At 63.8% G+C, this 115,343-nt stretch carries 95 protein-coding genes, 2 tRNA genes and 1 pseudogene (2 of these 98 only partly in view); 35 read left to right on the plus strand and 63 right to left on the minus strand.

Annotated elements, in window-relative coordinates:
* Both metK and rpoZ read right to left on the minus strand, forming a co-directional pair.
* On the minus strand, window positions 1-872 hold the 5' portion of the coding sequence (gene metK / locus CGZ88_RS03380) for a methionine adenosyltransferase (protein WP_026644450.1). The gene continues 361 nt to the left of window position 1, outside the view; only the first 872 of its 1,233 coding nucleotides appear in the window; the start codon lies at window positions 870-872; its stop codon lies off the left edge, out of view.
* Between the two features lie 207 nt (window positions 873-1,079).
* The gene (gene rpoZ / locus CGZ88_RS03385; protein WP_026644451.1) at window positions 1,080-1,364 is read right to left on the minus strand and encodes a DNA-directed RNA polymerase subunit omega; all 285 of its coding nucleotides are present in this window, start codon (window positions 1,362-1,364) and stop codon (window positions 1,080-1,082) included.
* Window positions 1,365-1,596: 232 nt separating this feature from the next.
* Here rpoZ and ilvD point away from each other — a divergent pair, with 232 nt between their 5' ends.
* Complete coding sequence (gene ilvD, locus CGZ88_RS03390) at window positions 1,597-3,456, plus strand: dihydroxy-acid dehydratase (RefSeq protein WP_026644452.1); 1,860 nt, start codon at window positions 1,597-1,599, stop codon at window positions 3,454-3,456.
* A 108-nt stretch (window positions 3,457-3,564) separates the two neighbouring features.
* On the opposite strand, the gene gmk is transcribed toward ilvD, so the two are convergent.
* The 6 genes from gmk to efp form a co-directional block, all read right to left on the minus strand.
* A complete protein-coding gene (gene gmk, locus CGZ88_RS09095; protein ID WP_026644453.1) occupies window positions 3,565-4,173 on the minus strand; it encodes a guanylate kinase in 609 nt (202 codons plus the stop codon).
* A 156-nt stretch (window positions 4,174-4,329) separates the two neighbouring features.
* Window positions 4,330-5,235 (minus strand): orotidine-5'-phosphate decarboxylase, encoded by a 906-nt coding sequence (gene pyrF / locus CGZ88_RS09100; protein WP_026644454.1) that lies wholly within the window; start codon window positions 5,233-5,235, stop codon window positions 4,330-4,332.
* A gap of 32 nt (window positions 5,236-5,267) precedes the next feature.
* Window positions 5,268-8,660: a carbamoyl-phosphate synthase large subunit gene (gene carB, locus CGZ88_RS03405; protein ID WP_026644455.1), complete on the minus strand. Its 3,393-nt coding sequence runs from the start codon at window positions 8,658-8,660 to the stop codon at window positions 5,268-5,270.
* A complete protein-coding gene (gene carA / locus CGZ88_RS03410) occupies window positions 8,647-9,894 on the minus strand; it encodes a glutamine-hydrolyzing carbamoyl-phosphate synthase small subunit (RefSeq protein ID WP_051198297.1) in 1,248 nt (415 codons plus the stop codon). Before carA ends, carB begins: the two co-directional genes overlap by 14 nt.
* Window positions 9,895-9,965: 71 nt before the next feature.
* The gene (nusB, locus tag CGZ88_RS03415; RefSeq protein ID WP_026644457.1) at window positions 9,966-10,403 is read right to left on the minus strand and encodes a transcription antitermination factor NusB; all 438 of its coding nucleotides are present in this window, start codon (window positions 10,401-10,403) and stop codon (window positions 9,966-9,968) included.
* A 31-nt stretch (window positions 10,404-10,434) separates the two neighbouring features.
* Window positions 10,435-10,998: an elongation factor P gene (gene efp / locus CGZ88_RS03420; protein WP_024540768.1), complete on the minus strand. Its 564-nt coding sequence runs from the start codon at window positions 10,996-10,998 to the stop codon at window positions 10,435-10,437.
* A gap of 228 nt (window positions 10,999-11,226) precedes the next feature.
* On the opposite strand from efp, the gene CGZ88_RS03425 reads away from it, so the two are divergent.
* Window positions 11,227-11,778 carry a hypothetical protein gene (locus CGZ88_RS03425; protein ID WP_101671053.1) on the plus strand — a complete coding sequence of 184 codons (552 nt, stop codon included), beginning with the start codon at window positions 11,227-11,229 and terminating at the stop codon, window positions 11,776-11,778.
* 252 nt (window positions 11,779-12,030) lie between these two features.
* Window positions 12,031-12,720: a Pr6Pr family membrane protein gene (locus CGZ88_RS03430; RefSeq protein ID WP_051198399.1), complete on the plus strand. Its 690-nt coding sequence runs from the start codon at window positions 12,031-12,033 to the stop codon at window positions 12,718-12,720.
* A 380-nt stretch (window positions 12,721-13,100) separates the two neighbouring features.
* On the opposite strand, the gene tuf is transcribed toward CGZ88_RS03430, so the two are convergent.
* From tuf to CGZ88_RS03455, 5 genes are all read right to left on the minus strand, one after another.
* Complete coding sequence (gene tuf / locus CGZ88_RS03435) at window positions 13,101-14,300, minus strand: elongation factor Tu (protein WP_026644459.1); 1,200 nt, start codon at window positions 14,298-14,300, stop codon at window positions 13,101-13,103.
* Window positions 14,301-14,466: 166 nt separating this feature from the next.
* Window positions 14,467-16,596 (minus strand): elongation factor G, encoded by a 2,130-nt coding sequence (gene fusA, locus CGZ88_RS03440; RefSeq protein ID WP_026644460.1) that lies wholly within the window; start codon window positions 16,594-16,596, stop codon window positions 14,467-14,469.
* 33 nt (window positions 16,597-16,629) lie between these two features.
* Complete coding sequence (rpsG, locus tag CGZ88_RS03445; RefSeq protein ID WP_003813834.1) at window positions 16,630-17,100, minus strand: 30S ribosomal protein S7; 471 nt, start codon at window positions 17,098-17,100, stop codon at window positions 16,630-16,632.
* Window positions 17,101-17,105: 5 nt separating this feature from the next.
* The gene (gene rpsL, locus CGZ88_RS03450; RefSeq protein WP_006294990.1) at window positions 17,106-17,477 is read right to left on the minus strand and encodes a 30S ribosomal protein S12; all 372 of its coding nucleotides are present in this window, start codon (window positions 17,475-17,477) and stop codon (window positions 17,106-17,108) included.
* A 625-nt stretch (window positions 17,478-18,102) separates the two neighbouring features.
* Window positions 18,103-18,178: transfer RNA gene (locus tag CGZ88_RS03455), tRNA-His, on the minus strand.
* Between CGZ88_RS03455 and CGZ88_RS09025 the strand changes: the two genes are divergently transcribed.
* From CGZ88_RS09025 to CGZ88_RS03465, 3 genes are all read left to right on the plus strand, one after another.
* A complete protein-coding gene (locus CGZ88_RS09025; protein WP_133120884.1) occupies window positions 18,152-18,415 on the plus strand; it encodes a hypothetical protein in 264 nt (87 codons plus the stop codon). The two genes, CGZ88_RS03455 and CGZ88_RS09025, sit on opposite strands and share 27 nt — an antisense overlap.
* Window positions 18,416-18,910: 495 nt before the next feature.
* A complete protein-coding gene (locus CGZ88_RS03460) occupies window positions 18,911-19,825 on the plus strand; it encodes a hypothetical protein (protein WP_133120885.1) in 915 nt (304 codons plus the stop codon).
* 63 nt (window positions 19,826-19,888) lie between these two features.
* Window positions 19,889-20,914: a threonine aldolase family protein gene (locus tag CGZ88_RS03465; RefSeq protein ID WP_026644461.1), complete on the plus strand. Its 1,026-nt coding sequence runs from the start codon at window positions 19,889-19,891 to the stop codon at window positions 20,912-20,914.
* Window positions 20,915-21,074: 160 nt separating this feature from the next.
* Here the strand turns inward: CGZ88_RS03465 and CGZ88_RS03470 are convergent, their stop codons facing one another.
* Complete coding sequence (locus CGZ88_RS03470; protein WP_026644462.1) at window positions 21,075-22,298, minus strand: glycosyltransferase; 1,224 nt, start codon at window positions 22,296-22,298, stop codon at window positions 21,075-21,077.
* A gap of 88 nt (window positions 22,299-22,386) precedes the next feature.
* Between CGZ88_RS03470 and purT the strand changes: the two genes are divergently transcribed.
* The 4 genes from purT (at window position 22,387) to CGZ88_RS03490 (ending at window position 29,070) form a co-directional block, all read left to right on the plus strand.
* Window positions 22,387-23,643: a formate-dependent phosphoribosylglycinamide formyltransferase gene (gene purT / locus CGZ88_RS03475; RefSeq protein ID WP_423734399.1), complete on the plus strand. Its 1,257-nt coding sequence runs from the start codon at window positions 22,387-22,389 to the stop codon at window positions 23,641-23,643.
* Window positions 23,644-23,778: 135 nt separating this feature from the next.
* Window positions 23,779-24,531 (plus strand): phosphoribosylaminoimidazolesuccinocarboxamide synthase, encoded by a 753-nt coding sequence (purC, locus tag CGZ88_RS03480; RefSeq protein WP_026644464.1) that lies wholly within the window; start codon window positions 23,779-23,781, stop codon window positions 24,529-24,531.
* Between the two features lie 156 nt (window positions 24,532-24,687).
* Window positions 24,688-28,419, plus strand: coding sequence for a phosphoribosylformylglycinamidine synthase (locus CGZ88_RS03485; protein ID WP_026644465.1), 3,732 nt, complete (start codon window positions 24,688-24,690; stop codon window positions 28,417-28,419).
* A 108-nt stretch (window positions 28,420-28,527) separates the two neighbouring features.
* Window positions 28,528-29,070: a pyridoxamine 5'-phosphate oxidase family protein gene (locus CGZ88_RS03490; RefSeq protein WP_231371366.1), complete on the plus strand. Its 543-nt coding sequence runs from the start codon at window positions 28,528-28,530 to the stop codon at window positions 29,068-29,070.
* Between the two features lie 617 nt (window positions 29,071-29,687).
* Here the strand turns inward: CGZ88_RS03490 and CGZ88_RS03495 are convergent.
* The 4 genes from CGZ88_RS03495 to CGZ88_RS03515 form a co-directional block, all read right to left on the minus strand.
* Complete coding sequence (locus tag CGZ88_RS03495; RefSeq protein ID WP_026644467.1) at window positions 29,688-30,914, minus strand: SPFH domain-containing protein; 1,227 nt, start codon at window positions 30,912-30,914, stop codon at window positions 29,688-29,690.
* Between the two features lie 687 nt (window positions 30,915-31,601).
* Window positions 31,602-32,051, minus strand: a complete 450-nt coding sequence (locus CGZ88_RS03505; protein ID WP_026644469.1) for a hypothetical protein — start codon at window positions 32,049-32,051, stop codon at window positions 31,602-31,604.
* Window positions 32,052-32,101: 50 nt separating this feature from the next.
* A complete protein-coding gene (locus CGZ88_RS03510; protein WP_051198301.1) occupies window positions 32,102-32,758 on the minus strand; it encodes a hypothetical protein in 657 nt (218 codons plus the stop codon).
* A gap of 40 nt (window positions 32,759-32,798) precedes the next feature.
* A complete protein-coding gene (locus tag CGZ88_RS03515) occupies window positions 32,799-34,418 on the minus strand; it encodes a DUF6591 domain-containing protein (protein WP_051198303.1) in 1,620 nt (539 codons plus the stop codon).
* Window positions 34,419-34,899: 481 nt separating this feature from the next.
* On the opposite strand from CGZ88_RS03515, the gene CGZ88_RS03520 reads away from it, so the two are divergent.
* A complete protein-coding gene (locus CGZ88_RS03520; RefSeq protein ID WP_243390044.1) occupies window positions 34,900-35,709 on the plus strand; it encodes a helix-turn-helix domain-containing protein in 810 nt (269 codons plus the stop codon).
* A gap of 215 nt (window positions 35,710-35,924) precedes the next feature.
* On the opposite strand, the gene CGZ88_RS03530 is transcribed toward CGZ88_RS03520, so the two are convergent.
* From CGZ88_RS03530 to CGZ88_RS03565, 8 genes are all read right to left on the minus strand, one after another.
* Window positions 35,925-36,611: a hypothetical protein gene (locus CGZ88_RS03530; RefSeq protein WP_231371368.1), complete on the minus strand. Its 687-nt coding sequence runs from the start codon at window positions 36,609-36,611 to the stop codon at window positions 35,925-35,927.
* A gap of 360 nt (window positions 36,612-36,971) precedes the next feature.
* The gene (locus CGZ88_RS03535) at window positions 36,972-38,192 is read right to left on the minus strand and encodes a GTPase (protein ID WP_101671055.1); all 1,221 of its coding nucleotides are present in this window, start codon (window positions 38,190-38,192) and stop codon (window positions 36,972-36,974) included.
* A 73-nt stretch (window positions 38,193-38,265) separates the two neighbouring features.
* Window positions 38,266-38,913 carry a DUF6591 domain-containing protein gene (locus CGZ88_RS03540; RefSeq protein ID WP_101671056.1) on the minus strand — a complete coding sequence of 216 codons (648 nt, stop codon included), beginning with the start codon at window positions 38,911-38,913 and terminating at the stop codon, window positions 38,266-38,268.
* A 298-nt stretch (window positions 38,914-39,211) separates the two neighbouring features.
* Entirely contained in the window at window positions 39,212-39,721 is a 510-nt protein-coding gene (locus CGZ88_RS03545; RefSeq protein WP_051198306.1) for a hypothetical protein, read from the minus strand.
* Window positions 39,718-41,343 (minus strand): Y-family DNA polymerase, encoded by a 1,626-nt coding sequence (locus tag CGZ88_RS03550; protein WP_101671057.1) that lies wholly within the window; start codon window positions 41,341-41,343, stop codon window positions 39,718-39,720. The genes CGZ88_RS03545 and CGZ88_RS03550 overlap by 4 nt, the downstream gene beginning before the upstream one ends.
* A gap of 97 nt (window positions 41,344-41,440) precedes the next feature.
* Entirely contained in the window at window positions 41,441-42,181 is a 741-nt protein-coding gene (locus CGZ88_RS03555) for a creatininase (protein WP_026644473.1), read from the minus strand.
* A gap of 112 nt (window positions 42,182-42,293) precedes the next feature.
* Window positions 42,294-43,586, minus strand: a complete 1,293-nt coding sequence (locus CGZ88_RS03560; protein ID WP_034523479.1) for an MFS transporter — start codon at window positions 43,584-43,586, stop codon at window positions 42,294-42,296.
* A gap of 228 nt (window positions 43,587-43,814) precedes the next feature.
* Window positions 43,815-45,416: a PucR family transcriptional regulator gene (locus CGZ88_RS03565; RefSeq protein ID WP_026644475.1), complete on the minus strand. Its 1,602-nt coding sequence runs from the start codon at window positions 45,414-45,416 to the stop codon at window positions 43,815-43,817.
* A 170-nt stretch (window positions 45,417-45,586) separates the two neighbouring features.
* Between CGZ88_RS03565 and CGZ88_RS03570 the strand changes: the two genes are divergently transcribed.
* The 8 genes from CGZ88_RS03570 to CGZ88_RS03605 all read left to right on the plus strand — a co-directional run bounded on the left by CGZ88_RS03570 (window position 45,587) and on the right by CGZ88_RS03605 (window position 55,088).
* Window positions 45,587-46,936, plus strand: a complete 1,350-nt coding sequence (locus tag CGZ88_RS03570; RefSeq protein WP_101671131.1) for an amidohydrolase family protein — start codon at window positions 45,587-45,589, stop codon at window positions 46,934-46,936.
* A gap of 233 nt (window positions 46,937-47,169) precedes the next feature.
* A complete protein-coding gene (purF, locus tag CGZ88_RS03575) occupies window positions 47,170-48,726 on the plus strand; it encodes an amidophosphoribosyltransferase (RefSeq protein WP_026644476.1) in 1,557 nt (518 codons plus the stop codon).
* Between the two features lie 90 nt (window positions 48,727-48,816).
* On the plus strand, window positions 48,817-49,851 hold the full coding sequence (gene purM, locus CGZ88_RS03580; RefSeq protein ID WP_026644477.1) for a phosphoribosylformylglycinamidine cyclo-ligase: 1,035 nt from the start codon (window positions 48,817-48,819) through the stop codon (window positions 49,849-49,851).
* A 114-nt stretch (window positions 49,852-49,965) separates the two neighbouring features.
* Window positions 49,966-51,231 carry a phosphoribosylamine--glycine ligase gene (purD, locus tag CGZ88_RS03585; RefSeq protein WP_026644478.1) on the plus strand — a complete coding sequence of 422 codons (1,266 nt, stop codon included), beginning with the start codon at window positions 49,966-49,968 and terminating at the stop codon, window positions 51,229-51,231.
* A gap of 208 nt (window positions 51,232-51,439) precedes the next feature.
* The gene (locus CGZ88_RS08835) at window positions 51,440-52,105 is read left to right on the plus strand and encodes an LptM family lipoprotein (RefSeq protein WP_133120886.1); all 666 of its coding nucleotides are present in this window, start codon (window positions 51,440-51,442) and stop codon (window positions 52,103-52,105) included.
* Window positions 52,106-52,309: 204 nt separating this feature from the next.
* Window positions 52,310-53,296 (plus strand): hypothetical protein, encoded by a 987-nt coding sequence (locus CGZ88_RS03595; protein WP_133120887.1) that lies wholly within the window; start codon window positions 52,310-52,312, stop codon window positions 53,294-53,296.
* Window positions 53,297-53,385: 89 nt separating this feature from the next.
* Entirely contained in the window at window positions 53,386-53,940 is a 555-nt protein-coding gene (locus CGZ88_RS03600) for an ATP-binding cassette domain-containing protein (protein ID WP_231371370.1), read from the plus strand.
* Entirely contained in the window at window positions 53,937-55,088 is a 1,152-nt protein-coding gene (locus CGZ88_RS03605) for a hypothetical protein (protein WP_026644482.1), read from the plus strand. Before CGZ88_RS03600 ends, CGZ88_RS03605 begins: the two co-directional genes overlap by 4 nt.
* A gap of 88 nt (window positions 55,089-55,176) precedes the next feature.
* On the opposite strand, the gene uriT is transcribed toward CGZ88_RS03605, so the two are convergent.
* The 3 genes from uriT to CGZ88_RS03620 all read right to left on the minus strand — a co-directional run bounded on the left by uriT (window position 55,177) and on the right by CGZ88_RS03620 (window position 59,811).
* On the minus strand, window positions 55,177-56,598 hold the full coding sequence (gene uriT / locus CGZ88_RS03610; protein ID WP_051198311.1) for a uridine transporter UriT: 1,422 nt from the start codon (window positions 56,596-56,598) through the stop codon (window positions 55,177-55,179).
* A gap of 54 nt (window positions 56,599-56,652) precedes the next feature.
* Complete coding sequence (uriH, locus tag CGZ88_RS03615) at window positions 56,653-57,594, minus strand: uridine-preferring nucleoside hydrolase UriH (RefSeq protein ID WP_026644484.1); 942 nt, start codon at window positions 57,592-57,594, stop codon at window positions 56,653-56,655.
* A 201-nt stretch (window positions 57,595-57,795) separates the two neighbouring features.
* On the minus strand, window positions 57,796-59,811 hold the full coding sequence (locus CGZ88_RS03620; protein ID WP_196799989.1) for an LTA synthase family protein: 2,016 nt from the start codon (window positions 59,809-59,811) through the stop codon (window positions 57,796-57,798).
* A gap of 353 nt (window positions 59,812-60,164) precedes the next feature.
* Between CGZ88_RS03620 and CGZ88_RS03625 the strand changes: the two genes are divergently transcribed.
* On the plus strand, window positions 60,165-61,583 hold the full coding sequence (locus tag CGZ88_RS03625) for an alpha/beta hydrolase-fold protein (RefSeq protein ID WP_081663868.1): 1,419 nt from the start codon (window positions 60,165-60,167) through the stop codon (window positions 61,581-61,583).
* The gene (locus CGZ88_RS03630; protein ID WP_081663869.1) at window positions 61,580-64,321 is read left to right on the plus strand and encodes a bifunctional lysylphosphatidylglycerol flippase/synthetase MprF; all 2,742 of its coding nucleotides are present in this window, start codon (window positions 61,580-61,582) and stop codon (window positions 64,319-64,321) included. Before CGZ88_RS03625 ends, CGZ88_RS03630 begins: the two co-directional genes overlap by 4 nt.
* Window positions 64,322-64,391: 70 nt before the next feature.
* Here CGZ88_RS03630 and CGZ88_RS03635 read toward each other — a convergent pair whose 3' ends face one another.
* From CGZ88_RS03635 to CGZ88_RS03650, 4 genes are all read right to left on the minus strand, one after another.
* The gene (locus CGZ88_RS03635; protein ID WP_026644486.1) at window positions 64,392-64,811 is read right to left on the minus strand and encodes a Fur family transcriptional regulator; all 420 of its coding nucleotides are present in this window, start codon (window positions 64,809-64,811) and stop codon (window positions 64,392-64,394) included.
* Between the two features lie 151 nt (window positions 64,812-64,962).
* Window positions 64,963-66,129 carry a 5-(carboxyamino)imidazole ribonucleotide synthase gene (gene purK, locus CGZ88_RS03640; RefSeq protein ID WP_026644487.1) on the minus strand — a complete coding sequence of 389 codons (1,167 nt, stop codon included), beginning with the start codon at window positions 66,127-66,129 and terminating at the stop codon, window positions 64,963-64,965.
* A complete protein-coding gene (gene purE / locus CGZ88_RS03645; RefSeq protein ID WP_026644488.1) occupies window positions 66,113-66,610 on the minus strand; it encodes a 5-(carboxyamino)imidazole ribonucleotide mutase in 498 nt (165 codons plus the stop codon). The genes purK and purE overlap by 17 nt, the downstream gene beginning before the upstream one ends.
* A 137-nt stretch (window positions 66,611-66,747) precedes the next feature.
* Window positions 66,748-68,610, minus strand: coding sequence for a 1-deoxy-D-xylulose-5-phosphate synthase (locus CGZ88_RS03650; protein ID WP_026644489.1), 1,863 nt, complete (start codon window positions 68,608-68,610; stop codon window positions 66,748-66,750).
* Between the two features lie 158 nt (window positions 68,611-68,768).
* Here CGZ88_RS03650 and CGZ88_RS03655 point away from each other — a divergent pair, with 158 nt between their 5' ends.
* Complete coding sequence (locus CGZ88_RS03655; RefSeq protein WP_101671058.1) at window positions 68,769-69,767, plus strand: zinc-binding dehydrogenase; 999 nt, start codon at window positions 68,769-68,771, stop codon at window positions 69,765-69,767.
* Between the two features lie 69 nt (window positions 69,768-69,836).
* On the opposite strand, the gene CGZ88_RS03660 is transcribed toward CGZ88_RS03655, so the two are convergent.
* From CGZ88_RS03660 to CGZ88_RS03690, 7 genes are all read right to left on the minus strand, one after another.
* Window positions 69,837-69,910: transfer RNA gene (locus CGZ88_RS03660), tRNA-Arg, on the minus strand.
* Window positions 69,911-70,240: 330 nt separating this feature from the next.
* A complete protein-coding gene (locus tag CGZ88_RS03665) occupies window positions 70,241-71,434 on the minus strand; it encodes an SLC13 family permease (protein ID WP_101671059.1) in 1,194 nt (397 codons plus the stop codon).
* A gap of 230 nt (window positions 71,435-71,664) precedes the next feature.
* Complete coding sequence (gene dnaG / locus CGZ88_RS03670; protein ID WP_026644491.1) at window positions 71,665-73,731, minus strand: DNA primase; 2,067 nt, start codon at window positions 73,729-73,731, stop codon at window positions 71,665-71,667.
* A gap of 72 nt (window positions 73,732-73,803) precedes the next feature.
* Window positions 73,804-75,090 (minus strand): deoxyguanosinetriphosphate triphosphohydrolase, encoded by a 1,287-nt coding sequence (locus CGZ88_RS03675; protein WP_034523333.1) that lies wholly within the window; start codon window positions 75,088-75,090, stop codon window positions 73,804-73,806.
* Between the two features lie 34 nt (window positions 75,091-75,124).
* On the minus strand, window positions 75,125-76,492 hold the full coding sequence (alr, locus tag CGZ88_RS03680; RefSeq protein WP_026644493.1) for an alanine racemase: 1,368 nt from the start codon (window positions 76,490-76,492) through the stop codon (window positions 75,125-75,127).
* A 47-nt stretch (window positions 76,493-76,539) separates the two neighbouring features.
* A complete protein-coding gene (locus tag CGZ88_RS03685; protein ID WP_026644494.1) occupies window positions 76,540-77,064 on the minus strand; it encodes a GNAT family N-acetyltransferase in 525 nt (174 codons plus the stop codon).
* A 90-nt stretch (window positions 77,065-77,154) separates the two neighbouring features.
* Window positions 77,155-77,649: an S-ribosylhomocysteine lyase gene (locus CGZ88_RS03690; protein ID WP_026644495.1), complete on the minus strand. Its 495-nt coding sequence runs from the start codon at window positions 77,647-77,649 to the stop codon at window positions 77,155-77,157.
* 566 nt (window positions 77,650-78,215) lie between these two features.
* Here CGZ88_RS03690 and CGZ88_RS03695 point away from each other — a divergent pair.
* The 5 genes from CGZ88_RS03695 to CGZ88_RS03715 all read left to right on the plus strand — a co-directional run bounded on the left by CGZ88_RS03695 (window position 78,216) and on the right by CGZ88_RS03715 (window position 83,947).
* Entirely contained in the window at window positions 78,216-79,304 is a 1,089-nt protein-coding gene (locus tag CGZ88_RS03695; protein WP_101671060.1) for an iron-containing alcohol dehydrogenase family protein, read from the plus strand.
* 310 nt (window positions 79,305-79,614) lie between these two features.
* Window positions 79,615-80,412, plus strand: a complete 798-nt coding sequence (locus CGZ88_RS03700) for a DUF1295 domain-containing protein (protein ID WP_026644497.1) — start codon at window positions 79,615-79,617, stop codon at window positions 80,410-80,412.
* A 110-nt stretch (window positions 80,413-80,522) separates the two neighbouring features.
* Window positions 80,523-81,683 (plus strand): HipA domain-containing protein, encoded by a 1,161-nt coding sequence (locus CGZ88_RS03705; protein ID WP_101671061.1) that lies wholly within the window; start codon window positions 80,523-80,525, stop codon window positions 81,681-81,683.
* Between the two features lie 309 nt (window positions 81,684-81,992).
* Window positions 81,993-83,027, plus strand: a complete 1,035-nt coding sequence (locus tag CGZ88_RS03710; protein ID WP_101671062.1) for a hypothetical protein — start codon at window positions 81,993-81,995, stop codon at window positions 83,025-83,027.
* A 392-nt stretch (window positions 83,028-83,419) separates the two neighbouring features.
* Complete coding sequence (locus tag CGZ88_RS03715) at window positions 83,420-83,947, plus strand: GNAT family N-acetyltransferase (protein ID WP_101671063.1); 528 nt, start codon at window positions 83,420-83,422, stop codon at window positions 83,945-83,947.
* 27 nt (window positions 83,948-83,974) lie between these two features.
* On the opposite strand, the gene CGZ88_RS03720 is transcribed toward CGZ88_RS03715, so the two are convergent.
* The 4 genes from CGZ88_RS03720 to CGZ88_RS08845 form a co-directional block, all read right to left on the minus strand.
* Window positions 83,975-84,466 (minus strand): Fic family protein, encoded by a 492-nt coding sequence (locus tag CGZ88_RS03720; protein WP_101671132.1) that lies wholly within the window; start codon window positions 84,464-84,466, stop codon window positions 83,975-83,977.
* A gap of 17 nt (window positions 84,467-84,483) precedes the next feature.
* Entirely contained in the window at window positions 84,484-84,996 is a 513-nt protein-coding gene (locus tag CGZ88_RS03725; protein ID WP_101671064.1) for a Panacea domain-containing protein, read from the minus strand.
* 75 nt (window positions 84,997-85,071) lie between these two features.
* Window positions 85,072-85,236 (minus strand): DUF3427 domain-containing protein, encoded by a 165-nt coding sequence (locus tag CGZ88_RS09235; protein WP_133120893.1) that lies wholly within the window; start codon window positions 85,234-85,236, stop codon window positions 85,072-85,074.
* A gap of 38 nt (window positions 85,237-85,274) precedes the next feature.
* A complete protein-coding gene (locus CGZ88_RS08845) occupies window positions 85,275-86,303 on the minus strand; it encodes a hypothetical protein (protein ID WP_133120888.1) in 1,029 nt (342 codons plus the stop codon).
* A 144-nt stretch (window positions 86,304-86,447) separates the two neighbouring features.
* Between CGZ88_RS08845 and CGZ88_RS03730 the strand changes: the two genes are divergently transcribed.
* A complete protein-coding gene (locus tag CGZ88_RS03730; protein ID WP_101671065.1) occupies window positions 86,448-87,992 on the plus strand; it encodes a DNA cytosine methyltransferase in 1,545 nt (514 codons plus the stop codon).
* On the opposite strand, the gene CGZ88_RS03735 is transcribed toward CGZ88_RS03730, so the two are convergent.
* The 7 genes from CGZ88_RS03735 to CGZ88_RS09175 all read right to left on the minus strand — a co-directional run bounded on the left by CGZ88_RS03735 (window position 87,982) and on the right by CGZ88_RS09175 (window position 94,047).
* Entirely contained in the window at window positions 87,982-89,187 is a 1,206-nt protein-coding gene (locus CGZ88_RS03735; RefSeq protein WP_101671066.1) for an MvaI/BcnI family restriction endonuclease, read from the minus strand. The genes CGZ88_RS03730 and CGZ88_RS03735 overlap by 11 nt on opposite strands.
* A gap of 209 nt (window positions 89,188-89,396) precedes the next feature.
* Window positions 89,397-89,999, minus strand: coding sequence for a hypothetical protein (locus CGZ88_RS08850; RefSeq protein ID WP_133120889.1), 603 nt, complete (start codon window positions 89,997-89,999; stop codon window positions 89,397-89,399).
* Between the two features lie 416 nt (window positions 90,000-90,415).
* Entirely contained in the window at window positions 90,416-90,799 is a 384-nt protein-coding gene (locus CGZ88_RS03745) for a hypothetical protein (RefSeq protein WP_243390046.1), read from the minus strand.
* 167 nt (window positions 90,800-90,966) lie between these two features.
* Entirely contained in the window at window positions 90,967-92,154 is a 1,188-nt protein-coding gene (locus CGZ88_RS03750) for a Fic family protein (RefSeq protein ID WP_243390047.1), read from the minus strand.
* Between the two features lie 201 nt (window positions 92,155-92,355).
* Window positions 92,356-93,102 (minus strand): DNA alkylation repair protein, encoded by a 747-nt coding sequence (locus tag CGZ88_RS03755; RefSeq protein WP_101671068.1) that lies wholly within the window; start codon window positions 93,100-93,102, stop codon window positions 92,356-92,358.
* A 48-nt stretch (window positions 93,103-93,150) separates the two neighbouring features.
* Window positions 93,151-93,597 (minus strand): GNAT family N-acetyltransferase, encoded by a 447-nt coding sequence (locus tag CGZ88_RS03760; protein WP_165778697.1) that lies wholly within the window; start codon window positions 93,595-93,597, stop codon window positions 93,151-93,153.
* 327 nt (window positions 93,598-93,924) lie between these two features.
* Window positions 93,925-94,047 carry a hypothetical protein gene (locus CGZ88_RS09175; protein WP_257790231.1) on the minus strand — a complete coding sequence of 41 codons (123 nt, stop codon included), beginning with the start codon at window positions 94,045-94,047 and terminating at the stop codon, window positions 93,925-93,927.
* A gap of 458 nt (window positions 94,048-94,505) precedes the next feature.
* On the opposite strand from CGZ88_RS09175, the gene CGZ88_RS03765 reads away from it, so the two are divergent.
* The gene (locus CGZ88_RS03765) at window positions 94,506-95,072 is read left to right on the plus strand and encodes a GNAT family N-acetyltransferase (protein ID WP_099721225.1); all 567 of its coding nucleotides are present in this window, start codon (window positions 94,506-94,508) and stop codon (window positions 95,070-95,072) included.
* A 282-nt stretch (window positions 95,073-95,354) separates the two neighbouring features.
* Entirely contained in the window at window positions 95,355-97,292 is a 1,938-nt protein-coding gene (gene recQ / locus CGZ88_RS03770; RefSeq protein ID WP_101671070.1) for a DNA helicase RecQ, read from the plus strand.
* Between the two features lie 54 nt (window positions 97,293-97,346).
* On the opposite strand, the gene CGZ88_RS03775 is transcribed toward recQ, so the two are convergent.
* From CGZ88_RS03775 to CGZ88_RS03805, 8 genes are all read right to left on the minus strand, one after another.
* Window positions 97,347-98,531 carry a cystathionine gamma-synthase gene (locus tag CGZ88_RS03775; RefSeq protein WP_026644512.1) on the minus strand — a complete coding sequence of 395 codons (1,185 nt, stop codon included), beginning with the start codon at window positions 98,529-98,531 and terminating at the stop codon, window positions 97,347-97,349.
* A 102-nt stretch (window positions 98,532-98,633) separates the two neighbouring features.
* On the minus strand, window positions 98,634-98,798 hold the full coding sequence (locus CGZ88_RS08945) for a hypothetical protein (protein WP_165778698.1): 165 nt from the start codon (window positions 98,796-98,798) through the stop codon (window positions 98,634-98,636).
* A gap of 59 nt (window positions 98,799-98,857) precedes the next feature.
* Complete coding sequence (locus CGZ88_RS03780; RefSeq protein ID WP_423734400.1) at window positions 98,858-99,874, minus strand: pyridoxal-phosphate dependent enzyme; 1,017 nt, start codon at window positions 99,872-99,874, stop codon at window positions 98,858-98,860.
* Window positions 99,875-100,307: 433 nt separating this feature from the next.
* Entirely contained in the window at window positions 100,308-101,090 is a 783-nt protein-coding gene (locus CGZ88_RS03785; protein WP_101671134.1) for an ABC transporter ATP-binding protein, read from the minus strand.
* A 29-nt stretch (window positions 101,091-101,119) separates the two neighbouring features.
* A complete protein-coding gene (locus CGZ88_RS03790; RefSeq protein WP_101671071.1) occupies window positions 101,120-102,016 on the minus strand; it encodes an ABC transporter ATP-binding protein in 897 nt (298 codons plus the stop codon).
* Window positions 101,997-102,839 carry an ABC transporter permease gene (locus tag CGZ88_RS03795; RefSeq protein ID WP_101671135.1) on the minus strand — a complete coding sequence of 281 codons (843 nt, stop codon included), beginning with the start codon at window positions 102,837-102,839 and terminating at the stop codon, window positions 101,997-101,999. The genes CGZ88_RS03790 and CGZ88_RS03795 overlap by 20 nt, the downstream gene beginning before the upstream one ends.
* A gap of 91 nt (window positions 102,840-102,930) precedes the next feature.
* Window positions 102,931-103,893 (minus strand): ABC transporter permease, encoded by a 963-nt coding sequence (locus CGZ88_RS03800; protein ID WP_034523350.1) that lies wholly within the window; start codon window positions 103,891-103,893, stop codon window positions 102,931-102,933.
* 65 nt (window positions 103,894-103,958) lie between these two features.
* Entirely contained in the window at window positions 103,959-105,629 is a 1,671-nt protein-coding gene (locus CGZ88_RS03805; RefSeq protein WP_101671072.1) for an ABC transporter substrate-binding protein, read from the minus strand.
* Between the two features lie 165 nt (window positions 105,630-105,794).
* Here CGZ88_RS03805 and CGZ88_RS03810 point away from each other — a divergent pair, with 165 nt between their 5' ends.
* Window positions 105,795-106,556 carry a type III pantothenate kinase gene (locus CGZ88_RS03810; RefSeq protein ID WP_101671073.1) on the plus strand — a complete coding sequence of 254 codons (762 nt, stop codon included), beginning with the start codon at window positions 105,795-105,797 and terminating at the stop codon, window positions 106,554-106,556.
* A 10-nt stretch (window positions 106,557-106,566) separates the two neighbouring features.
* On the opposite strand, the gene CGZ88_RS03815 is transcribed toward CGZ88_RS03810, so the two are convergent.
* The 4 genes from CGZ88_RS03815 to glmS form a co-directional block, all read right to left on the minus strand.
* Window positions 106,567-107,946 carry an ABC transporter substrate-binding protein gene (locus tag CGZ88_RS03815; protein WP_243390057.1) on the minus strand — a complete coding sequence of 460 codons (1,380 nt, stop codon included), beginning with the start codon at window positions 107,944-107,946 and terminating at the stop codon, window positions 106,567-106,569.
* A 143-nt stretch (window positions 107,947-108,089) separates the two neighbouring features.
* Window positions 108,090-108,494, minus strand: a complete 405-nt coding sequence (locus CGZ88_RS03820; RefSeq protein ID WP_101671074.1) for a hypothetical protein — start codon at window positions 108,492-108,494, stop codon at window positions 108,090-108,092.
* 129 nt (window positions 108,495-108,623) lie between these two features.
* Complete coding sequence (locus tag CGZ88_RS03825) at window positions 108,624-109,319, minus strand: pseudouridine synthase (protein WP_101671137.1); 696 nt, start codon at window positions 109,317-109,319, stop codon at window positions 108,624-108,626.
* Window positions 109,320-109,372: 53 nt separating this feature from the next.
* The gene (gene glmS / locus CGZ88_RS03830; RefSeq protein ID WP_101671075.1) at window positions 109,373-111,265 is read right to left on the minus strand and encodes a glutamine--fructose-6-phosphate transaminase (isomerizing); all 1,893 of its coding nucleotides are present in this window, start codon (window positions 111,263-111,265) and stop codon (window positions 109,373-109,375) included.
* Between the two features lie 44 nt (window positions 111,266-111,309).
* Here glmS and CGZ88_RS08855 point away from each other — a divergent pair, with 44 nt between their 5' ends.
* From CGZ88_RS08855 to CGZ88_RS03850, 4 genes and pseudogenes are all read left to right on the plus strand, one after another.
* Window positions 111,310-111,684 carry a hypothetical protein gene (locus CGZ88_RS08855; RefSeq protein WP_133120890.1) on the plus strand — a complete coding sequence of 125 codons (375 nt, stop codon included), beginning with the start codon at window positions 111,310-111,312 and terminating at the stop codon, window positions 111,682-111,684.
* A 247-nt stretch (window positions 111,685-111,931) separates the two neighbouring features.
* A pseudogene (locus CGZ88_RS03840) lies at window positions 111,932-113,146 on the plus strand (IS256 family transposase).
* Between the two features lie 213 nt (window positions 113,147-113,359).
* Entirely contained in the window at window positions 113,360-114,529 is a 1,170-nt protein-coding gene (locus CGZ88_RS03845; protein WP_101671077.1) for an IS1249 family transposase, read from the plus strand.
* Between the two features lie 148 nt (window positions 114,530-114,677).
* On the plus strand, window positions 114,678-115,343 hold the 5' end (the start) of the coding sequence (locus tag CGZ88_RS03850) for an isopeptide-forming domain-containing fimbrial protein (protein WP_101671078.1). Its footprint extends 1,215 nt past the window's final position; 666 of the gene's 1,881 nt are visible here — the first part of the coding sequence; it begins with the start codon at window positions 114,678-114,680; the stop codon falls past the right edge of the window.

Below are 115,343 nucleotides of genomic sequence, written 5' to 3' on the forward strand. Positions count from 1 at the left end.
CGGTCGACCTTGCTCGGGTCCTTGCCGGAGAACGCGCCGCCGCCGTGGTGCGCGGCGCCGCCGTAGGTGTCGACGATGATCTTGCGGCCGGTCAGGCCGGCGTCGGCGGCCGGGCCGCCCATGATGAACGAGCCGGTCGGGTTGACGAGCACACGGTAGTCGTCGTGGCGCACACGGTCGGCGAGGACCTCGTCGAGCACCGGCTTGATGACGTGTTCGTCGAGTTGCTCCTTGAGCCAGTCCTGACGCACCGACGGGTCGTGCTGCGTCGAGACGAGGACGGTGTCGAGACGCACCGGCACATCATGCTCGTCGTATTCGATCGTCACTTGCGTCTTGCCGTCGGGGCGCAGGAACGGCACCTCGCCGGACTTGCGCACGTCGGTCAGGCGCTTGGCGAGACGGTGCGCCAGATGGATCGGCAGCGGCATGAGCACGTCGGTCTCGTCGCTCGCGTAGCCGAACATGACGCCCTGGTCGCCGGCACCCTGCGCCTCGTAGCGTTCCTCGCGCGACGCGGCGCTTTCGGCCTCGCGGCTCAGCCGCGACACACCCTGGTTGATCTCGGGGCTCTGCTCGGTGATCGACACGAGCACGCCGCACGAATCAGCGTCAAGGCCCACCTCGGAGCTCGTGTAACCGATGCCGCGCACGACGGAGCGCACGATGTTCTGGATGTCGCTGTAGCCTTCGCTCGAGACTTCACCGAAGACGAAGAACTGGCCGGTCGTCGCCGAGGTCTCGACGGCGACGTGCGAATGGGGGTCCTGACGCAGCATGTCGTCGAGGATAGCGTCGGAGATCTGGTCGCAGATCTTGTCCGGGTGCCCTTCGGTCACCGATTCCGCGGAAATCAACTTGAGTTCGGCCATAAAACTCCCCTGATGCTGGTGGTGTGGGATGCGGCGGGCGCATGGGTTGGACACGTCCGCGACACATCATAGTCGCTTCGTCGCATATTAGACGACCTCCGATTTCCGATGCCGGATATTACGCGACATGGGAAACCGGAGGTCGTGTTCCGATCGGCGGTGCGGCCGAGGTCGTTCGCGGACCGTCAGCCGTGCGCCCTCATGGGATCAGTTGCCCTCGTTGAGGTCGTCCTCGCCGAGGGTCTCCTCGAGCAGGCCCTCGTTGATCTCGCGGAACGCGATCGACAGCGGCTTCTCCTGGCTCTGGTACTCGACGAGCGGGCCGACGTTCTGGAGCAGTCCCTCGTTGAGCTGCGTGAAGTAGGAATTGATCTGACGGGCGCGCTTCGCGGCGAAGATCGCCAGCGCGTACTTGGAGTCCGCGTGCTCCATCAGGTCGTCGATCGGCGGATTCGCAAGTCCGGTCGGGGTAGGCTCGGTACCGAATGCCATAGTTGAGGTCTCCAAATCACTCGCACGATGCTTGTTCAGCTTGTTCAAAACAGTCATTCTATCTCAGGGCGCAGACCCGTACACGCCCCGTGCGCAAGTCCGCCCGCCGCGCGCACCGGATCGGTTCGGCGACGTGATTCGGCGACGTACATTGTCAAGGTTCCGCGAAGATTTCCCACGATATGACCATTCGGCGGCACGCCGCTCACCCGGTGCTGTTGAATGACGTGTTATGGAAATGCGATCTGCGAAAATCATGAACGGACGAATGTTCGCCGGCGCCCGCGCGCTCTACCGCGCCGCCGGCGTCGATGGCAAGGACTTCGGCAAGCCGATCGTCGCCATCGCGAACTCCTTCGACGAGTTCGTCCCCGGTCACGTCCACCTCAACAAGGTGGGACGCCTCGTCTCCGAAGCCGTCAAGAAGGCCGGCGGCATCCCGCGCGAATTCAACACGATGGCCGTCGACGACGGCATCGCGATGGGCCACACCGGCATGCTCTACTCGCTGCCGAGCCGCGAGATCATCGCGGACACGGTGGAGTATCAGGTCAACGCGCACTGCGCCGACGCGCTCATCTGCATCTCGAACTGCGACAAGATCACACCGGGCATGCTGATGGCCGCGCTGCGCCTGAACATCCCGACCGTCTTCGTCTCCGGCGGCCCGATGGAATCGGGTACGACGGTGTTGCCCGACGGCACCGTCAAGGAGAACACCGACCTCATCGACGTCATGTACGCGTCGGCCGACGACGACATGACCGACGAGGACCTGCTCGCCTACGAGCGCACCGTCTGCCCGACCTGCGGCTCGTGCGCCGGCATGTTCACGGCGAACTCGATGAACTGCCTGACCGAGGCGATCGGCCTCGCGCTGCCCGGCAACGGTACCGTCCTCGCCTCCCATGGCTACCGCAGGCAGCTGTTCGAGCGCGCCGCACAGACCGTCGTCGACATCGCGAACCGTTACTACCACGAGGACGACGAATCCGTCCTCCCCCGTTCGATCGCGACGAAGCACGCCTTCGAGAACGCGATGACGATGGATGTGGCGATGGGCGGCTCGACGAACACGGTGCTGCATATCCTCGCGATGGCGCAGTCGGCGGACGTCGACTTCACGCTCAACGACATCGAACGCATCTCGCACACCGTCCAATGCATCTGCAAGGCCTCCCCTTCGGGCGAATGGGAGATCTCTGACGTGCACCGCGCCGGCGGCATCACCGGCATCCTCGGCGAGCTCGACCGCGCCGGCAAGCTGCACCGCGACGTGCATTCGATCGACTATCCGTCGCTCGAGGCGAAGCTCGACGACTGGGACATCATGCGCGAGACCTGCACCGACGAGGCGAAGGACTTCTTCAAGGCCGCGCCGGGACACATCGTCTCCCCCGAACCGTGGACGCACGAAACGAAGTTCGATTCGCTCGACACCGACCGCGTCGCCGGCGCGATCCACGACGTCGAGCATCCGGCGGTCACCGAGGGCGGCCTCGCCGTGCTGCGAGGCAACCTCGCCCCCGACGGCTGCGTCGTCAAGACCGCCGGCGTGCCGAAGGAGATCTGGACCTTCCGCGGCCCGGCGCTCGTCGTCGAATCGCAGGAGCAGGCCGTCGAGGTCATCCTCAACGACACGCTCAAGCCCGGCCAGGCGCTCATCATCCGCTACGAGGGTCCCAAGGGCGGCCCAGGCATGCAGGAGATGCTCTACCCGACCTCCTTCGTCAAGGGCAAGGGCATCGGCAAGGAAGTCGCGCTGATCACCGACGGCCGCTATTCGGGCGGCTCCTCGGGTCTGTCGATCGGCCATGTCGCGCCGGAGGCCGCCAGCGGCGGCACGATCGCGCTCGTCGAGGATGGCGACATCATCTCGATCGACATCCCGAACCGCACAATCAACGTCGAACTGTCCGACGAGGAGCTTGCCGGACGCCGCGCGAAGCTCGAGGCCGGCGACGGCTACGTCGCGCACCGCGACCGTCAGGTGAGCCAGGCGCTCAAGGCCTTCGCCGCCTTCGCGCGCTCCGCCGACAAGGGCGCGACGCGCGATCCGGAGCTCATCGACCGCCTGTCCGGTCTGGCCTGACCGAGGCCGCCGCGCGCATAGCAGCGGGCCCCGCCGATTCCGATGAATCCGGCGGGGCCCGCTGCTGTATCTACGTCTGTGTTGCTGTATCGGTATCGCTACTGGACTCTATTCGGCGATGCCGTATTCGTCGGCGATGATTCTCCACAATTCGTCGGCGGTGCGTTCGACGTCGCGGTTGACGATCGTCATATCGAATTCGGATTCGGCCGCCAGCTCGACCTTCGCCGTCTCGAGGCGCCGCGCCTGCTGCTCGGGCGTCTCGGTGCCGCGTCCGGCGAGGCGCCGCTTGAGCTCCTCGAAGCTCGGCGGCGCGATGAACACGGTGACGATCTCGAGTCCGAGCTCCTTCGCCCGTTCCTTGACGCGGCGCGCGCCCTGCAGATCGATCTCGAGCAGCGTCGGCGTGTTCGCGTCCAGATGCTCGCGCACCGGCGCCAGCGGCGTGCCGTAGTGCGCCATGCCATGCACGACGGCCGTTTCGAGGAACTCGCCGGCGGCTTCCTTGGCAGCGAATTCGCCTTCGTCCATGAACCAGTAGTCGACGCCGTCGCGTTCGCCGGGGCGCGGGTCGCGCGTCGTCGCCGAGACCGACACCCACACCTCAGGATGCTTGGCGAGCATCGCCGCCTCGACGGTACCCTTGCCGACCGCCGTCGGCCCGGTGAGCACGACGAGCCTGCCGCCCTTGCCGGCGTCGTTCGCCTCGTCGACGATGACCTGTGCCTGCTGCTGTTGCGAATGTCCCACGTTGCGCTTCCCGTATCTCGTTGTCATGCGACGACGCCGCCGCATGGGTTGGTCTGGTGATTGAACTGATGATTGATTGAATCGTTCTGCCGACTGTGCGCTCTGCCAACTGTGCGGCGTCGATCAGTCGAGCGTCTCCTCCATCAGCGCGAGACGCACGTCGAGCGCGATGCTTTCGGTGGCCTGGATGAGCGACTGGATGTTCGGACCGTGTTCGGCGATCGCGCGCGAGACGGTGACGAGGACGTTGCCGTGGGTGCCGCGGAACACGGTCTTCAGATCGCGCGCCTCGGCACCCTGCCAGCCGTAGCCCGGTGAGAGGATCGGCCCGGTGAAGCTCGACGGCGCCACGCCGCTTTCCTGCAGCCACTGGCCGATCGTCGCGCCGATGATCAGGCCGACTGAGCCGAGGCCCGGCGTGTCCATGTTGTATTTCTGCGCGGTGTTGGCGATGCCGTAGGCGACCGTCTGGCCTTTGTACTCACCGGTCTGGCGGATCGCCGTCTGCAGGCTCGCGCCTTCCGGATTGGACGTAAGCGACGCGATGAACACGCCGCGTCCGTTGTTGAGCGCGTCCTCGATGACTCCGCCGAGCGAACGCGCGCCATAGTACGGCAGCAACGTGATCGCGTCGGCGAGCATCGGCGCATTCGGCTTGAAGTAGGCGTCGGCGATCGCCGAGATCGTCGTCGACAGGCCGCCGTGCAGGCAGTCGACGATCGTGATGATGTCCATCTGCCGCGCGGCGAAGAGGACGCGTTCGAGCGCCGCGTAGCCGCGTGAGCCGTAGCGCTCGAACATCGAGGTCTGGAATTTGACGGCGGCCGCGCGTCCGTTGGCCGCCTGCAGCATGCGCATCGCGTAGAGTTCGGCGCCTTGCGCGTCGATGTCGTAGCCCCAGTCAGCGAGCAGCTTGCGATGCGGGTCGATGCCCACGCACAGTGGGCCGTACTGTTTCATCGAATTGCTCAGCCGCAATCCGAAATCGGATCGCAAAACAAGCTGCTCCTGCGTGCTGGGGTCGGTCATGATGCTGCTCCTCCCCTTGGTGTGAAGGTCGGTTATCCGTTGTCTTTCGCACGGCGCTCAAGGGCGAATAGCTCACGGGCATGCTCCTGAATGCTCATGACCTGGTAATCGTTCGCCTTGACCGCCTCTATCGCCAATAGTACCGCAGAGAACTCGGTCATCGTTGTGAACTGCGGCACATCGGCGGCGATCGCCGCGGCGCGGATCGAATACCCGTCCGAACGCGAACCACGCGAGTTCGGCGTGTTGAGGATGAGGTCGATCTTGCCTTCCTCGATGAGCTCGACGACGTTCTTGCCGATGCTGCCGGGCGCCTTCGTCACCTCGACCGGAGCGTTCGGGTCGGTGTCGACGCGCGCCGTGATCTTGTCGACGATCTTCGAGTCGATGCCGTAGCGACGCAGCACCGAGGCGGTGCCTTCGGTCGCGCAGATCGTGAAGCCGAGCTCGGCGAGACGCACGGCGAACAGCGGCAGCTGACGCTTGTCGGTGTCGTTGACCGAGATGAAGACGGTGCCGGAAGTGGGCAGGCCGCCTTCGTACGCCGAAAGCTGGCTCTTGGCGAAGGCGTGCGGGAAGTCGCGGTCGAAGCCCATGACCTCGCCGGTCGAACGCATCTCGGGTCCGAGCAGGATGTCGACGGTCTTGCCGACCGGCGTGCGGAAGCGCTTGAACGGCAGCACCGACTCCTTGACGGCCACCTGCTGGCCGATGCGCACATCGCCGCCGTCGCCGTGCGGCAGCAGCAGGCCGTTGTCGCGCTGCTGCTGGATCGTCTCGCCGACCATGATGCGCGCCGCGGCCTTCGCGAGCGCGACGCCGGTCGCCTTCGACGCGAAGGGCACGGTGCGCGATGCACGCGGGTTCGCTTCGATGACGTAGAGCGTGTTCGCCATGAACGCGTACTGCACGTTGATCAGGCCCTGCACACCGCAGCCCTTGGCGATCGCGAGCGTCGCCTCGCGCAGACGGCGGATCTGGTCGTCGCTCAGCGTGCTCGGCGGCAGTGTGCACGCCGCGTCGCCGGAGTGGACGCCGGCTTCCTCGATGTGTTCCATGATCCCGCCGATGTACAGCTCATGGCCGTCGAAGAGCGCGTCGACGTCGATTTCGATCGCGTCCTGCAGGAACTTGTCGATGAGCAGCGGCGAGGGCAGACGACCGGAGACGACAGTGTCGGCCTTCGCCTGGTCGAGCGCGCGGTTGACGTACTTCTCGAGCTGCGCGTCGTCGTAGACGATCTCCATGCCGCGTCCGCCGAGCACGTAGCTCGGGCGCACAAGCACCGGGTAGCCGATCGAGTGCGCGGCCTCGAGGGCCTCGTCGAGGCTGAGCGCGGTGCCGAAGCGCGGCGCGTTGAGCTTCTCGGCACGCAGCACCTCGCCGAAGAGCTCGCGGTTCTCGGCCAGATCGATCGATTCGGGGGTCGTGCCGAGGATCGGCACGCCCGCCGCCTTGAGGCGCGCGGCGAGCGAGAGCGGCGTCTGGCCGCCGAGCTGCACGATGACGCCCTTGATCGGCCCCATCTTCTTCTCGGCCTCGTAGATCTCGAGGACGTCCTCGAAGGTCAGCGGCTCGAAGTAGAGACGGTCGGACATGTCGTAGTCGGTCGAGACGGTCTCCGGGTTGCAGTTGACCATGATCGTGTCATAGTCCTTGCCGAGCTCCTGCACCGCGTGCACGCAGGTGTAGTCGAACTCGATGCCCTGGCCGATGCGGTTGGGGCCGGATCCGAGGATGATGACGGCTTCGCGGTCGCGCTTGCGCAGCTCGGTCTCGTCGGCGTAGCACGAGTAGTAGTACGGCGTGGCCGCGTCGAACTCGGCGGCGCAGGTGTCGACGGTCTTGTAGACCGGGTGCAGCCCGTAGTTCCAGCGCAGTTCGCGGATCGTGTTCTCGCCGGCGTCGCCCAAGCCGCGCAGATGCGCGATCTGCAGGTCGGACAGGCCTGCGAGCTTCGCCTTCTTGAGCAGGCGCGGCGAGAGCGTCTCGGCGTCGCGCACCTGCATCGCCATGTCGTTGATGCGGGTGAACTGGCGGATGAACCACGGGTCGATCTTCGTGGCCTCGAAGATCTGCTCCTCGGTGGCGTCGCCCCAGATCGCGCGCATGAGCTGCAGGTAGCGGTGCTCAGTCGGCGTCTTCATCGCCTCGAGCAGCTCGTCGACCTCGTCCTTGCTTGGCTTCTCGCCATCCCAATTGAAGCCCATATCGCGCTTGTCGATCGAACGCATCGCCTTGCCGAGCGACTCCTCGAAGTTGCCGGCGAGCGCCATCGCCTCGCCGACCGACTTCATCGACGTCGTCAGCGTCGGGTCGGCGCCCGGGAACTTCTCGAACGCGAAGCGCGGCACCTTCGTGACGACGTAGTCGATCGTCGGCTCGAAGCTCGCCGGCGTCGACTTCGTGATGTCGTTCTGGATTTCGTCGAGCGTGTAGCCGAGGGCGAGCTTCGTCGCGATCTTCGCGATCGGGAAGCCGGTGGCCTTCGACGCGAGCGCCGACGAGCGCGAGACGCGCGGGTTCATCTCGATGACGATGATGCGGCCGGTCTCGGGGTGGATCGCGAACTGGATGTTGCAGCCGCCGGTGTCGACGCCGACGCCGCGGATGATCGCGATGCCGATGTCGCGCAGCTTCTGGTATTCGCGGTCGGTGAGTGTGAACACCGGGGCGACGGTGATCGAGTCGCCGGTGTGCACGCCGACCGGGTCGACGTTCTCGATCGGGCAGACGACCACGACGTTGTCGTTGCGGTCGCGCATGAGCTCGAGCTCGTATTCCTTCCAGCCTTCGATGCCCTCTTCGATGAGCACCTCGTCGGTCGGCGAATAGTGGATGCCGGCACCGGCGATGCGGTGCAGCTCCTCGGTGTCGTGCGCGATGCCCGAGCCGAGGCCGCCCATCGTGAACGACGGGCGCACGACGAGCGGGAAGCCGAAGCGTTCGGCGATCGCGTCCACTTCCTCGAGTGTGTGCGCGATGTCGGAGCGTGCCGATTCCGCGCCGGCCTCCTCGACGACCTGCTTGAACGATTCGCGGTCCTCGCCGCGGTCGATCGCCTCAAGCGAGGCGCCGATGAGCTCGACGTTGTACTTTTTGAGCACGCCGGCCTCGCCGAGGGCGACGGCCGCGTTGAGCGCGGTCTGGCCGCCGAGCGTCGGCAACAGCGCGTCGGGGCGTTCCTTGGCGATGATGCGTTCGAGGATCGGCGTGGCGATCGGTTCGATGTAGGTGGCGTCGGCCATCTCCGGGTCGGTCATGATCGTGGCCGGGTTGGAGTTAACGAGGATGACGCGGATGCCTTCCTCACGCAGGACGCGGCAGGCCTGGGTTCCCGAATAGTCGAACTCGGCGGCCTGACCGATGACGATCGGGCCGGAGCCGATGACCATCACCGACTTGATGTCGTTACGCTTGGGCATTCGTGGATTCCTCCTTGGCATTCTTGGCGTTGGCGTCGTTCATCATCGCGACGAAACGGTCGAACAGATAGGCGGCGTCGTGCGGACCGGCTGCGGCCTCGGGATGGTACTGGACGGAGAAGGCGGGGATGTCGACGCACTGCAGGCCCTCGACGACGTCATCGTTGAGGTCGACGTGGCTGACGAAGACCTTGCCGTAGCGGCCGTCGTCGAACGGAGCGTCGACGGTTTGACCGATCGGGGCGTCGACGGCGAAGCCGTGGTTGTGCGCGGTCACCTCGACCTTGCCGGTCGTGACGTCCTTGACCGGCTGGTTGACACCGCGGTGGCCGAACTTGAGCTTGTAGGTGCCGAAGCCGAGCGCGCGGCCGAGCAGCTGGTTGCCGAAGCAGATGCCGAAGAACGGGTATCCGGCGTCAAGCACGCGGCGCAGCAGCGCGACCATCTGATCGGCCTGCTCCGGATCGCCCGGTCCGTTGGAGAAGAAGACGCCGTCGGGGTTGAGCGCCTCGATCTGCTCGAAGGTCGTCGTCGACGGCAGCACGTGCACGCGGCAGCCACGTTCGGCCATGCGGTGCGGCGTCATCGCCTTGATGCCCAGATCGATCGCGGCGACGGTCGCGACGGGTTCGCGTCCCTCGAATTCGCCGGTCGGTTCGATGACGTAGGCTTCATCGGTGCTCACCTCGTCGTACAGGCTCATGCCCTTCATCTGGGGCGTGGCACGCACGTCGGCGAGCAGTGATTCGATCGTGCGCGGCTCGCCATCGGCGTCGACGAGCGCGTCGCCGGAGAAGATGCCGGCGCGCATGACGCCCGCATCGCGCAGATGGCGCACGAGCCTGCGCGTGTCGATATGGCTGATGCCGACGATGCCGTCGGCGACGAGCGCATTGTCGAGCGTGCCGTCGGCGCGCCAGTTGCTCACCGTCGGGCTAGGGTCGCGCACGACGTAGCCGGCGACCCAGATGCGCGAGGATTCCGGATCCTCGTCGTTGACGCCGGTGTCTCCGATGTGCGGGAACGTCTGCACGACGATCTGACGGTCGTAGCTTGGATCGGTGAGCGTCTCCTGATAGCCGGTCATCGCGGTGGAGAAGACGATCTCCCCGCGCGTCTCGCCGCGCGCGCCGTAAGGTTCGCCCACGTAGACCTGACCGTCCTCGAGCACGAGGACGGCGTCGTCGGCGGTGAAAGCGGATGCCGAGTCGATCTGGTTCACCCAAACCCCCATTCATCAAAGGTTGTCGAAAAAACGATGGATAGCGGCCGGTTGAGACTCGCGACCCGGCCAAACGCGTCGGCTTATTCGGCCTGGTCGGATCGCCCATCCTTGCCGTCGGGATGCTCGGCGGCGCTTATCGCGCTGAGCAGGCCGTGGATGAAGGACGGCGCATCGTCGTCGCACAAGGTCTTGGCGAGGTTGATCGCTTCGTCGATGGCCACTTTGTCGGGAACCTCGTCGTTGTAGACGATCTCCCAGGTCGCAATACGAAGGATATTACGGTCGATGACGTGCATGCGGCGCACCTTCCAGCTGGTGGAATGGTCGTTGAGCATACGGTCGATGTCACGCCGATGGTCGGCCACGCCGCGCACGATTTCGACGGCGTAGTCGGGAAGCGGTGTCTGCGCGCCCGGTTCGGCGATGCGCTCATCAAGAAGGGACAGGATGTCCTGTCCCTTCTCGTCCGCTTCATACAACGTGTTCAGAGCCCTCTTGCGAGCGGTGGAACGTGCCATGGAGCTGATGGTCCTTACTGGTTGTGCCTGATCAGTTCTCGCGGCCCAGGTAGGAGCCGTCCTCGGTGCTGACCTTGACCTTCTCGCCTTCGCCGATGAACAGCGGCACCTGGATCTCGGCGCCGGTCTCGACGGTCGCCGGCTTCGTGCCGGCGTTCGAACGGTTGCCCTGCAGGCCCGGCTCGGTGTGTGTGACGGTCAGGACGACGGACGCCGGCAGTTCGACGGACAGCGGCTGGCCGTCATGGAAGGAGACGATGCAGTCGGTGCCTTCGAGCAGGTACTTCGCCTTGTCGCCGACGAGCGTCTTCGGAATCATGACCTGGTCGTAAGTGGTCATATCCATGAAGACGAAGTTGTCGCCGTCGTCGTAGGAGTACTGCAGCGTGCGGTTGTCGACGGTCTCGAACTCCATCTTCATACCCGCGTTGAAGGTCTTGTCGACGATCTTGCCCGACAGGACGTTCTTGATCGTCGTGCGCACGAAGGCGGGGCCCTTGCCCGGCTTGACGTGCTGGAACTTGATGACCTGCCACAGCTGGCCGTCCAGGTTGAGGATGGATCCGTTCTTGATGTCGTTGGTAGTCTGTGCCAAATTACTCACCTATTCATTCGACGTGTCGTACAGCTATACAAAGAGCCTTGCATATTATGCCAGCACCTCCATACAGGGACCACGTAAGCGTCCTGCGGAGCCCGTGTAGCGGACGCATGGCTGGCCGCCCACGGTTACGCCGTCGACCGCAACGGGCGGCCGCCGCCGGCGAAACGCGCTATACCTGTGTGCAGTACCTACGTCAGTACCTACGTCAAGGAGGCATCCATGATCGATCCACTCGTCAACGACGCGCTGCTCGACGGCCGCTCCGTCATCATCGTCGGCGCCGCGCCGCTCGCCGACAAGGTGACGACGTTCCAATCCCTCGTCGACGCCGTCGCCGATATGCGCAAGCTCGCCATCATCGACGAGAAGCACGTCCTGCCGACGGTGCCGCCGTCCGCAAACGTCATCGACGTCGAGTTCAAGGGCGTCGACACGATCCACCGCGAGATCCGCGAGCATGACGACACGGCCGTCGCCGTGCCGAACATGCGTCGCGGCGACATCGTCCGTCTGCTGATGGACTTCGCCGGTCAGGAGAACGGTCAGGTGCTCCTGATCAACGACGCGCGCTCGGACGCCGAGGACACGCTGCGCAACGACCTGCCGATGATCCTGCTCAAGTCGTCGCCGTCCGGCCATACCGAGTTCTCCGATGCAGCGATCAAGGCGATGAATCCGGTCGTCGTCTCCCTCGACGAGAACGGCAACGTCGAATCGCTCAAGGTCGTCGATCTGCACAAGGAAGGCCTGCACACGGTCACGTTCCACTGATCACGTTTCACCGATCCGTCCGCCGCTGCACATGACGGCCGCCTGCGCGTCCACTTGGCCGCGCAGGCGGCCGTTTCTTGTGGCTGCCCGTTTTTGCAACTGTCCAGCTTTTGTGACTACGCACAAAAATCGCCGCGCCTCTCCCCGCGATTCGCACAACGCGCGCACATGCCGCGCGTCCGTAGACTGGGCACGTTCGCCGCGCCTTCGGGCGCGCGCATGTCCATGTCCGCCATCGAAAGTGCAGCATCCATGATTCGCAGCAGAACCGCGCAGCTCATCCTCCAGACTTTCTACGTCGCGCTCGGCGCCGTCGGCGTCCTCGGCAGCCTCGGGCTGTACGACGCCGAGTTCGACGCCGACTTCTTCGTCTACTTCACGAACCTGTCGAACTACCTGTGCATCGCCGTCGTGCTGTGCGAACTCGTTCAGACGGCGCACCGCCGCGACGACGGCCCGGTCACCTTCGCCCCGCAGCTCAAGTTCGTCAGCGTCATCGCGATCCTGCTCACGTTCTTCGTCTTCAATCTGCTGCTCGCCGGGCAGCCCGACCGCGACCCCGCGCAGAACTTCCAGGTGACTAGCCTGCTCTTCCACGTCGCGCTGCCGCTGCTGTTCACCTTCGACTGGCTGCTGTGCTACGAACATCGCCGCGTCCGCTGGACCTATCCCTTCGCTGCGACGATCTTCCCGCTGTGCTACGTCGGCTTCGTCTACATCCGCGCATGGCTGTGCCATTTCGATCCCAGCACGCCGCTGCTCTACCCCTATTTCTTCCTCGATGCTGCACAGCTCGGCGTCGGCGGCGTCCTGCGCTGGATCGGCGTCCTGCTCGTCGCGTTCATTACCTTCGGCTATCTGATGGTCGGCCTCGACCGTGTGCTGCCGACCAACGCCGACGCGCCCGCTGTGGCGCGCGCCTCCGCGACCCAAGTCGACTGATCCGCAACCGCCACTTCTCCCCCGCAGCCGCCCACCCGGGCGGCTGTTCTGGTATACGGCGGCTGTGTGCCGCCCAGATGGCAGTACGTGATTGATGTCAACCACAAACTTCCACCCACAACCTTCACAACGGCAGTCTGCGATTGACCGCAACCGCCGACTGCCGCGGACCACCCCAGAAACAGCAGTACATGGTTGACCTTAATCACCGACTTCCATCAGCGGCCCCCACAATATCAGTCGGTGATTGAGCAATCATCAACTTCCACCAAATCCTCACATTGGACCCCCAACACGCCGCAGATACAAGGAAGCCCCCACCGGTTGGGGTGGGGGCTTCCTCAGTCGCGTACTACCGCGTCAGATCCGCTGAAACAAAATCAGCCGAGGATCTTGGTGACACGGCCCGAGCCGACGGTGTGGCCGCCTTCGCGCACTGCGAAGGTGAGGCCCTCTTCCATCGCGATCGGCTGGATCAGCTCAACCGTGAAGGTCGCGTGATCGCCAGGCTGAACCATCTCGACGCCTTCCGGCAGCGTGATGACGCCGGTGACGTCCGTCGTGCGGAAGTAGAACTGCGGACGGTAGTTCGAGAAGAACGGCGAGTGGCGGCCGCCCTCATCCTTGGTGAGGACGTAGACTTCGCCTTCGAACTTGGTGTGCGGGGTGACCGAACCCGGGGCGGCCACAACCTGGCCACGCTCGACGTCGGTACGGTTGATGCCGCGCAGCAGCAGACCGGTGTTGTCGCCAGCCTCGCACTCGTCCATCTGCTTGTGGAAGGTCTCGATGGAGGTGACGGTGGTGGTCTGGGTCGGGCGGATGCCGACGATCTCGACGTTGGTGTTGATCGGCAGGCGGCCACGCTCGACACGACCGGTGACGACGGTGCCACGACCGGAGATCGTGAAGACGTCCTCGATCGGCATCAGGAACGGCTTGTCGAGGTCATGGACCGGCGTCGGGATGTAGTCGTCGACGTCGTTCATCAGTTCCTTGACGGTCTCGACCCACTTCTCGTGATCCGGAGCATCGTCGTGCAGCGCGCCGTAAGCGGAGGTGTGGACGACCGGGCAGTCGCGATCGAAGCCGTTCTCGTCGAGGAGGTCACGGACCTCTTCCTCGACGAGCTCAATGAGCTCTTCGTCATCGACCATATCGCACTTGTTCAGCGCGACGAGGATCTTCGGGACGCCAACCTGACGGGCGAGCAGGACGTGCTCGCGGGTCTGGGCCATCGGGCCGTCGGTGGCGGCCACAACGAGGATCGCGCCATCCATCTGGGCGGCGCCGGTGATCATGTTCTTGACGAAGTCGGCGTGGCCCGGGCAGTCGACGTGAGCGTAGTGACGCTTCTCAGTCTGGTACTCGATGTGGGCGATGTTGATGGTGATACCACGCTGCTGCTCTTCCGGAGCGGCGTCGATCTGGTTGAAGTCGTACTCCGGGTTCAGATCCGGGAACTCATCGTGCAGGACCTTGGAGATCGCTGCGGTGAGGGTCGTCTTGCCGTGATCGACGTGGCCGATCGTACCGATGTTAACGTGCGGCTTAGTACGCTCGTACTTTTCCTTTGCCATGTGTTTGTCCTCCTGGACGTTCTCGTAGTAAGCCTTGATCGCTCAAGGCACTTGCTACAGTTTACTGGGTTTCTGGGTTGTCGCCACTTGTAGAGCCCGAACCCAGTCAGCGCTACAGAATATTAGCGCTGACTGGAGACAGGTTCAAGCCAAATGGCAGCGCGTGTCACTCGCCGCGCTGGGCCTTGATGATCTCGTCCGCGACGGCCTTCGGGACCTCCGCGTAGGAGTCCATCTGCATCGTGAACATCGCACGACCCTGGGTCTTGGAACGCAGGTCGCCGATGTAGCCGAACATCTCGGACAGCGGGACCTTCGCGTCGATGACCTTGACGCCGGTGGCATCGTTCATCGACTGGATGGCGCCACGACGGGAGTTGAGGTCGCCCATGACGTCGCCCATGTACTCCTCCGGGGTACGGACCTCGACGGCCATGATCGGTTCGAGGATGACCGGCTTGGCCTTCGGGGCGGCTTCCTTGAAGCACATCGAGCCCGCGATCTTGAACGCCATTTCCGAGGAATCGACGTCGTGGACCTGGCCGTCGACGATCGTCGCCTTGACGCCAACGACCGGGAAGCCCGCGAGGATGCCGGATTCCATGGCCTCCTGCACGCCGGCATCGATCGAAGGGATGAACTCCTTCGTGATGTGGCCGCCGGTGACCTCGTTCGCGAACTCGTAGACCTCGCCGTTCTCGGTGTCGAGCGGCTCGAAGTTCATGAGCACCTTCGCGAACTGGCCGGAACCACCGGTCTGCTTCTTGTGCGTGTACTCCTGGCCGATGACGGCCTTGCGGATCGTCTCACGGTAGGCGACCTGCGGTTTGCCGACGTTGCACTCGACCTTGAACTCGCGGCGCATACGGTCGACGATGATGTCGAGCTGGAGCTCGCCCATGCCGGAGATGAGGGTCTGGCCGGACTCTTCGTCGGTCTTGACCTGGAAGGTCGGATCCTCGTCGGAGAGCTTCGCGAGGGCGAGGCTCATCTTCTCCTGGTCGGCCTTCGTCTTCGGCTCGACGGCCACCTCGATGACCGGGTCCGGGAAGGTCATGGACTCGAGTGAGATCGGGTGCTTCTCATCGCACAGCGTGTCGCCGGTCGTGACGTTCTTCAGACCGACGAAGGTGTAGATGTTGCCCGCCTCGGCCGCGTCGACCGGGTTCTCCTTGTCGGCGTGCATCTGGAAGATCTTGCCGACGCGTTCCTTCTTGCCCTTCGTCGAATCGAGCACGTTGTCGCCCGGCTTGACGGAGCCGGAGTAGACGCGCACGAAGACGAGCTTGCCGTAGAACGGGTGGGTCGAGATCTTGAAGACGAGCGCCGAGAACGGATCGTCGAGCGTCGGCTTGCGGTCGATCTCGATGGACTCGTCAGACGGGTCGAAGCCGACGATGGACGGGACGTCCTCCGGGCTCGGCAGGTAGTCGACGACGGCGTCCAGCATCGGCTGCACACCCTTGTCCTTGAACGCGGAACCGCACAGGACCGGGTAGGCCTGACGCGAGATCGTGAGCGTGCGGATGCCCTTGCGGATCTCCTCTTCGCTCAGTTCGCCGGTCTCGAGGTACTTCTCGATGAGCTCCTCGTCAGACTCCGCGACCTGGTCGAGGAGTTCGGCACGGTACTGCTCGGCGCGTTCCTTGAGATCGTCCGGGATGTCCACGGTGTCGTAGTGCGCACCCATGTCGTCCTTGACGTCGTTCCAGACGTAGGCCTTCATGCGGATCAAATCGACGACGCCGACGAAGTCGTTCTCGGCACCGATCGGCAGCTGGACGACGAGCGGGGTCGCGCCGAGCTTCTCCTTGATGGTGTCCACCGAGTAGTAGAAGTCGGCACCGAGCTTGTCCATCTTGTTGATGAAGCAGATGCGCGGGACGCCGTACTTGTCGGCCTGACGCCACACGGTCTCGGACTGCGGCTCGACGCCTTCCTTGCCGTCGAAGACGGCGACGGCGCCATCGAGGACGCGCAGCGAACGCTCCACCTCGGCGGTGAAGTCGACGTGGCCCGGCGTATCGATGATGTTGATCTGGAACTTGTCGCCCGTGTCATGGGTCTGACGGTTCCAGAAGCAGGTCGTCGCGGCGGACTGGATGGTGATGCCGCGCTCCTGCTCCTGGGCCATGAAGTCCATCGTCGAAGCGCCGTCGTGGGTTTCGCCGATCTTGTAGTTCTTACCGGTGTAGTACAGAATACGCTCGGTAGTGGTGGTCTTACCGGCATCGATGTGCGCCATGATGCCGATGTTACGAACCTGGTTGAGGTTGGTAAGCACGTCCAGTGCCATGAATGTTCCTTAACTCTTCGTTTCTGTGGCTAATTACCAGCGGTAATGAGCGAAGGCCTTGTTGGCTTCCGCCATCTTGTGCGTGTCCTCGCGACGCTTCACGGAAGCACCGAGGCCGTTGGAGGCGTCGAGGATCTCGTTGGCGAGACGCTCAGCCATCGTCTTCTCACGACGGGCGCGGGAGAAATCGGTCAGCCAACGCAGCGACAGCGTGTTCGCGCGGGCCGGCTTGACCTCAACCGGGACCTGATAGGTCGCACCGCCGACGCGGCGGGAACGGACCTCGAGCGACGGGCGGATGTTGTCCAGCGCGCGCTTGAGCACCGCGACCGGCTCCTGGTCAGTCTTCTCCTTGACCATGTCGAGCGCCGAGTAGACGATGTCTTCGGCGATCGACTTCTTGCCGTCGAGCAGAATCTTGTTGATGAGCTGTGCCACGACGGTCGAGCCGTAGATCGGGTCCGGCAGCAGCTGGTGTTTCTTGGCGGGTCCTTTACGTGACATATCTCTTACTTCGCCTTCTTTGCTCCGTACAGGGAACGGCCCTGCTTACGATCCTTGACACCCTGCGTATCGAGCGCGCCGCGCACGATGTGGTAGCGCACGCCCGGCAGATCCTTGACACGGCCGCCGCGCACGAGCACGATCGAGTGCTCCTGCAGGTTGTGGCCCTCGCCCGGAATGTAGGCGGTGACTTCGACGCCCGAGCTCAGGCGCACACGAGCGACCTTACGCAGAGCCGAGTTCGGCTTCTTCGGCGTCGTCGTGTACACACGGGTGCACACGCCGCGGCGCAGCGGGCTTCCCTTGAGCGCCAGCGTCTTGGACTTCTTCGGCTTTGCCTTACGTCCCTTACGGACAAGCTGTTCAATAGTAGGCAACTTGAATTCTCCGATTCAGTGGTTTCTGTTCTTCCTAGTGAAGCCGACTGATCGCAGCCTCACTCTCCCCCGATGCACTGAACGAAGAAAAGACAGCCACTGTTCACCGGCCCGATGACCCTTCGTTCTCTCACTGGTCGCATTGCTGCGCATGATGCAAACGAACTCGGGGATATCCCAGCACATGCTCCTGTCACATAAGGTGCGCGGCTGGCACACACAATCGATGAATATACCACGAAGCCCGGATAACAATCAATTGTGAAGGCTCCCTCGGTGTGTCTTCACAATTGGCTCTCCACCGCCGCGTCCTTGTCGTATCCCACTGCGTCCCGTTCCATCTTCCCCGTCGACGACCCACCCCGCAAGCGGGCCCATCCGCGGGCAGAATCCTCGCCCCTACCGACAAACCAACCCGCTCCGGGGCGACCCATCGCCGGAGTCGACGAACCAACTCGCAACTAGACCCTTCCGCAGGCCGAACCGTCGCCAACGTCGACGAACCGACCCGCATTGCGATCCCTCCGCGGGACGGATTGTCGACGCGGACGACGGAACGGGGCGGAAGCGCCGGCCGAGAACGGGCGCGGAAACACGAAGACCCTCCGCGAGGGAGGGTCTGAGGTGGGGTGGCTAACGCGGCTCGAACGCGCGACCTTCTGAACCACAATCAGATGCTCTACCAACTGAGCTATAGCCACCATCGCAACGGTTCCGTGAAGAACCGGGCAACAGATGAACACTATACACCATCCGCCCCCGACCCGTTCCCACGGCGTGTCGCATCCGGTGCACGGCCTGTCGCGAACCAATCGGGAGTAGACTGGAGACATAATTCAACAGGGCTACAACATGAAGCGCATGTGGCGCTGCAACTCCTTTCCAGCATGATGGTTTCCTTGATCAACGGTGCATGGTTTCCTGATGCGAATGAATGACGCATGAGCCGCATGAATGATGGATTGAGATCGAACGGCGCTCCTGATCGAGACGACCCGCACGGCGTGCATCGAAGGCGATACCCGCCCCACGGCCACGCCACCCGCTGGCAGCGGCTGGCACCCCGAAAGAGGCTGACCCCACCGAAGAGGTACACCACAACACTAGGGTCCGATTCCGCAGGAGGATCCAGCGGGAGTCATCCACGAGGAGCCGACGCACAGCGCAGGCGCAGACACAGGCACAGCGCAGGCACATGGTGGTGCGAACGCGACGCGCATCCCCGCGGATTCGACACAGCGCAGGAAGGCGCACAGGTCGTCCGACGACAGTGAGGATGAGGTACAGAGGAAACAGAAAAAACAGACGAGGCGGCCCCCGAAGCTACCTAGACACTCCGGGGGCCGCCCCTTTTTTTGTGTTCGGACTTCCCTCCGTTCCCATACCAGCGTTCCCATACCAGCCCCCGCACCGCCATCGTCTACGCTGGAACCATGATGATCCTCGCCCTCCCCGCAGCCGCCACATCCGTGGCAACCGCCACAACCGCCGCAACCACCGCCGATTTCATTGCGCGCCGCCAGTTCGCCCCGTGCTACATCTGGCTCGACATCGCGTTCCTCGTCCTGTACGCCGGACTGCTGCTGTGGCGCCGTCGCCGCATGACGGTGCTCATCGGCCTCGCCGCCGGGCTCCTCTACTTCGCCGTCGACTTCGGCATCTTCCATCTGGCCCTCCATACGCGTTCGATCTCGCCGAACGCGTCGTTGTTCTGGGTGCTGCTGTGGATGTCGATGAGCTACGGATTCACGAACTTCACCTGGATCTGGCTATATCTGCGCCGCGACGACCGTCTCATCGAATGGTCGACGCTGATCTTCGGCTGGTGGTTCTGCGCGCCGCTCATCGCGCAGACGCTCACGTCGCGTTTCCTGCCCGGCCAAGCCGCGCACCCGATCGTCATCCAGCGCACGACGGGCGCCTACCACGGTTGGATGGCGCTCATCCTGTTCGTCGGCTACGCGGCCGTCATTGTCCACAACCTGGGCTTCGCCCTGCGTCCCGCGCTGCGCATCGACATCCGGTGGCTGCTCGTGTGCGGCATCGGCATCCAGTTCGCGTGGGAGCTCGCGCTGCTGCTCGGCGGTATCCGCAGCGCCGGACTGAGCCCGCTGCAGTCGCTCAAGCCGCTCGTCATCGATTCGCTGTTGGAGACGAACCTCGGCATGCCGTACATCTACCTGATCTTCCTCGCCGTCTCCGCTCGCTGGCATGAGGATCTGAGCGCCCGCATGCCCGCGCTCTCACTGGCGCAATCGCTCGAACGATCCGTCACGCGCGCCCCGCGCGTCCCCCGCCGTCCGTTCACCGTCACCGCAATCCGCGGCACGCAGCCGCCGACCGACTAGACTTGCCTACGATACGGACCACGCATATCCCGACCCAACACGTCCAGACCCAAGGAGCCCATCATGCTGTCCTTCCAGAACGATTATTCCTCGACGGCCGCGCCGCAGATCCTGACCCGCATGCAGCAGATCGAGCACGAGCAGCACCCCGGCTACGGCACCGACGACTATTGCAAGATCGCGGCGGACAAGATCGTCAAACTGTGCGACGACCCCGAGGCGCAGGTGTGGTTCCTCGTCGGCGGCACGCAGACGAATCAGACGGTCATCTCGGCGATCACGCCGCAGTACGCGGGCGTCGTGTGCGCGGACAGCGGCCATATTAACACGCATGAGGCGGGCGCGATCGAGGCCACCGGCCACAAGGTGCTCCCGCTGCCAAACGAGGACGGCAAGATCACGGCGGCGCAGCTCGACGACTACTGCGAGCGCTTCTATGCCGACGCCAACCACGAGCACATGGTCTTCCCCGGCGCCGTCTACATCTCCCAGCCGACCGAATACGGCACCGTCTACACGCTCGAGGAGCTCGAGGCGCTCTCCCAGGTCGCGCACGACCGCAAGCTGCCGCTGTTCATCGACGGCGCGCGCCTCGGCTACGCGCTGACGAGCGACGGCAACGACGCGAACCTCGACGACATCGCGCGCGTCGCCGACGTCTTCACGATCGGCGGCACGAAGGTCGGCGCGATGTTCGGCGAGGCCGTCGTGTTCACGCGCGGCAACACGCCGAGGAACTTCACGACGCTCGTCAAGCAGCACGGCGCACTGCTCGCGAAGGGTTGGCTGCTGGGTCTGCAGTTCGACACGCTGTTCACCGACGACCTGTACTTCAAGCTGTCCGAACATGCGAACAAGGAGGCCGACAAGATCCGTCAGGCGCTGACGGACAAAGGCTACGACGTGGCCTTCGTCTCGCAGACGAACCAGATCTTCATCACCGTCTCCGACAAGAAAGCTGCCGAACTGGCCAAGCATGTGACGCTCGGTTTCATGGAGGCCGTCGGCACCGACCGCGTCATGCTGCGCATCTGCACGAGCTGGGCGACGACCGACGAGCAGACGGCCGAACTGATCTCCTACCTGTGAGTTTCCGTGAATTGATTTTTGCGAACCGATTCCCTCGCTGCATCGATTCCGAATACGGCTGCGGCCGCCGACGTCCCGTGACGCCGGCGGCCGCAGCCGTTCTTATCATCTTGTGCGATGTCCTGCGCACAATGTCATTACCGTCATTACCCGCGCGACGTCACCGTCCGTCCGAATTGCCGGCGGCGCGCTTGCCCGCCTGATGCGCGGCGATGACCTCGCGTTCCATCCGCACGAAGCGTTTCACCGACTGTTCGACCGAATACGTCTCCTTCGTGTGTTCGGCGTAGGTCTGCCCCCACTCGTTGAGTTCGCGCGGATGGTCGATCCACCAGTCGATGCGGTCGGCAAGCCCTTCGGGATGCCCGACCGGATACGACGACTCCGGCGTCAGCGAGAACTGCCCGGCCGCGCTCAGCGGCGAATCGGCGATGACCGGCACGAGGCCGCACGCCATGCCTTCGATGACGCTCACCGATTCGAGATCGGCGATCGACGGATGGCACAGCAGGTCGCACGAGCGCAGCAGATCCGGCATGTCGGCGTTGCGGTGGAAGCCGATCGTCGCCGGGCGTTTGAGCAGCTTGCGCGCCTTGCGCATGACACGGCGCCTGATCGGGCCGGTTCCGGCGATCGTCAGATGGATGTCGTCGGCGTGCGCGCTCATCGAGATCGCCTCGATGAGCTCCACATGGTTCTTCTCATTGGCGAGCCTGCCCGAGGCGATGATGCGGAACGGCACGCCGGCGGGCTCGGCGCCTGGACGCTGCTGCTTCGCAGTGAACCTCGGCTGGTAGCCGTTCGAGATGACGTAGATCGGCTCGCCGTAATGGTGTTCCTCGAGCAGATGCGCGCCGAGCCTCGTCGGCACATGGATCGCGTCGACGTTGCGGTAGAGCCAATGGTGGAAGAGCCAGTACAGGAACGAGTTCATGCCGGGGATGTAGCGCAACGGACCCGCCGAATACATGACGTTCTCCGGCTGCACGTGGAATCCGGCGGTCACCGGCAGCCCGTGCTCGCGCGCGTTCTCGAGCGCATGCCGTCCGAACTTGAACGGCTCGTAGATGTGCACGACGTCGACGCCGTCGAAGGCGCGGTCGAAGAGCGTACGGCTCGGCTGCGCGAACTGCATCTGCTGCTTCGCCGAGATCCAGCTGACAAGCGGGATGCGGTTCTCCCTCGCCGGGTATTCGGGCGCGCCGATGCCGACGAGGCGCACCTCATGCCCCTGCCGCCGCAGCTCCGCCGCCCATTGGGTCGCCGAATTGGAGGTACCGTTGCCGCCGTTGCCGGACGTGTCGACGACGAGCGCGACCTTGAGCGGCCGTTCGTCGTGCTGCTGCTCCGCGTCAGCGGATGCCGTGTTCTGTTGTGCGCACATAGTCGTCCAGTCTAGCGGCCGCGGCGCCGAACCGGCGGTTCGTGCCCACGCGGCGCCCACGGCGCGGCCGTGCACTGCCGGTGGCACAATGGTTGCCATGACGAAAATCGATTGTGCACTCGGCACCCCCAACGGCAAACATCCCACCCGCGCGCTCCTGCTCGGCTCCGGCGAGCTCGGCAAGGAGGTCGCGATCTCGCTGACGCGTCTCGGCGTGCGCGTCATCGCGGCCGATTCGTATGCGGACGCGCCGGCGCAGCAGGTCGCGCACGAGGCGCACGTCGTCGACATGGCGAACGCCGATGCGTTGCGCGCACTCATCGCCGACGTGCATCCGGACATCATCATCCCCGAGGTCGAGGCGATCGCGACGTCGGTGCTCGAAACGGCAGAGCACGACGGCGTGCGCATCGTGCCGAGCGCCAGAATCGCGGCGACGTGCATGGACCGCGAGGCGCTGCGCACGCTCGCCGCGCGCGAACTCGGACTGCCGACGACGACGTTCCGTTTCGCCGGCACCCTCGACGAACTCAGGCAGGCGGCCGACGCGATCGGCTATCCGTGCGTCGTCAAGCCGGTCATGAGCTCCTCCGGGCACGGCCAGTCGGTCGTGCGCGCCGCAGACGGCGTCGACGACGCGTGGACGGCGGCGCAGCAGGGACGCCGCGCGCACGACGAAGGCGACGTCTCCCGCGTCATCGTCGAGCGTCTCGTCGACCTCGACTACGAACTGACGATGCTCACGGTCAGCTCGATCTCGGGCGTCGTCGTGTGCGAGCCGATCGGACAGCGGCAGCAGGACGGCGACTACCGCGACTCGTGGCAGCCGGCGAACGTGGCCGCCGACGTGCTCGAGGAGGCGCGCCGCATCGCGCACGCCGTCGTCGAGGGACTCGTCGCGCGCGCCGGCACCGACACGGCGTGGGGCGTCTTCGGCGTCGAACTGTTCGTGCTCAAGGACGGCACCGTCCTGTTCAACGAGGTCTCGCCGCGGCCGCACGACACCGGCATGGTCACGATGATCAGCCAGCGGCTGAGCGAATTCGACCTGCATGCGCGCGCGATGCTCGGCGTGCCGGTCAAGGAAGGCCACGTCGCGCTCAACATCCCGAAGTACACGGCAGCCGCGAGCCATGCGATCGTCGTCGAGGGACACGGCGAGGCCGAATTCCACGACCTCGACGAGGCGCTCGCGCAGCCGGGCGTCGACGTGCGCGTGTTCGCCAAGCCGAAGGTCGACGGTCACCGTCGCATGGGCGTCGCGCTCGCGCTCGGACAGGACGTCGAGGAGGCGCGTATCCGCGCCGTCGAGACCGCGCAGGCGCTGCAGATCAGCATCGTGTGAGCCGCGCGCGGGCGCGCCCCGCACGTTGTTTGAAACGTGAGAAGGGACGCGCCCATGTTGCCGCCGCTTGCTAGGCTGAGGGCGTCAGTTCACAGCGTTCCATTCCTCTTATCCACGGAAGGCAGAAGCAACACCATGCAGAAGATGGACAAGCTCTACGAGGGCAAGGCCAAGAAACTGTACGCAACGGACGACCCGGACGTCCTGTGGGTCGAATACATGAACCAGGCGACCGCCGGCAACGGCGCGAAGAAGGCTCAGATTGAAGGCAAAGGCAGCCTCAACAACCGCATCACCTCGGTCCTCTTCGACCTGCTCAAGGCGCGCGGCGTGGACTCCCACTTCATCAAGCGCATCTCGGACACCGAGCAGCTCGTGCGCTCGATGGACATGTATCCGCTTGAGATCATTATGCGCAACACGGCGGCCGGTTCCTTCGCGAAGCGCTACGGCGTCGAGGAAGGCACGAAGCTCGAGCGCCCGATCCTCGAGTTCTGCTACAAGTCCGACGAACTCGGCGACCCCTTCATCAACGACGACGGCATCGTCGCGCTCGGCCTGGCCTCCGACGAGGAGCTCGCCGAGATCTCGAAGCAGGCGCGCGCCGTCAACGACGCGCTGCTCGACATCTTCTCGAAGATCGACGTGCAGCTCGTCGATTTCAAGATCGAGGAAGGCAAGACCTCCGACGGCACGATCCTGCTCGCCGACGAGATCACGCCGGACACGTGCCGCCTGTGGGACCTGAAGGACGGCTCGGGACAGATCGAGCATCTCGACAAGGACCTGTTCCGCCGAGACCTGGGCAACATCATCCCCGCCTACGAGGAGATCTACGACCGCCTGACGGCACTCGCCGAGCAGGAAGGCATCGAACGCGCCGAATGACGCCGACGGCCCGCATCCGGCACCCACCGGATGCGGGCCGTTTTGCCGTCCCCGGCGGCGCGCCGCCTGTGGCCGCGTGCCCTTCATCCCCCAATTTCATTGCATTCCTACCCATTCCACCTGCAACCATCAGAGTCAAGAGAGCAAGGAAGAACCGTGGTTTTCCGCGTATATGTTGAAAAGAAGCCGGGCTTTGACGTCGAGGCCCAGCAGCTCACCCAGGAACTCAGGACGATTCTGGGCATCAAGCCGCTCGAACGGATCCGACTGATCAACCGCTACGATGTCGAAGGCATCGGCGAGGAGCTGTTCGGACAGGTCGTGCCGACCGTCTTCAGCGAGCCGCAGTCCGACGAGGTGTCCTTCGACCTTCCCGACTTCGGTGACGATGCCGTCTTCGCCGTCGAGTTCCTGCCCGGTCAGTTCGACCAGCGAGCCGACTCGGCGAGCGAATGCATCCAGCTCATCAGCCAGGGTGAACGGCCGACTGTGCGCTCGGCCACGCTCTACGCGCTCAAGGGCAACCTGAGCGCGCCGGACATCGACGCAATCAAGAAGTACGTCATCAACCCGGTCGAAGCGCGCGAGGCGAGCCTCGCGACGCGCGACACGCTCGCGACGCAGATCCCGACGCCCGGCAAGGTCGAGGTCATCGACGGTTTCCGCGACATGGACGACGAGCAGCTCGAACGCTTCATCGACGACCGCGGGCTCGCGATGGACGTCGCCGACCTGCAGTTCTGCCGCGACTACTTCGTCGGCGAGGAACGCGACCCGACGATCACCGAGATCAAGGTCATCGACACGTACTGGTCCGATCACTGCCGCCACACGACCTTCGGCACGCAGCTCGACCATGTGACGATCGACGACGAGACCGTCCGGGGCGCCTTCGAACGCTACCTGAGGATGCGCGAGGAGCTCGGCCGCGGCGACCGTCCGGTGACGCTGATGGACATGGGCACGCTCGGTGCGAAGTGGCTCAAGGCGAACGGCATCCTGACGAACCTCGACGAATCCGAGGAGATCAACGCGTGCACCGTCAAGGTGAAGGTGGACGTCGACGGCGAGGACGAGGACTGGCTGTTCCTGTTCAAGAACGAGACGCACAACCATCCGACCGAGATCGAACCCTTCGGCGGCGCGGCGACCTGCATCGGCGGCTGCATCCGCGACCCGCTGTCGGGACGCTCCTACGTCTATCAGGCGATGCGTGTGACCGGCGCGGCCGATCCGCGCACACCTATCGACGAGACGCTCGAAGGCAAGCTGCCGCAGCGCAAGCTCGTCACGACGGCCGCGCACGGCTACTCCTCCTACGGCAACCAGATCGGTCTGGCGACCGGCCAGGTCGATGAGATCTACCATCCGGGATACGTCGCCAAGCGCATGGAGGTCGGCGCCGTCGTCGCGGCGACGCCCGCCGACCATGTGCGCCGCGAGACGCCGGCGCCCGGCGACCGCATCATCCTGCTCGGCGGCCGCACGGGACGTGATGGCATCGGCGGCGCGACCGGCTCGTCGAAGGCGCACAACGTCGAATCGCTCGAACTCGACGGCGCCGAGGTGCAGAAAGGCAACGCGCCCGTCGAGCGCAAGCTGCAGCGCCTGTTCCGCCGCGGCGACGCGTGCCGCCTGATCAAGCGCTGCAACGACTTCGGCGCCGGCGGCGTCTCGGTCGCGGTCGGCGAGATCGCCGACGGCCTCGACGTCGACCTCAACCAGGTGCCGAAGAAGTACGAGGGCCTCGACGGCACCGAGCTCGCGATCTCCGAATCGCAGGAGCGCATGGCCGTCGACGTGGCCGCCGAGGACGTCGACGAGTTCCTCAGGTACGCCGCCGAGGAGAACCTCGAGGCGTCGGTCATCGCGACCGTCACCGAGGAGCCGCGCATGGTCATGCGCTGGAACGGCGACGCGATCGTCGACCTGTCGCGCGAGTTCCTCGCGTCGAACGGCGCCGACAAGCATCAGGACGCGCATGTGACCATGCAGGACGGCTACGTCACGCCGTTCAACGAGGGCACGCTCGCCGAACGCATGGACACGATGCTCTCCGACGTCAACGTCGCCTCGAACAAGGGCCTGTCCGAGCGCTTCGACTCGACGATCGGCGCCGGCACCGTGCTGATGCCGTTCGGCGGCCGCACGCAGCTGACCGCGCCGATGGCGATGGTCGCCAAGCTCCCGGTGTTCGGGGAGACGACGACTGCGTCGGCGATGGCGTGGGGCTTCAACCCGTACATCATGGAGAAGAACCAGTTCACCGGAGCCTACCTGTCCGTCGTCGAATCGCTCGCCAAGCTCGTGGCCGCCGGCTTCGAGCATGAGAAGGCGTATCTGAGCTTCCAGGAGTACTTCGAGAAGCTGCGCGACGAACCGGAACGCTGGGGCAAGCCGCTCGCGGCCGTGCTCGGCGCGCTGATGGCGCAGGTCGACCTCGGCGTCGGCGCGATCGGCGGCAAGGATTCGATGTCCGGATCCTTCGAGGACCTCGACGTGCCGCCGACGCTGATCTCCTTCGCCGTCGCCGTCGGCAACATGAACCGCGCAACGAGCCCGGAGTTCAAGCAGGCCGGGCACCGCGTCGTGCGCATCGCGCCACGCTACCTCGCCGATGGCCTCACGCCGGACAAGGACGCGCTGCTCGAGGCGTTCCACGTCGTCGAGGAGCTCGTCGACTTCCATGACGCGCTCGCCGTGGCCACGCCGGGATACGGCGGTACCGCGGAGTCGCTGTTCCGCATGACACTCGGCAATCGGATCGGCGTCAGGCTCGACGACTCGATCACCGTCGACGACCTGTTCGCGCCGGCATACGGCTCCTTCATCGTCGAACTGACCGATGACGCGAAGCTTCCGGCGACCTCGAACCTCGTCGAGATCGGCTTGATCGGTGAGACCACTGACGACTACGTCTTCCATGCGGCTAACGAGGATCTGCCGATGGCGCGGCTGCAGGAGACGTGGGAGCGCGGCCTCGAATCGGTGTTCCCGTATCGCACGCCGGCCGGCACCGAGAGCGAGCAGGTCGAGACGATCTCCTTCGAGACGGATCGTCGCGTGCAGTATTCGGGACCGAAGATCGCCAAGCCGCGCGTCGTCATCCCGGTGTTCCCCGGCAACAACTGCGAGTACGACACAGCGGCCGCGTTCGAACGCGCGGGCGCCGAGGTGACGACGCTCATCGTCAACAACCTCACGCCGCAGGCCGTCGCCGACTCCGCTCAGGCGCTCGTCGACGAGATCGGCCGCAGCCAGATCGTCATGATCCCCGGTGGTTTCTCGGGCGGCGACGAACCGGACGGTTCGGCGAAGTTCATCACGGCATTCTTCCGCGCGCCGGCCGTCACCGAGGCGGTGCGCGACCTGCTCAAGAACCGCGACGGCCTGATGCTCGGCATCTGCAACGGCTTCCAGGCGCTCATCAAGCTCGGCCTCGTGCCCTTCGGCGACATCGTGCCGATGACCGACGCGTGCCCGACGCTCACGTTCAACGAGATCGGACGTCACCAGAGCCGTCTGGTGCGCACACGCGTCGCGTCAAACCTTTCTCCGTGGCTTGCGAAGACCGAGGTCGGCGATGTGCACACCGTCGCGATCTCGCATGGTGAAGGCCGTTTCGTCGCATCTCCCGATATGCTCGCGCAGCTCGCCACGAACGGCCAGATCGCCACGCAGTACGTGGACGAGGACGGCGTGCCGAGCATGGACCTGTCGGTCAACCCGAACGGTTCGTTGCTCGCCGTGGAGGGCATCACGAGCCCTGACGGCCGTGTCTTCGGCAAGATGGGCCATTCGGAGCGTTCCGGCAACGGCCTGTATCTCAACGTGCCGGGCAACACCTACCAGCCGATCTTCGAAGCCGGCGTCGAGTACTTCGGCTGAGACGGCGTTCGGCGAACGTCTGGGCGGCCCCGCGGAATTCGTTCCGCGGGGCCGTTCCCATAAGGAGCAGCTGCGTGTGGATACGCAGCTATAAGTAAGGAGGAGCTCATGAGCTTTGCCTCTTCGCAGCCGCGTCCCATGCGGCGCGCCGAGCGCGAGGTGACCGATCCGGCGCAGATCGAGCAAATCCTGCGCGACTGCGATGACATGCGCGTCGCCTATCAGGATGCGCAGGGATTGACGATCGTGCCGGTCAACTTCGCATACACGGCCGATTTCGGGACCACACCGCACCGGCTCACGTTGTTCGCGCATTCGGCGGTCGAGGGGCGCAAGATCGACGCGATCCGCGCCGCCGGCAACGCGCTGCCGGTCGCGTTCGAAATGGACTGTGACACACGGATTCACACCGGTCACACGCCCTGCGCGACGACGACGGAGTTCCGTTCGCTCGTCGGCACCGGCACGGCGAGTCTGGTCGACGACGTTGAGGAGAAGATCGCCGCGTTGCGCCTGCTGCTCGAGCAGTGCGCCGGCATGCCCGACGCGCCGCTGCTCCCCCGTCAGGTGAGCAAGGTGGCCGTGTGGCGCATCGATGCCATCGACTTCAAGGCCAAGCACCATCCTGCACCGGCCCGGCACCGCGACTAGCGCCCCTATCTGCGATTTTAGGGTGGGCACCTCCGGAGACTTGACCGATATTCGTGCGCTTCCTATCGCTTTTGTGTGCATATGGTAGGTTCAAGGGGTATCCGAGCAGAGGTCTTCAAAACAGCACCACCCCAAAATCGCAGATAGGGCCACAACACCCATGCGCCATCACTCCATACGATGGGTCGACCATCCAACCGCAACCACCCAACCGCATAGCTCGATTGTTTGCCTGGACAACCGAGCTATGCGGCCACGGTGGCATCCAGCGGGGAATGCGCATGGGCAGAATGAGCGGTCGCATGCGGATCTGAGACAATATGTGCGCATAACCGCCAATCATGTGCAAATATGTGCGCATACGATGATCCAAGCCGAGATAGCCTCCTTCCCTGCGGCGCATATCTCGTTTTTTCATATGAATTACCGAGATATGCGTCCGACCTTGGCTGGTTCGGCAGGCGACATGAATCAATGCCGCCGATCATACCCAAGCACCATTCCGCGCCGGCTATGCCCCGACTGCCCTCCTCCTCGCCTTTCATAACGAACGCGGGCCCGCGCACCCAACCGGATGCGCGGGCCCATCTCCGTCAGCGGAGACCAGCGGATCGTATCTACAATCCCAGGATCTGCTTCTTCTTGAGGTTGAACTCCTCCTGCGTGAGGATGCCGGCGTCAAGCAGTTCCTTGAGGTTCTTCAGCGCCTCCATCTGCTCGGACAGCGACATCGACGACTGCGCGGACGGCTGCGCAGAACCGCTCTGCGCCGCCGCGTCGGACTGCGCAGCCGACGTCGTCACCGCGGCGTTCGCCGAATTGACGAGCTGCCCCATCTGCTGCCCGGGCATCGCGCCGGTCATCGGGTTGACGCCCTGTGCGAAGCCGACGCCGAGCATCATGCCGCCCATATCGCCGAATCCGTTGTCCTGCACGCCCTGGGCGATCTTCTGCTGCGCCGCGATGTTCGACGCCTGCTGCGAGACGTTCTCGTATGCGGTCACGTTCATGCGGTTCGCCGCGTACTGCTTAACGAGTTCGCGCGATTCCGGCGTGAACTCGATGCTTTCGATGCCGATACCGGCCAGATGGATGCCGAAGCGCGACTCCCACGTGCCGGCGTTCGCCGCGTCCGCCGAGATCGCCTGTGCGATCGCGTTCGCTTGGCTCGGCAGTTCGGAGATGCGGTATTCGTTCGACAGCGAATTGAGCGCGACCGAGAACGACTGCATGAATTCGCTCAGCAGCTGCGATTTCGTCTTCGGCTCGTCGAAGCTGATGTAGTCGACGTTCGGCGGCACGAACTGTCGGATGAAGGCGGTCGGGTTCGTGATGCGCAGCGACATCATGCCGCGTGCACGGATGTCCAGATCGGTGTCGTAGAACCTGTCGTGGTACATCAGCGGCGCCGGCGTGCCGAATTTGAGGCCGCGGATCTCGCGCAGGTTGACGAAGGCGACGCGCTTGTTCGCCACTGGCTCGCCGCCGTACTTGAAGCGTTCGCCGATCTGACCGAAGATCGACTTGCCGATGCCGTCGCCGGCGAAGACGCTGTCGGTGCCGCCGGTGCGGTATTCATAGCCGCCCGATTCGGTGATGATGTTCTCGATGCCCGACTGGTCGAAGATGAACGCGGCCGTGTTCTCCGGCACGTAGATGCGTGACCCATTGGAGATCACCGCGTCCGAATGCCGCGTGTTCGAGCCGCGCCCGCGGTTCGTCTCCTGGTAGACGCCCGGCATCAGCGCCGCATGCTCGTCGAAGCGGTCCACGGTGATGATGTCGAGCCACTGGTCGGCGAAGGTGCCGCCCAACGCCCCGGTGAATGCCCTGATTAACGCCATAGCTGCCTACTTTCTGAAGTTCCCGTGGATATGGTTTAGAGGTGTTCGTTCCTGCCGCAGTATTCGCATGTGACCGACGCGCCTTCGGTGCCGTGCAGCGCGGCCCGCAACCGAAGCAGGTTTTCGACACCGTCTTCGCAGCCTTCGGCTTAGTCAGGCCGCTCATGTTGAACGCCTCCGCCATCTCCTTGGTCGCGCCGCTCAACGCGCTGGCGATGCCGCTAATGAACGTCTTCGGCGCACCGACGATGTCCTCATCGCTGCCGGTGATCTCCTTGTTGATACCGTTCGCGAGCTTCATGAGATCCGTATGGGACTCCATACGCAGTTCGATCTTCCCTTTGCGTAGCAGAATGTCGCATTGGTGGTTGTCGCCTTTGTCGATGATGAGCTGTGGCTTGCCGTTCACCACCTTGATATCGCGCAGCGCCCACGAGAACGTGTGGTCGATGTCCTTGCCGAACATCTTGATCTGCGTGTACGTGAACACGAGACTCATGTTGGTCAACGTCAGTTCTCCGCGCTCGAAGCCCTTGAAATCGGGGCTTTCGCAACCGACGCCGTCAAACTGCGCGATGATGCCTTCATTCGGCAGCAGATCGATGCTGTGCATATCTGTCCCTCCTCACTTCCTTGTGGAATGTGCTTCTCTCAGCTAAATTCACCGTACCAGAGCGGCCTTAGCTGTCATGCGCTGGCGACTGCGTTCTTGTTGCCGCGCTTGACGACGATCATCCAGATCGATCCTACGATGACGGCGACGGCGGCGATGTAGAACAGATAGACGCCGAAGCCGAGGCTATAGGATCCGTATGGGGTGAAGCTCATATTGAAATAGACGTAGGTCAATGTCGCGATGATCGCGAAGACGAGCGTCGGGATGCCTTTCGCGGCGATCGCGAAGATGAGCGCGAGCACACCGCATGCCGCGATGACGATGATTATGCCGAGGATGACCTCGGATACGCCGAAGCTCATGTTCGCGATCTGCTGCATTTCCTTCCACCGTTCCGCGATCGTGAACGCCGTCATCGTGTCATTGCTTGCCGTGGCGTATGGCAGCACGAGTGAGACGAGCATGACGAGTGATCCGATGATCGTGAGCGCGCGCGGTCCTGCGAGTGATGTCCTCTTCATGATGACTCCTTATATAGAAAAGAAAGATTGATTGAATGAATGGATGATTGCTACCCATGACTGATTTGGACGACGATCGACGCGCACAGCAGCAGTACTGTCGCGACACATGCGATCGCGAGCGCGATCAGGACAAGGTTGCGTCCTGACACGTGCCCTCGGCGCCCAGTGACCGCGAATGCCACGCCGCATATGGTGAACATGAGGATGATGAACATGAGGGCGCCGCTCCAGTTCGGGCTCCATTCGTCGAAGCTTGATACGCCGTATATCGCGCCAAGGCATGCGACGACGACCGCGGCGATCGCCCATTTTGAACGTGGTCCGTTGTTGTCCGCGGTGATCCAACGCCAGAACCGCCGTTTCGCGATGACATCCGAGGGAACGACGGTGCTCTGCGCGGCCATCTGTTCGGCAAGCTCACGGTACAGGCGGCTGCATGCGCCACTGCTGTCGTTCGCGCCGAGCGGCGCGTCGATGATGACCGCACTCTGTTCGCCGCTTTCGACGACGCGCGCCTCGTATGTACCACCACCGTTTGGAAGATGGAAACTCACGGTGCGCGCGGCGTCATCGTTGCCGACCACGTCGAATCCCGCACTGTACCGCAACGTCTGCAGCAACGTGGCATAGGTCTGCGCGACGGGCGCTTGATAGCTTTGCCGAGCTACTGGCACGCGGTGTGTCGCGGGATTCGATTCGGTCATGATGGGTCCTTCGGATAAGTGGATTGTGATTGGGAGTGGATCAGCCGACCGAGGCGAGCCGCTGGTTGACGCGGTTCATGACCCCAAGGTAGTACTGCAGATCGGCGTCGGTCCATGTGGACTGGTCCATTCCCTCGATCTTCTGCGTCATATCCGAATATTCCTGCATCATCTTGAGGTATTCGGTCATCATGCCGGACTGGTCGGAGGACGAATTGTACTTCTCCATGAAGTCGCAGTACTTGTTCATATACGACTCGTAGGAATCCATCGCTTCCTTGACGGCAGGGGTCACGCCACCGGAGTTCTGGTTCTGCGCCTCCTGCTGCTTCTTCGCTTCCTCCTCCTGGGCCTTCCTCCCCTGCTCTTCGAGGCGCTTCTGCTCCTCCTCGGCCTTCTTGCGCTCCTCCTCGGCCTTCTTCTCCTCTTCGGCCTTCTTCGCGGCTTCCTCCTCGGCTTTCTTCTGAGCTTCCTCCTCTGCCTTCTTTTCCTTTTCGCTCATATCAGCGCGATATCGTTCGGCAGATTTGACTGTAACATCCATTTCTCCGAAAGAACTATAGTGTGTTAAATCAATATAGTTTCCCTCAGAATCTTTTGCACTATAGTCAGAACTTGAGCTTTTGTAATCTCCAACGAATCCATTGTCCTTTGTCTTGCTCACGTATTCTGCGAACTCAGCATCATCGACATTACAGACCTTGATACTCACGTAATCCGCATCATCATTCCATACATAACCCTTGAGTTCATTGGGCTTCGGAGCTTTCGCACCTACACCAGCCGTCGGCCAGCTAATCGCTTCGCAGAAGGGGTCGTCAGCAGCGGAAGAAGACGCGCTGGAGTCAGAGGACGACGATTCCCTCGCCCTGGAACCGGTTGCTGTGGCACCGATGAGCGACAGCACCAGCGCGACGATGGTGGCGCCCGCAGCGATCACCGTGAACAGACGGCCATGTTCCTTGCCCGGCTGCGTATTCAGATACGCAGCCGCACACAACACCGCGGCGATAACCGCGAAGACGATGCACAGCACAACCGGCGGATGCATACCGAGGGCCACAAAACCGAAAATCAGGAACACGACGGAGACCACAAGCGCGACAATCGCCATCGTGGACGTCTTGCCGGTGTTCTCGTCGGTCAGCAGCGCTGCGAACTTGTTCTTCGGCGCGCGATGCGTCGGGGCGCCCGACTGATTCTCGCCGGCGGCGGCGTCCGCAGCCGGAGCAGCCGATGCCACAGGCGCCTCCGGCGGTGTCGGCATCGTCTGTGTCGGCTGTTCCTGCGTGTTGAGCACGGTCGTCGTCGTGGCCGGCATCGTCTGCGTCGCACCCTGCACCATCAGCTGGTCGCCGAGATCCTTGTAGAATTTTGCGATTTCCGACTGCGCATCTTCGCCGGCTTCGACCGGCACCGTCACCTGCACGATGCTGGAGGAAGGATCGGAGCCTTCCGCCACCTTCGCAACGAACAGTCCACTGATGCTCGGAGCGCTGAACGTGACGGTCCTTGTCTGATCGTCCTTATGGATCAGATCGAATCCAGCGCTGAACTGCAACATCTGCTCCAATGCCCCGTATACGTCATGCGTCGATGCCATATATGTCTGTTGACTCGGCTGCGAACCCGCTCCCGGATTCACTTCTGGCGTGGCCATGGCTTCTTCCCTCCTCGTTGGCGTCAGGGTGCGCGGATGCATGACCATGCATCCGCGCACCCGATCACCTATCGGTCGTTCTGCTCCGGCAGAGAACTCCCCATGGCGGCCGCCGGGCTCCCGTCGTCCGCAGGACGCGGACGGCCGTCGTCCGACGACACCTCGCGTGCCACCTCATCCAACTCTCGAACGCCGCGCAGAATCATGCTTGCCAACTGAGCGAACATATCTGCACTCCTTTCTGACGAGAGATACTCCACGACCGGCCTTCGGTCATGGCGGACTTGTGTCCTGTCATGCTTCTCGTCATTAAGGGGCATGTTTTATTCGCGAACCGTTCTCCTTACTCTCGCGAAATCGGCGGTTTTCCGGGGATTATGACGAGTTCTCTGCCCTGTTGTTCCATTCTCGAAGCTTCGTCATATAGTGTCAATGACATATCATGTTATAAATACGCGGATTAAGAGAAGGGGAATATAGCATGGATGATATAACCCAGCTTCGCGCCGCCTGCTGGCGGCAACGACTGCGCGAGTGTCTGAAGGAGCGTGGCCTCACACAGGTGGAATTCGTCAGCGCGCTCAACCGCACCTATCTGACGCGCTTCCACCAGAAGGACGTCAGCAGGTGGCTCAACACCGGCAACCAGACCGCCAACGGCGTCATCGGCTTTCCCAAATACGAGACGATGATGCTCATCGCTGACTTCCTCGGCGTCGACGTGGGCTATCTGACCGGCGAAACCGACGAGACGTCCTTCGATCTGGAGAAGGCGAGTTCTTATACGGGTCTGAGCAGCGACGCCATCCTGTCCATCCGCCAGTGGATCGACGCCCCCGACAACTCCCCCGATGCCGAGCTGCGCGATTGGCGCGCCGATACGATCAACCGCCTGTTCTTCTCCTCGTATTTCGACGAGCTGGCGGCCAAGATGCTCACGCTCTACGAGATGTCCACGATCTGCTACACCAATCCCGAGCGCTTCCAGAATCTGATGCGATCGCTCGCCGCCAGCAGCGATATGCCAAACGACCTGACCTTCCAATTGATCATCGGCGCGTTCTACGGCATGGCGAATGAATCGTTCTCGGCGCTGCTCAAGGACGCCTACCCCACCCCGATCGAACAGCAATTCGAGTATTCCCTCGACATGCAGGACATGGCGGACAAGCAAGAAGATGAAGATGATGAAGATGATGAAGATGATGAAGATGATGAAGATGATGAGGATGATGACGAAGATGAGGAAGACATCTCCGATCCCGAAGACCTGTGGTTCGGCGCGCTCTGAAATCCACCACCCGGCGCATACGCGACCGCACCGACATCCGCATCCACATCGGTTCCGGCATATATTACATCCATGACATAGGGCATCCGCGTTGCCACATAGCGAAGCGCCTCGGCGGCGATGCAGTCAACGACGCATCGCCAACGAGGCGCTTCGTTTCTATATCCGCCTATCGTCGCAACGATCAACGATCGCTCGGCTTTCCGGCGGCTTGCTCAGGCGTCCTTGTCGCCGCTCTGCTGGAACGTGAAATGCAGTTGGGTCTCCGGACTGACGCTTCTGACGATGGACGTGTAGAACGACTTCGCCTGCTCTTCGAGAATGTCCCTGTTCGAATCGACGTATTCCTTCTTCGCCTTCTCAGTGAGGATGTTGTTGACCATGTCGAGGGAGTCGATCTGCTGCGTGCCGAAGCTCAACGCCCCATTCTGTTCGACTATCACCCGGTACTCGGGATCGTCGTAGCCGATGAATTTGAACTCGGGAATCGTGATATAGAAGGCGTTCTCGCCGGTCTCCTCGATGACGACGTCCTTGCCCTCGAATCCGAGCTTCGCATCGAAGGTGTACTGGATGAACCGCGCACGTTCGGTGCCGGGAATCTCCATATTGAAGAAATGGCTCTTGTTCTCCTTCGATATGATGCCGGTCACGCCCAGTCTCAGCAGCGACACCTCCCTCGTCCGTCGCATCGAACGGATCACCTGCGTATCCTCGGTGCCCTTCTCACGCATTGACGCCGGCATCGTCCACGGAAACAGCGAATAGAATCCAACGCTCGTGGCCCATCCTGCTCCCATAGCAGCCAGCAGCCCCACGATGACAACCCAGATTTTCCACTGCTGCCACCACTTCTTCTTCTCATCATCCTTACCAAGGCTGCCACTTTCGTTCGTTGTCATCGTTTCTCCTCCTTCGCTCCCTTCGGGAAACCATCGGTTCCCATATGCGACGATGCATTCGGTACAGCTTGACGGGAGCGCCCAACGCCTTCACGCTCGCGCTTCGCCCCGCCGCAGATTTACTCTATCAGAGAATGCGGCGCCAGCATGACCATAGCCCGTAATCTCCGCAGATACCTGCGCGCAGATGCGATATAGGCGCGATCGTCACGCCGACCAACTCTTGTGCACACCAAGGAAACTAGATAATACCGCGTGATCTGATTCATTCTCCCGAGTCGGAAGAATCCAGACAAGCACATTCCATGCGGCACGGCCCCTCCCCGTTGACGCCGTGCCGCATGTCGACTCCGCCACCGCCTACTTCTCCCGTCGCAGGAACGCCGACTTGACGAGGTCGATGATCATCTGCCGCATGTCCTTGCCGCCACCCTGCGCGGCTTCGGCGATAGCGCTGACCTTGCCGAGGTACGCGTTGCCGAACTGCTCCTCCATCAGCTGCCGCACCCAACCGAGGTCGCGCATGCTTCTACGCCCGGTGTAGACCTGTTCGAACGCGGCGACCGCGCCTTCGCCGAGCGCGGCGATGATGCTCGCGGCGACGATCGCGTTGACGACGCTCGCGGCGAGGTTGAGCCCCGGAATCGCCTTGATCGCGCTGATCGCCGAATGCGCGATGACGCTCGCCGTGCCCACCTGCACAATCGAATCGAGGAACTGCTTGGCGTCCTCGTCCTTGTCGATGCCGTACAGGCGCGCCAGACCGTTCAGCTCGGCGAGCTCCAGCGGGGACAATACGAGCGTGTCGGCGATCGGGATCGGCACGGCGCCCACCGTGGCGCCAGCCGCGACGCATGCGCCGATCAGACCTTGCGCGAGCATGCGCTTGCGCGTCAGCTTGAACTGCTGCAGGTCGTGTGCACCGCCGCGAAGCCCATCGGGCATCGCCTCCATCGTCGCGTCGATGAGGTCGGCGACACCCTCCGGCGCCGCGAACGCCGTGTCGTTGATGACGTAGGTCTGCGCGACGACCGGCACAATCGCGCGCAGGTTGTGCTCGATGCGCGTGCCGTGGAAAGCCTCCCGCACCATCGCGACGTTGCGTTCGCGGTCCGGCTGCGAATACGATTTCGTGACGGCGGCGACGATCGGCACCGACTTCCACATCCGCACCGCGTTCGCCAGATTGCGGATTGTCTCACGGAACAGCTTCGCCGCCGTGCCGTCCACGCAGAACCAGATCACGTTGATGCGCGTGTTCTCGTTGCCTTCCTTCGCGCTCGCCCGCGACCATGCGCGCACCGCGTGCACGGCGCGCAAAGCCGCGATTGGCGACGGCTCGAAGCCGATCGAGTCGATGACGCGGAACGGCACCGACGGGCTTTCGTAGATCGAGAGCTCCTTGGTCGTGCCGCTTGTGCCGAAGCTCGTCTTCGCGACGTCGTCGCCGATGACGGCGTTGATGAGCGTCGATTTGCCGACGCCCGAGTTGCCCAGCACGAGCACATTGCCTTTGGGAGCCAGCTGCCGCGACGGCGGCATGGGCCGCGCGCCGTCCGTCTTGCCATTATCGTATGCCATGCCGCCATCTTAGCCGCATCCGGAGCGGCCGCGCCATGGCGGCCGCTCCGGCGATATGCGTCGGCCTACGCCCTCACTTCGTCTGCGACGACGATCCCGACTCATCGTCGCTCGAGCCGGAGCCTCCGGTCAGCGCCTTCCTCGACTTCTCGGCGGCCTTCTTGCGTTCCTCGGCGAGCTTTTCCGCCTCCTCGGCCGTGCGCGGCGTGCGCACGAGTTCCGAACCGGTGGCCTCAACCATCATGTCATCGACACGGTCGAGCATCGCGTCGAACTCCTTCTTCTGCTCGGGGGTGAGTTCCGTGTCCTGGACCGCCTCAAACTGCGCGAGGATGTCCTCCATCTGGCTGTTCCATTCGATGTAGCCGTCCACCTCGTCCGCCGGCAGGCCGTCCTGGCTGTTGAGCAGCTTCGCGTAGTACGCATATTTCGTCATGAACTCCTCGTAGTTCTTCATGACCTGTTCCGGATCGGTCGTCGATGGCGTGACCTTCTTCTTCTCGCCGTCCTCACCTTCCTTGTCCGCGTCCGCGCTTTGCGATGTGGACGCGGACGGCTTGGCTTCGGCAGACGCGTCCTCCTTCGTGTTGAAGCGCAGCGCGACGATGATGCCGACGGCGACGAGCGCGGCGGCGACGACGCCGACAACGGCGATGATCCAGATCTTCTTCTTCGACATCGGCTGCTTCGATTCCGTCTGCTGCGGTTCCGTGGTTTCCATCCGAACTCCTTGACCTCGGCGACGGCGGGTGGCGCCGTCCTCCTTGCGTGCGACCGACATGCGACCGGTGTCCGTCGCGCATCCATCGTTTGTAGAACGATGGTCTCAACTTATCTTCCATCCTAACAAATCAGACGATGACAACGTCGGACACCGCGACTGTTTCACGATGTTTTTCGACACAATCTTCACGCTTCACGCGCGACCTTCACGCTTCGCGCATCCCACCTTCACACCGCGCACACCACTTTCATGCGCCGAGTTCACCCATCGATTGCATCCGACGACACCGCCGCCCTCATCCGTCGACGACGATGCGCACGATGTCCGAACACGGTACGACGCACGCCGCGCCGTGTTCATCCACGATCAGCAGCCGGTGCGCCGTCCCGTCATAGCGCGTCACCGCGCCGCGCACCGTCACATACGTGCCGAATTCCTCGTCGACTTCGCTGTTGATTCCACCATCGATTCCGCCACCGATTCCGCCATGCTGACCTCCACCACGATGCCGGCTCCCGTCATCCTCAGGCACGAAGTACGTCACTGCGACGCGCGGCGCATCGTCGAAGCGCGCGAGCAGCGTGGCGAGACACCGATCGAGCTCCTTGCGCGCGTCCTGCCCCAGTTCGATGCGTCGCACGCGTGGGCGTGCGGCATCCTCGATGATCTCCTCGTATCCAGCGAGCGCCGCGAAAGGCATGAACTGCGCAGCCCGCTGCGCCGCCGACAGCGGCGCATGGACTTGCGACCGATGATGCGGCATGTCGATGATATCGTCGTAGCGATGCGTGCGTTCGAGGCTCATGCGGCGTGCCCTCCAATCTGCCCGTTGCGTTCGACACCGGTCGCGCCGTCCTCGAGGTTGCGCCCGGTGATCACGGCGTTGCCGCCGAAGCGTCCCTTAATGCCAAGCAACGCGCGCTGCACGGCGAGTTCGCGCGCATCGCGGTCGCCCTCACGGTCGCCGTCACAGCTGCCATCGCGACCGTCCGTCCCGCGCATGCCACCCCCACCGTCCACACTGCCATCATCCGCGCCATCCGTATTGTCGACGGCGGCGAACAGATCCGGCTGCTCATACCTTCCGCCATGCGGGGCGCCTGCCCCGACGCTGCGCCCATCCGATCCGCCGACACTCGACCCATCATCGACCCTCGTCGCGCTCACGGCGACGTGCCGCACGAGCAGGTCCGGGTCGACGGTCCGCTCGAAGATCTCGGCGAAGGCTTCACGCAGCCGTGCCGCGTTCGCCGTCGCCCGGCCCATCCGATGCGAACCGTGCGCGCTTTTCGGCACGCGTCTGCCGTAGCGGTCGGCGACGACGGGTCCCGCATACCCCTCGCCGCGTGCCCCGCCGAGGCTCGCGGCGTCGTAGCTGACGGTGAGCGTGACCAGATCGGTCATCTCGCCGTGCCTAAGCAGGTCGTAGGCGAGCTCGTTGGCCATCTCGAACACGATCGTGCGCGCCCGCGCGTACGCGTACGGCTCGTGCAGCACCTGCCCGCAGCTCATCGTCGAGTCGTGCGGACGGTACGCCTTGATGTCGGCGATCGTGCACGGCTCCCATCCCCACGCGTGGTCGATGAGCAGCTCCGCGTTGACGCCGAACAGCCGGTAGAGCAGCCCCTCGTTGTAGTAGTCGTTCGGCGAGCCGACCGAGCAGCGCGCGACGTCGCCCATCGTCAGCAGCCCGTGATGTTCGAGCGTGCGCGACATGCCCGGCCCGATGCGCCAGAAGTCGGTGAGCGGCCGGTGCGCCCACAGCGCGCGCCGGTATTCCATTTCGTCGAGCCGCGCGATGCGCACGCCGTCCTCGTCCTCCGGAATGTGCTTGGCGACGACGTCCATCGCAACCTTCGCCAGATACATGTTCGTGCCGATACCTGCCGTCGCTGTGATGCCGGTCTCGCGCATGATGTCCGCGACGATGCGCCGCGCGAGTTCATGCGCGTCGCAGCCGAAGTATCCCAGATACGACGTGGCGTCGATGAAGACCTCGTCGATCGAGTAGACGTGGATGTCCCGCGCGTCCGCATAGCGCAGATAGATGCCGTAGATGCGCGCGCTCGCTTCGAGATAATGCGCCATGCGCGGCTTCGCGACGATGACCTCCGCCTTGAGCGACGGGTCCGCCGCGAGCGCGGCCGCGCTCGTCGATGCACCTGCGAAGCGGCGTCCCGGCGCGCGCAGCCGCCGTTGCTCGTTGATGTCGCGCATGCGTTCCTCGACTTCGAACAGCCGCGGACGGCCGCCGATGCCGAGCAACGCCTTGAGCGATGGCGAGACGGCGAGGCAGATCGTTTTGGACGTGCGCGAGCGATCCGCGACGACCAGATTGGCGTCGAGCGGATCGAGCCCACGCTCCACGCATTCCTCGGATGCGTAGAACGACTTGAGATCTATGGCGAGATAGCTCCGTGCGTCCATGCCCTCCATTATCGAACAAACGTTCGAACCTGTCGAATCCCGCGTGCCGCGAGCGCCGTCGCGCCTGCCGCACGCGCCCCGCCTTACGCGTGTCCCGTCACGCAAACTCCGCCGCGCAGATCGCCGCGACCTCGCGCACGCACGCCTCGGCCATCAGCCTTCCCGCCTGCGCCGTCGCGCCGCGCGGATCGGCGAGGCCGCCGTAGGCGGGCACGTCGCCTTCGCGCACCGGGTAGCGCACGTACGGCTTGGGCGTCACCGGCTCCTCGTAGACGATACGGTCCATGTGCACGAGTTCGGGCGCGTAGTGCAGCATGAGCGCGGTCTCGGTGACGGCCGCATGTTCGAGCGCCCATCCGGGGAACTCGAGGTCGCCGGCGAACACTTCGTCGATGACGTCCGCGGTGAGCGGATCCCACCAGTTCGTCTCGATGATCGTCGCGACGCCGCCGGTCTCGCGCGTCACGAGGTCGATGGCTTCGACGATGAACGCCTCGTTTTCGAAGTGCGCGTTCATGACGACGATCTTCGTGAAGCCGTCGTCGATGAGTTCGCGCAGCACGTCGTGCATCTGCGCGATGACGGTGGCGCCGTTCATGTCGATCGTGCCGGGGAAGAGCGGTCCGCCTCCGGAGAGCGGCTTCGATTTGTATCCGTAGTTGAGCGTCGGCATGACGGTGCCGTCCACGGCCTGTGCGAGGTCCTCGGCGATGCATGCGGCGAGCGTCGCGTCCGTCTGCATCGGCAGGTGCTGGCTGTGCTGTTCGGTCGACCCGATCGGCACAATCACCGGCTTGTCCTTGCGCGCCGCGAATTGAGGCCATGTCATTTCGTCCATGCGGTAGGTCATCGTCTTCTCCTTATGTGCTCCGTTGATTGATGTTCCGCTGATTGATTACTGCTGCGTTGATTGATTGCCGCCGCGTTGATTCGACTGATCGATGCTGATTTCAGATCGCGCCCAGATCCTTCTCGGTGTTCTCATGCGACAGGCACATCGCCACGAGCGCGACGGCGGCGGTCGCCACCATGTACCAGGCCGGCGCGATCGGCGAGCCGGTGGCCCAGATGAGCCATGTCGCGATGAACGGCGCCGTGCCGCCGAAGATGGCATTCGCGAGGTTGAAGCTGAACGCGAATCCGGTGAAGCGCACGCTCGTAGGGAAGGTCTCGGTCAGGTAGCTCGACAGCGTGCCGTCGTTGGCGGTGAGCGTCGCGCACAGCGCGAGCTCGACGAGCAGCACCGGCCAGAACGCGCCGGTCTCGAGGATCATGAAGGCCGGGACGGTCAGCACGATGAAGGCCACGCAGGCGCCGATGAGCACCTTCTTGCGTCCAAATCGATCGGAGATGTGCCCCATCGCAAAGACGAGCCCGATGTACAGCACGAGGCAGATCGTCGTGACGAGCGAGGATTCGGAGACGGCCATGCCCACTGTCTCGGTCAGATAGGTCGGCAGATAGGTCAGCACCGTGTAGAAGCCCACCGCGTTGAGCATGCACGCGCCGAAGCTCAGCAGCACCTGCTTGAAGTGGTGGCGGAACAGCGTGCGCAGCGGCGAGACGGGACGCCCGGCATCGTATGCACCCTCCTGCTTGCGCTCGAGTTCAGCGTTCATCTGCTCGTAGATCGGCGAATCGGCGACGTTGTTGCGGATGTAGTGCACGATCAGGCCGAGCGGGCCGGCCATCAGGAACGGCACACGCCAACCCCAGCCGCCCATCGCGGCCGCGCTCAGATGCGAGGTCATCACCATCGCGAGCGTCGAACCGGCGAGCAGGCCGATGGCGGTCGACGCCGGGATCAACGAGCAGTAGATGCCGCGGCGCTTCACCGGCGCGTATTCGCCGAGGAACGTGGCCGCGCCGGCGTATTCTCCGGACGCCGAGAAGCCTTGCACCATGCGCAGCGCCAGCAGCAGCAGCGGCGCGACCAGGCCGATCACCGCATAGGACGGCAGGCAGCCGATGAGGAAGGACGCGCCCGACATGAGCAGGATGGACAGGCTCAGCGCACGCTTGCGGCCGAACCGGTCGCCAAAATGACCCCAGAACAGCGCGCCGACCGGCCGAAGCACGAACGACAGCGCGAACACGCCGAAGGTCTGCATCAATGCGACGGTGCGGTCGGCCGACGGGAAGAACACGCCGGCGATCACCGTGGCGAAGTATGAATACGAGGCGTAGTCGAACCATTCGATGAAGTTGCCGAGGAACGACGAGAGCGCGACCTTGCGTACCATGCCCTGCCGTTCATCCACCGAGGAACGTGCGACGCCCTCCAGTTCGCGCACCTCCATGCCCATATCCGTTATGGCGCTCATGGCATCCCACCTTTCCGACCGTTGGTCGTGTTTGATCGCTTGTCATTGTCACGGCCGATGCACCGTGCTATCCGCGACTATCCCGCGCCGCGTTTGCCTCGTCATGAACGTGCCGTTAATGCGTCCATCGGCGCGCAGGACGTTTCGTCAACAACGATCCGCGCCGACCCAAGCTGATTGCGTCCCCGCCGACGTCTGGCCGTCACGCGTCGAGAGCGCGAGCTGCGCGGCGAACAGCAGCAACGACCATGCGACGCCGTCGTCCGGCGTGATGCCGGAACGACGTTGCACTTTGTCCAGTCTGTTGTAGAGCGTCTGGCGACGGATGCCCAGCGACGCGCATGCCCGCGTCCTGTTGTCCCCAGCCGCGAAGCAGGCAGCGAGCGTCGTGAGCGCGACGTCGTCGTCCTTCAGCGATTCGCCGAGCATGACGCCGAGCAGCATCGCGAGCGCGGTCCCCGTCTGTGCGACGTGCGCGAAGCGTGCGAGCAGCCCGTCGTACACGGTGCGCATCGTCCCCCACGGCGGCGCGGCGTCATGTATCGTCGCACGCATGACGCCGATGACGTCGGCGAGCATGCCGGCCTCCAAGCTCGCGCGGCCGCCGATCGCCCAGACGTCGCCGCCGTCGGCCACGACGTCGGCGAGTATTCGCGCGCACGTCACCGCGAGCGCCGCCGGATCGCCCACGCACGCCGCCGCGTCCGTCCTCACAATGTCCGTATCACCACTCGTCTTCGCCGCGCACGGCACGCCGACGACGCCGAACAGCACGCCGCCTTCGAGCAGGCACAGCGTGCGCGCACCATCGATCGCCGCGAATCCGGACAGCAGCCGTTCCATGCCGGCCGCGGATGCGACAAGCGAACGCATCCCCATCGCAAACGGGTAGTACGCCATCTCCCCGCCTGCGCCGAGCGCGCCGAGCATCTGGGCGACGTCGGCCGCCTGACGCGCGTCCGCATGCACGCCGTCGGCGGGGCCCGAGAGGATGCGCGCGGTCATCGACACGGAGACGTCCCACGGCATGAGCGCCGCCATGACCTGCGAGACGACCTGCGCGATCTGCGTGCGCGTGCGTTCATCGAACAGGCGCACGCGCTGCGAGATCTCGAGCGTGGCGATCGGCACTCCTTGACGTTCGACGGCGATGAGCACGGTCGGCTCGTCGCCGGAGTGGATGCGCGGGCCGGCGAAGGCGACCGGCAGTCCGTCAGCGTCGAAAATCGCGACCGATTCCCCACAGATGCGCGCAAGGCACGCGCCGACCTGCCCCACGTCGTGCGCCTGCGCGAGTTCGCGCCGCAGCACGGTGGACAATGCGTCCACCTCCATCTGCACGAGGAACTGATCCTTGACGATGAGCGTGTTCACGCTCTGGCAGGCGTCCACAAAGGGAATACGCGCACGCAGTCCGATGACGGGAAGCGCGCGTCGACGTGCGCGTTCGAGCAGCGCCGGCGGCACTTCGCGCAACCCTTCGACGAGTTCGACGACGATGCCGGCGGCGCCGATGTCCGCGAGCGAATCGACGTACCGCGCGAGTTCGGCGTCGTCGAGATGCGCGAACAGCGCACTGCCCTCAACAATGACGAGCTCACCTCCGCACAGGAAGCGCGCGACGTCGTAGCGCTCGTTCGTGTACGCCCATCGGACGGCGTTGCCGAGCGAGGCGTCGGCTGCCTCAACAACCGGGTCCGCCTGCGCGAGCACGGATCTTTCGAGCGCTTCCCTCACCGTCACCGTCATACAAACCGTCCATTCCCGGCCTCCGCGCATTCACACGGACGCCATCCGCCTGCAAATGATGACGGCGACAATAGCGGCCAAGGATTACGCAAGGCCGCGGCCGCCGTTACCTGCACGTCACGGGGCCGCAATGACATGACATGACACGTCACGACACGAAAGGGCATATGATGACCGCCACACTCTTCACGAACGCCGCACTGCGCGGCCACGACCGTCTGCAGGACCTGCTCGTCGAGGACGGCCGCTTCCGGCTTATCGGACCCGATCTGGCGCCGCAGCTCGCCGCGCAGGGCCGCGACCTCGCGCGCATGGACGTCGTCGACCTCGGCGGACGGCTCGTCAGCGAGCCGTTCTGCGACACGCATCTGCATCTCGACTATGTGTTCACGTCGCGCAAGCCGGGCGCCGCGAACACGTCGGGCACGCTGTTCGAGGGCATCCAGCGCTGGGGCGAGACGAAGGCGGATCTGACGGTCGACGAGGTGAAGGCGCGCGCACGCCGTGCGGTGGCGATGGAGATGCGCCACGGCGTGCAGTACATCCGCACACACGCCGACGTCACCGATCCACAGCTCACGTCGCTGCGCGCGCTGCTCGAACTGCGCGAGGAGCTCGCCGACCTCGTGACGATCCAGATCGTCGCGTTCCCGCAGGAGGGCATGTATTCGTATCCCGGTGGCGCCGAACTCGTCGAGGAGGGACTGCGCATGGGCGCCGACTGCGTGGGCGCGATCCCCCACTACGAAGCGTGCCGCGAGTTCGGCGAACGCTCCATCCACACGACCGTCGAGCTCGCCGCCCGCTACGGCAGGCTCATCGACGTGCACTGCGACGAGACCGACGACCCGAACTCGCGTTTCGCCGAGCTGCTCGCCGCGCTCGCGCACGCCGAGGGCATCGGCGCGATGACGACGGCGAGCCACACCTGCTCGCTCGGCTCGGCCGACGACAGCTATTTCTTCCATCTGACCAAACTGCTCAAACAGGCGCGCATGAACTTCGCGTGCGCACCCACCGAGAACCTCTATCTGCAGGGCCGTCAGGACACCTTCCCCAAGCGCCGCGGCATCACCCGCGTCAAGGAGCTCACCGACGCGGGCATCAACGTCTCGCTCGGCCAGGATTCGATGCAGGATCCGTGGTATCCGCTCGGCAACGGCAACATGATGATCATCCTCGATTACGTGCTGCATCTGGCGCAGATGATGACGCCCGCCGAGATCGACCGCGCGCTCGACCTGCTCACCGTCAACGGCGCGACGACGCTGGGGCTGCGTGAGGGTTACGGCATCGACGAGGGCAAGCCGGCGAACTTCGTCGTCCTCGACGCGCCCGACGCGTTCGGCGCCGTGTATGAACGCGCGGACGTCGTGATGTCGGTGCGCGCCGGCCGCACGCTGTTCACGGCGCCCGATGCGCTGCGCACCGACGTGCCGCTGCTCGCCGACCATCTGCGCCCGGCGCCCCCGATCGCCGCCCGCCCCTTCGCCGCCGCCGGGCAGTTCACGCGCGCGTGACGTCATCCATGCACGGCTCTGACGTCGTCCGTGCATAGCCCCGGTCACCCGTTTCGAGGTGCCCGGGGCTGTGCATATTGAGGTGCGCTGTCCGGCATGTGAATGCGGTCGCGACGTAGAATCGGCGAAATCATGCGGTTTTCGTGAAACCGCGGTTTTCCGATGTAGCCGACACTTGCTAGGGTTTATCCCGTAGCGAATCCCTTGTCTCCAGTTGTGGAAGGAGTTTTGGCTTGTCGGCTGAACTCGAAGAGATCCATGAGGAATGTGGCATTTTCGGCGTATGGGGACATCCCGATGCCGCGCGTCTCACTTACTTCGGATTACACGCATTGCAGCATCGTGGACAGGAGGGGGCGGGCATCGTCTCCAACGACCACGGCCATCTCATCGGACACCGCGGGCTCGGCCTGCTCACCCAGGTGTTCCAGGACGAGAAGGACATCCAGCGGCTGCAGGGCGACGCCGCGATCGGCCATGTCCGGTACGCGACCGCCGGCTCCGGCGGCATCGACAACATCCAGCCCTTCGTCTTCCGTTTCCATGACGGGGACATGGCGCTGTGCCACAACGGCAACCTGACGAACTGTTTCTCGCTGCGCCGTGCGCTCGAGGACGAGGGGGCGATCTTCCATTCGAACTCGGACACCGAAGTGCTCATGCATCTGGTCCGCCGTTCGGTGCGTGCGAAGATCACCGACAAGCTGCAGGAGGCGCTCAACACGATTCACGGCGGCTTCGCGTATCTGATCATGACCGAACATGAGATGATCGGCGCGCTCGACCCCAACGGATTCCGCCCCCTGTCCCTGGGCCGCATGTCCAACGGCGCCTACGTGCTCGCGTCCGAGACCTGCGCGCTCGACGTCGTCGGTGCCGAACGCATCCGCGACATCCAGCCGGGCGAGATGATCGTCATCGACGACTCCGGCTACCGCATCCACACGTACACGAGCCGCACGCAGCTGTCCATCTGCTCGATGGAGTACATCTACTTCGCGCGTCCCGACTCGGACATCTACGGCGTCAACGTGCATTCCGCACGCAAGCGCATGGGCGCGCGCCTCGCCCAGGAGTCGCCGGTCGACGCGGACATGGTCATCGGCGTGCCGAACTCGTCGCTATCGGCGGCCTCCGGCTACTCCGAGGAGGCGGGACTGCCCAACGAGATGGGCCTGATCAAGAACCAGTACGTCGCGCGCACCTTCATCCAGCCGACGCAAGCGCTGCGCGAACAGGGCGTGCGCATGAAGCTCTCCGCCGTCAAATCGGTCGTCAAAGGCAAGCGCATCGTCGTCATCGACGATTCGATTGTGCGCGGCACGACGTCGAAGCGCATCGTGCAGCTGCTCAAGGAGGCCGGCGCCGCCGAGGTGCATATGCGCATCAGCTCGCCGCCGCTCAAATACCCGTGCTTCTACGGCATCGACATCTCGACGACGCAGGAGCTCATCGCCGCGAAGAAATCGGTCGACGAGATCCGCGAGTTCATCGGCGCGGACTCGCTCGCGTTCCTCTCCCTCGATGGCCTGATCGAATCGATCGGACTGAACGCGGACGCGCCGTACGGCGGCCTGTGCGTCGCCTACTTCAACGGCGACTACCCGACCGCGCTCGACGACTACGAGGCCGACTTCCTCGCCTCGCTCACCCCCGAGGATCGCGTCACGCTGCCCGGATACAACGGCAAGAAGACGATGTACGAGGGCACCGAATACACGATGCACCAGAAGCCCTTCGGCGAGCACGCCTCCGACGAGCCGACCGAATACATGGTCCCGAACATCTAGGCCGCCCCTTGCGTCCGCGGACCATCCCATCAACCATCCGAACACCAATGGAACAACTCGCCGATCTACGCGGCGGACAGGAAGGTCACCATGCCACAAGCATATGAAGACGCGGGTGTGAGCGTCGAAGCCGGCTACGAAGTGGTCAAGCGCATCAAATCGCACGTCGCACGCACGGATCGCCCGGGCGTCGTCAGCGGCATCGGCGGTTTCGGAGGTCTCTTCGACCTCGCCTCGCTCGACTACAAAGAGCCGGTGCTCATCTCCGGCACCGACGGCGTCGGCACGAAGCTCGTCATCGCCAAGCTCATGGACAAGCACGACACGATCGGCGTCGACTGCGTCGCGATGTGCGTCAACGACGTCGTCGCCCAGGGCGCGCAGCCGCTGTTCTTCCTCGACTACATCGCCTGCGGCAAGAACGACCCGGCCGTGCTCGAACAGGTCGTCTCCGGCGTCGCCGACGGCTGCGTGCAAGCCGGCGCCGCACTCATCGGCGGCGAGACCGCCGAGATGCCGGGCATGTACGACGCCGACGAATACGATCTGGCAGGCTTCACGGTCGGCTGCGTCGAGCGCGCGAAGATCGTCGACGGCTCCGCGATCCGCTCCGGCGACGTCCTCATCGGCCTGCCGTCAACCGGCGTGCATTCAAACGGCTTCTCGCTCGTGCGCAAGGCGCTTTTCGAGCAGGCCGGCTACACGGTGCACACGCGCCTGCCCGAGCTGGGCGACCGTGAGCTCGGCGACGTGCTGCTCACGCCGACGAAGATCTACGTCAACGCGCTCATGCCGCTGTTCGAGGCCGACCTCGTGCACGGCGTCGCCCACATCACCGGCGGCGGCTTCATCGAGAACGTGCCGCGCATGCTGCCTGACGGCCTCGCCGCGCGCATCGACCTGAGCGCCTGGCCGGTGCCGCCGATCTTCGACGTCATCGAGAAGGCCGGCGACGTCGACCATATGGAGATGTACAACATCTTCAACATGGGCATCGGCATGGTCGTCGCCGTGCCCGCCGACCGCGTCGACGAGGTCATGAACCTGCTCGACCACGCGGGCGAGGCGGCGTACCGCATCGGCGCCGTCGTCGACAAGTCCGGACAGGACGTCGAGCTCGTCTGAGCCATCCGAAGGCCGTGCGCGTCACGCGTGCGGCCTTCCGCGTTGTCTTCCCCCGACGATTTTGCGTTGTTTCCAACGATTTTTTTCAACCACTCCCCCGAAGAAAGAAGAGACATGAAGGTTTTGGTCATCGGTTCCGGTGCGCGTGAGCATGCGATCGCCGACGCGCTGCTGCGCGGCGGCAGCGTCGAAGAGGTCACCGTCGCCCCGGGCAACCCGGGCATGGAGCTCGACGAGGGCATCCGCACACTGCAGCTCGCGCCGTCGAATCAGGCCGCGCTCATCGACTTCGTGCGCAACAACGACTACGACTGGGTCTTCGTCGGCCCCGAGGTCCCGCTCATCGACGGCATCGTCGACGCCTTCGCCGAAGCCGGCATCAAGGCCTTCGGCCCGCGCAAGGCCGCCGCGCAGATCGAAGGCTCGAAGGACTTCGCCAAGCAGCTCATGGAGCGCTACGGCATTCCGACGGCCGCCTACAGGACCTTCGACGAGCTCGCCCCGGCCGTCGAATACGTGCACGAGCACGGCGCGCCGATCGTCATCAAGGCGGACGGTCTGGCCGCCGGCAAGGGCGTGACCGTCGCGATGGATGAAGAGACGGCCGTCGCCGCGCTCAACGACATCTTCGTCGACCATCGTTTCGGCTCGGCCGGAGCGAAGGTCGTCATCGAGGACTTCCTCGAAGGTCAGGAGTTCTCGCTGATGAGCTTCGTCAACGGCACCAACTTCTGGCCGATGCCGATCAGTCAGGACCACAAGCGCGCCTACGACGACGACCAGGGTCCGAACACCGGCGGCATGGGTGCCTACAGCCCGGTTCCGCAGATCGGCCAGGACGTCATCGACGAGGCGATCTCGACGATCGTCAAGCCGACCGTCGAGGCGATGGCGCAGGACGGCACGCCATTCACCGGCATCCTCTACGCCGGCCTCATCGCGACCGCTGACGGCCCGAAGGTCATCGAGTTCAACGCACGCTTCGGCGACCCGGAGACCGAGGTCGTGCTGCCGAAGCTCACGAGCGATCTCGGCACTGCGATCGACGCGATCCTCAACGGCGAGACGCCCGAGTTCACGTGGGACGAGGACAACGCGACGCTCGGCGTCGTGCTCGCCTCCGACGGCTATCCGAACGACGTCGTCAAGGGCGCGCGCATCCCCGAGCTGCACGTCGACGCCGACTCGCACGTCTATTACGCGGGCGTCGCGCGCGACGGTGACGGCCTCGTCGCGAACTCCGGCCGCGTGCTGCTCGTCGAATCCTCGGCGCCGACGCTCGCCGAGGCGCAGCGCAAGGTCTACGCGATCCTCGACGGCGCCGACACGACCGGCATGTTCTACCGTCACGACATCGGCGCGAAGGCGCTCAAGGGCTGACGGCACCTAATACCATCTTCATAGCACGGGGCGGCATCGATGATGCCGCCCCGCTATTCGTTCGAGCCGGCTACACGTCATGCACGGTTCCGTCATCCAACATGATCTTCGGCATTTATGTCATTCCACCACATATCTCAATGGCCTCACCATACAATCCCATACCCAAAATGTGCACAGTGATGGACAGAACCTCAACGCTTCATCCATGATGTCCCAAAGCTTCAATGAAGAAACGGGGATAGCGATGAGGAAGATGATTGCCTTACTCTCAGCATTATGCGTTGCGGCCATACTGGCAGGTTGCGGCCAATCACAATCCGCACAACCAGTCAATTTCGACAAGAACGATGTCACGTTCACGGGAGCAAATTCCGTCACTTTTCAAAAAGCATACGATATGACACAATCCGATGTCGTACGAAAGATGCTCATCGATGAGCATATTACCGATGCGGAATTTGATCAGGTAAGACAGATGTATGCCGACTGCCTCGGGGAGAAGGGCGCCACCGTGGAATACGAGGGAACGGACGGCAGAAGAAGTGAACGTTTTCCTCCCGGAGTCAGCGTCGATCAAATAGATGAATACATACAAGAATGTGTCGCCGACACTGCGTTGCCTTATGTAGAGCAGCTGCATCAGCTCGATGGGCAAGATCCCGACTCCGATTCCGTGGAGGCGCTTGTCGCCTGCCTCAAGCGTCATGATATTGCCGACCAGACAATGACCGCCGACGACTACAAGCGCATCGTCACCGACCCCAACCTCGACGACGAGTATTTCGGCAAATACTTCAACGAGCAACGTGCCGACTACGACGCCGAGAAATCACCCGCCTACTGGGCCTGCAACGCCAACCCCAACGCATAAGGCCGAATTCGCAACATCACGAGAGAAGCCATCCCCATGAACAATCACACGCACCCAAGGAGCATGCGCCACACGCCGCGCATCAGCATGTCAGTCATCGTGTTGCTTTGCGCGGTCATGCTCGCCATCGGCATGGGACTTGCATTGCTTCTCATACGCCCCATCCCTCCCAAGGACCTTGACTCGAAGGCGACAGCCGGCACGATGACCGTCGAGGACGGCGTCTTCGACGATCGGCGCGCCGTGACCTTCCGTCTCACCCAAAGCAGCGCTTCGACATTGCAGATGCCGCAGGACGGGACGCTCACCTCCTCCACCTGCACCGCCGGCGCCGCATTGCATTCGGGAACGTCGATGTTCTCCATCAACGATCATGCCGTGCTGTCGCTGCATACCAGCATCCCGTTGTACCGGCCGCTCGCCATCGGCACGCAGGGAAACGATGTGCGCTCGTTGCATGACGCACTACGTGACCTTGGATATGCGGCCCCCGATACGGATACGTTCTCCTCCGACTCCATCGCCGCGTTCAACGCGCTCGCCGAGAAGACCGGGGCTCCCCTCATCACGGCGGACAACGGATGGAGCTTCAATCCAGCTCAGATTCTGTGGCAACCCGCCAGTGCGATGACAATCCGTCAATGCCCGGTGCGAGTCGGCGCGCAGGTCCATGCAGGAGACAACATCGCACAAACCGCCCCGATCATCACCAACGTCGCAATCATCCGTACTCCCGAAAATGCGGACGGGCAGCCGGCGGCGGGTAAACGCACGGTGACGATATCCGACAAGACCTTCGAAATAGACGACGATGTCACACAGATGAACGATCCGGCTTTCCTCAACGCAATCGCGGCGAGCCGCGAATACCAGTCGATGCTCTCCGGCAGCGGATCGGGCGTTTCGGCATCGTCGTCCTCGGGCGCATCACCACAGCAATCCGCCGCAGCAGACGGCTCGTCCGTCGACGTCATCTATCAGTGGTCGCTGGCAGAACCGCGCGCAGTATCGATCGTTCCTCCGTCCGCACTGACCGGTGTAAGCAGCGGGAAGGGCTGCGTGACCGTCGACGGCAGGCCACAGCAGGTGACGATCGTGGCCTCGCAGCTGGGAAGATCGATGGTCTCCCCGCAATCAGGCACATTGGAGCATGTTGACGTGCCCGCCGACAAGACGGTGAGTTGCCGATGAACGCGGCGAACACAATGGACGCAACGGTCCTGTTGCACGATGTGGGCCACGCCTTCCATGCGAGCCACGGAGGTCATGATGGTGCGGACATGCTGTTCCATGGCCTCACACGCCGATTGGACGCAGGTCACGTCTATGCATTGATCGGACCGTCCGGCTCAGGCAAATCCACGTTGCTTTCGATCATCGCCGGATGGATCACGCCGTTGGAGGGAAGCGTCGAACGTGTGCATTGCGAACAGCTGCATTGGGTGCAGCAGAACCCGCACGGCGTCGCGTACCGTAGCGCTCTCGATCATATGACATTGCCGTTCATCGCACGCGGCGAGCGTCGCGAGGCGGCGAACCGCCACGCGCTTGCGCTGCTTGCCGCTTTTGGACTCAAATCCCTTGCCATGCGCAGGTTCTGCGACCTGTCCGGCGGCGAAGCGCAACGTCTGATGCTCGCTCGAGGCATCGCCACCGCACCCCAGCTGCTGCTTGTGGATGAGCCGACCGCGCAGCTCGACCGGCACACCGCGAAGGAAGTGAACGACCATCTTCACGCGTTGGGCCGATCCGGCGTCATCGTCGTCATCGCCACCCACGATCCAGATACCCGCGACGCATGCACCGACGTGATCGATCTGAGGGACTACCAATGAGCGCAGCACGGAACGGGCACAGTTGGGCACAGCGAGCGCAGATGCGGCTGCGCGGCGTGACCAGCGAAGCCATGCGCGACATCCTTACCGGCACGACGCATGCGTTGCTGTACGCGGCGGCGCTTATGGCCATCATGCTCGCCGCCGCAGGTGCTGAGCTGTTCCAACTGCGCTCGATCGGCGAACGCATCGACGACTACGTCTCCTCGGGGGCCTCGACCTACGTCGTGGAGTATCCCGGCCGCATCGACGCGCGATCCTGCGAGTCGCTCGCCGACGTCCCGGGAGTGCATGCCGCCGGCGCGATCCGGACCGCCGAGACGCGCATATCGTTCGCCGTACTCCCCTCCACGTCGCTGCCGCTGCTGGAGGCGACGCCGGGCGCGGTGCAGGCGCTGGCCTCCGCGAACAGCCGCGATACACGCGCGCTTACCGGCTCCGAATCGAGCGGCATCTGGCCGTCCGGTCAGGCTGCCGAGACGCTCGGCCTGGCAAGCGGGCAGACGGCGAGGCTCGCCGACGACACACCGGCGACAATCGCCGGGGTCTACCCTTCCCCCGAGGACGGACGCAGCTCCAATGCAACCTATGCCGTCGTGCAGCCGGTGCCCCGGGACGGCGTATTCGACGAATGCCTGGTGAAGACATGGCCCGTCCCCGATTCGATCGAATCATTGGCGCTGCTCAGCGTCGGCACCGTGTCCGACGACAGGGACAACCGCCCCACCGTACGGCAGCTCAACACAAGGTTCGGAGCCCGGCTTGATTCCTCCACGTTGTTCTCATCTCGCGCAACGGCGTGGATGCCCGCGCTGGCCGGAGGCGTCGCATTGGCGCTGGGCTTCGTCGCCGTGTGGACGCGGCGTCTCGAATTGGCGTCCGCGTTGCATTGCGGCGTACCGAAAACGGCGCTTGTGCTCCAGATGATGCTGGAGACGACCAGCTGGACGTTCGCGGCGACCGTGCTGTGTCTGCCGTTGCCGTTGTCCGTCATGCATCTGTGGGCGGGTTCCGCGCCGCAGCAGATCGTCGTTCTGACGCTGCGCCCGATGCTCGCCGCCGCTTTGGGTGCCCTCGCCGGGGCCACGGCCGGCGCGCTGTGCGTGCGCGAGCGCGACCTCTTCGCCTATTTCAAGCACCGCCTATAACCATCGCAGCCCTCCTGCCCGACACAATGCAGACGCGGTTGCCGGCGGCATGACCGCCGGCAACCGCGTCATAGGCCGCGTCGGATTGCTACTCCTGCTGCGGCTTGGGGATCAGGAACGAGCAGGCGAGGGCGAGGGCGAGCAGGATGATGCCTCCGACCATCGACGCCATGTACCCGAAGGTCGCGCCACCGGATGCCGTGAACGCCTTCTGCAGTCCGTACAGCACCGCATAGCTCAATCCGGCTCCCAGGTTGAATGCGCCGGCGTTCAGTCCGGGCAGGTAGCCGGGATTGTCCTCCGGGGAAAGCACGATGCCCAGTCCGTTGAGCATGATGTTCGCGGTGCCCGCATACGAGACGCCGAGCACGACCGACAGGACGATGAGGTTCCAGATCGCGGGGCCGTGGCAGACGAAGATACCGAAGACCATCGCGATCGCGGAGACGACGAGACCCGCGCGCAGCACGAAGCGGTATCCGCGCTTGGATGCGAGCACACCGGCGACGGGGCCGAAGGCCAGACCGACAAGCGCGTACGGGGTCAGCGTGAACAGCGAGACGGTGTCGGTGGAGATGCCCGCGCCGAACTGCGTGTCCTGCGCAAGCGCCGGGACGATGCCGTTCATGATCGCGAAGACACCGGTCATCGTCAGCAGCGTGGTGAGCAGCAGGCCCCAGGTGCGGCGCTGCTTGAGGTACTTGGTGGCGACCATCGGATTCTTCTTATGGTTCTCGACATGCCAGAAGCCGATGAACAGCGCGGCGCCGGCGACGAGCTCGATCGCTACGAGCCACCAGTTGGCGCCGGCGAGCTTCTGGATCTGGTCGATGGCGAGATAGACGGCGAGGAAGGCCGCGGACAGCAGCAGCACGCCAAGCCAATCCATCTTCTCGCTCTCCTGCGCGCGGCTTTCGGTGGCGAAGAGCCAGACGAGGATGATCGCGAGGAGCGCGACGCCCGCCATCACCCAGAAGATCGAGCGGAAGCCGAAGTGGCCGGCGAGCCAGCCGCCGAGCAGCGCGTCGACGCCGCCGATGCCGCCGTTGACGGCGGTCAGGATGGCCATAAGCCGCGCATAGTGCGCATCGTCGGTGACGCGAGCGTGCAGCATGAGCAGTGTCATCGGCACGACCGGGCCTGCGACGCCCTGGATGACGCGTCCCACCATCAGCATCGGCACGTTGACGGCGAGCGCCGAGATGCAGCAGCCGATGCCGGTGAGCGCGAGCATGCCGATGAGCACCTTCTTGCGTCCTGCAAGATCGCCCAGTCGCGGCAGGAACAGTGAGAACACGGCGCACGCGGTGAAGAACACCGTCTGTGTCATGCCTATCTGGGCGTCGTCGCTGCGCAGCTGATTGGCCATTGTGGTGAGCGCCGGGGACAGCATGGACGCATTGAGCTGGAACGCGAAGATGGCCGCCATGAGCGCGACCATGAGCGCGACGATGGATTTGCCGTCGCCGTTGTTCTTCACGGGTGCGACGGGCTTCGTCGATGTGGACATGATGGATGCTTCTTTCGTTGAATCTTCGTTGATCCCTTTGGGCTTGCGCCCGGTTCAGCCGAGCGCCTTGATGGCGTCGATAACGAGGTTCCAGAACTTCTCGACGTCCAGATGGACGGCGACCTGCGTGTGGCATTGCTCGGCGGGCGGCTCGGCGCCACGGAAGTCGGCGACGGTCATGCCGAGGGTGAGGTCGCCGTGGATCTCCACGTCCACCGGGCAGCGCCGCGTCGTGATGACGGTGGGGTCGATGAGGTACGCGACCGTGCACGGATCGTGCACCGGCGGATCGACGAAGTCCTGATTCTCGCGGTAGGAGGCGCGGAAGAAGTCCATGAGCCCGCTGACGAAGGATGCGAGATCGGTGCCGAGGTCCTCCATGCGCCGCTGCACGGCGGGCGTGCACAGCGCCTGATGCGTCAAGTCGAGACCCACCATCGTGATGGGCCAGGATTCGTTGAACACGATGTGCGCAGCTTCGGGGTCGACCTTCACGTTGAATTCGGCGACGGCGCTCCAGTTGCCCACATGGTAGCCGCCTCCCATCAGGACGACCTCCTTGACGCGTTCGACGATGCGCGGTTCGAGGCGGGCCGCCATCGCGATGTTCGTCAACGGGCCAGTCGGCACGAGCGTGATCGTCTGCGGCGGGTTGGACATGATCGTGTCGATGATCCAGTTGACGGCGTGTCCTTCGTCGAGCGGGCGGCTCGGCACCGGCAGCTCGACGCCGTCGAGTCCGCTCTGGCCGTGGATCGTCGCGGCGGCTTCGGGCTCGCGGATGAGCGGGCGTCCACAGCCCATGTGCACCGGCACATCGACGGCATGCGCCTTCTCCAGGACGGCGCGGGCGTTGTAGGTCACCTTGTCGAGGCTCTGGTTGCCGCCGACGGTGGTCACGCCCAGCAAGTCGATCGCGGGGTTGCCGAGGGCGAGCAGGATGGCCACGGCGTCGTCATGCCCGGGATCGCAGTCGAGGATGATCTTCTTTCCCATGGTATTCTCCTTTGAATCCAATCTCAGCGGCGATGCGCACAGGCTTATCTATCCGTGCATCACATCATCACCACGTCGGTAAAACGTTTTACCAACTACAAGAATAGACGATGACAACAAAATCCCCCGAGATTTTACTCTGGGTAAAATGTCAGGGGATCGTGATGTGCATACCGGCGACGCCGCGCGGGGCGGCCGGTCTCACTTCGGCAACGTCATGAAATCGGTGTCCTTGAGGTAGTTCGCGCCGGCCGTGATGTCGTATTGGATGAGACGGTAGTCGGCGAGCAGCTGCTTCGTGGCGGCGTCCATGTCCGCGTAGTTCATCGGCTCGCCGTCCTCGTTGAGGTAGATCGCCTGCCCTTCGGGAATGCGGTCCCAGCCTTGGATCGTGTTGACGACGGGCGGCTCCATCGCGGCCACATGCTCGTGCATGCGCGTGAGGAAGCCGATGTACGGCGAGACCTTCGCGTTCATCTGTTCGGCGGCCTGCGCGATGAAGAAGTTCGGCGACGTGTACGCGCTGTCCTCGATCTTCGTGTCGTGGCTCCATGACGCCTTGTTCGACCAGATGAAGTAGTCGGTCAGATGCAGCCCGATCGAGTTCTTCGCGTCCGCGCCGGCCGTCGAGTAGATGCCGGGCAGGTGGTCGCCATAGAAGACGACGGTGATCGGCTTGTCGATCCCGTCGAGCTCCTCGAGGAAATCCTTCGTCGCCTCGTCGGTCAGCTCCATGCCTTTCGCGTAGGTGCGGATCGACTTCTTCTCCTTGTCGGTGAGCGGCTTGTCCGAGCCGGCCGCGTCGGTGACCTCGAACTCGTTGTCCTTGTACCAGTCGTTGTACGGCATGTGGTTCTGCATCGTGATGACCTGCAGGAACTGGTTGCCGTCACTCTTGCGGATCTCCTCGACGGTGCTCTTGTAGGTCGCCTCGTCGGAGACGTACGGCGAATCGTCGATCTTGTCCTGATGCGCGATGATGTCCTCGCCCTTGAGCGCGTAGAAATGCGAAAAGCCAAGCTTCTTGTAGTTCGTCTCGCGCGAGTACATGCTCGGCTCATACGGATGCAGCCCGATCGAGTTGCTCGGCGGCCCCCACAGCTGATTGACGCTCGGCGTCCAACATGCGCCGGGCACGAGCTGCTGGTAGGGGCTCGTCAGCGACGCGTCGAAGTTGACCATGCTCATGCCGGTCAGTCCCATGTATTCGAGGTTCGCGGTGCCGCCGCCGTAGCCGGACGACAGCATCAGGCCGCTCGTCGTCTCCCCCTTGATCTTGCGGATGTCGGGCATCGGATCCTTGTTGAGTTCGACGCCGGGCACGCGCGTGGGGTCGGAGAACGATTCGGACAGCACGTAGACGACGGTGCTGTCGTCGAGCGAATGCGTCCTCTTCTCGTTGATCGCCGCCGCCTCTTTCGCGTAGCGCGCCGCGACCTCGTCCATCGTCTCCTTGCTGTACGTGGCGGGCATGTCCATGACCTTCGGATCGACCTGCCGCAGGAACGAGACGACGACGCCGTTGCGCTGCGCGTCGTAGACGGAATCCCACATCGACGGCTTGTCACCCATGCCGCGCGAGACGTGGTATCCCCACGAGCCGACACTGCCGACGGACTGCGCGTAGCCGGCGACGGCAAGCGCGGGCAGCAGCATGAGCAGGATGCGCGTGCAGGCGCCGACGGCCTTGTTGCCGCCGGCGATGAGCGCGCCGCGGCGCGGGTCGAGACGCCAACAGACGACGGCGACCACGATCGAGACGACGATGATCGCGGCGGCGATGGCAATGATGCCGCCCGCCTCGGGCGGCAGGAACTTCATCAGGTCGCCGGTGTTGCCGCCAAGGAAGTTGAGGTCGGAAGGCAGGATCGCCTCGTACCGCGTCGCGATCTTCATCTTTTCGGCAGCGGCGATGACGGCGGCCACGGACAGCAGGATCGGCGTCGCCACCCAGAAACGGTTCGTCGCCATGAGCAACATCAGATAGACGAATCCGATAATCAGCAGGTTGAGCAGCAGCACGCAGTTGCCCTGCGTGAACATCTTGTGCCACATCGCGCCGAGACCCTCGTTCGCGCTCGACAGCTGCACGCGCGTCGACGTCAGCGCGACGCCCCACTGCATGATCGCGAGCGCCGCGTAGTCGGCGAGCAGGAAGACGACGGCGTAGACGACCGCCCAGACGGCGCGTGTGCCGTGTGCGCCGCGCGGACGCATCGCGCGGGCCTGCTCCGGGTCGATCGTCCGGATCGTCAGTTCCTCGATGTCGGCGTCTGCTCGCCGTTGTTCGTTGTCCACTGTCTTGCCGCTCCAGATGTCTTGGGTTCTTGGATTCACCAGTGCCGATCCGTCCGCGATGAGTCGGCGGTACGGTCTCCCGACGGGAAAGGGCGCGACCATTGTCCCCCGACAAGCTGACAATCCGCTGTGCGATGAGCCGGCGGCATCGGGCGCCCGGTTCAGCGATGCGGCGAATCGTCGGCGCGCCACCCGACGGCGCCGTTACAGTGTGTACCGCCCGCACGCGGGCGTCGAAGGATGTTGCAGCCGCCACCGATGGGAGGACGATCATGGCTTGCGCCACCGCATGGGAAGGGTTCTACGCGATCCGCATCACGCGCGGATGGTTCCCGATCCTGTTCTGGGCGCTCGTCGCGCTCGGACTCGCCACGCTCATCATCGCGCAATCGGACCGGACACACCGCCGCGCGCTCGCCCGACAAGGGCTCGTCGCGCTCATCTGCGGCCTCGTCGGCGGCGCCGCCGTCTGGTTCGTCTCGAACGGCATCGTGCTCTTCGGCGTCGAACTGGGACGGGACGTCATCATCGCCTGCGCCGTCGGATTCCTGCTGCTCGGCTTCTTCGTCGCCGCCGCCATCGGCACGCGCGGCTGGCGGCGCGCGCTCGCGATCGTCATGGTGCCGTTGACGTTCGTCGCCACCGGCGTGCGCGTCAACGCGATCTACGGCGAATACCAGACGATCGGTTCGCTCGTCGACTATTCGCCCTATCCGCACATCTCGACGCTGCACATCTCACTCGACACGGTCAGCGTCGACGCATGGGCCAAGCAGGTCGACGCCGGCGAGGTGACGCCGGCGAAGGAAGGCAAGCTGCTGTCGGTGGACATCCCGAACCCGGCGTCGAAGTTCCGCGCGCGCAAGGGACTCGTGTGGCTGCCGCCGGCGGCGCTCGCGAAACGGCCGCCGAAGCTGCCGGTCATGGTCATGCTCGCCGGCCAGCCGGGCAGTCCGACGCGTTTCTTCACGGCGAGCGACACAATCGCCGACCTGACGCGGTACGCGAACAAACATGACGGTCTGGCGCCGATTGTCGTCTCCCCCGACCAGAACACGGCGGCCTCGCGCAACTCGCTGTGTTCGGACACGACCCGATGGGGCAAGGCGGAGACCTACCTGACGCGCGACGTGCCCGACTGGATCCGGCGCAACCTGCCGGTGAGTGAGAATCCGGACGAGTGGACGATCGGCGGCTTCTCGCAAGGAGGCACCTGTTCGACGCAGATCGGCCCGAACCATCCGGAACTGTATGGCAACGTGCTCGCCGTGGACGGCGAGATCGCGCCGACGGACGGTAGCGTCGAACAGATGGTCGAACGCTATTTCGGCGGCGATCGGGCCGCCTACGAGCGACAGGTGCCCGTCAACGCACTGCGCGCGCACGCGCCGTCGAACCAGACGATGATTCTGGCGGCCGGAGAAAAGGACGTCGTCTCGACGGCCAACATCGCTACGATTGGTGAGGAAGCGAAAAAAGCCGGATGGAAGGTCGTCGAGATCAAGGTCAAGGACGCGGGGCATGACTGGCGGGCGGTCAACGAGACGCTCGCGGTCGCGCTGCCGTGGCTGTGCGACCGGATGGGACTGGACGTCGGCGGGGGTCGGGACGGCGAGGCCGGCACCGACGAGCGACGGCAACGGAAGGAAGAGCGGATGGAGACGAATCCGGGAATCGAGGTGCTGCAATGAACGGCGCAACGGCGGCGCGACGGCCGCATGACGACGGCGGGGTGGGCGCCCAGCTCGGCCATGACCTGCGACGGTGGGCGCACGAGCAGCGGTTCGCGCTGTGGACGACCTTCGCCTTCGTCGTCGTCAACCTGTGCTGGTGGCTGTGGTATGCGGTGCAGCACCGCACGCTGCCGTACGCGTCGATGCGCACGACGCTCGGCGCCTTCGACCTCGCGAGGCTGATGCCGTCGCTTGTGCTCACACGCAGCGTCTTCCAGCTTGTCGTCGAGGCGCTGCTGATTCTGTGCATGCTGTGCATCGCCGAACCGATGATGGGCGTGTGGCGCACGGTCGGCGCGAGCCTGACGAGCGCCGTCGTCGGCATCGGCTTCGGCCTGCTGCTATGCGCAGGCTTCAACACGCTGCTGCAGGACAACGCGATCATCTACCACGTCCCGTTCACGCTCTCGCCGCTCGTGCTCGTCATCGGCGCGCTGTTCGCGTCGACGGCCTTCGCCTATCAGCTGTGGCGTCGGCGCATCCGGCTGATCGGCTACACGGCGATCCTCGTCGTGCTGCTCTACGGCGGCAACCCAGGCGACTACTGCATGCTCGTCGCCGCCGTCGCCGGCCAACTCATCGGCCGCGCGATGGCCGGGCCGCCGATTGAGGACGAGGCGTGGCACTGGCAGTACAGCAGCTCGTCCGAGACGCGCCGCATCCTCGGCGCAATCGGCGCCGTGCTCGCGCTCGGCCCGATCGTAGCCGCCACGTCGCGCTCGCATGCGGGTCCGCTCACCGGACTCGCATGGGTGCTCAGCCCCGGCTCGGTCAACACCGGCAAGCTCGCGAGCTGCATGCACGGACAGGTCACGAGCGGCTGCTTCCGGCAGTACGAGCTTATGCGCGCAAGCATGACCGGCGACCTGATCCGCTCGGTGCTGCCGCTGCTCGTCATGCTCGCGCTCGCCTGGGGCGTCTATCTGGGCCGCCGCACGGCCGCAGTGTGCAGCATTGTCTTCTATCTGGCGTCGAGCGTGATCACCGTCAGCTATTACTTGGTGATGCCCTTCGCGCTCGGTAGCTCGGCCACGGCGTTCTCGGGGCGCGCGATCGAGACGTGCCTCGTCAACACGCTCGTGCCGCTGCTGTACGCCATCGCGATCATCGCGAAACTGCCGGACTTCTCGATTCGCACGAAGGCGCGTCCGCTGCGCATCGGTCTGATCGTGCTCGGCGCGACTTTCGTGGCATGCGCGGCCGTCTATCTGATCTTCGGCCTGACGCGTCCCGGCGATTTCACACCGCGTCCGGGCCTGCGCGTGCTGCTCGCCGAACTGCCCGGCCGGTTCCTGCCGATAGGCTTCCTGACGAACACGCGGTTGGCCTTCATGCCGGACACGCCTATCGCCTCCCTCGTCTACCAGGGCGTCGGCATCGTGTTCTGGGTCGTCTTCGTCGTCGTCGCCTTCGCATGGCTCAACGCGACGATCGACTACGACAGGAAGGCTCGTGCGCGCGCCGAGGAGCTCGTCGAGCACGGCGGCGAATCAATGAGCTTCATGACGACGTGGGAGGGCAACGAGTACTGGATTTCGCCGACCGGCCGTTCGGCCGTCGCCTATCGCGTGCTCAACCACATCGCGCTGACGACGACCGGCCCCTTCGGCGACCCCGAGGAGTGGATGAGCGACCTCGACGAGTTCGCGCGCTTCTGCCGCGACCATTCGTGGTCGCCGGTGTTCTACGCCGTCCATCAGCCGGCGCGCGACCATCTGGCGACGCTCGGCTGGCATTCGATCATGGTCGGCGACGAGATGGTCATCGACCCACAGAGCTGGAAGACGACCGGCAAGAAATGGCAGGATGTGCGCACCGCGATCAACAAGGCGAAGCGCGAAGGCATCACCGACGAGATGAGCACCTACGAGGACGCGCCGGCCGACGTGCAGACGCAGATCCAGGAGATCTCCGAACAGTGGTCACAAGGCAAGGCGCTGCCCGAGATGAAGTTCACGCTCGGCGGCGTCGAGGAACTCAAGGATCCGCGCGTGCGCATCCTCTACGCGATCGACGTCGACGGCGTCGTGCAGGCGGTCACGAGCTGGCTGCCGACGTGGCGCGACGGACACATCGCCGGATGGACGCTTGATTTCATGCGCTACCGTCCCGGCAGCTACAACGGCATCATGGAGTTCCTCATCGCGCGCATGGCGCAGCGCATGCACGACTGGGATGAGGAGCATCCTGACGAGAAGGTCGACTTCATCTCGCTGTCGGCGGCGCCGCTGACCGGACTGCACGATGCGTCCGAGGCGAAACCGGACGACGACACGAACATCGACGGCACCGTCATGCTCCAGCATTCGCTCGCGCTCGTCGCCGACCTGCTCGAACCCGCCTACGGCTTCAGGTCGCTGTACAACTTCAAGAAGAAGTTCCAGCCCTCCGAGCATCCGGTCTACATCTGCTACCCGGATTCGGCGCTACTCGCGAACCTCGGCATCGCGATCGTGCGCGCCTATCTGCCGACGCTCACGTTCCGCGGCGCCCTCGGCATGCTCTCCACGTTCAAGCCGAAGAAGGACGCAGCGAAGACAAACGCAGCGAAGAAGGAGGGTGCAGCGAAGGAGACTGGAGCTGAGAAGGACGACGCGCCCGCGCAGCAGGCTGCGCCTGCAAAGGACGATCGTCCGCAGGCGCCGAAGCAGGATACGATGTCGCTGAAGCAGCCGAAACAGCCAAATCAGCAATAACACCGCAACCGCGCACAGCGGATATGCGAAGGGCCGCGCACGAACGTTCGTGCGCGGCCCTTCGCTCTCTCTAGTCGGCCTGATCGGCCTCGTCGGCGTCCGATGAGGTGGCCTGACGCTCGCGGCATTCGGCGCACAAGCCGAAGACCTCGAGCGTGTGGGATTCGATCGTGAAGCCGTGGGAATCGGCGACCTTCCTCAACCACTGTTCGCTCGGCGGATCGATCTGAACGGTCCGGCCGCACGAGACGCACACGAGGTGGTGGTGATGGCTGTCGTCGCCGCACAGGCGGAACAGCTGCTGCCCGTTCATGCGCACGGTGTCCACAAGGCCCTGCTCCTCCATCGCGTTGAGCTGACGGTAGACAGTGGCCAGGGCGATGTGTTCGCCGGCCTCCTCGAGCTGTTCGTGCAGACTGCGGGCGGAGACGAATCCATCCGCCCCCTTGAGCGATTCGCGGATCACGTCCTTCTGCCGTGTGTTGCGCATACGGTCGTTGTGCTCCTTCCCAAGCGGCGTCCCGTGCGACAAAGCCGATGCCCGTCGCGTCCACGGACGCCTATGATTCCTACCGATCTTCCGGCCCGCCGATTCCCGACGGCGCGCGATGCACACGAAACGTGCACGTCCCGCGTCTCGCTCAGCGGTTGGTGATGTCAGCCCAGCAGCCGGTCGCGTCGAGTTCGGCGACGGTGCGTTCCGCGTCGTCGGTCAGCACGGTGATGTGCCCCATCTTGCGGTTGTGCTTCGCCTCGGCCTTGCCGTAGTCGTGCACATGCCATTCGGGATGGTCGGCGATCGCCGCGCGCGTCGGTGCGACGTGCTGGCCGAGCACGTTGACCATGACGGCGGCCGGCGTGAGCGCCTGCGGCTGCGCGAGCGGCCATCCGCAGATGCCGCGCACATGCAGGTCGTACTGGTCGAAGTCGCACGCCTCGATCGTGTAATGGCCGGAGTTGTGCGGACGCGGTGCGAGCTCGTTGACGATGAGCGAGCCGTCGGCGCACACGAACAGTTCGATCGCGAGCGTGCCCGCCAACGCGAAACCTTCGGCGAGCGCGACGGCCAGTTCGCGCGCACGGGCCGCCATGTCGTCATCCATCGGCGCCGGCATGATCGTCTTGTGCAGGATGTTGTCGCAATGGATGTTGCGCACGACCGGGAAGGTCACGTAGTCCTCGCCGTTGCCGCTCACGAGAATCGATGCCTCGTAGTCGAAGTCGACGAATCCTTCGAGGATCGACGGCGGGAAGTCCTCGTCGTCCCACACGCGCGCGAGGTCGTCGGCGTTCTTGAGCACGATCTGCCCGTGGCCGTCATAGCCGCCTTCGGCCGTCTTGAGCACGGCCGGATAGCCGATCCGTTCGAGCGCGGCGTCGAGTTCGGCGCGGCTGTTCACCGGCGCCCACGGCGCCGTGGCGATGCCGTGGTCGTTGATGAAGGTCTTCTCGGCGACGCGGTTCTGCGTCACGCGCAGCAGGTCGGTGCCCTGCGGGATCGCGACGCGGTCGCGCACCGCGTCGAGCGCGTCGGCGTCCACGTTCTCGAATTCGTAGGTGAGCACGTCGCTGCGTTCGGCGAGTTCGCGGATCGCCGCCGTGTCGTCATAGTCGGCGACGATCTGGAAGTCGGCGACCTGCGCGGTCGGGCAGTCCTCGGTCGGGTCGAGCGTGCCGACGCGGAATCCCATGTATTTGGCGGACAATGCCATCATGCGGCCGAGCTGACCACCACCGACGATGCCGATTGTGGCCCCCGGCGCCAGCATGGTCGTGCGTCCCGCGGTTTCCTCAGACAAGCTTGGCATTGGATTCGTCCACCTTCTTCTTGAGTTCCTCGCGGTAGTCGTCGAGCGCCTGCGCGAGCGCCGCGTCGTTCATCGAGAGCATGCTCACGGCGAGCAGTCCGGCGTTCGTCGCGCCCGACTTGCCGATCGCCGTCGTGGCGACCGGGATGCCGCCGGGCATCTGCACAATCGACAGCAGCGAATCCCAGCCGGACAGCGCGTGCGACTGCACCGGCACGCCGATGACCGGCAACGTCGTCTGCGCGGCGACCATGCCCGGCAGATGCGCCGCGCCGCCCGCGCCGGCGATGATGACCTTGATGCCGTCGGTGCGCGCCGCGTGCGCGAACTCACCCATGAGTTCGGGCGTGCGATGCGCGGAGACGACCCGCTTGAGATACGGCACGCCGAAGCGCTCGAGCATCTCGCAGGCGTGCTTCATCGTCTCCCAGTCGCTGGCCGATCCCATGATCACGGCCACTTCGGGCTTGCTGGCTGTCATTGTTACCTCCGCAATGATGTGGACGGGTGGTTTGCTGCGTGTCCCACTGTACGCCGACCCGGCGCGCACGGCACCGCGGCGCGCGCCCGTCGTCTCACATCGCGGCGCGCTTCCTGATCATCCCGGCTCGGCCCGGCTCACGCCGTGCGCGGCAGCCCGCGGATGCGCGCGACGATCGCCTCGACCGTCATCCCGTAGCGCGAGTCGAGTTCGGCGAGCGGCGTGCGGTCGGTGAATTCCTTGTCGGCGCCGAAGTTGAGCACATGCATGCGCGCGTCGGGCATCTCGTTCGCGTAGAAGGCGGTGACCTTCTGCCCCCACCCGCCTTCGAGCTGCGCGTCCTCGAGCGTGACGACGACGTCATGGCGCGACGCGAGCGCTGTGAGCGTGCGTTCGTCGAGCGTCGAGAACTGCAATGGGTCGATTAGCGTCGCGTCGATGCCGCCGTCGTTCTTGCCGCTGTCGGCGAGCGCGTCGACGACCGCCTTCGCCGTCGGATACGCGTTGCCGAGGCCAAGCACGGCCACGTCACGACCGTCATGTGCGATGCGGTAGCCGCTCCACGGGGCGTCCGCGTCGGTGCGCTGCGGCTTGGCGGTCGCATCAGCGTCGAGAAGACCCGCGCGTTCGGCGTCGAGGATCGCCGCGCCGGGCACGCGGATCAATGTCGGCGTCGTATTCGCCGGCGACGTCGACCATGCGAGCATGTCGAGGAACATGCGTCGCGACGTCGGCGCAAGGCAGCGCAGGCCGGGGATGTTGCCGAACATCGTGATGTCGAAGGCGCCCGAATGCGTGTTGTCGGCGTCGGATACACCGCCGCCGAAGGACAGCAGCGTCACCGGCTCGCCGTTGATCGCGACCTCCTGCTGCAACTGGTCGAAGGTGCGTTGGAAGAACGTCGCCGACGTGGCGACGACCGGCCGCCCGCCCGCCTGTGCGATGCCCGCGGCGAACGCGACCGCATGCTCCTCGGTGATGCCGGTGTCCACGTAGTGCGCGCCGGCGTTCGCGCGGAAACGCTGCGTGATGCCGTTCGATCCGGGCGTCGCTGGCGAGATGACGACGAGTCCCGGCTCGGCGTCGAAGCGCCGCTCAAGCGCCTCCATCGCCAGCTGTCCGTAGTATTTGCGCGCGCCGAGCGGCTTGTCGGCGTCGCTCATCGGCGGCTGCCAGTGGTTGGCTTCGCAACGGCCCTCCCTGATGCCGTGCGCGGCGTCCTCGGCGTCCATGCCGAGGCCTTTCGTCGTATGGATGTGCAGCACGATCGGATGGTCGATGTCCTTGACGTCCTCGAAGGCGCGCACGAGCGCATGCACATCGTTGCCGTCCTCGACGTAACGGTAGTCGAGACCAAACGCCCGGAACAGGTTCATGGCGCAGCGACCGTGTGAGGCGCGCATCTCGGCGAGCGTCGCGTACATGCCGCCGTGGTTGTCCGCGATCGACATCTCGTTGTCGTTGAAGACGACGATCAGGTTGCCGCCCTGCTCGGCAGCGTTGTTGAGCCCCTCGAAGGCGACGCCCGAGCTCAGCGCGCCGTCGCCGATGACGGCGACGACGTTGTTCGTCTGTGGCGCGAGCCCCGCCGCCCGGCGCATGTCACGCTCCTTCGCCAGACCGCAGGCGAGCGAGATCGACGTGCCGGTATGCCCCAGCACGAACAGGTCATGTTCGCTTTCGTCCGGATTCGTGAAACCGGTCACCGTGTCGAACAGCGACGGATCGCGGAACGCCGGCGCACGCCCTGTCAGCATCTTGTGCACATAGCTCTGGTGGGAGACGTCGAAGACGATCTTGTCGAAGGGTGATTCGAAGACGCGGTGCAACGCGACGCTCGCCTCCACAAGACCCAGATTCGAGCCGATATGGCCGCCGTGGCGTTTGCCGAAATCGACGAGCGTATCGCGGATCTGCGCGCACAGGGCATCCAGTTCGTCCCCGCTGAGCCTTTTGACGTCCTCGGGTGCATGCATGTTCGCCAGAATGTCGCCGGTCATGAGCCTGATCAGATCCTTACGCTTGCGTTCGATGGACGCGGGTGTGCGCCCCCGGGAACCATATTATAGTGTGCCAGCCTCGAGGCGGCCCGCGACGCGTTAGAATGACGGTTGGCGGGCGGACGACGTGGACGCCCGAACGGATGTAAGGAGCGGCGATGAGGGCCGTATACGCACAGGACATCAATCCGCAGCATCCTCTCGAGGCGCTCGCGGTGGGCGAATTACCGACGCCGCGGCTGCCGTACGGGTGGACGCGCATCAGGACGCGCGCCGTCTCGGTCAACCATCACGACGTCTGGTCACTCAAAGGAGTGGGATTGTCCGCGGACATGACGCCGATGATCCTCGGCACCGATGTGTGCGGCGTGCTCGAGGAGGAGCCGGAGGGACGCACAGGGCTCAAGGCGGGCGACGAGGTCGTCGCTTACACGGTCATCGGCGCGGACGGCGCGGGCGTGGCCGCCGGCGAACGACGCACGATCCTGTCGGAGAAGTATCCGGGCACGATGGCCGACAAGACGCAGGTGCCGGCGGCGAATCTGTTCGCGAAGCCGGCGAACTGCACGATCGAGGAGGCGGCCGCGCTCGGCACGAGTTGGCTCACCGCGTATTCGATGCTGTTCTCGCGCGAGCACGGCGCGCAGGTGCAGCCCGGCGACAGCGTGCTGATCCAGGGTGCGGGCGGCGGCGTGGCGAGCGCGGCGATCCAGCTCGCGCATGCGGCCGGACTCGAAGTCTTCGTCACGTCGCGCAGTCCAGAGAAGCTCGAGGCGGCACGACGCATCGGCGCCGACGCCGCCGTGCTCACCGGCGAGAGGCTTCCACACAAGGTGGACGCCGTGCTCGATTCGGTCGGTTCGGTCACGTGGGCTCATTCGATCCGTTCGGTGCGTCCCGGCGGCGTCGTCGTCACGTGCGGCGCGACGAGCGGCGACCAGCCGGGCGCCGAACTGACGCGCGTGTTCTTCCAGAACATCCGCATCCAGGGCAATACGATGGGTTCACGCGATGATTTCGCAAGGCTGCTGCGCTTCGTCGAGCACGCGAACCTGCATCCGATCATCGACGCGACCTATCCGGTTGAATACGCGAAGGACGCCTTCGCCCGAGTCCTCTCCGCCGACCTCTTCGGCAAAGTGGTGCTCACGTTCTAAAGCGCCAAGTATGTGAGTGCGGGTGCGGGATGCGAAGTGCGGGGATGGCGAGAACGCCATCCCCAATCGTGACCCCGGACGGGCTCGAACCGTCGACCTTGAGATTAGAAGTCACATGCTCTATCCAGCTGAGCTACGGGGCCAAGCCTGAATAAGTATAGCGCACGTCTGAAGAAACCGCCGACCATCCCCTCCATCCCAGTCCCATTCCGGGTCGAACCATCGCCCCGGTCGACGAAGCTACCCGCAAACAGGCCCAGTTCCGGGCCGAGCTGCCAACCACGCCGATCAACCTGCCCGCTTTGGGTCGAACCATCGCCACCGTCGACGAACCAACCCGCAAACCAGCCCTGTTCCGGGACGAACCATCGATCACGTCGACGAACCAACCCGCCAGAGGGCCTCGTTCCGGGTCGGGATGTCGACTGCGTCGACGAAACGACCCGCAGATCACCCACGCACCGGACCCAAACCTACTCGATAATCAGCGCCAGCAGGTACAGCAGCAGCAGGAACATCACGCTCACCGCCGTATACATGGCCAGATAGCGGCTCTTCTTGTGTGGATAGGCGCGGGCGTAGTTCTTGTAGGTGATCAGCGACGCCATCGACGCGATGAGCGTGCCCATGCCGCCGATGTTCGTGCCGATGATGAGCGGCACCCACTGGTCGCAGAATCCGGACAGCAGCAGCGAGGTCGGCACGTTGCTGATGACCTGGCTGGATACGATCGACACCTCAAGCGGACGCTGCCCGACGAAGGCCTGTGCGATCGCGCAGAACTCCGGCACGCGTTTCATGTTGCCGATGAAGATGAAGAACATGATGAACGTGAGCGGCAGGCCCCAGTCGGCGTGCAGGAACGAGCGCCGGTCGCAGATGAGCATCGCGGCGGCGGTCACGACGCACATCACCCACAGCGGAATGAGGTCGCTGACCGTGAGCACGCACACGAGAAACACGCCGGTGTACACAATCGCGCGCCATCCGCCGTATCCGGCGCCGTAGCCGGTGACCTTGATCTCATCGGGCTGCGCGCGCGAGGAGTCCGGCGCGAGCACGCCGCGTTCGATGCCCTTGCTGTCCATGCCTTCGAACTCGGTGATCTTGCGGCCGCGGAACACGACCGCCGTGACGAGGACGAGCAGTACGGCCGAGAGCGCCGAATACGGCGCCATGATCTCAAGGAAGCGTCCGGTGCTGATGCCGGTGAGGGCTTTGAAGTACAGGTTGTGCGCGTTGCCGATCGGCGTCAGCATGCTGCCGGTGTTCGCGGCGACCGTCATCAGCGCGCACACGATGATCGCCTTGTCCTCCATGTGCGCCATCGTCAGCACGGCCAGTCCGAAGGGCACGAAGGTGAGCAATGCGACGTCGTTCGTGATGAACATCGACGAGATGAAGGTCAGTGACAGCAACGTGAGGACGAGCCCGCGCGCCGTGTGCACGCGACGCAGCAACGACGCGCCGATGATCCTGAAGACGCCGATGCGCTGGAATCCCGCCACGACGAGCATCAGGCAGATGAGCTGTGCAATCGTGCTCACGTGCACGTAGCCGCCGTAGTCGCCGTCCGGCGGCACGATGAAGCATGATATCAACGCGAGTATGGACGCGACGATCAATATGGTCTCGCTGCGCATGAACGTGAGCACCCGTTGCCGCATTCATCCTCCAGAACGCACCTGCTAAAACAAGCCTATCCTACACGAAATCGCGCCGTTGCAACGATTCGGCGTGGTGTTTCCCCGACCGTTTCCGCCGCGCACACCCGCAATCTGTTGCAATCATTACGTTCGTGCGCCGACGTTTTTCATACGCAGCCGTCGTGCTGTGTCGGCTGCGCATTATTAGTTCGTCGAAATGACTAAACCTGCCGCTTTCCTGACGATTCCGCTCACCCGCCGAAGATGCTCGCCTTGAGTTCCTTGCGCGCCGTCTCGAGATGCTGCAGCACGCCGAGCAGCTCGATCTGCCGCTTCGAGTCCTGCGTCTGCGCGATGCGGTGCTTCGTCTGTTCGATTGTGCGCATGTAACCGGCGTCGAGCAGCTTCGCTAGCAGCTGGTTCGCGTATTGCCGTTCCGACTGCGTCGCCTCACGCAGCGGCTGCGTGACGACGCCGGCGCCCCCGTGCATGTCCTGTTCGCGCTGCACGGCGCCCTCGTCGAAGCGCAGCGGCAGCGGCATGACGGCGAGTTCGTTGATGACCTGTCCGAGCATCGGGCCACCCGCTTCGAGCAGATGCTCGAACCACTGCTGCTGCGTCGACGAATCCGGCGGCAAGCCGCCCGCCACGTCGACCGCCTGATACAGCGTCTGGAACACCGGCGTCTGGAAGCAATGCACATTGAGGCCGCGGAACAGCTCGGCGTTGACGGCGCGCGGGATCTGGATGAGCGTCGCCATGAACTGCTGCTCGCAGATGAACACCGGATCGGGCACACGGTAGAAGGTCTGCCTCTCGGCGTTCGCCTGCTCGATGAGCCGCGTCTGCACGACGGTCGGCTCGCTCTGGCGTTCCATCTCGCCGGCGCGCGGATAGCGGTTGCGGCGCGGCGCGTACGCGTCCTCGTCGCGTACATGCAGCGCCTTGCGTGCCGCGATGACCTCGCGCCGCATGACGTCGAGGTCGACGCCGATCGCGCGCGCCTCCTTGCGGGCGTACAGATCCCACAACGAACGATCGCGGATCTGCGCGATGAGCGGCGCCGTGGCTTTGACTGCGCCCATTTGCCCTGCCGTGTACGACGTGTCGAAGCGGTTGACGGCGGCGCCGAGCACGAAGTCGTACAGCGGCTTCGCGTTCTCGACGAGCGCGCGCAGCGCGTCGTCGCCGTGCTGGATGCGCAGGTCGCAGGGGTCGAGGTTGTCCTCGGCGACGGCGACGAAGGTCTGCGACAGAAACGCCGTGTCGAGGCCGAATGCGTGCAGCGCCGCCTTCTGTCCGGCCGCGTCGCCGTCGAAGGTGAAGACGATGCGCGAGCTGAGCGCCTGCCCTTCGACATTGAGCGGGCCAACGAGCTGCACGGCGCCGAGCGAGTCGTCGTGGATGAGGCGGCGCACGATCTTCGCATGCTCCTCGCCGAACGCGGTGCCGCAGGTGGCGACGGCCGTGTCGATGCCGGCCAGATGCATCGCCATGACGTCGGTGTAGCCTTCGACGATGACGACCTGCCGTTTCTTGACGATCGCGTCCTTGGCGAGGTCGATGCCGTAGAGCACCTGGTTCTTGTGGTAGAGCTGCGTGTCCGGCGTGTTAATGTACTTCGCGCCGATCTGATCGTCGTCGTACAGTTTGCGCGCGCCGAAGCCGAGCGTGCGGCCGGTCGAGTCGCGGATCGGCCATGTGGCGCGGCCGCGGAAGTAGTCGTAGATGCCGCGCTGGCCCTGACGCGCCAGTCCCGCGTCGAGCATCTCCTGCTGCGTGTAGCCTTTGCCGGCGAGGTGGCGCACGAGGTTGTCCCAGCCCTGCGGCGCGTAGCCGCAGCCGAAGCGCGCGCAGTCCTCGCGGCTGAAGTCGCGGCCGCCGAGCAGCTGTCGTGCCGGCAGCGCCTCCTGCGTCGTCAGCTGTTCGACGAAGAATCGCTGCGCTTCCTCGTTCATTTCGAGCAGCCGTGTGCGCTTCGAGCCTTTGCGCGCGTTGTCGGAGCCGCGTCCCTGCTCGCGATGCAGCTCGATGTGGTATTTGTCGGCGAGCAGTTCGACGGCGTCGGGGAAGTCGAGGTTCTCGCGTTCCTGCACGTAGCCGAAGACGTCGCCGGAGCGTCCGCAGCCGAAGCAGTGCCACAGGCCCATCGACGGGCGCACGTAGAAGCTCGGCGTCTTCTCATCATGGAAGGGACACAGGCCGGAGAACGAGCCGACACCCGCCGGCTTGAGCGACACGCTCGCGGATACGATGTCGTACAGATCGGCCGCGTTCCTTACCTTGTCTATATCCTCTTGCCTGATCAAGCCCGCCATGAGCCAACATCATATCAGCCGACCGTCATCGCGGAAGCCGACGTGCACCGATGCTTCACGGACGCGGCGCGTTCACGAACACAGCAGCGTGTGCATCGTCATCGCCGACGCGTCGGTCAGGCTTGCGACCTGATCGATGGCGACGCGCAGCCGCGCGCCGTCGTCCGCCGCATCCATCCAATCCTCCCAGAACACGCGTTCCAACGCGAAGGGCGGCGTCGAACGGTCGTTCATAATCACTTCGACGAGGTCGGTCACGATGCGCTGTTCGTCCTCCTGCATCGGCGAATGGTCGCGCGGTTCCATCAGATAGTGCACGGCGATGCCTTTGAGCACGAGGATCTCGTAGCGCGTCGCGTCGGGCACGGCGAGCGCGCCCGCGTATCGCGTCAGCGCGCCAGGTCCGTGGATCGCGCGCATCGCCGCCTCGACGCTCAACGCGAACCTGCCGATGAGCATGCTCGTGACGTTCTTGAGCTGCGCGAGCGCGCGCCGCGAGCCGTCGAATGTCTGCGGGAACGCGTCGATCGCGCGCAGCCGTCCGAAGGCGCGCACGAGTTCGTCGGGATTCCACTGCGGCCCGTACCACGCGATGATCTCGCGCACGATCGCGTCGACGACGGCTGTGCGCGCGAGGTCGCCCAAGTCGGCGGCGCCGATCGCGACGGCGTCCTCGAAGTCGTGCACGCTGTAGGCGATGTCGTCGGCGAGGTCCATGACCTGCCCTTCGAGCGGCACGGTCTCGTCGGGCGCGCCCTGCTTGAGCCAACGGAAGACGTCCGTGTCATCCGGGTAGACGCCGAATTTGCGGCTGCGTTCGCCTTTCGGGTGCGCGTCGGCGCGCGCGTAGTCCCACGGGTATTTGACGGAGGCGTCGAGGCATGCGCGCGTGAGGTTGACGCCGGCGGAGCGTCCGTTCGTCCGGAAAATCTTCGGCTCGAGCCGCGTGAGCAGGCGGAAGGTCTGCGCGTTGCCTTCGAAGCCGCCGATGTCCTTGGCGAGCGCGGCAAGCGCGCGTTCGCCGTTGTGTCCGAAGGGCGGGTGACCGAGGTCGTGTGCGAGGCATGCGCAGTCGACGACGTCGGGGTCGCAGCCGAGCATCTGCGCGATCTGGCGGCCGATTTGCGCGACTTCGAGCGTATGCGTCAGGCGCGTGCGTGCGAAGTCGTCGGTGCCGGCGACGAGGATCTGGCTTTTCGCGCCGAGCCTGCGCAGCGCCGACGAGTGGATGAGGCGCGCGCGGTCGCGTTCGAAGGGCGTGCGACGGCCTGATTTCGGCGCCTCGCCGACCCACCGTTCGACGTCGTGCGCCGTGTAGCCGTCCGGCGTCGGCTCGCCGATTGCACTCTCTTTGCCCATCGTCGCCCCTTCCCTCGCGCGCCGTGCAGCTTCGTTACAGGATGCTTGCCGGGTCGAGCTTCGTAAGATCGTCGGCGTCGAGCACGTCGGTCGCGTGTTCGTACAGCCTCGGGATGCGGTTGCGCAGGCAGGTGAAGATCTCGTAGCTGATCGTGTCGGCAGCGCGCGCCCAGTCGTCGGCGGTCGGCTCGCCGTATGCCTCGCCGCGGCCGGGGCCGAAGAGTTCGACGGTGTCGCCGATGGCGACGCCGAAGTCGTCGGCCATGCCGTGCAGATCGATGATGAACTGGTCCATGCACACGCGGCCGCTGACGCGCATGAGCTTGGGGCCGTCCTTCGTCATGACGCGCACCGGGCCGCCGGGCATCGTGCGGGCGCGCGATCCGAGCGCGCCGAGTTCGTCCGCACCAGATGCGGAACGGTGGATGCCGTCGGCGTAGCCGACCGGCACAATCGCGACGCTCGTGCGTTCCTCAGTCAGGTAGATGCGCCCGTAGGACAGGCCGCTGTGCGCATCGACGTCCTTGACCGAGCTCAGCTGCGCCTGCAGCGTCATCGCGGGCTTGAGGCCGTAGCGTTCGGGGCTGCCCATGTCCGGGTCGGCCTCGTAGCCGTACAGGCCGACGCCGGGGCGCACAAGGTCGTAGTGGATCGCCGGGCGGCTCAGCGTAGCCGCCGTGTTCGCCAGATGCCGGATCCGCGGTTCGATGCCGGCGTCGGCGAGGCGTGCCGTGAATTCCTCGAAGCGCGCGATCTGCGCTTCGGTTTGTGCGACGAAGTCAGCGTTGCTCGGGGCATCGGCGACGGCGAGGTGGCTCCATTGGCCGACGATGTCGAGGACGCCTTCGTCGCGCAGCGCGACGAGTGTTTCGGTCGCTTCGGACAGATTCTCGAACGTGAAGCCGTTGCGGCCGAAGCCGGTGTCGACCTTGATATGCACATGAGCGGGGCGTCCCGCCTCGCGCGCGGCGGCAGCGATATGTTCGAACGCCGTCGTCGTGGCCACCGACAGGTCGATGTCCGCCTCGATGAGTTCACGGTAGGGCGCCTCGAGTGGATTGTTCACCCAGGTGAGGATGCGCGCGCGGTCGGGGCCGATGCCGGCGCGGCGCAGCAGCAGCGCCTCGCGCGCCTGCGCGGTGCCAAGCCAGGTGGCTCCGCCGGCGAGTGCGGCGAGCGCGGTCGGAATCAGGCCGTGTCCGTAGGCGTCGGCCTTGACGACGCCCATCACCGCCGTCTTTCCCCCCTCGCGGTTCACGACGTCGACGAGATGGCGCATGTTGTCTCGGATGGCGGCGAGATCCACGATCGCCTGCGCCGGATACCGCCGGCGCGCGGCCCAGTAGTTGGCTTCGCCCTGAGGCGAGGAGAAATGCGGTTCGGCAAGTGCTTGTGCGGTCATATCCGGTATTGTCGCGCACCGCTGTGACGTCGGCGTGCAGTGCCCGTTCACCATTCGTGCCGCTGGTAGGCGATGCGCGTCGTGTCCTCGTCGCGGTCGAGCAGCTGGATCAGGCCGCAGCGCGCGAATCCGCAGGTCTCGAGCACATGCTGCATCGCCTTGTTGTTCGGATGCGTGTCGACGCGCACGTTGCCGTAATGCTTGAGGCACCATTCGACGCAATCGCGCGCTGCGTGTCGCACGAGACCGCTTGACGCAATCCGGTGGATCGTGACGTAAGAGGCGTTGTCGAGCCACGCGCCGTTGATCTTCACATAGGTCGGGTCGATGCCCGGACATACGGCGAACTGCGCGAGGATGCGCTCATGGCCGTCGACCGTGTCTACGAGCAGCATCGTGCGGTGGTTGGCGATGTCGTCCTTGACCACTTCGGACCTCGGGAACGTGTTCCCCCACTGCGTCGGGTTACCGTTGCGTGCCATCAGTTCGCGCGCACGCGCGTAGTTGCGTTCGATCTGCGGATAGTCCTTCATCGTCGCATGGCGGAACCGCCGTGTCGATACGCTGCCCATTGCGTTGCCTCTCCTTGATGTCGATGCCATATTCGGACGATTCCCTTCGGCGCGCGTCCGTCGACGGGCGCGCGCCGAAGTCCGCTCGTCTCAGACGACTTTGCGCTCGAAGGGGTCTGAGCTGATGCCCTGCTCGAGGATGTCCCTCGCCCACTGCTTCGCCGTGAACAGGCTGTGGTCGCGGTAGTTGCCGCAGCTTTCGATCGTCGTGGCCGGCACGTCGTCCCACGTCGCCTCGTTCGCGATGAACTCGAGCGACTCCTTGAGTGCCTTCGCGACGTCCTCGGTGGAGTGTTCACCCCAGGTGAGCAGATGGAAGCCTGTGCGGCATCCGAACGGCGAGCAGTCGATGTAGCCGGGGATGCGCTCGCGCAGCAGCACGGCGATTGTGTGTTCGATCGTATGCAGGCCGCCGGTGGGGATCGCGTTCTCGTTCGGCTGGACGAGACGCAGGTCGTAGTTCGAGATGACGTCGCCGTTCGGGCCGGTCTGCGTGTCGATGTAGCGCACATACGGCGCCTTGACCTTCGTATGGTCGAGCTGGAAGCTTTCGACGACCGGCTTGTCCTGCTGCTCCTGTGCCATGGTCTCCTCTTTCGTTTCGTCGTTGTTCGCCGCGTCCCGGCGAACCCATGCCGCCCCCATGACGCGGTGGGGCACCGGACGCACGGCACGCCGTACGGGCGCATGCCATCCCACAGTGTATCGCCGCGAGTGTATCCGCACACCGGCGCGTCGCAATACGCGGCGGCGCGATGCACATCGTGCTTCCAGTGTGCGCGGCCGACGGACAAGGCATCGCGATGGACCGGCCGCCAACGCCCCGGACGAGATAACGGGAAATCAGGACGAGATAACGGGAAATTAGACAGACATCGGGCCGGGTGATCTTTTCTCCACCTCAAGCGAACGCCGTTCGTCGGGCTTCATAGTATGGCCATCAACGCGTCGGTACGCCACAAGCTCTTCGCCGTCGCCAGCAATGCATCAAGTCCGCAACCGAACGCATGCGCCGCCATGTTCCATCAGAACGCGCCGCCGCCTTCCGAACGCCCACCCCACCGAACGCCGTCCGCCGCGTGCGCGGACGCCCAGCACTCCTCCCCCGGATGGATGGAGGAGACACCAGACATAAGAAAGAAGAGCTTTTCATGGCCACCTTCGTCCAAGACACCGATGTCCGTCCCGGCCCGAACCGCTACGTGAGCGATCCGGGAGTCGCCAAGATCGTCCCGCAATACCTCGAGGACTATGAGCATCCGGTCATCATCACCGGCGTGAAATCAGCACAGGCGTTCCTGGACTACAACGACGCGGACGAGTTCTTCGCACCCGCGCTGCGCTACGACGGCACATCGAGCGAACGCAACGCACGCGAGCTCGCCGAGCAGGCGAAGGCGCTCGACGCGGACGCGATCGTGGCGATCGGCGCCGGCAAGCTCTCCGACACGGCGAAGAACGTCGCCGACATGCTCAACCTCGATCTGATCATCGTGCCGACGCTCGCCTGCGCATGCGCCGCCTACTCGCCGTATTCGGTCGACTACGACGACGAGCACCGTTTCCTCGGCGTGCCGGTGCATCCGAGGAACAGCACGGCGCTGCTCGTCGACGCGGCGATGATCGCGCGGGCGCCGTCCGAGAAATTCGTCGGCGGCATCGGCGACACGCTCGCGAAGTTCTACGAATCCGACCCGGTCTTCGCACAGGCGGACGACCTGACGGTCTTCGACAAGCTGTCCCGGCACAGCGCGCGCCTTGTGCGCGACACGCTGCTCGAGGAGAGCGAACCGGCGCTTGAGGCGCTGCGCGCCGGCGACTACGACGATGCGCATGTGCGCACGCTCATCGACACAATCATCGGACTGGCCGGCACCGTCGCTGGTTTCGGCGGCGTGAGAGCCCGCGAATCCGGCGCGCACACCGTGCATGACGGCCTGACGCGCATCCCGGGTTCGGCCGAGACGATGCACGGCGAGAAAGTCGCCTACGGCGTCATGGTGCAGCTTGTGACCGAAGGCAAGGAGGACGAGGCGCGGGCGTTGCTGCCGTTCTACGACCGCATCGGCCTGCCGCATTCGTTCGCGCAGATGAACCTGCCGTTCACCGACGAGAATCTGCGCGTCGTGGCCGATTTCGCCGCCGCCGAGGGCTCGCCGTTCCACGCGGCCGTGCCGGACGTGACCGCCGAGCGGATTATCGATGCAATGCGTGTCGTCGAAGGCTTCCCTCAGGCGTGATCCTCCGGCCGGGCGACCTTCTGTAGTCCATCCGGATGGACTACAGAAGGTCGCCCGGCACCCCATAGGGCATCCCAGCGATCGCTACCGGTGCATTCCACGACCATTCCGTTCGCAGATGCACTCCTTAGCGATCGCTACCGGTGCGTTTCATGACCATTCCGTTCGCGAACCGTATAATTCCGCTCCTCCTCAGCTAAAATACGGATAATCTCCCATCACAAACACGCCGACACGCCCGGGAATGCGCCCACGGCACCATTCCCCCGCGCGACCGACACGGCCGGGCGAATCCCGATACGCTTGGAATATGGCATTCTTGATTATGTGTATCGTGGCGCTGGCGATCAGCGCAGTGGGGTTCCACCGCTACATCTGGTTTATCTCAATCGGCTACGGCTTCTCAATCGCCGGCATCGGTTCGGCGCTGCTCATCTACTTCGGTCTTCGCGGCGGACTGACAACCGTCGCGGCCGTCATGGCGGCACTGCTCATCGTCTACGGGCTGCGGCTCGGCGGTTATCTGCTCATCCGCGAGTACCGCAGCTCCTCCTACCGGCAGGTGATGCAACAGGCGATCGACAACGGCGCGCATGTCAGGCCGCCGCTCAAGCTCCTGACCTGGATCGGGTGCGCGCTGCTGTATGTGTGCGAGGCGTCGCCGATCGTGTTCCGCCTGCAGAACCACGCGGGCACCGACGCCGTCGCCATCACGGGTGCCGCGATCATGGCGGCCGGCATCATCCTCGAATCCGCCGCGGATCTGACGAAGAACCGCTTCAAGCAGCAGCATCCGCACGCTTTGTGCGATGTCGGCCTGTTCCGTCTTGTGCGCTGCCCGAACTATCTGGGCGAGATCATCACATGGACCGGCGTGTTCGTCTCCGGCGTCACCATCCTCAACGGCGTCTGGCAGTGGCTCGCCGCAGTCGGCGGCTATCTGTGCATCTGCTGGATCATGTTCGGCGGCGCACGCAGGCTTGAACTTCGCCAAGACAAGGAGTACTCCGACGATCCCGACTACCGGCGCTACGCCGAACGCACCCCCATCCTCATCCCCTTCATTCCGCTGCACAGCCTGAGCAACGCCAAGTGGCTCATCGGCTGAATTTCGGCGCGTCACGCAGCAGCGGCGCCTCTTCCGGCATCCTCCGTGCGGCGCTGCGCTGCTGCTATGCTCGGGTATGCGGACGAGGATCCGACGGGAGGTGAACGGTCATGCGGCGCAGAATCATCATGAACCGCACCCACGAGACCCTGGCGTTCGATTTCGACGAGCGCACCGGGCATGCCGTAGGCACTGCCGCCGTGATTGACGAGCGACGCATGCCGCCGGAATTCACCACGCATGGCAAGCACGCCGTCTATGCGCATCGAGTGGATTCCTGGTGGCGAGGAAGGGCGATCCCCTCCACCCGTGACGGCATTACCCGCGTGCTCGCGGACCTGCGTCTTTCCAATACCGTCGAACTGCTCGACCGCACCCGCGGCCTGAGCCTGTCCGACCAATACTGGGTGCGGGACGCGGACGAAGACGTGCGCTGGGAGGACATCAACTTCTTCAACAACTCCTTCCCCGAACAGCTTGGATACGCACTGCTGTCCGAACGCTCGTCGTCGCACCGGTTCAGTTTCGACGCACCCGACGCATCCACCGGCGGCGACCTGCCGAAACGATGGACGGTAGGAGCGGATGGGACACGGCTGCTCATCAAGGCCGGTCGTACCGGTCAGGAACCGATCAACGAACTGATCGCTTCCCGCCTCGCGGACCGTCTGCATATTCCCGCCGTACGGTATACGCTCGGCGAATACGACAACCGTCCTGTCTCGATCTGCGCGGAGATGCTCTCGGACACCGAGGAGCTAATCAGCGCATGGCAGGTGTTGGGCACCGTAAAACGGGACAACCGCCTGTCCGCCCGCGATCAATGGCTTGCCGCCGCAGCTGCATTGGGCGCCAATGAGCAGGAGACGTCCGACGCCACGGACGACTGGCTGCTCATCGACTGGCTCATGCGCAACATCGACCGCCACTACAACAATTTCGCGTTGATCCGCGACGTGGAGACCCTTCACGCGCGCCCCGCTCCCCTCTTCGATACGGGAGCCTCGCTGTGGGCCGGCGAACTGCGCATCAGCAATGCGGACTACAAGGCCAGGCCGTTCTTCGTCACAGCCAAATCCACCACGGCGCGCAGGCAACTACATCTGATACGCCATTGGGACCGCTATGACCTGGATGCGCTGGACGACTGGCCCGAGGACGTCGCCCGCCACTTGGGCGAGTATGGACTCATGTCGGAGGTCCGGATCCGCCTGATCCGACAGGCGCTGCAGGAACGCATCCAGCAGGCGAAGCAGGCACGCGACCGATAACGCACGACAATACCGGACGCCGCTCCGCATCCGAATGACCTTGTTAGCCGCCTCCAGTCCATTGTGCCCTGCGCCGGCACATGATCCTCTTTGATTCACATTTCGCATGGTTCGGACTCACGTTCGTACGGCACGCCACGCACACACTTTACCTACTAGGCATTTCTTATTATTATGTGCCATATTGCGTCGATGATGATGCGATACAACCACACCGTGGCGAGGAGGGCAACGCGTGTCACACAGCCAAAACCCGCAACACCGCATGTACTAGCACCAATCAACACAGCAGAAGGGATCTGAACGACCATGGACGACAACACGACCACGCCGGGCACCAACCCCATCAACGAACCGCCCCGCGATTCCTCCTTCAGCGAATCAGATGCGCCGGCAACGCAGACCTACAACGTCGAACAACCCGACCCCCGCCCCGATTCCCAGCAATACACGGACACAGCCCCGTACCAGCAGGCCATTCCCAATACTTCCACCTATCCATCGAATCAGTTCGGCTCCGCACCGAACGGTGCAGCCGCCATCCATAAGTCAAGGTTGACGAAATGGGTCCATGCAGCGTACATCAGCGTCATCCTCATCCTCGCCGCCCTGCTCGTCTACTCGCTTGTGGCTGGCGGTAATCTGCGCACGCAACTCGCAGAGACGCAGGCGCAGGCACAGACCGAACAAGCGGATTGGAAGAAAAAGAACAACGAGCTCAACAAGCGCTATGAAACGCTGAATTCCGACTATCTTGCGCTCAAGGATGAGATGGAGAACGGCAGCAGCCGGATGCTCATCGACGTCAAGAACGCCTACGACGCCGAGGATTGGAACGGCACGATCGAGGCCGCTGATCTGCTGCACGAGAAGCACAACGGCGACGCAAAAGATCAGGAGGGCCAACAACTCAAGAAGAAAGCCCAGCAGAAGATTGACGAGGCGAAGGCTGCCGAAGAACGCAAGAAGCAGGAAGCAGAGAAGAAAAAGCAGGAAGAGGAGCAGAGGAAGCGTGAGGAGGAGGCCAAGGGATATGACACCGGCATCACCTACGATCAGCTCGCCCGCACACCTGATGACTTCCTCGGCAAGAAAGTCAAATTCACTGGCCGTGTCGTGCAGGTCTTGCGCGGAGACGAAACCACCGACATCCGCCTAGCCGTCGACGGCAACTACGACACGATCCTGCTCGGCACCTTCTCGAATGATCTGACGAAGTCGCGCATCCTCGAGGACGACACAATCACGATCTCCGGCACATCGCTCGGTGAGTACAGCTACAAAGCCGTGCTCGGCCAAACAATCTCGGTGCCCCTTGTGGCCGTCGCCAAGATCGACCAGTGACGTCAGGCAGACAGACAACGGCCATCCACGAAGCGGCGCCAACATCCTACATGACAAGAGACGCATAGGATGTTGGCGCCGCTTCATCTTTCACCGCGTCTTCCACATTCAGCGCGACCCTCCGCGAACGGGTTGGGTGTAGTCCGCACCTGACCCATTCGCAACCGCCTATCCCAGCGAACGTTCTCGGCACAACCTGCACCCAAGCTGTTCGCAACCGTCTGCCCCAGCGAACGCTTCCGACACAACCTGCACCCGACCCATTCGCAACCGCCTGCCTCAGCGAACGCTTCCGACACAACCTGCACCCAAGCTGTTCGCAACCGTCGTGCAACCGCCGCAGAACGCCAGCGAGGTGCCCGTCGTCCGCCCCGGAACCGTACGATGCGTTCATGACCACCGCTGCGAACACACCAACCTCCCCAGAGACCACACACACTACGGCCAGCGCGACCATCCGCCGCGCCCAGCCTTCCGATTCCGCCGCCATCATGAACCTGCTGCGCCAGGTCAACGACGTGCACGCACACGGCCGCCCCGATTTGTTCGTCGAGGGCCGCACCAAGTACACGCCCGACGAGCTCGCGCGGATCATCGTCGACGACGACCGTCCGATCTTCGTAGCCGCAAACGAGGACGGTGCCGTGCTCGGCTACGCCTTCTGCGTGCGCGAGGACCATGCGGGCAGCAACAACCTGCAGCCGATCGCCACGCTGTACATCGACGACATCTGCGTCGACGAGTCCGCCCGCGGCAAACACGTGGGCACCGCGCTGTACCGTCACGTCCTCGACTACGCCCGCACGCACGGCTACCACAACGTGACGCTCAACGCCTGGGCCGCAAATCTTGCCGCCGTCAAATTCTACGAGTCGCTCGGCATGCGCGTCTACAAATACGGCATGGAGCAGATCCTGTAGGGACGTATTCGTTCACTATGCGATCCGCTACCCCACCCGCACCGCGTGCTCGCGCAGGAAGCCGGCGAGTTCGTCCGCGCCGCCACGGCCGGTGACGATGTCCTGCACCCACTGATACAGCTCGTTGCCTTCGGCGTCCACGGCGTCCACGGCCCGCACATCCCAACCGCGCATCGTGAGGATCGCGAGCGCCATTTTCACGGCCGTGCGCTTGTTGCCGTCGGGGAAGATGTGGTCCTTCGCGAAGCGCGTCGCGAAATCGGCGACCTGCGCGAACACGTCCGCGTAGCGTTGCCGCGGCGTGACGCCGAAGAAGCTCAGGAAGGTCGCGCCGAGCACCGACTGCACGCGTCCGAGGATCTTCTCGTCGACGGTGGCGGGCGCGGTCGGCGTGATGTCGAGTCCGGTGCCGCGGATCGTGTCCAGATACACTTCGAAGATCGATTCGGCGATCGCGTCCATCTCCATCACGTCGCCGTCGAGTTCGATCGGCGCGACGTCGGCTGCCGCATCCTGCATGTTCCGCTCTCCGTTCATCACGAGTTCTCCAACAGCCGCAGCGCGTTCGGGTATTCCCGCGTCACCTTGTCGACGCAGCCGGCGAGCGTACGCGCCGGCACCGTGCGTTGCATGTCCGCCGACGTGAGGATGTCGTCGACGTCGACCGTCGCCGATCCCCTGTCCTTCGCGCACCGCCATGCGCCGTCGTCGGCGCCCGACATCTCCAGCAGATCGATCGCGGTCAGCGCGCCGAGCGTATCGACGACATGCGCGACAATCCGCTCAGCCGATGCGTCGAGCGTCGGCTCCTTCCATTCGTCGCGCTGCCGTATCATCCGCGAGCCGAACGACGCGTATTCGTCCCACACGTCCGTCTCGACGGGGCCGCGCTCCCCGACGGCGATCGCATCCTCGAACAGCGGCGCGCCGGTCTCGCGCAGCGCCTCGACCTGACACCAGTAGACGAGCAGATTGAGTTTGAGATTCGTCAGGAACCGTTCGCTCCCGTATTGCGCGACGATCCGCCGCGCGACCCGAAGTGCGTCCATGCCGTCCGATTCCTTCCGCGTGCTTTCACCTTGTGCGCCGTGTCGCTGTGTGCGCAGGTGTTTCCGACATCGACCCTACTCCTCCTCGTCGTCGCCGGTCAGATGTTGGTAGAGTTCCGCGCTCAACGGCCTAGTCAGGCGCAGGTCCATTTCCACGAGCCGAACCGTTTCGCCCTTCTTGTCGCGCGTCGTCTCATGCAGGTTCGAATACGATCCGACATGCCCGGCGTAGTAGTACAGCTTGAGTTTCTCGGTATATCGCTAGACAATACGAAAATTTACCCAATATCGAATATAGTTCGCGGTAATATATTTAACTCATTCTCCAACCTAACAATAGCCTCAAATACATTATTTATATCACCGCCTTCATCTAATACTCTACAGTGATGCCCTTGATCCAACTCTTCTTCTTTGTGTGCAGTTTCTAAATAATCTTTTCTAATATGCAAAGTATTTTGTAAGAAGGGAAGTTTTTTCTTTCCTTTCTGGCCATACCCACAAAAATGAGACATGGAATCAATCCATACCTGATCTCGTGCCGTAATCAATACCACCCTTGCCGGTAGACCTTCCCATTTCTCATCCACAATACCCACCTCCCCCATTCTATATGCATCAAGAACAAACATAAAAAAACAATCCCAAGCAGAATTCCACGCCTTATCTTCGATAGACATACGTTTTTTATCTATCTTCAATAATGCTCGCGCCCGACCATTCTCTTCAGATTGCCCAAGAAATAAAGAACGAGCAACCATCCTTGGATAAGCTGAGACACAATTCAGCTCCTCCCTTACCCAACGACAATGTTCAGAATAGGCCTTCCCCCTATCTTTTTGGTTCTTTTCATACATCATTATCATATGAAGATTTGTTCCATACATTACGTAGAAAACATCCGGAAGTTTAATAATGTTAGCAAAAATACTCTCCATAAACAGATTCTCAGACCTCACCTCCCCTTCACCGGCAATCACACTTTCGCAAGCAAGCATCATATCTATCTTTTCTAGATCTTCAATCCACATCTCACGAATTGCATTTCTCATTCTTACCGCATGAGCAGCATCGCACTTTGTTCTCTTGAAGCAAGTTTCCATAAGTGCATATCGATAATCTAAGTCATCAACTTTTCTAAACTCATGAAGAAGAGCACGAAGGTCCTCACGAGATTGACTTGAAGCTCCTCTATAATAGAATTTATCTATATCAATTAATACATTAGAATCCAAAATAACTACATCAGCTTCATCTTGTTTAAATTCACCATTTTTTATAATAGAGTATTTTCCTATTCTCTGCATTCTTCTCCTTTCCTCTTGACATGCTACTTTAGTTCTACCTCGATCGAACAGGCAACAATGCATACGCACCTACTTCAACGCAGTAGGGCATTAGGTTAACATCCGCCTGGACTTTTCTCAGTTTCTTCCCTATACTGAACTGTCATGCACACCTTCATCGAACTTTTCGCAGGATGCGGAGGCCTGAGTCTCGGCCTCCGTTCCGCCGGCTTTGAGGAACTGCTCGCCAACGAGCTCTCCCCTATGCCGGCCGAGACGTTTGCGCTCAATCTCATGGGCGTTGACATGCGATCACCCGAGTTTGCCCAGACCAAGCCATCCGACCGCCCCGTTCTCTGGCTCGATTCGGATACCGACGACGTCATTGAGCGTCTGTCGGACAATCCGTTCGAACGCCCACAGACCGATATGAGCGAAGTCGGGAACGCGGGCGATCTCACTGGCCGTCTTATCGTCGGAGACATTCGACGCCTGAATCAGTTCATCGAAGACCGACACAGCCCTCTCATTCACGGCGAAGTCGACCTCGTCTCCGGCGGGCCGCCCTGCCAGAGCTTTTCACTTGCCGGACGACGCGAGCTCGGTAACCAACGCAATCAACTGCCCTGGGAGTTCGCAAAGTTCGTCGACTACCAGCGCCCGCGCATGGTGCTGCTGGAGAACGTGGAAGGCATCCTGCGCCCGTTCAAAGAGGAGTCGAAGACCTACTACGCATGGTTCGAGGTCTGCAAAGCGTTCGCCTCCATCGGCTACGTTACCCGTCCGCTCTTGATCAACGCACGTTATGCCGGCGTGGCACAGAACCGCCCTCGTTTCATCATGCTTGCAGTACGTGAGGATCTCGTAGACCAGCTGTCCGAGAAGACCGCGGAATGGTTCAAGCAGGGTGGGCACCTGATTGAGGCCGTCAAAAACAATGATGCCGATTACGATAAAGACCGTTGGTCCTATCGCGACCTCACCACTCCGGAATGGCAGAAGGCCGCCACCGATTCCGTCTTCGCACCGCTCGTCGCATTCCGCGATGAAGCAACGCAGCACACCATCGAAGACGCCATCGGAGACCTTCAGGACGAGAATCCGGATCCGCAGAGTCAGTACGTCGTTAACTTGAACACAGAGCTGGGTACCCATCTCGCGGATTCCGAACACGCGATGCTCAATCGGCAGCACCCCAACAGCACGCCGCGTGTGCGTGCACGGTTCCGCATCTACCAAATCATGGCGAATGCCCCGAAACCGATTGCAGATGAAATCAAAAATGTCATGCGCGGCACCTCGGATGAGTTGTCCGCGGAAGCCGTCGACTTGCTGAAGGAAGGACATCTGCTCAAGTACGACAAGCCCGTGTCAAGATCAAAGAAAGGACTCATTGAGTATCTTGCAGGTCTGAAGACGAAGAAGTTCTCCCAACGAGCGCTGCGCCGCGGCGTTCCGGCACCTGCCGCATTGTCCATCCCCGACGATGTGTGCCACTACACCGAAGCGCGCACACTGTCGGTGCGCGAGATGGCACGAATCCAGTCGTTCCCCGACGCCTTCGAATTCCGCGGCATCGCCACGACCGGAGGACTGCGCAGGCGGTATCAGGTGCCGCAGTACACGCAAATCGGAAACGCCGTTCCACCTCTCCTCGGTAAAGCGTTGGGAGAGGTGGTCGATGGCATACTCGACGAGATCAAAGGATGAACTCCTCAGGAGTAGCGAACAATAGAGGCAGATTCTTCTTCTCTATCTTGAAGAGTGCTCCATGATCCCTGTATTTTCCGGCCTCCGTGATGTGAGCAGCGAGATCGACGGTAATCACGCCGGAGGCCAGCAACGGGGTCAGCAGCGCCGTATTCGGATTCTTGGTGTAGAGGATTTTCGTATAGAGGAAATGCTCTACACCACTGATCGTTTCCGATTCAGCGGTGATCCAGAACGTGCGCGGATGCTTTTGCAGTAATCGTTTACGCAGCTTCGACATATCCCACCAGCTCACCCGCGTCTGTTTTCCAGTCTCGGGATCCTGATGCAGGATATACAGTCGATCGCTCGCCTCATCCACATCGAGCAACAACCCATACCCATTGACATGCGCCACTCGGAACGTCTCATAAAGCTGGAATCGCGGCTTGTCCTTGTTCCGCGGAATCTGCATTTTGCCGTATGCGCCAAGTATTTCGCGGTACTTCAACCCGCCATCGGGCACCTGCGAAAACAGAGTACTTCTCGTCTCCTTCTTGATCTTGCCGTTGCGCTTGGCTCGTAGCGTCTTGAGCTCGATGCCCTTGTAGTCCGGATTCTTATCATTGTTCCGGCTGATGCCGAGCGCATGCTCAAGCGTATCGCCAACGCCAGGATCTCCTTCGGTGACCGATGGGAGGAATCCTTCATCGTGAATCGCCTGGATCTTCCTGAGCAGTTCTCGCTCAATGATGCTTTCCTCCGCATCATCAGTGGTCAGCAAGTTACGCACATAGCCGCCATCTATCAACGACTGGGCGATATCCGGATTCGACAAATCGATCACATAGATGGCGCCATCGATCACAACAAGCGCAAGAAGGTTGTACGGCTCGCAGTATTGCTTGAGACCCGAGAACCATATACGAGGATCGCCGTGCTTCGTCTTGGGCCGATACAGCGACGCCTCCGTCTTTTCCAAATGGTCTGGATACACGAAGTAGGCATCGACTTTCTTCTTGTTCTCCGGCCCTTGCAGCTGCTCCTCGTAGACATGCACCCTCGCATCCTCAAGAAGCTCGCGAACCGGAGCCGTCGCATCCATGATTGATTTCGTATACCCCGTTTGCGTCGGCACCAAGAACGCGACAGGAATGTTCAGCTGCGCAAACTGAGCCAGAAACGGCTCTAGCGGCACATCAGCGGCACTTAGCATAATAACCTCTCTCTCCAGTCTCTACTAGGGCACAGTTACTACTCACCTAACCGGAGCACCGCGAAGAGTACAGACACTTCAGATAGGTGTCACATAATCATCATATCGCACAATCAAAATTTGATTTGTCGCCATGTCATTACACAAAAATGTTACAAAATATAATCAAATAGTGAAGCATTTCAATCCATCTCACATAACAGAATAATCTAATCGTTAATGGCTAGATTTCCTCTAGCCTCTCTCATTTTTCCTATTATGTATATTCGAAATTGTAGCAATAACGGAATATGCAGTTTATGCTCGTCACCGATATAAGGAGGTAGAATTTTTGAGGAACGAATTCGATACGGCGGAATCATCACCCACGGATTCCCTCTACCATCCCCCGCAAACTGCAAACACCAATAAACCACACCCGATAGGTTTGCATACTGAACTAAGAAGAACTCCTCATTAAAGCAAGATTCCAGCGTAGTATCCACATCTCCATCTTCGCCTGACATCAAATTCTGAACAGCAGCTTTGAAGTGAAGAGTGTAGCCCCTCCTCTTCGAGAGCCTCGGAATCTCTTTCTTGATATGGAATATCAAAACATTAATAGATGTTTCTTGACCTATATTACGTACTTTACGTTTAGATGGATTGATTTCAACCAGCGGTATCTTATACCTGTCATCCAAGAATCTCTTTCTAATCCTTGACCAGAAGAACAAAAAGACCACTGCAGCCACAGCCGCCGCAAGTAGAGTGGATAATGCATCCTGCAGAACGATATTCCATTGTATTTCATCGAAAATACTTTTTGTCATATACAATCATCTTCTATTCACATCAAACGACGGAAAACAAATAGCTGAAGGATCACACCACACCATCGTCCTCTCTATATGTACAAGGATGCAGAGAATGAAGAACAATAAATACTTTAGAGTCCGATGGTTTCTTCACCTATGAATCAACGGATTGTCAAGAGTAAGCGATGGATCCTCATCGGCGGCCAATTCATCGAATATGGCGATATGTTCTTGATGCCTCTGTTCGGCGTACTTTTGCAAATCATTCAGCATGACACGCCGATGACGGTCAATCTCAACGTAAGGAATATAGCTGTCTTCAAGCAGCCGCTCCAATGCAGCTCGGGAGAGCCTAGGAAATCGGCAGCTTCCTGAGTCGTGAGCTGAGCGTCACTCTTCACCATATGCATCGTCTTTCTCTCAACAGCGATTTAGCGGTCCGGATGCGCGCAGCCCGAGTTGCCGCTGTTGCCCGAGCCGTTGCCGACGAAGATCCACTGGAACATCGAGAAGCCGTGGTTGTCGATCACGATCACCTTCGCGTTGTTGCCACCGGCCTGCGACGGCTGGTTCGCGATATTCATCACCGTCTTGCGGTTGCCGAGCATGAGCAGCAGCACCAAACCGAACACGCCGAGACACACGAGCAGCACCGTGCGGTGGCGTTCGATCCACGGCCTGACCGGGCAGGCACGGCCGGCGTCGGTATGACGGCCACAGTCGCAGCTTCGGTCGTCGCGCGCGGCATCCTCGCGCGTGTCGTCGGCAGGCATAGTCGACATCGTCATATCGGCATCAGTGGTGTGCTGGGTCATCGTCGCTCCTCGTCGTATCGGTCATATCGGTCGGCATCGGCCGGCGGAACGGCAGCGGTTCCGTCCCTCACACCGTAGCAGCGGACGCCATGGCGACGGCTCGCCCATCTTGGTCCGCGGAATCGGCAGGCGGATACGCGGCGAGCGCGGCCGCTCAAAAAAGTCAACTACCGCACCGCGTTAAGCACATCCAGTGCCACATACCGCATGGCCCGCTCATCGGCATCCCCCACAGGCACGAGCACATGCTCGTTGACGAGGTTGCGAATGGCGTTCGACGCGGACGAACGGCTCATATGGAGGCGTCGCACCACCGAGGGCGCGGTGACGTATGGGACGCCGATGAGAGTCTCCGCCAAGCGGCGCGTCGGCTCACCATACGACGACAGGCGTGTGCGATACCGGTCACGAATGGAGGTGAGCTCGACGACACGGTCATAGGCGTCGTCAGCGGATTCCTCAATCGCCTGACAGAAGAAGACGACCCAATCCTCCCACGCGCCGCGCGTGGAGACGCCCAGCAACAGGTCCTGATGCTCCGCGCGCCGCTGCTCGAACCATGGGGAGATGGAGACGAGCGGGTGTTTGAGCATGCCGCGCCTCATGAGCTGCAGCAGGATGAGCAGACGGCCGATGCGTCCGTTACCGTCCGTGAACGGGTGCAGGGTCTCGAACTGATAATGGAACATCGCTGCGTCGAGCACGATGAGACCGGGATCGGTACGCGACTGCCACCAGTCGAACAATGCGCCAAGCTCCGCATCCAACTGCTGCCCCGGTGGCATCGGAACGAATCGGGCGTCCTCGATACGCCGCGTATTCGCACCGATGAACACCTGCGTGGTCCTGACGTCACCGGCCTGCGGACCATCCGATCTCGTTCCGGTCACCAGCAGCTGCTGCAACTCACGCGTCAGCGATCTGCTGACCGGTCTGCCGTCCTGCACGGAAAGGATGCCGTGTTCGGTAGCGTCCAGATAGTTGAGCACCTCACGCATCGATTCGTTGTATCCATGTTTGCTTTCACCGACTTCATACTCGGCCGCCAGCACCGTCTCAAGACGCTCATAGGTGCCTTCGAGCGCACTCGTGCTCTGTGCCTCGCGACGGATGGTCGGGCGCTGCAGCAATTCCGGATTCGGTATGTTCGCGCCGATGGCGTCGATGCGACTCAGCGACGCGGTGGCGCGACCGATCGCGCCCACCATCGACGGGGCAAGCGTGGGATACGCGTCCAGACGTTTCGGCTTGAACGCGAACGTATGATACGGAACCACCCCGTAACGGGTGCTCACTTCGCCGTCAAGGGGAAGCAGGACTCCTGTGGCCCGCTCCGTGAACAGATCTTCGCGCATGCGTTCAGCATAGCAGGCACACAGGTCTCTAATGAACAGATAGATACGTCATCCTGAACACAAATGCTCATTATGTTCAGAATCAGGCCTCATTCTGAACATCAAGACGTTCAATGTTCATCGTCGACGACATTCCAACGTTCATCGGGCTTACCCTTTTGCCCCCGGGGGCGGACACGCGCTGCAGTACCGCAAGCCGTACTAAGCGCGTTGCGACCGCTGCGGAATACGCAGCGAGCGCAGCAGCGTCTTGCGCGCGGCGGGTATGCGGTAGGATTCGCAGGCCTTCTGGATCGTCTTGTTATGGGTCCACGGATCCAAGCTCCGCTGTTCGAGCAGTGGCAGCGCATCATCCCACTGCTTGGCGAGCGCGGTCGCGAAATACCATGCGCGCGCCATGTTCACGTAGTAGTCGTCGGAACGAATGCCCCCAACGAGTCGCAGCTGTTCTGCGTCGAAACGGTCGCCAAGGAAATCGGTCATCAGCGCCACGACGGCGTAGCGGACCGTGTAGGCGTGGTCGTCGCGTATCCATCGCGCGAGCTGGTCGAGCCATACGCGCGCATCGTCGTCGGAAAGACGCGGCACGCGGATCGTGTCGGTGACGGCCCAGTTGTCGGCGTACGGCAGGAATCGCGACAGCGCGGCGATCGTCTGCTCGATCGACGGGTACACGTCGCCGATCAGGATCGCGTGCAGCATGCTCTCCTCGAACCAGCGATGAGGAAGGTCGGCGAGAAATTCATCGAGGATGCGCGAATCGCCGCGGCGCAGCCGCTTCGCGAGCGCGCGCAGCTGTGGCACGCGAATGCCGATCATCGTGGCGGGATCGATGGTCGGGACGAGCTTCGCGTTGAAGGCCTTGTAGTCGGGTTCGGCGAGGGATTCCAGACATGCGCGGATGGACACCACGCCGTCAGGAAACGCCTGGGAGATCGTCGGGGACACCGTGGGCTCCTTATCGGGAACGGATGGGCGATGTGCGGGAACGGACGACTATGCGCGGATCATCTTGAACATGCCGGGGCCGTCCCAATCGTTGGGACGCGACTCGAAGCCGTGGCGCTCGTAGAACGCGACGGCGTCCTGTGAGGAGATGAGCTCGAGGCTCACGCCCCAGCCGGGTTCGATCACGTCGCACACATGGCGCTCAAGCGCATCGAGCAGCGCGGCGCCGACGCCTTGGGACTGCATGGACGGGATGACAGCGAAATCCTTGATGTAGAAGGACATGCCGCCGTCACCGATCAGCCGGACCATGCCGACCGGCTCGGGGGCGACTTCGGTTTCGGCTTCCGGGTCGGCGTAGGCAGTGAAGGTGGCGGTCGAGTTGGCGAGCGCGACGCGCACCTGCTCGACGCCGGGCGCGTCCCAGCCGACGGATCGGTACAGCGTCAGGAACAGTTCGGGGGTCAGCGTGTCTTGCTGGATCGTCAGTCGCATTTCTCTCCGTTCGTCGACGGGCGCACATGAATGTGTGCTTTGTGCCATTGCCTCGGGGATTCGCCCCGAATCTCAAGATAACGGAATCAAGTGCGATGCACGGACGGATGCTCGACATGAGAGCGGATCACAGACGGCAAGACGGATAGGAATCGCGTCGAAGGTTCCTCGGAATAGGATTCTGGAAGGCGGAGTCCTGAAATCAATCATGGAGGACAACACGGAAAAGGGCGCCGGCTTCGTTGCCGGCGCCCTTTTGCGGAGTTGGGATCCGTCTGTGCAGTGTGCGGTGGTGTGGCGTACGCGGTATGCGATGCGTGGAGAGCATCACTTCGCCTGACGTTCCGCGATCTCGCTCATCACGGAGACGGTGGCCGCCGAGTTCATCGACGTCGTCGGGACGCCGGCGGTCGTGTGGTCGAAACCGAAGATCATGTTGAGGAAGCTCATCGTCTTGTCCTTTCGTCCGTGGCGCTTGGTGCGTCGTTCTTGTTGCTTGATGGTTACAAGATACGGCGTCGGCGCGGTCCGTCACATCGGACTGCGGGATGAATCCTGCAGGCGACGCGACGCTCCCTCAGCCTTGAGGATGATGCCGGAGGATGATGGGGTGATGACAGGCACAGATGGACGAACACCGGGCGTGGACGGCAGAGTTTCGGCGCGGATAACGAGGTCACAATGCGGCCTCGGACGGACCATGGCGGCCCCAGACGGGTGTCGGCAGCACACCTCGGCTCGTATCTCGGCTGGGAGGTAACGTTTTTCCGCATATCGCCAAGCATGGCTCCCGAGGAGAAGCCGTTTTGAGGCCCTCTACTTGGACTCCCCACGGAAAAAGCTACCGCCCAGCCGAGATGGGTGTCGCGGATGAGGGAAATGCCCCTCCGACGCTATGCTTGGGCGTCATGACGAAGCAGCAACTCACGACGCAACGGCTGATACTGCGACCTTGGCGCGATTCGGACGCGGCGGCGCTGTACGAATACGCGAAGAACCCGAACATCGGTCCGGCCGCCGGATGGCCGGCGCACCAGAGCGTCGAGGAAAGCCTTGATGTGATCCGCAACGTGTTCAACGGCCCCGAGGACTATGCGATCACGCTCGCCGAAGATCCGGACACGGCGATCGGCGCGATCTCGCTCAAGCTCGCCGGCGGCTCCGATCTCTTCCCGGCCAACGACACGACGCAGGCGGAAATGGGATTCTGGATCGGCGAGCCGTTCTGGGGCAACGGCTATGTCCCCGAAGCGGCCTGCGAACTGCTGCGGCACGGCTTCGAGGATCTGGATCTGGCCGCGACCTGGTGCGCATACTACGAAGGCAACGTGAAATCGGCACGAGCCCAACAGAAGATCGGTTTCGAGCCCGTGCACGTCATACCGGATACGCCGGTGCCGCTGCTGCACGAAACGCGCACGACCCATGCGAACCGGATGATGCGCGCCCGCTGGCAGGAACTTCAGGCATGTTGACGCACAGGCGACAAAACCAAGCGCCAGTAAGGGTTTGCCGCCCCTAACATCCAAATTACATAGAGTCTACCTATCAGATTACATAAACTCTACCTATCGAATTACATAACCTCTACCTACCAAAATACATAAACGCTACCTTGCGGATCGCATACGAAGATCGCCTGCGCATACCGCCCAACTACCGCCCAACTACCGCCCAATCACCGCCCAGCCACCTCCCGATTGCACCACACGCGCGCATCTAGGCCAAACGGCACCCGCCGGTTACACTGGTGCGTTATGACGATTTCGCAGGAGGAACTCGACGCGCAGGCGCTCGCGACATTGCGCAGGTACTTCGGCTATGAGGATTTCCGCCCCGGGCAGGGCGCGCTCATCCACGCCATCCTCGAGGGACGCGACGTGCTCGGCGTCATGCCGACCGGCTCCGGCAAATCATTGTGCTACCAGATCCCGTCGCTGCTGCTGCACGGCCTGACGATCGTCATCTCCCCGCTGATCTCGCTGATGAAGGACCAGGTGGACGGCGCGAACGAAATCGGCATCCCGGCTGCCTTCATCAACGGCTCGCAGTCGATCGACGAACAGGAGGACGTCTTCGCCGCCGTGAACGCCGGCCGCGTCCGCCTGCTGTACGTGGCGCCCGAACGACTGGAAACACAGCGGTTCATGAACTTCGCGACGCACGCGGACATCGCGCTCGTCGCCGTCGACGAAGCGCACTGCGTCTCCCAATGGGGTCAGGACTTCCGCTCGTCGTACCTCGGCATCGGCGACTTCATCAACGCGCTGCCCGACCGCCCCACCGTCGCCGCATTCACCGCGACCGCCACTGAGCGCGTGCGCCGCGACATCATCAGCATGCTCGGCCTGCGCGACCCGGAGGTCGTCGTCACCGGCTTCGACCGCACGAACCTGTACTTCGACATCCTCAAACTCGGCACGCGCGACAAGGCGAACTGGATTGCGCGCTACGTGGCCGACCACGCTGACGAATCCGGCATCATCTACTGCGCGACAAGAAAACAGACAGAGGAACTCGCCGAGACGATCAACACGCTCGTCCCGCAGCTGCGCGCCGCATCCGACGCCGCGACGCCCTCGCCCTCCCCAATCGCCGTCGCCTACCATGCGGGACTGCCGCCGGCGCAGCGCGAGCGCGCGCAACGCGACTTCGTGACCGACGCTGTGCCGCTCGTCGTCGCGACGAACGCGTTCGGCATGGGCATCGATAAATCGAACGTGCGCTACGTCATCCACCACAACATGCCCGAAAGCATCGAAGCCTACTATCAGGAGGCGGGGCGCGCCGGACGCGACGGCGAGCCGAGCCGCTGCACGCTGCTGTGGAACGAATCGGACATCGTCACGCGCCGGCGACTGCTCGACAACGGCGGCGCCAACGAACGCCTCACCGAGGACGAGCAGGAGCAGGTGCGCCGCTGGAAACGGCACCTGCTCGATGCGATGGTCGGCTATTGCCGCACGACCGCATGCCTGCACCGCTACATGACGCGCTACTTCGGCGAGGACGGCGACACGGCGTCCGGCGCGCATTGTGTCGGCGGCTGCGTGAACTGCGACAGCACGTTCTCGACGACCGACGTCTCACGCGTCGCGCGCACGATCAGCCGATGCGTGCACGACCTCGCGCAGTCGTATGGCAGCGGCAAGATCGTCGCGGTGCTGCGCGGCTCGCAGGCGAAGGACGTGCTCGAACGCGGCCTCGACCACGTGCCGACCTTCGGCGCACTCGCCGACGTGCCGCAGTCAACGGTGCGCGACGTGCTCAACCAGATGGTCTCGGACGGGTTCCTGACGATCACCGAGGGACGGCTGCCGATCGTCATGTTCGGCGCACGCGCGGCCGAGACGATCGACCCAGCGTTCCACTACGAGATGAAAAGCATCAGCAGGCCGAAGCCGGCTGCCTCGCAGCGTCCGTCGAGCCCGACCACGGAACCGACGACCTTCGGCGGCGGCCACGGCGGCACCGACGAGGCGCTGTTCGAGCGTCTGCGCGAACTGCGCCGCGACATCGCACGCGAAATCGGCAAGCCGCCGTACATCGTGTTCTCGGATCGCTCGCTGCGCGACATGGCGACGCGCCGCCCGCACAACGACGACGAATTCATGGAAGTCAGCGGCGTCGGCGCATCGAAGCTGAGCAAATACGGCGAGCGCTTCATGCAGGCGATCGCCGACTTCGAGGACTGAACGCGGCGTTGGGCGGCGCCCGCACCGCCGAGACCCCGCGGCCTTCGCCCGGGACTACTCCCCGAGCGCGGCGAAGGCGCCTTCGAGGTCGCCGATGAGATCGTCGACGTCCTCGATACCGACGGACAGGCGCACAAGATTCGCCGGCACTTCGAGCGCAGTGCCCGAAACCGACATGTGCGTCATCGCGGCCGGCACCTCGATGAGCGATTCGACGCCGCCGAGCGATTCGGCGAGCGTGAACAGCCGCGTCGAGGCGGCGAAGCGTTCCGCCGCCTCCTTGCCGCCGGCGATCTCGACCGAAATCATGCCGCCGAAGCCGCCGTGCATCTGCCGTTCGGCGATCTCATGGCCCGGATGCGATTCAAGCCCGGGATACCAGACGCGTTCCACGCCGTCGTGCCCCTCGAGCCAGTGCGCGATCGTCATCGCGTTCTCGCTGTGCTTGCGCACGCGCAGGTCGAGCGTCTTGAGTCCACGGATGTCGAGCCACGAGTCGAAGGGTGACGGCACGGCGCCGGCCGCGTTCTGCAGGAACGCGACCCGCTGCGCGAGCTCGTCGTCATTCGTGGCAACGGCGCCGCCGACAACGTCCGAATGGCCGCCGATGTACTTCGTCGTCGAATAGACGACGGCGTCGGCGCCGTCGGCGAGCGGATGCTGCAGGACCGGCGACGCGAAGGTGTTGTCGACGACGACGCGCGTGCCATGCTCGTGCGCGAGCGCCGCCGTCAATGCGATGTCGGTGATGCCCAGCAGCGGGTTCGACGGCGTCTCCACCCAGATGTAGCGGTACGCCTTGCGTGCGAGCGCCGTGTTGACGGCGGCCGGGTCGGTGATGTCGATGACGTCGAGTTCGACGCCCCACGGCACGAAGACCTTCGCGAGCAGGCGGTAGGTGCCGCCGTAGACGTCGTTGCCGATGAGGATCGCGTCGCCCGGCTGGAGCGTCGAGCGCAGCAGCACGTCAATCGCGGCGAGTCCGGAGGAGAACGCGATTGCGTGCTTCGCGCCTTCGACGGCGGCGAGTTGTTCGGTGAAGGAGTCGCGCGTCGGGTTGACGGAGCGACTGTAGTCGTAGCCGTGTCGCAGGCCGCCGACGCCGTCCTGCTTGAAGGTCGAGGTCATGTAGATCGGCGTGGAGACGGCGCCGGTGATCGGGTCCGGCTCCTGCCCGGCGTGGATGCCGCGCGTCGCGATGCCGTAGGTCGTGGTTTCGTTGACGTCGAAGTCGCTCATGGTGGTGTTTCGTCCTTTGCTGCGATTGATGATGTGCTGTTCAGTGATTGCGTATATGTGGATACGTGATTCGTCCGATGATCTCCGCCACCGCGCGCCCGCTCAAACGCGGCGCGGCCGTGCGATGTAGCTCGTGACGCTGCCGTGGCCGTGCCCGCGCAGCGGCGTGTGATGGATGAGGAAGGTCGTGCCGCCGGCCGTCCTCGTCCCCGTCGTCCCCGTCGCCGCCATCGTCATCGTCGTCGTGTGCATCGTGTTGTGGTTCATGTTCGTCGTCTCCCCTGTCGTGTTCCGTCGTATGTTCCGCTCTGCGTTCCGCCCTATGCTCAGGCCGGCAGCAGCGCCTCGTCAACGATCGACGGGCGCGCCGTGGCGGCGACGACGTCCGCGTAGCCGTGGTCGATCATCCAGTCGTCGTTGAAGATCTTCTCGAGGTAACCGCGACCGGAGTCCGGCAGCAGCACGACGACGGTCTGCGTCTCGTCGAGGTCGTGCGTCTTCGCGTACTTGACGGCGGCGGCGACGGCCATGCCGCTCGAACCGCCGACGAGCAGCCCTTCTTCGGCGGCGAGGCGGCGCGTCATCAGGAACGCCTCGGCGTCGGTGATCTGCACGATCTCGTCGGCGATGTGCTGGTCGTAGGCACCCGGCATGAAGTCCTCTCCGACGCCTTCGATGTTGTAGCCGTGGATGTTGTCCGGATTCGAGTAGATCGAGCCTTCCGGGTCGGCGCCGATGACGGTGACGGCGCCGTCGGAGACGTCCTTGAGGTAGTTGCCGGTGCCGGAGATCGTGCCACCGGTGCCGATGCCTGCCACGAAATGCGTGACGGCGCCGTCGGTCTGCGCCCAGATCTCCGGGCCGGTCGTCTCGTAGTGGCTGCGCGGGCCGGCGGGGTTGAAGTACTGGTTCGGCTTGAACGCGCCCGGGATCTGCTCGGCGAGGCGGTCGGAGACGCGGTAGTAGGAGCGCGGATCGTCCGGTGCGACGTCGGTCGGCGTGACAACAACCTCGGCGCCGTAGGCGCGCAGCACGGCGCGTTTGGTTTCGCTGACCTTGTCCGGCAGCACGAAGATCGCGCGGTAGCCGCGCTGCTGGGCGACGAGCGCGAGGCCGACGCCGGTGTTGCCGGAGGTCGGTTCGACGATGATGCCGCCGGGCTTGAGTTTGCCGTCGCGTTCGGCGGCGTCGATGATCCGTTCGGCGATGCGGTCCTTCGACGAGCCGCCCGGATTGAAATATTCGACCTTGACGGCGATGGTGGCGCGCACGCCTTCGGTGACGTGGTGGAGCTTGACGATCGGGGTGTTGCCGATGTTCTCGGCGATGGTTTCCTGCAGCATGATGATTCCTTCGTAGTACGGTTGTGGTTTGTTTGTTTTCTCCGCCGCAATGCATTGTCTGCATTCGACTCTTGGTTTTCATTACGCCACAAGCTCGCTTTGGAACCGTATTACGCACAGTTTGCCTATATGAGTCCCGACGATCCGCCGACGTCTCCCCACCGAAGTTACGTCAGCAACGGTTGGAAAACTTTGGAATCATTGGGTTTCGCAGATGAAACATCTGATATTGACACCAAATCGCATCGATGAATGATGCTGATGAATGATTCTGCTATCTCAAGTTATGCGTCGATACCCGCGCGCCGGAGGCGTCGGTCAGCGACAACAACAACATGAGCGATTGATCATGGTTGCAAGAATATGACATCGCGCCGACAAACAAAACCTCCGCTGTCCGCATACTGAACACTCGCGCTCGCGAGGAGGGCGCTCACAGTGTCGCCGCGGCGACGAGGGCGCGGGTGTAGGGGGCTTGGGGATCGGCGAGGACGGCGGCCGCGCTCCCCTCTTCGACGACGACGCCGTCGTGGAGCACGACGATCGTGTCGGCGATCGACTGCACGACGCCAAGGTCGTGCGAGACGAGCAGCATCCCCATGCGCGGATCGTTGGCGCGCACGGCGGCGAAGGCGTCGAGGATCTGCAGACGCGCGGCCACATCGATCGCGCTCATCGCCTCGTCGGCGAGCAGCAGCCGCGGCCCGGTGACGATCGCGCGCGCGATCGCGACACGCTGCGCCTGCCCGCCGGACATGTCAATCGGATAGCGCCCGAGAAAATCCGACGGGTCGAGCGCCATCAGCCGTAGCGCATCGCCCACCCGCGCGACGAGTTCGTCCTCGTCGCCGATCCGCCGTCCCTTCCGTCGCAGGCGCAGCGGTTCGCTCACCGATTCGTAGGCCGTCCATCTGGGGTCGAGCGACGCGAAGGGGTTCTGGTAGACGATGCCCGAGGCGTGCCGCAGCCGCCGCATCCCCTCCGGCGTCGCGATCGGCTCGCCGTCGAAGCGCACGACGCCCGAGTCGGGCGTCTCCAGGCCGAGCAGGATGCGCGTCAGCGTCGATTTTCCCGACCCCGAGCCGCCAATGACGGCGACGCATTCGCCTTCGTGCACGCGGATCGTGCAGCCGTGGAGCACCTCGTGCCGTCCTGCGCCCTTGCCGAAGCTCTTGCGGATGTCGACGCCCTCGAGCAGCGTCGGCGCACCGTCCATGACCGCCGTGGTCGTTTCGTCCATCCCGCTCATCGCCGCCCCTCCGTTCGCGTCGCCGATGTCATTTCGATGACCGTCTCCTCAACGACTCTCTCCTCGGCGTCCATCCGCTCCTCGCCAGTCATGGCCGTCTCGTCGCCGTCCGCCGTCTGCTCGCCGACGTGCAGCGTCAGCCGCCGCGCCGCCTCGACGAGCGTGCGCGCCTGCGGCGTGCGCGGCGTCTCGAGCAGCGCCGCCGTGCGTCCCTGCTCGACGATCCGTCCCGCGTCGAGCACATAGCAGTACTGCGTCGCATGCGCGAGCACCGAGAAATCGTGCGTGATGAACAGCAGCGCCGCGCCGGCCTCGTCGACGAGCGAGACGAGCAGGTCGACGATCTGCCGCTGCGTCATCGAATCAAGTGCCGTCGTCGGTTCGTCGGCGATGATCAGGCGCGGCGACGTGATGAGCGCCGTCGCGATGCCGACGCGCTGCTGCTGGCCGCCGGACAGTTCATGCGGCCGCCTGCCGTACAGATCGTCGGGCAGCCCGACCTTGCGCATCATCGCGCGCACGCGCGCTTCGCGTTCGTCGGCCGTCAGCTCGTAGTGCAGCGCGAGAGGCAGCGCGATCTGCCTGCCGACGGTGAGCAGCGGGTTGAGCGACGTTCCCGGATTCTGGAAGACCATGCCGACGGCGGCACCGCGCAGCGCAGCCATCTCGACGTCCGGCAGCCGGACGAGCTGGCGGCCGCCGAGTTCAATCGAGCCGCTGCGCTCGGCCGTCGGCGGCAGCAGACCCATGATCGCGCGCGAGATCATCGACTTGCCCGAACCGGAAGGTCCGACGAGTCCCACGCGCTGCCCGTCGCGCACTTCGAGATGCACGCCGTGCAGAATCGGCCGCGATGCGATCGTGACCCGCAGATCATCGACGACGACGCCCATCGGCACCTCGCAATCTCGGGTTGGTGAGTGGGTCGGCGGCCTCACGCAACGCGTCGCCGAAGAGGTTGAGCGCCACGACGACGACGGTCACGAGCAGGCCCGGCCACAGCACCGTCAGCGGATAGATGTTGATGAAACGCACCGACGTGCTCAGCGAATGCCCCCAGCTGGGCACGCCCGACGGCACACCGACGCCGAGATAGGTCAGCCCGGCCTCGGCGAGGACGGCCGTGCCCGCCGACAGCGAGCACTGCACGATGAGCGTCGGCATGATGTTCGGCACGATGTGCGTGACGAAGACGCGCATCGCCCCCGCGCCGTTCGCACGCGCCGATTCGACGTACATGCTGCGCGCGGCGAGCATCGCCGACGGACGTGCGACGCGCGCGAGATTGAGCCCGTAGCCGAAGCCGCAGGCGAGCACGATGACGGCGACCGACGCGCCGAGCGGCACGGCAAGCATCAACGCGATGAGCACCGTCGGAATCGAGATCAACGCGTCGATGAGCACGACCGAGCCGTGCGCGAGCGCGGCAGCGCGCGACGTCATCGCGGCGACGAGCAGCAGGCCGATCGCGAGCGCGACGAGCACGGTGAGCATGACGATGACGAGGTCGATGCGCGAGCCGGCCATCAGCCAGCTGAAAACGTCGGCACCCACGCCGTCGGTGCCGAGCCAGTGGTCGGCGGACGGCTGCGCCCAGACGGCGTATCCGTTCGTCTCCCACAGTGAACGCGGCGTCCAGATCAGCGAGACAAGCGAGACGAGGATCCACAGGCCGAGCGTGACGAGCGCGAAACGGCCGGTGCCGCGCGCCCACATCGACGCGACGACGACGCCGGCGCGCCGCAGCCGACCGCGTGGGCCGCGCTCGACGACGCCGTGCGCGGCCGCAGAGGATGCGTGTTGATTGTCATTCATCGTCCTGCCCCAATCTCGGGTCGAGCGCGCGGTGCGTCAGGTCGACGAGCAGGCCGATGACGAGGAAGAACGCCGCGAGCATGAACAGTTCGCTCTGCACGGCGATCAGGTCGCGGTGCGTCAGGTCGTCGACGAGCCCGGAGCCGATGCCGGGCAGCGCGAACAGGTTCTCGATGACCATGACGCCGGTGATCATCTCGGCGAAGGTCAGTCCGACGACGGAGACAAGCTGCGGCATCGCCAGCCGCAGACCGACGTGCGTGAGCGCGCGTCGGCGCGTCATGCCACAGGCCATCGCCATCTCGATCGCGCCGGTCGAGGCGACCGACTGCAGCGCCGAACGCGTGTAACGCATGATCGACGCGCCGACGATGACGCCGACGGTGACTGCCGGCAGCACGAGCGCGGCGAACGCACGCCCGGGGCTGGACCAGCCGTCCTGCGGGAATCCGGAGGCCGGCAGGATCGGCAGCAGGCCGGTGCCGCGCCCGAACAGCAGGATGAGCACGAGCCCCGCCCACAACGCCGGCACGGCACCGCCGACGATCGCGACCGCCTGGTAGAGGCCGCGGGCGCGCGCGGATTTCGCCATCACCGACGCGCAGCCGAGCGGCACGCCGAGCGCGAGCGCGATCAGCAGACCCAGCACGATGAGCGGGAACGTGATCTGCGCGCGTGCGCCGACGACGGACGCGACCGGCTGCCCGGTGAGCATCGTCGTGCCGAAGTCGCCGTGCGCGAGTCCCGCGATCCACGCGCCGTACTGGGCGACGAGCGGACGGTCGAGTCCGAGTTCGGCGCGCAGCGCGGCGACGCGTTCGGGTGGCGAGTTGAGTCCCGCCATGATCGTCGCGAGGTCGCCCGGCAGCACGCGCAGTGCAAGGAACACGACGACGGAGACGACGAACAGCGCGAGCGCGAACAGCGCGCAGCGGCGTGCGAGGTACTTGAGCATCGGCGAGTTAGCCTTCAGTCATCAGGGATCATCGGGGATCATCGGAAATCAGTCGGCGCACGGCGTCACTTCGCCGGCGTGTAGGCGACGTTCCACAGCGGCAGATACGTCTGGTTCATGTTGAGCGGGAAGCCGGTCACGCCCTTGTCCATCGCCGTCGTGATGCGGTAGTTGAGCAACCAGTCGGCGGCCGCGTCCTCGCTGACGATGCGCGCGGCCTTCGCGAGCTTCTCGTCGCGCGTCGCGTCGTCGGTCGCGTGCAGCGCCTCGTCGGTGAGCTTCTGGACGTCCTTGTTGTCGTAGCCGTAGTAGTAGTCGGGGTTCGACCACTGCGTGAAGTCGTGGCTTTCGTTGTGGTCGACGAGCGAGAGGTCGTAGTCCTTGTCGGTGTACACGTCCTGCAGCCATGTCGAGAACTCGACGACGTTGACCTTGAGGTCGATGCCGACCTCCTTGAGCTGCGAGCGCAGCTGGTCGCCGATCTCGCTGCCGTAGGTGTTCGCGTAGGTGAGCGTGAGCTTGAGCGGATGGTCCTTCGTGTAGCCGGCCTCCTTGAGCAGCGCTTCCGCCTTGGCCGCGTCGTGCGGGTACAGCTTCGTCAGGTCCTCATAGCCGGGGTCGAGCGACGGGATCGGGCCACCGAGCGCCTTGTCGACGCCGCCGCGTGCCGCGATGAGCTGGTCGTGGTCGATCGCGTAGCGGATCGCCTGACGCACCTTCTTGTCGGCCGTCGGCCTGCCGGCCGCGTTGTTCATGCCGAGCACGTACTTGTCAGTGCCTTCGCCGGTCTTGACGACATATTTGGCCGTGTCCTTCCTGAACGGCTCGGCCAGCTGCGCGCTGATCGGCGCGAGCACCTGCACCTCGCCCGACTTGAGCGCGTTGACGGCCGCGTTGTCGTCGGCGTAGTAGCGCACGACGACCGTCGGTGTCTTCGGCTTGGCGCCCCAGTACGTCGGGTTCTCCTCGAACGTGATCATCGTGTTCGGCTTGAAGTCCTTGACGAGGTACGGGCCGGAGCCGACGGCCTGCGTCTTCGCGACGTACTTCGCGTCCTTGTCGAAGACAAGTCCGGCGCGTCCGGTGAGCGCCCACAGCAGCTGCGAATACGGCTGTGACAATGTGATGACGACGGTGTCGTCGCCGCTCGCGCCGACCATCTCGAGGTTCTTGAGCGAGTCGGCGTCGTGGTACTGCTTGGAGACGAGTTCGTCGAGCGACCAGACGACGTCCTCGGCCGTCAACGCGTCGCCGTTCGAGAATTTCACGCCGTCTCGCAGATGGAACGTGTACTTGAGGCCGTCGTCGGACACCTCCCAGCTTTTCGCGAGCGCCGGGACGACCTTGTTCTCGCTGTCACGCGCGACGAGCCCCTCGTAGACGTTGCCGATGAGAATCTGGTCGAGGCTCGAGCCGGCCGTGTTGCGGATGTCGAGGTTCGTCGGCGCAAGCTTGAGGCCGATCGCGACGCTCGACGCGGCGCCGCCGTCCGCCTTGCCGCCGCCGTGCGAGTTGGCGGCGCGCACGCCGAAGACGACGGCGATGAGGACGGCGACGACAAGGACGACGCCGATCCACGGCGCCGCCTTACGCGGGCCGCCCGGCCGCTTCGACTTCGCGGCGAGCGACGCATCCGTCGTCATCGAAGTGTTCGTGTCCGCCTGCTGCGGCTGCTGGTTGCTGTGCTGGTTCTCGGTTGCGCCGGCCTCGCCGTGCGCACCATCTGGTGATGCCATCTTCTGGTCTTTCGTTTTCGTTGGTCGGGTTCCCCGCTTACGGGCGCAGTCGGCACGCGGCGGGCGGTTGGCCGCCTCGATGGGTCGGCCACCACGCGTTATTGTAGAGGACGGTCCATATCTGCCGTGCCAGGCGCGGCGTCATCACCAAGCAAAGGAGCGCATATGCTGATCGCGGTCGATATCGGCAACACGAACATCGTCATGGGATTCGTCGACGACGACGAACGGATCTTCGGCACCTACCGCGTCACGACGAAGGCGAACCACACGTCGGACGAGTACGGCCTGATGCTGCTGCAGTTCCTCGCGCTCAACAAGCTCAAGCCGGCCGACGTCGACGACGTCATCATCGCCTCCGTCGTGCCAAAGGTCATGCATTCGTTCACGTCGAGCATCATCAAGTTCCTCGACGTCGACCCGATCGTCGTCGGCCCCGGCATCAGGACGGGCATGAACATCCGCATCGACGACCCGCGTTCGCTCGGCGCCGACTGCCTCGCCGACTGCGCGGGCGCCTACGCATGCTACGGCGGGCGCGTCCTCGTCATCGACATGGGCACGGCGACGACGTACAACTACGTCGACGCACACGGCACGATCACCTGCGGCCTCGTGACGACCGGCATCCGCACGGCCTCGGAGGCGCTCGCCTCGGCGACGGCGCAGCTTCCGGAGGTGCAGATCGCGCGACCGACGACGATCCTCGCGAAGAATACGACGAGCGCGATCCAGGCGGGTCTCTACTACGATTTCCTCGGTGGCATCGAACGGATCATCACGCAGTTCCACCGCGAGATCGACGACGACTTCCGCGTCATCGCCACCGGCGGACTCGCGCGCGTCATCGAGACGCCGATGATCGACATCGTCGACCCCGACCTCATCTTCAAGGGGATGCTCGCAATCTGGCGGCGCAACGTGTGAGCCGCGCGGCTCAGTGCATCGTGAAGCCCTGGTTGGCGCCGTACTCCTTGAGATCGGTCTGCCATAGCGCGATGCCGTCGCGCAGCGTGACCTTCGCGCCCGGCTTGGCGGGCAGGTCCTTGACGTCGACGAGCCCCTCCTGCAGGCGGCGTATCGCGTCGTTGTAGCGTTCCGCCTCGTTCGCCCACGTGTACGCAGTGCCGACGGTCGCGCGGAAGTCGGCGCGCGCATACACTTCGAAGGGCAGGTAGCTGAAGCGCGTGCTCACGCGGGCCGCGGCCTGCGCGAGCACGCGGTTGAACTTCTGGCCGCCGAAATACGGCACGTCGATGCCGCGCGCGTCGGTGACGGTCGTCTTGTCGAGGAACGCGTCGCTGTCAAGCGTCGCGTTGTCCGCCGGGAATGAGCCGCCGTCGACGCGCGTGCGGATGCCGGCGCGGCTGTGGCATACGTAGTCGACGAACCGGAACGCGGCGTCGGGTTTGCGGCTCGAATTGAGCACGCCGAGCGCGGATCCTCCGTTCTCGGCGTTCGTCGCCTTCCCGTCTCGCGTCGGCATTTGCGCGACGCGCCACAGGCCGGCCGTGCCGGGCACGTCGGCGAGCAGCAGCGACGGCATCCACGCGCCTGCGAAGACAGAGGCGACCCGTCCCGAGCCGAGCGCCTGCTTCCAACGGTCCGACCAGGTGACGAGCGTCGTGTCGACGAGGTCGTCGTCGATCATCTGCTGCCAGAACTCGGTGAAGGCCTGCGTGCCGGCGTCGGTATCGAGCGTGATCGAGACGTCCTTGCCGTCCTTGCTCGTATGGTAGGGCGTGCCGCCGGCGAGCCAGATCATCGCATTGTAGAAGCTCGCGTCGCCGGCGTCGGCGGCGATCGACACGCCGATGTCCTTGAGTTTCACGGCGGCTTCGCGATAGTCGTCCCAGCTGCGGATCTTCGTCGCGTCGACGCCGGCCTGGCGGAACACGTCCTCGTTGTAGAAGAAGGCCATCGGGCCCGAATCCATCGGCACGCCGTAGACACGGCCCGCCAACTGCACCGACGCCCACGAGCCGGGCGTGTAGAAATCGCCGTACCCCTTCGTACGGTCGGTCAGGTCGCGCAGTTGTCCGCTGACCGCGTACTGCGGCAGCGCGAAGTATTCGAGCTGCACGACGTCGGGCGTGCCGTAGCCGTCCTGGATCGCCGAGTTGAGCTTCGCATAGTCGGCGGTGCCGATCTGCGTGACGTGGATGTCCGGGTTGTCCTTCTCGAATCCCCGGATGAGCGCGGCCATGCTCGGCTCCCACGACCACACGCTGATCTGCGTGCGCGTGTCGCCGTGTCCGCAGCCGGCTGCGGACACGGCGCCGGCGAGCGCGAGGAGCGCCGCGAGCGCACGCGTCAGCCGTCGGCGCGCGCCGACGGTCCTCGGAAAGCGGATCTTCGCAAAGCGGAAAAACTGCACCGTTTCAATATAGCCGATGTGCGCTATCGGCCGTCGTCATGCAGCCGCCCGCAGACGGCTGCATGACGACGGCCGCCCATGCGTCAGATATCGATGCTGACGCCTTCGTCGGGGCGCACGGCGATGCGCACGATGTCGCCTTCCTTGACGCCGTTCGAGGCGAGACGCTGCTGCGGGACGCTGACCTTGTCCACGCCGGTCTCGGTCTTGCGCGCCGTCTTGCTCGGATGGGCGTTGTACCACAGGATCCGCACGTCGGCGGTGCCGTCCGATTTCGGATCGATGTGGTTGACGATTCCCTTCTGATGCCAGCTGCTGCGCTTGTCGTCGTCGTAGATGATCGGCGTGCGGTAGAGCTCGTCCTGCTTGTCCGCGTCGATGCCGGCGAAGTAGCGCTCCTCGCGTTCGCCGTTGTCGCGTCCGAGCACGTAGGCGATCGCCGCGAAGGCCGCGAGCGCGACGACGCACATCGTGATTGCATATCCCATGTCTGCTCCTTGGTCACTACCGTTGTAGCAAATCCGGGCAGCCGCGGAACTGTTTTGCGCTACCTGCACAAGCGATCCGTGAACAATCGACGATCAAAAACAGCCGACCGACGACCAACACGCGCCGCGTCACCCGTGCAGCAGCGGGACCTGCGACGTGAAGACGCGACGTTCGCCGCTCAGCGGATCGGCGAACTCGAGGCGGCGCGCGACGAGTTCGAGCGGGCGGGAGAAGTCGTCCGACGCGCGTTCCTCGATCGCCGGATAGAGGTCGTCACCGACGATCGGCAGCCCGAGCGCGTTCATGTGCACGCGCAGCTGATGCGTCTTGCCGGTGCGCGGTCGCAGCACGTAGCGGGCGATCGGCGTGCCGTCAACAGCGTGTCCAAGCGACTGTGCGCGTTCGATGTACGTTTCGGCGTTGACGATGCCGGGCGTCTCGCACGCCTGCAGCACGCCGCGCGTCTTGACGATGCGCGAACGACGTTCGAGCGGGAACGGGCGCGGCGGCTCGAGGCGGCGCACGGTGCCGGTGCGGGGCCTCGACGCCGGACGCAGCGGCGCCGCGCATTCGTAGGTCTTCACGGCACGCCGCTCCTGGAACATCGTCTGGTAGGCGCCGCGCGCCGCCGGGTCGCGCACGAAGACGAGCACGCCCGCCGTCGCCCGGTCGAGCCGGTGGGCGGGCGTGATGTTCGGGTCGTCGTACTGTGCGCGCAGCCGCATCAGCGCCGTCTGCCGATACCACATGCCGCGCGGCATCGTCGCGAGGAAATGCGGCTTGTCGATGACGATGATCGCCGCGTCCTCGTACAGCACCGGCATCGCGAAGGGGATGTCGGGCTCATCGACGACCCAGCGGTGACGCCGTGGCGTGCTCACTCGACGGTGACCGACTTCGCGAGGTTGCGCGGCTTGTCGACGTCATAGCCCTTCTGGTTGGCGATGTCCATCGCGAGCAGCTGCAGCGGGACGACGTCGACGAGCGGGCTCATCAGCGTCGGGCACTGCGGACGCCAGAAGATGATGTCGGCGTAGCGTTCGACGTCTTTGTCGCCTTCCTCGGCGACGGCGATGATGTACGCACCGCGCGCCTTGACCTCTTCGATGCCGGAGATGACCTTCGCGTGCAGGATGTTGCGTCCGCGCGCCGGCGGCACGATGAAGACGACCGGCTCGCCTTCGTCGACGAGCGCGATCGGGCCGTGCTTGAGCTCGCCGGCGGCGAAGCCCTCGGTGAAGGTGTAGGCAATCTCCTTAAGCTTCAACGCGCCTTCGAGCGCCACCGGATAGCCGACATGGCGGCCGAGGAACAGGAACGAGTTGGCGTCGGCGAGCTGCTCGGCGGCCTTGGCGACGCGCGGCGGCTGCGTGTCGAGCACCCACTGGATCTTCTGCGGCATCGCCTTGAGCGAATCGAGCGTCTGGTGGATCTCGTCGCGGAAGACGGTGCCCTTGAGCTGCGCGAGGTACAGGCCGAGGATGTAGGCGGCCGTGATCTGAGCCACGAAGGCCTTCGTCGAGGCGACGGCGACCTCCGGGCCGGCGTGCGTATACAGCACGGCGTCGGACTCCCTCGGAATGCTCGCACCCTGCGTGTTGCAGATCGCGAGGACCTTCGAGCCCTGTTCGCGCGCGTGTCGCAGCGCCATCAACGTGTCCATCGTCTCGCCCGACTGCGAGATCGCGACAACGAGCGTGCGGGGCGTCAGAATCGGGTCGCGGTAGCGGAACTCGTGCGCGAGCTCGACCTCGACGGGGATACGCACCCAATGTTCGATCGCGTATTTGGCGACCATGCCGGCGTAGCTCGCCGTGCCGCAGCCGATGACGATGATCTTGTCGATCGCTTTGAAGTCGTGTTCGTCGATGCGCACCTCGTCGAGGTTGATGTTGCCGTCGTCGTCGAGACGGCCGAACAATGTGCGCTGCACGGCGGCCGGCTCCTCGTGGATCTCCTTGTCCATGAACGAGTCCCAGCCGCCCTTTTCGGCGGCGGACGCGTCCCAGTCGATCTCGTAGACGGCCGGGTCGGACACCGTGTTGCCGTCGAAATCGGTTACGGTCACGCCGTCGGCCGTGATCATGACGGCCTGGTCCTGGTCGATCTCCATCGCCGTCTTCGTGTATGCGACGAACGCGGCCACGTCGGAGCCGAGGAAGTTCTCGCCGTCGCCGAGTCCGACGACGAGCGGCGAGTCGTGGCGCGCGCCGACGACGACGCCCGGCTGGCGGCAGTCGATCGCCAGGATCGTGAACGCGCCCTCGAGCATGCGTCCCAGACGGCGCATCGCCTCGAACAGGTCGGGTTCGCCAGTTTCGGCGATGACGTTGTCGACGATCTTGCCCAGCAGCTTCGCGGCGACCTCGGTGTCGGTGCTCGACGCGAAGCGGTAGCCTTCGGCCTGCAGGTCGAGGCGCAGCTGCGAGGCGTTCTCGATGATGCCGTTGTGGATGATTGCGACCTTGCCGTCGCGGCTCGAATGCGGATGCGCGTTGACGTCGTTTGGCACGCCGTTCGTCGCCCAGCGCGTATGTCCGATCGCGACCGTCGCCTCCGGCAGCGGATCGGCCTTGATGTCGTCGATGAGATTGGACAGCCGTCCCGCCTTCTTGCGCACGGCCACACGCTCCATGCCCGGTGCCGTCAGCGCCACGCCGGCCGAATCATAGCCCCGGTACTCAAGGCGCTGGAGGCCTTGGAGGCACACTTCGAGCGGCCGCATCGACGGGGAGTTCACATTACCTGCATAACCTACGATTCCACACATAGGCAACAGCATAACGGAAAAACGGCCTCCCGTCACTGTTTACTGTGACACACGGCAAACCCTTCCGTTCCTCCCCTCACGCCGTCATCGTCTCACGGCGTTTTTCCCTCCGCAGAACCCATAAGCGCCTATCCGGCAACGAGCGCAAGGATATCGCCTGCATCAACGATTCGCTCACAGACGACGTCTTCGGAGTCCTTGCAACGCATGACACAACACGAACCAGCAAGCCATACATCAGCCGCGAGATGAGAAAAACAACATCTCGTCCCCACAACGAAGCCATCGCCGCACGAAGCAAGAAGACGCCCAATGAACCGCATGCCTACGCATCATCAGCGCATCCAGCAAAACGCCATCCGGCGCCATCGCATGAACAGGGCGAACATCCTATTGCCGTTTTTCGAGAATATACTTGATGTATTCCTGTACGGTCATTTCCAGAACACTCGCCTGCTTGGCCATTTCGTCATAAAACGCTATCTCTTCCCCGCTCCAGACAATTTCCGTACGTCGCAACTCAGGTTGTGTGCCAAATGTTGGTGTCAGGCCCGGATGTGAAAAGGGGTCATCGCCTAGAATCGGTTAAGCCTAAAAAACTGATTCGCAAAGGAGATGACCCTGATGACAAGTGTATCCGATGACGTGGCCCTGACGATGGACCAGATGCCGCTGGGCGAAGACGGCCTGATCGATTTCCGCCGTCTGGCGGTGGACCTGATCGAGACGGTGATCAACCACGCGATGGAGCTCGAGGCCGACGAGCTGCCGGGCGAGGGCAACCGCAGGAACGGCTACCGCGAACGCAGGCTGAAGACCGTGATCGGCGAGATCACGCTGCGGGTGCCCAAGCTGCGCGAGGACACGTATTTCCCCGAACGCGTGATGCGTCCCTACTCGCGCGTGGACCGCGCGATGGTGGGCGTGGTCTCGAAGTCGTACGTCAACGGCATGAGCACCCGCAAGATCGAGAAGGTCGCCTAGGAGCTCGAGTTCGGCAGGCTGAGCCCGTCGACCGTCTCGCGCATGCTCAGGTCGCTGGACGGGGAGGTGGGCGCACTGCGCATGGCCGAATACGATTCGCCGGTGCCGTATCTGTGGCTGGACGCGACCTACGTCAAGTGCCGCGACGACGACTCGCGCGTGTGCTCGCAGGCCACCGTCACCGCGATCGGCGCGTTCATGGACGGCGCCAAGCGTTTCGTGGGCTTCGACCTGGTGGACACCGAGTCGTACGACTCGTGGAAGGGCTTCCTGCTTTCCCTGCGCCGGTGGGGCGTGAACGGCGTGGCACGCGTGGTCTCGGACGCACACGCGGGTCTGAAACGCGCGATCGCGGAGGTGTTCCCGGGTGCGGCGTGGCAGCGGTGCATGGTGCACCTGCAGCGCGATCTGGCCGGCCGCGTGCGCCATAAGGCGGATCGGGCGCGCATCGGCCGGGCCGTGAGCGAGGTCATGCGCCAGACGGACGAGGCCATGGCCCGCGCGGCCTATGACGAGGCCGTGCGCCAGGTCGGCGCGATCGACCGCAGGGCCGGCGAGCTGCTCGAGGACGCACGCGAGGACGCGCTGGCGCATCTGGCGTTCCCTGCCGAGCACTGGGTGCGTCTGCGCACGAACAACGTGCAGGAACGCGCCAACTGCGAGATCAAGCGACGCACCCGCGCCGTGCATATCTTCCCATCGCGAGAATCGCTGCTGCGTCTGGTCGGCGCCGTGCTCATCGACATCAACGAGGCCTGGGAGCATGGCCGTTTCATGACCGCACCGGCCATGAGACGCGTCATGACGCCGCACGCCACGAAGCCCTGCGAAATCGGCGAGGAGATCCGCCGACGCGCCGAACAGATCATCGCGGACGCCCTGGCGTCCGCGGCATGACCGTATAATCAAAACCAACCGATGCCGGCGATGACGCTGACACCAACATTTGAAACGCGATCCACCGCCTCACTATAATTATTGGCATATAGGAACTAGACGTGTTGTTTATGTTGCCGCTCATGCCTTGTGGCAGTAGGCGTGTCGTGGGTTCTTTATTGTGTCTGTTCATTAATACGGCGCGTTTTCCGCCATGCGGGGTATGCCGCGGGCATGAGAAAGAAATCGATCAGGGCACGGCGGTGCCCGGTATGCGGCGAGGCGATGATCAAGCACGGAAGGAGCGCTTCGGGCACCCAACGATGGCGTTGCGCCTCATGCGCGCTCGCCTCCACGGCGCCCAGGGCCGACAAGGCCCGCCGTTCCCAGCTGGGCGAGTTCCTCGATTGGCTGCTCGAGGCCGCCCCGCAGCGCAAGCGACACGAGAGCGCACGCAACTTCAGGAAGCGCACCGGCTGGTGCTGGCGGCTCGAACCATCCATCCGGCCCGACGGCGTGGTGCATCACGTGGTCATGGCCGACGGCACCTACATGAACGGCTGGTGCCTGCCGGCCGCGATCGACGGCATCAGCGGCGAGGTGCTCGCCTGGCAATGGTGCGAACGCGAGAGCACCGCCGCCTACAACGCCCTGTTCGCGCAGATCGCGCCGCCTGACGTGCTCGTATGTGACGGCATGAAGGGCATCCAAAGAGCCTGCGCCGAGAGCTGGCCGCACACGCGCATCCAGCGATGCCTGATCCACATACAGCACGACACCAGACAGGATCTGACCTGCCGGCCACGCCTCGAGGCCGGCAGGGAGCTCAAACGGCTCGCCGACGCGCTCACCTGCATCCACGACGCCGACCACGCCGCACGCTGGGGCGAGGCGCTCAACGCATGGCGCGAACGCTGGCGGCACATGCTCGCCGAACGCACCTTCGCCCGAGAGCACCCCGACGACCCCAGGGCGGCCACGTCCAGAAGCGGCTGGTGGTGGACGCACCTGCGGCTGCGCCGCGCCTATTTCAGGCTTGAACGCCTCTTCCGCGACGGCTCCCTGTTCTGCTTCCTCGAGCCCGAACCACAGGCGTACGGGCCGGTGCCGCGCGACGGCAACCGGCTCGAGGGCGGCCTCAACGCCGCGATCAAACGCATGCTGCTCAACCACCGCGGCATGCCCGAGAACCACATGCGCCGCGCCTGCGAATGGCTCTGCTACATGAAAAGCGCCAAACCAGACCCGGCCCGCATCCTCAAGGAACACGACCAGCATGCCGCCGACGCCGATGACGACGACGCCGATGACGATGGCGAATCGACGATCCAACCCACCCTCGGCAACGGCATCGACTGGAACGAATTCCACAGCTCCACCCGCTACCCGAACGGCACCGACTAGCAGCCTAAAACAACACGTTTAGTTCCTATATGCCTAATTCTGTGTCTACTTGCAAAACCGGTTCGTCGTAGAGAGAAGAACCATCAAGCGCCACGACACCATTAACGAACATCGAGGAAGGACAGTGAGTATGCATAAAAGAACTGGATTGGCCGCAATCGCCCTACTTTCCATCACGGCGACCTTTGCAACCGGCCTGATCGCCAACGCCGACGAAACACCGGCGAACAACGACATCACCATCACCGCGCCCGCAGGTGGCACGAATCTGATCGCTCCCACCGTAGACGGGCGCACATTCAAAGCGATCCGTATCGCCGACTACAAGGATGTGGCGGTCAAGGACGGTAAGATCACCGGCTTCGACCTGACCCTAGCGGACGGAGTGACCGACGCGGCACTGACCACGGCGATCCTTGCCGCCTACCCGAGTGGTGTGGAGAGCGTGTTCACCGTCAAGGGCGGGACAATCACCCTGCAAGGCGCATACGAGAACATGACGCTGATCCAATTCATCGGACAGTATTTCTACGGTAACGGCAGTGACGTGTATGGCAACACGAACGCGGACTCCGAGGCAGTGCGCAAACTGGCCGACTCGCTGATGGGTTCGCTTTCCTCTAACCCGGCAATCACCGCCACCGGCTCAGATGGCAAGGTGGTCATCGACGTGCCCGACGGTCAGGAAGGACTGTACCTCATCGTCGAAACCACGCCGAACACGGACGCGGGACGCGGCAAAGGGCAGACCATCAGCCGTGCGATGCTCACCGGAACCGGCGCGACCGTGGGCGGCACCATCTACACTCAGGTA

It is taken from the genome of Bifidobacterium anseris (assembly GCF_002860345.1).
GTDB classification, from domain to species: domain Bacteria; phylum Actinomycetota; class Actinomycetes; order Actinomycetales; family Bifidobacteriaceae; genus Bifidobacterium; species Bifidobacterium anseris.

Coding starts and splice junctions, on each gene's coding strand:
- rpoZ (WP_026644451.1), bottom strand. CDS start 1,364: ATGGCATTCGGTACCGAGCCTACCCCGACCGGACTTGCGAATCCGCCG.
- ilvD (WP_026644452.1), top strand. CDS start 1,597: ATGGAAATGCGATCTGCGAAAATCATGAACGGACGAATGTTCGCCGGC.
- pyrF (WP_026644454.1), bottom strand. CDS start 5,235: ATGACCGACCCCAGCACGCAGGAGCAGCTTGTTTTGCGATCCGATTTC.
- carB (WP_026644455.1), bottom strand. CDS start 8,660: ATGCCCAAGCGTAACGACATCAAGTCGGTGATGGTCATCGGCTCCGGC.
- carA (WP_051198297.1), bottom strand. CDS start 9,894: ATGGGGGTTTGGGTGAACCAGATCGACTCGGCATCCGCTTTCACCGCC.
- nusB (WP_026644457.1), bottom strand. CDS start 10,403: ATGGCACGTTCCACCGCTCGCAAGAGGGCTCTGAACACGTTGTATGAA.
- CGZ88_RS03425 (WP_101671053.1), top strand. CDS start 11,227: ATGATCGATCCACTCGTCAACGACGCGCTGCTCGACGGCCGCTCCGTC.
- CGZ88_RS03430 (WP_051198399.1), top strand. CDS start 12,031: ATGATTCGCAGCAGAACCGCGCAGCTCATCCTCCAGACTTTCTACGTC.
- tuf (WP_026644459.1), bottom strand. CDS start 14,300: ATGGCAAAGGAAAAGTACGAGCGTACTAAGCCGCACGTTAACATCGGT.
- fusA (WP_026644460.1), bottom strand. CDS start 16,596: ATGGCACTGGACGTGCTTACCAACCTCAACCAGGTTCGTAACATCGGC.
- rpsG (WP_003813834.1), bottom strand. CDS start 17,100: ATGTCACGTAAAGGACCCGCCAAGAAACACCAGCTGCTGCCGGACCCG.
- CGZ88_RS09025 (WP_133120884.1), top strand. CDS start 18,152: ATGCTCTACCAACTGAGCTATAGCCACCATCGCAACGGTTCCGTGAAG.
- CGZ88_RS03460 (WP_133120885.1), top strand. CDS start 18,911: ATGATGATCCTCGCCCTCCCCGCAGCCGCCACATCCGTGGCAACCGCC.
- CGZ88_RS03465 (WP_026644461.1), top strand. CDS start 19,889: ATGCTGTCCTTCCAGAACGATTATTCCTCGACGGCCGCGCCGCAGATC.
- CGZ88_RS03470 (WP_026644462.1), bottom strand. CDS start 22,298: ATGTGCGCACAACAGAACACGGCATCCGCTGACGCGGAGCAGCAGCAC.
- purT (WP_423734399.1), top strand. CDS start 22,387: ATGGTTGCCATGACGAAAATCGATTGTGCACTCGGCACCCCCAACGGC.
- purC (WP_026644464.1), top strand. CDS start 23,779: ATGCAGAAGATGGACAAGCTCTACGAGGGCAAGGCCAAGAAACTGTAC.
- CGZ88_RS03490 (WP_231371366.1), top strand. CDS start 28,528: ATGAGCTTTGCCTCTTCGCAGCCGCGTCCCATGCGGCGCGCCGAGCGC.
- CGZ88_RS03495 (WP_026644467.1), bottom strand. CDS start 30,914: ATGGCGTTAATCAGGGCATTCACCGGGGCGTTGGGCGGCACCTTCGCC.
- CGZ88_RS03505 (WP_026644469.1), bottom strand. CDS start 32,051: ATGAAGAGGACATCACTCGCAGGACCGCGCGCGCTCACGATCATCGGA.
- CGZ88_RS03510 (WP_051198301.1), bottom strand. CDS start 32,758: ATGACCGAATCGAATCCCGCGACACACCGCGTGCCAGTAGCTCGGCAA.
- CGZ88_RS03515 (WP_051198303.1), bottom strand. CDS start 34,418: ATGGCCACGCCAGAAGTGAATCCGGGAGCGGGTTCGCAGCCGAGTCAA.
- CGZ88_RS03520 (WP_243390044.1), top strand. CDS start 34,900: ATGGATGATATAACCCAGCTTCGCGCCGCCTGCTGGCGGCAACGACTG.
- CGZ88_RS03530 (WP_231371368.1), bottom strand. CDS start 36,611: ATGACAACGAACGAAAGTGGCAGCCTTGGTAAGGATGATGAGAAGAAG.
- CGZ88_RS03535 (WP_101671055.1), bottom strand. CDS start 38,192: ATGGCATACGATAATGGCAAGACGGACGGCGCGCGGCCCATGCCGCCG.
- CGZ88_RS03540 (WP_101671056.1), bottom strand. CDS start 38,913: ATGGAAACCACGGAACCGCAGCAGACGGAATCGAAGCAGCCGATGTCG.
- CGZ88_RS03545 (WP_051198306.1), bottom strand. CDS start 39,721: ATGAGCCTCGAACGCACGCATCGCTACGACGATATCATCGACATGCCG.
- CGZ88_RS03550 (WP_101671057.1), bottom strand. CDS start 41,343: ATGGACGCACGGAGCTATCTCGCCATAGATCTCAAGTCGTTCTACGCA.
- CGZ88_RS03555 (WP_026644473.1), bottom strand. CDS start 42,181: ATGGACGAAATGACATGGCCTCAATTCGCGGCGCGCAAGGACAAGCCG.
- CGZ88_RS03560 (WP_034523479.1), bottom strand. CDS start 43,586: ATGGTACGCAAGGTCGCGCTCTCGTCGTTCCTCGGCAACTTCATCGAA.
- CGZ88_RS03565 (WP_026644475.1), bottom strand. CDS start 45,416: ATGACGGTGACGGTGAGGGAAGCGCTCGAAAGATCCGTGCTCGCGCAG.
- CGZ88_RS03570 (WP_101671131.1), top strand. CDS start 45,587: ATGACCGCCACACTCTTCACGAACGCCGCACTGCGCGGCCACGACCGT.
- purM (WP_026644477.1), top strand. CDS start 48,817: ATGCCACAAGCATATGAAGACGCGGGTGTGAGCGTCGAAGCCGGCTAC.
- purD (WP_026644478.1), top strand. CDS start 49,966: ATGAAGGTTTTGGTCATCGGTTCCGGTGCGCGTGAGCATGCGATCGCC.
- CGZ88_RS08835 (WP_133120886.1), top strand. CDS start 51,440: ATGATGTCCCAAAGCTTCAATGAAGAAACGGGGATAGCGATGAGGAAG.
- CGZ88_RS03595 (WP_133120887.1), top strand. CDS start 52,310: ATGACCGTCGAGGACGGCGTCTTCGACGATCGGCGCGCCGTGACCTTC.
- CGZ88_RS03600 (WP_231371370.1), top strand. CDS start 53,386: ATGCTGTTCCATGGCCTCACACGCCGATTGGACGCAGGTCACGTCTAT.
- CGZ88_RS03605 (WP_026644482.1), top strand. CDS start 53,937: ATGAGCGCAGCACGGAACGGGCACAGTTGGGCACAGCGAGCGCAGATG.
- uriT (WP_051198311.1), bottom strand. CDS start 56,598: ATGTCCACATCGACGAAGCCCGTCGCACCCGTGAAGAACAACGGCGAC.
- uriH (WP_026644484.1), bottom strand. CDS start 57,594: ATGGGAAAGAAGATCATCCTCGACTGCGATCCCGGGCATGACGACGCC.
- CGZ88_RS03620 (WP_196799989.1), bottom strand. CDS start 59,811: ATGCGTCCGCGCGGCGCACACGGCACACGCGCCGTCTGGGCGGTCGTC.
- CGZ88_RS03625 (WP_081663868.1), top strand. CDS start 60,165: ATGGCTTGCGCCACCGCATGGGAAGGGTTCTACGCGATCCGCATCACG.
- CGZ88_RS03630 (WP_081663869.1), top strand. CDS start 61,580: ATGAACGGCGCAACGGCGGCGCGACGGCCGCATGACGACGGCGGGGTG.
- CGZ88_RS03635 (WP_026644486.1), bottom strand. CDS start 64,811: ATGCGCAACACACGGCAGAAGGACGTGATCCGCGAATCGCTCAAGGGG.
- purK (WP_026644487.1), bottom strand. CDS start 66,129: ATGCCAAGCTTGTCTGAGGAAACCGCGGGACGCACGACCATGCTGGCG.
- purE (WP_026644488.1), bottom strand. CDS start 66,610: ATGACAGCCAGCAAGCCCGAAGTGGCCGTGATCATGGGATCGGCCAGC.
- CGZ88_RS03650 (WP_026644489.1), bottom strand. CDS start 68,610: ATGACCGGCGACATTCTGGCGAACATGCATGCACCCGAGGACGTCAAA.
- CGZ88_RS03655 (WP_101671058.1), top strand. CDS start 68,769: ATGAGGGCCGTATACGCACAGGACATCAATCCGCAGCATCCTCTCGAG.
- CGZ88_RS03665 (WP_101671059.1), bottom strand. CDS start 71,434: ATGCGGCAACGGGTGCTCACGTTCATGCGCAGCGAGACCATATTGATC.
- dnaG (WP_026644491.1), bottom strand. CDS start 73,731: ATGGCGGGCTTGATCAGGCAAGAGGATATAGACAAGGTAAGGAACGCG.
- CGZ88_RS03675 (WP_034523333.1), bottom strand. CDS start 75,090: ATGGGCAAAGAGAGTGCAATCGGCGAGCCGACGCCGGACGGCTACACG.
- alr (WP_026644493.1), bottom strand. CDS start 76,492: ATGACCGCACAAGCACTTGCCGAACCGCATTTCTCCTCGCCTCAGGGC.
- CGZ88_RS03685 (WP_026644494.1), bottom strand. CDS start 77,064: ATGGGCAGCGTATCGACACGGCGGTTCCGCCATGCGACGATGAAGGAC.
- CGZ88_RS03690 (WP_026644495.1), bottom strand. CDS start 77,649: ATGGCACAGGAGCAGCAGGACAAGCCGGTCGTCGAAAGCTTCCAGCTC.
- CGZ88_RS03695 (WP_101671060.1), top strand. CDS start 78,216: ATGGCCACCTTCGTCCAAGACACCGATGTCCGTCCCGGCCCGAACCGC.
- CGZ88_RS03700 (WP_026644497.1), top strand. CDS start 79,615: ATGGCATTCTTGATTATGTGTATCGTGGCGCTGGCGATCAGCGCAGTG.
- CGZ88_RS03705 (WP_101671061.1), top strand. CDS start 80,523: ATGCGGCGCAGAATCATCATGAACCGCACCCACGAGACCCTGGCGTTC.
- CGZ88_RS03710 (WP_101671062.1), top strand. CDS start 81,993: ATGGACGACAACACGACCACGCCGGGCACCAACCCCATCAACGAACCG.
- CGZ88_RS03715 (WP_101671063.1), top strand. CDS start 83,420: ATGACCACCGCTGCGAACACACCAACCTCCCCAGAGACCACACACACT.
- CGZ88_RS03720 (WP_101671132.1), bottom strand. CDS start 84,466: ATGCAGGATGCGGCAGCCGACGTCGCGCCGATCGAACTCGACGGCGAC.
- CGZ88_RS03725 (WP_101671064.1), bottom strand. CDS start 84,996: ATGGACGCACTTCGGGTCGCGCGGCGGATCGTCGCGCAATACGGGAGC.
- CGZ88_RS08845 (WP_133120888.1), bottom strand. CDS start 86,303: ATGCAGAGAATAGGAAAATACTCTATTATAAAAAATGGTGAATTTAAA.
- CGZ88_RS03730 (WP_101671065.1), top strand. CDS start 86,448: ATGCACACCTTCATCGAACTTTTCGCAGGATGCGGAGGCCTGAGTCTC.
- CGZ88_RS03735 (WP_101671066.1), bottom strand. CDS start 89,187: ATGCTAAGTGCCGCTGATGTGCCGCTAGAGCCGTTTCTGGCTCAGTTT.
- CGZ88_RS08850 (WP_133120889.1), bottom strand. CDS start 89,999: ATGACAAAAAGTATTTTCGATGAAATACAATGGAATATCGTTCTGCAG.
- CGZ88_RS03745 (WP_243390046.1), bottom strand. CDS start 90,799: ATGACCCAGCACACCACTGATGCCGATATGACGATGTCGACTATGCCT.
- CGZ88_RS03750 (WP_243390047.1), bottom strand. CDS start 92,154: ATGCGCGAAGATCTGTTCACGGAGCGGGCCACAGGAGTCCTGCTTCCC.
- CGZ88_RS03760 (WP_165778697.1), bottom strand. CDS start 93,597: ATGCGACTGACGATCCAGCAAGACACGCTGACCCCCGAACTGTTCCTG.
- CGZ88_RS09175 (WP_257790231.1), bottom strand. CDS start 94,047: ATGAGCTTCCTCAACATGATCTTCGGTTTCGACCACACGACCGCCGGC.
- CGZ88_RS03765 (WP_099721225.1), top strand. CDS start 94,506: ATGACGAAGCAGCAACTCACGACGCAACGGCTGATACTGCGACCTTGG.
- recQ (WP_101671070.1), top strand. CDS start 95,355: ATGACGATTTCGCAGGAGGAACTCGACGCGCAGGCGCTCGCGACATTG.
- CGZ88_RS03775 (WP_026644512.1), bottom strand. CDS start 98,531: ATGAGCGACTTCGACGTCAACGAAACCACGACCTACGGCATCGCGACG.
- CGZ88_RS08945 (WP_165778698.1), bottom strand. CDS start 98,798: ATGAACCACAACACGATGCACACGACGACGATGACGATGGCGGCGACG.
- CGZ88_RS03780 (WP_423734400.1), bottom strand. CDS start 99,874: ATGCTGCAGGAAACCATCGCCGAGAACATCGGCAACACCCCGATCGTC.
- CGZ88_RS03785 (WP_101671134.1), bottom strand. CDS start 101,090: ATGGACGGTGCGCCGACGCTGCTCGAGGGCGTCGACATCCGCAAGAGC.
- CGZ88_RS03790 (WP_101671071.1), bottom strand. CDS start 102,016: ATGGGCGTCGTCGTCGATGATCTGCGGGTCACGATCGCATCGCGGCCG.
- CGZ88_RS03795 (WP_101671135.1), bottom strand. CDS start 102,839: ATGTGGGCGCGCGGCACCGGCCGTTTCGCGCTCGTCACGCTCGGCCTG.
- CGZ88_RS03800 (WP_034523350.1), bottom strand. CDS start 103,893: ATGCTCAAGTACCTCGCACGCCGCTGCGCGCTGTTCGCGCTCGCGCTG.
- CGZ88_RS03805 (WP_101671072.1), bottom strand. CDS start 105,629: ATGGCATCACCAGATGGTGCGCACGGCGAGGCCGGCGCAACCGAGAAC.
- CGZ88_RS03810 (WP_101671073.1), top strand. CDS start 105,795: ATGCTGATCGCGGTCGATATCGGCAACACGAACATCGTCATGGGATTC.
- CGZ88_RS03820 (WP_101671074.1), bottom strand. CDS start 108,494: ATGGGATATGCAATCACGATGTGCGTCGTCGCGCTCGCGGCCTTCGCG.
- CGZ88_RS03825 (WP_101671137.1), bottom strand. CDS start 109,319: ATGCCGGTGCTGTACGAGGACGCGGCGATCATCGTCATCGACAAGCCG.
- glmS (WP_101671075.1), bottom strand. CDS start 111,265: ATGTGTGGAATCGTAGGTTATGCAGGTAATGTGAACTCCCCGTCGATG.
- CGZ88_RS03845 (WP_101671077.1), top strand. CDS start 113,360: ATGAGAAAGAAATCGATCAGGGCACGGCGGTGCCCGGTATGCGGCGAG.